Source organism: Phenylobacterium sp. LjRoot225 (assembly GCF_964252855.1).
In the GTDB taxonomy this organism is placed as follows: Bacteria; Pseudomonadota; Alphaproteobacteria; order Caulobacterales; family Caulobacteraceae; genus Phenylobacterium.
This window is the reverse complement of the sequence record NZ_CAXUPL020000001.1, coordinates 614387-725855: the sequence shown is the minus strand read 5'-3', so window position 1 is coordinate 725855 and position 111469 is coordinate 614387. Positions and strand designations below refer to the sequence as shown.

Genomic DNA, 111469 nt, shown 5'->3' with positions numbered 1-111469 from the left:
GCGCCGAACCCGGCCAGAGCGTGATCCTGATCGACGGGGTCAAGCTCAACGACCCCTCCTCCACCGACACCGGCTTCAACTTCGGCAACCTGCTGGTCGGCGACATCGAGCGGGTGGAGATCCTGCGCGGCCCGCAGTCAGTGCTGTGGGGCAGTCAGGCGATTGGCGGGGTGATCAACCTGATCACCGCCGGGCCCAAGGCGCGCTTTGAGAGCGACGTTGTCGCCGAGGGGGGCTCGAACAACTGGGGCTACGGCCGGGTCGGCGTCGGCGGCAAGTCGGAGCGGGTCACCTGGCGCGCCACGGCGGCCTATCTGACGACGACCGGCGTCTCCGCCTTCGACGAGCACAAGGGCGGGGCGGAGTCCGACGGCTATCGCAACGTGGGCGCCAGCGCCAAGGCCGAGATCAAGGTCACTGACCGGCTGTCCCTGGACCTGCGCACGGTCTATTCCCGCGGCCGCAACGAATTCGACGGCTTTCCGCCGCCCAACTTCACCTTCAGCGACACCCGCGAATACGGCGTGACCGAGGACCTCGTCGGCTATGCGGGCGCCAACCTCGCCCTGCTGGACGGCCGCCTCACCAACCGTCTCGCCGTCGCCTACACGCACACCGATCGCCAGCTGTTCAACCCCGACCAGCCGTTGACCGACGTCACCTTCCGCGCGACGGGCCACAACCGGCGCTTCGAATATCAGGGCGCCTTCGCCCTTACCCCGACCTGGAAGGCGGTCTTCGGAGCTGAAAGCGAGCGCTCGACGATGCGCAGCGCCTCGCCCTCCGATTTCGATCCCAACCCGGCTTCGATCCGCCGCAGCGCCGACATCGACGGGATCTACGCCCAGCTTCGCGGCGACCTCGCCCCCGGCCTGATGGTCAGCGGCGGGGTGCGTCATGACCGTCACGACGACTTCGGCGGTCACACGGTCGGCCAGGCCTCGGCCGCCTGGCGGATCAACGACGGCAAGACGATCCTGCGCGCCAGCTGGGGCCAGGCTTTCAAGGCGCCGAGCCTCTACCAGCTGGGCAGCGAGTACGGGAACCCGAGCCTGGCCCCAGAATCCTCGCACAGCTGGGACGCCGGCGTGGAGCAGCGGTTGTTCGATAGCCGGGTGGTGCTGTCGGCGGCCTATTTCGACCGGCGGACGAAGAACCAGATCGACTTCTTCTCCTGCCCTTTCGTCAGCGCCGACCCGCGCTGCGTGGGCGCCGGCGGCCTGCCGCGGTTCGGTTACTATGTGAACACCGCCCGCACCAAGGCCCATGGCGTTGAGCTCTCCGCCCAGGCGGCCGTGACCGAGGCGCTGACGCTCAGCGCCAACTACACCTGGACCGATGCGCGCAACCAAACCCCGGGCGCCAACTTCGGCAAGCATCTGCAGCGTCGTCCGCCGCGGGAGGCTGACGCCGAGGCGACCTATCGGTGGCCCACTAAGCTTTCGACCACCGTCGCCATCCACTACGCCGGCGACCGCTACGACGATGTCGCCAACCTCAATCGCCTGAAGGGCTACGTCCTCTGGGACCTGCGGGCCTCCTATCCGATCACCGAAAGGCTCGAGGTCTACGCCCGGGTCGAGAACCTGTTCGACAAGTCTTACGAGACGATCCGCAACTACGGGCAGCTGGGCCGAGCGGCCTACGGCGGCGTGCGGGCGAAGTTCTGATGCCTGCGACCGCCGCGCTGGACACGTTCAGCCGGCACGGCGGCCGGCTCACCGCGGCGGGCGCGGCCTTTCCGGCGGCGCCCCAGCCCTGGCTCGACCTCTCGACGGGCATCAATCCGCGGCCCTATCCGGCGCCGCGGGCGACCCTGGCCGAGCGGGCGCGCCTGCCGCAGCCGGAAGCGCTGCGCGCGCTCGAAGCCGCCGCCGCCCAGGCGTTCGGCGCGCCGTCCGCGCGTGTCGCCGCCGTGTCCGGCAGCGAGGCGGCGATCCGGATGCTGCCCGGCCTGCTGGGCGTCGGGCGTGTGGCGATCGCCGCGGACACCTATGGCGGCCACGCCGAGGCCTGGCGTGCGGCGGGAGCGGAGATCACCGGGTCTCCCGTCGCCGCCGACGCCTGGGTGGTGGTCCGGCCGAACAACCCCGACGGCCGGGTCGCCGAGGCTGCAGACCTGCTGGACTCGGCCGCCAAACGCTGGACCGTCGTCGACGAGGCCTTCGTCGAGACCACGCCGCAGCTCAGCCTCGCGGGCCAGGCCGGCGGCCGGCTGGTCGTACTGCGCTCGTTCGGCAAGTTCTTCGGCCTGGCCGGCCTGCGGCTCGGCTTCGTCATCGCCGACGAGGGCGTGATCGCCCGGCAGCGCGCCCAACTCGGGGACTGGCCGGTCTGCGCCGAGGCGATCGCTGCGGGGCTCGCCGCCTACGCCGACGTCGCCTGGGCGGACCGCACCCGCGCCCGCCTGGCCCGCGACGCCCAACGCCTCGACCTACTGCTCGGTCGCGCCGGGCTGGAGGTCGTCGGCGGAACCAGCCTGTTCCGGCTGGCGCGCGGGGCCCACGCCCCCACCATCTTCCAACGGCTGGCGGCGGCCGGCGTGCTCTGCCGGCCGTTCGACGATCCGCACCTTCTCCGCTTCGGCCTGCCCGGCCGCCCTGCAGACTGGGCCCGCCTCGCGGCCGCCCTATCGGGAGACCTCCCATGACCGATGACGTCGACGCCCAACCTACCGAGGCGGAGCACACGGAGGCGATGAAGGCGCTGAAGGCGGAGCGCGAGGCCATGATGGCCACCAAGCGCGAGGGAGAGGGCCTGCTGCTGGTCCACACGGGCGACGGCAAGGGCAAGTCCAGCGCCGCCTTCGGCATGGTCGCCCGCGCCCTCGGCTGGGGCTACCGCGTGGGCGTGGTCCAGTACATCAAGGGCAAGTGGATCACCGGCGAGCGGCAATTCTTCGCCAAATTCCCCGACCAGGTGGTCTACCGGGTCATGGGCGAAGGCTTCACCTGGGACACCCAGGACCGCGCCCGCGACATCGCCGCGGCGAAGGCGGCCTGGGAAATCTCGCTCGAAATGCTGCACGACCCGTCGCTGCACTTCGTCGTGCTCGACGAGCTGAACGTCGCCCTGCGCTACGACTACCTGGACATCGCCGAGGTGGTCGAAGGGCTGAAGGGCCGACCGCCTGAGAAGCATGTCTGCGTCACCGGCCGCAACGCCAAGCCCGAGCTGATCGCGGCGGCCGACATGGTCACCGAGATGACGCTGGTGAAGCATCCCTTCGAACAGGGCTTCAAGGCGCAGCGGGGGATCGACTTCTGATGAACCCCAGCCGCCGTACGGCGGTCGCAGGCGTCGCGGCCCTGGGGCTTGCCGGCGCCGCGCACGCCCCGGCACGCCGCATCATCTCGCTGAACCCCTGCCTCGACGCCATCCTGGTCGGCGTCGCCGAGGCTCGGCAGATCGCCGCGCTCAGCCACTATTCGCGCGAACCGATGGTCTCCAGCGTCGGCGCGGCCGCGCGGCGCTTCGCCTTCACCTACGAGAGCGCGGAGGAGGTGATCGCCCTGTCGCCGGACCTGGTGCTGGCCAGCCGGCATTCCTCCCTGGCGACCCGCAATGCGCTGAAGCGGCTGGGCGTCGCCGTGGAGCTGTTCGCCACTCCGGACAGCGTCGCCGAAAGCCTGGCCCAGGTGCGCCGCGTCGCCGATCTGGCCGGCCAGGCCGAGCGCGGCCGCGCCGAGGTCGCCCGGATCGAGGCGGCGCTCGCGGCCGCCGCCCCGCCCCGCGGCGCCCGGCCGGTGCGCGCCCTGGTCTTCCAGCGCAATGGCTTCTCCTCCGGGCCGGACACCCTGATCGACGACCTGCTGCGCCGCACCGGCTTCCGCAACGCCGCCGTCGACTACGGCGCCACGCGCACGACCGACATCGCCCTGGACGCGGTCGTCGCTGATCCGGCCGAGGTGCTGTTGAGCGGCGAGACCCTGCCCGGCGCGCCGACCTGGGGCGAGCGGGTGATGCGCCATCCGGCGCTGGAGCAGCTCAAAGGGCGGATCCGCGTCGTCGGCTTCCCCCAGCGCCTGATGTACTGCGGCGGCCCCAACCTGGTCGAGGCGGCCGGCCGGCTGGCCGCGGCGCGGAGGCAGATCACATGAGCGCGCTGGCCCTGCGCCGTCCTCCACCGCTCGCTCTGGGCGGCGGCCTGCTCCTCGTCCTGATCCTGTTGGTGGGCCTCTCGCTCTGCGCCGGCCGCGTCTGGATCCCGCTCAGTGCGCTGACCACCCACGACCCGCGCTGGACGGTGATCGTCGAGCTGCGTCTGCCGCGCACCCTGCTGGCGCTGCTGGTCGGCGCGGCGCTCGGCGCCTCCGGCGCGGCGCTCCAAGGCTACACCCGAAATCACCTTGCAGATCCGTTCGTTCTGGGGATTTCCTCAACCGCTGGTCTCGGCGCCGTCCTGGTTCTCTACTTCGGCCTGACCGCCGTCTCGCCGTGGCTCCTGCCAGCCGGCGCCATGGTCGGAGCGACCTTGGGGCTGCTCATGCTGCTGGCCCTGGCCGGTTCGAACTCCAGCGTCGTCACCTTCGTGCTCGCGGGCATCGTCATCCAGACCATGGCCACAGCCGCCACCACCCTGGCGCTCAACCTCGCGCCGACCCCTTGGGCGGTGGACGAGATCGTCAGCTGGCTGATGGGCGCGGTGGCCGACCGCAGTTTCGAAGAGGTGAAGCTCGCCGCCCCCTTCATCGCAGCCGGCCTGGGTCTGCTGCTCACCACCCGCCGCGCGCTGGACGCCCTGACCCTCGGGGAACTCGGCGCGCGCGCGCTGGGGGTGAACCTGGGCGCCGTGCGCCTGCGGCTTGCGGCCGGCGTGGCGCTGGCCGTCGGCGCCAGCGTGGCGGTGACCGGCGTCATCGGCTTCGTCGGCCTGATCACCCCGCACCTGATGCGGCCCTGGTTCGGCGGACGGCCTGGCGCATTGATCGTGCCCAGCGCCGTCAGCGGCGCCCTCCTGCTGCTCGCCGCCGACGTCCTCGTGCGGTTGACGCCGGCGGCGGTGGAGATCCGGCTGGGCGCGGCGATGGCCGTGCTGGGCGGCCCCTTCTTCCTCGCCCTCCTGATCCGCATGCGCAGGACCGCCATATGACCCAGGTCGTTTCCGCTTCCGGCCTCTCCGCATCGGGCCTCGCCGTCCGGCTCGGCGGCCGCACCCTGTTCGAAGGCCTCGACGCCGCCTTCCAGCCGGGCCGCATAAGCTGCGTGATCGGTCCCAACGGCGCCGGAAAGTCGACCCTGATGGCCTGCCTGGCCGGTCTGCGGCGGCCGGACGCCGGCGTCGTGCGGCTGGGCGTCGAGCCGATCCTCGGCATGGGCTCGGCGGCGCGCGCCCGGCGCATCGGCTTCCTACCCCAGACCCCGGAGATCGCCTGGCCGATCGACGTCGACGCCCTGGTCGGTCTCGGCCGCACGCCCCACCGCTCCAGCGGCCGGTCCCCGCCCGATCTCGCGGCGATCGCCGCCGCCATGGACGCCACCAGCGTCGCCGAGCTCGTCGCGCGCCGCGTCGACAGCCTGTCCGGCGGCGAGCGGGCGCGGGTGCTGATCGCCCGGGCCCTGGCCGGCGAACCGGAATGGCTGCTCGCCGACGAGCCGCTGACCGGCCTCGACCCCGGCCACCAGTTCGACGCCTGCAGCCTGTTTCGCCGCCTGGCCCACGAGAGCGGCTTTGGGGTGGTGCTGACCCTGCACGACCTGCCGATGGCGCTCAGGCTGGCCGACGAGGTGCTGGTCCTGGCCGAGGGCGGGCTGATCGCCAGCGGTCCGCCGGCCGAGGCCCTGACGCCCGAGGTCATCCGCCGGGCCTATGGCGTCGAGGCCCGGATGGTCGCCGGGCGCCACGGTCCGATCCTGGAGCTGGTCGGCCGCCATGCCGCTTGAACTCGCCGCCGGCTGGCCCGGCCCGATCGGCGCGCTCGGCGGTCTCGCCGCCGAAGCGGCGCTGGGCTACCCCGCGGCATTGCACCGCCGGATTCCGCATCCGGTGGTCTGGCTCGGGGGCGCGATTTCGGGCCTGGAGCGGACCTGGAATCGGCCGACGCTCGCGCCGGCGATCCGGCGGCTCCTGGGCGTGCTCACCGTGGCGATCGTCGCCGGTGCGGCAGGCGTCGCCGGCTGGGGTCTGCAGCGCCTCTGCGCCGCCCTGCCCTTCGGGCTCGTCCTGTTCGCCCTGATCGCCTCGGTCGGTCTCGCGCAACGCAGCCTGTACTCCCACGTCGCAGCGGTGCGTGACGCGTTGAGCGCCGGCGATCTGCCGGCCGCGCGCACGGCCGTCGGCTGGATCGTCGGACGCGACACGGCCGGACTGAACGAAAGCGAAGTCGCCGCCGCGGCGCTGGAAAGCCTGGCCGAGAGCTTCAACGACGGCGTCGTGGCCCCGGCCTTCTGGCTCGCCATCGCAGGTCTGCCGGGCCTCTTCGCCTACAAGGCGCTCAACACCGCCGACAGTTTGATCGGCCATATGGAGCCGCGGTGGCGCGCCTTCGGCTGGGCGGCGGCGCGCGCCGACGATCTGGCCAACCTGATCCCGGCCCGCTTCGCCGGCCTGCTGGTCACGCTCGCCGGACGGCGGGGCTTGCGGATCATGCTGCGCGACGCCCGCAAGCACGCCTCCCCCAACGCCGGCTGGCCGGAGGCCGCGATGGCCGGTGCGCTGGGCGTCAGCCTCGGCGGGCCGGCGACCTATGACGGCGTGCCCGTCGCGCGGCCGGACTTCGGCGATGGTCGCAAGCCGGCGCCGAGCGACCTCGATCGTGGCCTGCGGCTCTATCTGCGCGCCTGCGCTATCCTCTGGATCATCGTCGCCGTGGAAGGCCTCGCATGGCGGCTCTGATGCTCCAGGGATGCGGCTCGGACGTCGGCAAGTCCGTCCTGGTGGCGGGCCTCTGCCGCCTGTTCGCCAACCGCGGGCTGAAGGTCCGGCCCTTCAAGCCACAGAACATGTCGAACAACGCCGCCGTGACCGCGGACGGCGGCGAAATCGGCCGGGCCCAGGCGCTGCAGGCGCTGGCCTGCCGCGCCGAACCGAGCGTCGACATGAACCCGGTGCTGATCAAGCCGCAGTCGGACCGCGGCGCCCAGGTCGTGGTGCGCGGGCGCATGTTCGGCACGTTGCGGGCTGCAACCTACCAGGAGCGCAAGGGCCAGCTGCTCGAGGTGGTGCTGGACAGCTATCGCCGTCTCGCGGCCGACTGCGACCTCGTGGTGGTGGAAGGCGCCGGCAGCCCCGCCGAGATCAATCTGCGCGCCGGCGACATCGCCAACATGGGCTTCGCGCTCGCCGCCCAGGTTCCGGTGGTGCTGGTCGGCGACATCGACCGAGGTCACGTCATCGCCGCCCTGGCCGGCGCCAAGACGGTTCTTTCAAAGGATGATGCTACGGCTATTCATGGTTTTATGATCAACAAGTTCCGGGGCGATCCTAAGCTTTTCGATGAGGGCCGCAGGATCATCACGAACCTGACCGGCTGGCCCGACCTCGGCATGGTTCCCTGGCTCGCGGCGGCGGCGCGCCTGCCGGCCGAGGACGCCGTCGTCCTGCAGCATGAAGGTCCGGCGGCGGCGGGACGGCGGCTGAAGATCGCTGTTCCCATGCTCTCGCGCATCGCCAACTTCGACGACTTCGACCCGCTGCGGGCCGAGCCCGAAGTGGCGCTGAGCTTCGTTCCGCCGGGCCAGGCCCTGCCGGGCGACGCCGATCTGGTGATCCTGCCGGGCTCCAAGGCGACGCTCGCCGACCTGGGCTTCCTGCGCGCCCAGGGCTGGGACATCGACCTCTTCGCCCACGTCCGCCGGGGCGGACGGGTGCTGGGCGTCTGCGGCGGCTACCAGATTCTCGGGCGGCGGATCGCCGACCCGCAGGGGATCGAGGGCGCGCCCGGCGAAGCGCCGGGCCTCGGCCTGCTCGAGGTGGAGACGGTGCTGACCGCGGAGAAGACCCTGCGCCCGGTGACGGGCTGCGGCCTCGAGGGCGCACGGCTCACGGGCTACGAGATGCACGTCGGCGTCACCACGGGCGCCGATCTGGCGCGGCCCTTCCTGCAGCTCGACGGCCAAGGCGCGCACGGCGCCGGATCCGCCGACGGCCGCATCCTCGGCGGCTATGTGCATGGCCTGTTCGCCAGCGGCGCCTTCCGCTCCGCCTTCCTCGCCGGGCTCGGCGCGCGATCGGACGGCCTCGACCACGGCCATCGCGTCGACCAGGCGCTGGACGAGATCGCCGGCCAGCTCGCCGAACACCTGGACATCGCATCGCTAGCCGGGATCGCGGGCCTGAAGGATTTCGCCCTATGAGGCTCGACACCCTGACCTGGACGGCGCCCGAGCCGGCGCCCCTCGACCTCGCCGTGACCGCCGAGTTGCGCCGCCTGATCGACGGCAAGGCCAAGCCGCCCGGCGCCCTGGGACGGCTGGAGGCGCTGGCGGTCCAGCTGGGAGCGATCCAGGGTCGCCCCGACCCGCGCGCCGACCGTGCCGTCGTCCTGCTGTTCGCCGGCGACCACGGCCTCACCGAAGACGGGGTGTCGAGCTATCCGCGCGAAATCACCGCCGCCATGGTCCGCCTGATCCTCGACGGCCGGGCCAGCGTCAGCGCGCTCGCCCGCGCGGCCGGCGCCGAGGTGCGCGTGATCGACGTCGGCGTGGCTTCGGACCTCGCCCCGCACCTCGCCTTGCAGATCGCCAAGGTCCGCGCCGGCACGCGCAACGCCGCGCGGGAGCCGGCGATGAGCGCCGAGGAATGCGCCCGGGCGCTCAGCTGCGGCGCCGACGTCGCGCGCGCCGCAGTCGAAGCGGGCGCCGAGGTGATCGCTATCGGCGAAATGGGCATCGGCAACACCGCCGCGGCCAGCCTGCTGCTCCACCGGCTGGGCCCGGCGCCGCTCGACGACTGCATCGGCGCCGGCGCCGGCCACGACGCCGAGGGCCTGGCCCGCAAGCGGCGCGTGCTCGCCGCCGCCGCCGCCCGCAGCGACGCGGAAGAGCCGTTCGAGGTGCTGCGCCAGTTCGGCGGCCTGGAGATCGCCGCCATGGCCGGCGCGGCTCTGGGCGCGGCCGCGGCGCAACGGCCCGTGGTGGTGGACGGCTTCATCTCGACGGCGGCGGTGCTGGTCGCGGCCCGCCTGCAGCCGCGGGTGCTCGACGCCTGCATCTTCGCGCACGCCTCGGCCGAGCGCGGACACCGGATCATGCTGGAGCGCCTCGGGGCCGAGCCCCTGCTCGACCTGGGCTTGCGGCTCGGCGAAGGGACCGGCGCGGTGCTGGCCCTGCCGATCCTGAAGGCCGCCGCCGCCATGGTCCGCGAGGTCGCCTCGCTGGCCGAGGTCCTGGGGCCGGCATGATCGGCCGCGAGCTCGACCGCCTGGCCTGCGCCGCGCAATTCCTCACCCGGCTGCCGACGCCTGCGCCGCGCGTCTGGTCCGACGACCTCCTGGTCCGCTCGGCGCGCTATTTCCCGCTGATCGGCCTCTTGGTGGGCGGCGTTTGCGCCGGCGTCTTTCTGGCCGCCCGACAGGTGTGGCCGATCGGCGCCCTGCCCGCGATCCTGACGGTCGGCGTCGGCGTCCTGCTCACCGGTGGATTCCATGAAGACGGGCTGGCGGATTCTACCGACGGCCTGGGCGGCGGCCAGACGCCCGCGCAGCGGCTGGCGATCATGAAGGACAGCCGGCTGGGGACCTACGGAGCCTTGATGCTGGGCTTCGTCATCGCCATCCGCATCGCGGCCCTCGCCGAGCTGCAGGGCGCGTGGATGATCACCGCGGCCCTCGTCTGCGCCCACAGCCTCGGCCGCGCCGCCGCGGTCGTCGCCATGCGCCTGATGCCCTACACCGCCGATCCCGACGCCTCGAAGCTGAAGGTCAGGGCCCGTGACGTTCGCCGCCACGAAGCGCTGATCGCCCTCGCGATCGGTCTTGCGCCCCTGGCCCTGCTGCCGCCCTGGATCGCAGCTGTCGCCGCGCTGGCGGGCGCAGCCGCCGCGCTCTGGCCGGCGCTGGCGGCGCGTCGCCTGATCGGCGGCTATACCGGCGACGTGCTGGGCGCGATAGAACAGGCCTTCGAGACCGCCTTTCTGCTGGGGATCGCCGTGGCCGTCGCCCTGGGATTTCGATGAGATTGCTGGTCGGCCCGCTGGAGGCGGCTCCGGCGCTCTGCGAAGCGCACGGCCCGTCGCATCTGGTGAGCTGGCTTTCGCCGCCCGCCACCGCCCCGGAGATTGCGGCCCTCTTCCCCCCCGAACGCCGGCTCTTCCTCTCGTCCCACGACCTCGCCGCGCCGACCGAGGGGCTACAGGCGCCGACGGCGGACGACGTGGCTCGGCTGTTCGCCTTCGCGCGGCGCTGGGCCGAGACTGGGGTCCGGACTGAAGACGGCGCTCGGCCGATGCTGGTGCACTGCTGGGCCGGGGTGAGCCGCTCGACGGCGGCGGCCTTCGCGATCGCCTGCGCCCTTACCTCGAAGCCCGAGGTCGAGCTCGCCTGGGCGCTGCGGGCGGCCTCGCCGGGCGCGACGCCCAATCCGCTGATCGTCGCCCACGCCGACGCCCTGCTCGGACGCGACGGCCGGATGGTCGCGGCCATCGCCGAAATAGGACGGGGCGCCGAAGTCTCCCTCGGCGCCCCGTTTGAGCTCCAGCTGGGCTGACGCTCCTTAGTTCATGATCGACTGGACGGCCTTCACGATGTCGTCCGGCTGGACGAGGAAGGCGTCTTCGAGCGGCTTGGAGAAGGGCACCGGCGAGTAGGGCGCGCCGAGACGGCGGACCGGGGCCTTCAGCTCGCCGAACAGCTCTTCCTGAATGGTCGAGGCGATTTCCGCGCCGACGCCGAACTGACGAACCGCCTCGTGGACGATCACCGCGCGGCCGGTCTTGCGAACCGAGGCGAGCACCGCTTCCTTGTCCCACGGCGAGACCGTGCGCAGGTCCACCAGCTCGACGGAGATCCCCTGCTCGGCCAGGGCGGCCAGGGCCTGCTTGGAGGTCAGCACCATCCCCGAATAGGAGATGATGGTCACGTCGGCGCCTTCCTGAACGACCTTCGCCTTGCCGATCGGGATCGGCCCCTGGTCGACCGGAACCTCGTCCGGAACGAACAGGGTGCGCATGTTCTGGATCAACAGGCAGGGATCCGGATCGGCGATGCAGGAGAGCATCAGCCCCTTGTAGTCTGCCGGATTCGACGGAGCGACGACCTTGATGCCGGCGCAGTGGGCGAACCAGGCCTCGTAGTGGTCGGCGTGCTGGCCCGCGGTCTGCGCGCCGGCGCCGGTGAGGGTGTAGATGGTGATCGGCACCTGGCTCTGGCCGCCGGACATGAAGCGAAGCTTCGCCGCATGGTTCACGATCATGTCCATCGCCACGGTCGTGAAGTTCATCAGCATGATCTCGGCGACTGGCTTGTAGCCGGCCAGGGACGCGCCGATGGCTGCGCCGACGATCGCCTGTTCCGAGATCGGCGTGGACTTCACCCGGTCGTCGCCGAAGCGGGTCGACAGGCCTTTGGTGTTGCCGATGACGCCGCCGCCTTCACGGTCGGCGACGTCTTCGCCGAGCACGATGACCTTGGGGTCCGCCTCCATGGCCTCCGCGATCGCCGCGTTGAGCGCCTGGATGCCGTTCATCTTGATGGTCGCGCTCATTACGCAATCTCCGTAGCAAAGACGTCGCGCCGCAGTTCGTCGACGGACGGGAAGTCCTGGGCGAGGGCGTATTCGATCGCGTCCTCGACCTCGGCCTCGATGGACTTCTGCATCTCGGCGAGCTGATCTTCGGTGGCGATGCCATCCTTGATCAGGCGAGCGCGGAAGATCGGCAGCGGGTCTTTCGCCATCGCCTCCGACTTCTCTTCCTTGGTCATGTACTTGTCGTCGTCGCCGAAGACGTGGCCGAAGAAGCGGAAGGTGATGCACTCGAGCAGCGTCGGGCCTTCGCCGTCGCGAGCGCGGTTGATGGCCTCGTTGGCGGCGGCGTACATGGCGTCCGGATCATTGCCGTCGACCGTGTAGCCCGGCATGCCGTAGCCGATGGCGCGCTTGGAGATCTGGTCCACCGAGGTGCAGTTCTCGTAGCGGGTGTGCTCGGCGAAGCGGTTGTTCTGACAGACGAAGACAACCGGCAGCTTCCAGACCGAGGCCAGGTTCAGCGCTTCGTGGAAGGCGCCGATGTTCGACGCGCCGTCGCCGAAATAGGCCACCGCGACCTTGCGGCTCTTGTCGAGCTTGTAGGCCCAGGCCAGGCCGTTGGCGATCGGCATGGAGGAGCCGACGATGCCGGTGGTGACCATCACGCCCGTCTCGGGGTGGGTCAGGTGCATCGGGCCGCCCTTGCCCTTGCAGGTGCCGGTGACCCGGCCGGCGATCTCCGACCAGATCGAGCGGTAGGGCATGCCCTTGGCGACCATGTCGTGGATGCCGCGGTAGATGGTGCAGATGGTGTCGTCGTCATTGAGGTTCGCCGACACCGCCGACGGGATGACCTCCTGACCGCGCGCCGAATAGTACGGCATCTGCAGGCGGCCGCGCATGATGACGCGGCGGGTGGCGTCGTCGTTCCGCTCGATGCGGAGCATGCGACGATAGATGTCCAGGAGGATCTCCGGACTGGGCGTGACTGTGTTTGCGCGCTCGGTTTGCATTGTTTCCCCCGGACCTCCTGGGAATGAATTTCGCCCTACTCGGAAAGGGTCGTCATGTTTTCGGCGCCGCCGAGCCGCGCCTTAAGGTGCGTCCCGACGACGTGTTGAACTACGCCGCCAGCCCGTGCGGACTGCGGCGCGATGTCCCGATGGCGAGCATCCCATAGCGCGGCGATACGTCGCCGAGAAGTGGCTAGGCGTCGCGAACCCCGACTTGGTCCAATCAAGACGGCCGGGCGCGGATGCGCAAGGCGCCCGCCGACGCTCTACGCCCGGGCGATAAGCGGCTTTGGATCAGGCCACGCCCGCCTTGGCCCGCGGGACGCCGGCCGGGGTCACGACCGCTCCGAGCGCATGCTCGGCCGCAACGAACCCCCAGGTAAAGGACGGCCCGACGCTCGACCCCGCGCCCGGATAGGATCGGCCCATGACCGAGGCGGTGGAGACCCCGGTGGCATAGAGGCCCGGAATCGGCGAGCCGTCCTCGCGCAGCACCCGGGCGTTCACGTCGGTCACCACCCCGCCGTAGGTGCTGACGTCACCCGGCACGATCGGCATGGCGTAGAAGGGCGCCTCGGAGATGGCGCCCAGGGTCGCGGACGGCTTGTGGGTGGGGTCGCCCAGCCATCGATCATACTCGCGATCTCCGCGCAGGAAGTCTTCGTCCCGGTTCCTGGCGACGAATCCATTGAAGCGCTCGATGGTCGCCTGGAGCGTCGCGGGGTCGACTCGTCGAAGCCGCCCATACACCCTCCCTCGCCGCCAGCTGCGGTCAAGCCGCGCTACGGTCGCACTTTGCGAATTGCTCGCAGTATTCGGGGGTGGGCAAGCGGCCCGCAAGCCGAACTTGATCGGGACTTCGCCGCCTCGATCGAATCCGCCGGCTCTAGAGGCGCAGGTTCGCGTTGTCCGCGAGGAGCGGCCCGGGCGGAAGAACGGTCTCCTCCGGGCTGGCGGCGCGGAACTCCCGCGGGTTCATGTTGAACACCCGCTTGAACATCCGGCTGAAGTGGGCCGGGCTCTTGAAGCCGACGCTATAGGCGATCTCGCTGATCGAGACGTCGCTGGAGGACGACAGCCAGCTCTTCGCCTTCTTCAGCCGCTGCTCCCAGACCAGGGTCGAGAACGAGGTGCCGTGGTGCTTGAGCAGGAAGGACAGGTAGCGCGGGGAGATCCCGCAGCCGCTGGCCACCATGGCAGTGCTCAGGTTCGGGTTGGAAAGGTGGACCTCGATATAGCGCAGGACCTCCTGCAGCCGCCGGTCGGAGACGGTCTGGCGCAGCCGGCCGCAGACATTGCGGTCGCGAATCGCGTGGCTGATCACCGAGAGCGCGCTCCCCACCAGGATCTCGGCGGTGTCGGGCGCCAACTCGCCGTCGTCCTCCAGCAGGTTGGTGAGGATGTTCTCGGCGATGGCGAACTCGCGCCGCTCGGCGGAGACGGCGAAGCCGGTCGCCACTTCGTCGGAGATGTAGGCGCGCAGCACATGGGTGGGGATGATCATGTGCAGCACTTCGTGCACCTGGTCGTCGTCGGTCTGGCATTCGATGAAGAAGGGCGTCATCGAGCGGGTCACCACGAAGTCGCCGGCGTGGGCGATCTTGCTGCCGCACTGGTTGGAGACGCAGAGCTGGCCGCGCTTGACGAACCACAGGACGGTCACGTCGGTGGCGTCCTCGCGGATATGCGACCAGGAGCGGCGGAAGAAGAGCCGGCTGCGCGACTTCAGGCGCACGATCGAATTGGGGCCGACGGCCTTGCGTTCGGCGCGGACGTCGATGACCGACCCGGCCTCGATGGAATAGTCGCCGAGGTAGTATTCCTGGTCCTTCTCACCGCGGAAGCTGCTCTGGCAGTCGTGGTAGTTGTGCTCGTCGAATGCGAAAAGAGTTTCGGGCATACCTGCGTTTCCTACCTTCGCGAGCCGCATTCACCGGGCCGGGATCCACGGATTGCAGCTTTTGCGCTTTGCTTTGCGTCACGTTGCAAAAGCGGCTCATGCGAGACCGTCGAAGCCACGACAAACACGGGGCCGGTCCGACTAGGCGCATCCTGGCGGACGACATCGCGGTTGCCCAGGCGCCCAGCGAACAGGCCTGATCCACGCCTAATGTCCCACGACTGGGCCGTCGACCGTTAAACCCATCGCGAAATTCCATAAACATTTCGCGCAGATCGCCCGCAGCGTCTGCGTCGGGAAGCGAGGGCCGCAGCTCGCCCGACGGCGCGGCCGATACGGCCGGCTCAGTCGACCACCTTGGCGGCGATCAGCTGGTCGAGCTTATCCTGCGGCATGCCGAGGATTTCGCCATAGACGTAGGCGTTGTGCTCGCCGAGCTTCGGCGCCCCGCGGGTGATCGTCGCCTGCGTCCGGGACATGCGCCAGGGCGCGCCCAGCACCGGCCGGCTGCCGTTCTTGTGGTCGGAGACCAGGCGGAAGAACTCCCGCCGCCAAAGCGCCTCGTCGGAGACCAGGTCCAGGGAGTTCAGGCTCTTGAAGGCGCCTACGCCCGCCGAGCGCAGCCGCTCGGCGAGCTCGGCGGCGTCCTGGGGCGCGGTCAGCTCGGCGAGCCGCGCGTCGAGGGCGGCCAGGTTGGCCTGGCGCCCCGCGAGGGCGGCGAACCGCGCGTCGCCCGCCAGACCGGCGTCGCCGAGCGTCGCACAGAGCGCCCGCCATTCGTCGTCCGAGGCGACCGCGAGGCTGATCCAGTCCTCGCCCGCACAGGGGTAGCAGCCGTGCGGCGCCATGTCGGCGTGACGATTGCCGTCCGCCCGCGGGCTTTGTCCGGTGAGGCTGTATTCGAACAGGCTGTCGCCGACCATGCTCGACACGCACTCGACGGCGGAGACGTCGACGAACTGCCCCTCCCCGGTCTTCTCGCGGTGCATCAGGGCGGCGATGGCGGCGAAGGCAGCCGCCGCCCCCATGGTGGTGTCGCCGTAGCGGATGTTGCTGCCGGTCGGCGCCTCATCCTCGTAGCCGATCAGGTAGTTGAGGCCGCCCAGGGCTGCGAAACAGGGCGCGTAGCCGGTCTGATAGCCGAGCGGACCTTCATTGCCGTACATCTTCATCGAGACGGAGATGATGTCGGGCTTAATCTTGCGCAGGTCCTCGTAGCCCAGGCCGGAACGCTCCATGGCGCCCGGGCGGATGTTGTTGAGGACGATGTCGCTCCTGGCGATCATCTCGTGGAGGTATCTCATCCCCTCCTCCGACTTCATGTTCACCTGAACGCTCAGGATCTCCGGGTTGAGGCTGAGAAAATAGGGCGCATTGTCGATGTCGACGCCGCCATAGGCGCGCATCTCGTCGAGGTTGGTGTTGCTTTCGACCTTGATCACCTCGGCGCCCAGGTAGGCCAGCAGCTTGCCGGCGTAGGGGCCGGCCCAGACCTTGGTGATCTCCAGGACGCGAACGCCTTCCAGCGGCCCGCCACGCGACGGCGTCTTCATCTTACGCTCCCACCGGGCGGGCGCCGCCACGGACCTCTTGTGCGTGCTGGCCGAGCAGCGGCGCGGCGGACGCGAGCTTCGTCGGCGAGGCGCTGAGCTTGTAGGGGGTGGTCGGATAGAGGGCGCGACCCAGCACCGGATGCTCCAGCTCCTGGAAGAACCGCCGGTGCTGGAACTGCGGCGAGCGATGCAGGTCGGAGGCGTCGTTCACCGGCACCAGCGGAATGCCGAGCTTCTGCGCGTCTTCCGAGACCTGGTCCTTGTCGTGGGGCGACACCCAGGCCGCGAAGCCGGCGCGGAACTTCGCCACCGCCTCGTCGGTGCAGGCGTACTCCAGCCAGTTGTCGGCGAATTCGTTCATCCAGTCAGGCTGGCCCATCAGCGTCTTGATCGCCGCCCAATGCCCGCCGTGCAGGATCATCAGGTAGACGAAGCCGTTGGCGCAGGAGAAGGCCGCCCCGGGTCCGCCCATGTCGTAGGCCGTCCGCGCGCTGGAGGCCTCCGCCTCCCCGGCCAGCATGCGCCCGAGCACGGCGTCGGCGCGGGAGATCAGCACCTCGCGCTGGGAGATGTCGATGGACTGGCCCAGGCCCGAACGATTTCGCCAATAGAGGGTCGAGACAACGCAGAGCGCCGCGTCGATGGCCGCCTCGTAATCGGCGGTGAACCGGCCCGCCCCCTTCAGCGGCGGCCGCTTCGGATCGGCTGCGGTCGGGGTGTGATAGCCCCAGCCGCTGGCGTGGAAGACGTTCAGCGCCTTGGCGGTCTCCCAGCCAGCCGGTGCGTCCGCGCCGAAAGGGGTGATCGAGCAGAAGACGGCGGAGGGATAGCGCGCATCGCGCACCTCGGCGCCGAGCCCGCGCCCGGCCATCCAGGCCTCCCCGTGGTCGTCGATCACCACGTCCGCCGTGGCGATCAGCTGGTGCATCACATCGAGGTCGGCGGCCGCGGCTAGGTCCAGGGCGACGGACTTCTTGTTGGTGTTCAGATAGGCGAACAGGCCGCTGGTCTCGACGCCCTCGCCGTCGCCCGCCACCGGCGCCATCGCCCGCGTCGGGCTGCCGGTCCCGGGGCGCTCGACCTTGATGATCTCGGCGCCGAAATCGGCGAGCAGCTTGCCGCAGTATTCGCCGCTGACTCCCTCGGCCAGTTCGACGATCCTGAACCCGCGCAGTGCGCTCATGTCCATCCTCTAAACTGCGCGCACGGCGCGGAACTCCGGTGCGGACGAGGCGGCTTAAGCCGCGCCCGATCTACTTTGAGCGGCGTGCGCCCGCCACTTGGCGAAGGCCAGATCGACGCCCTTCTGGCGCTCCTCCTCCACGGTTTCGAAATCCTCCCGCAGGCGGTCGAACGACTGGGCGCGATTGCGGTTGGCGCCCGAGACGTGCGGCATGACGAAGCGAGCATAGAGCTCGTAGGACTTCTTCGTCTGGTCCCATTCGGCCCAATTGTGCGCCTGGAACAGCATGACGCCGAAGTCGCCCTGCTTGGCCTGCAGCTTCTCGATCATCACGATCGCGTCCTGCGGCGTGCCGATTACGGCGCGGCCCGAGTTGATCAGCAGGTCGACGGGGTCGCCGTGGTCCAGCAGGCCGCCCATGCCCTTCGGCGCGACCCGATCGAAGTATTCGCACCAGCGCGGCAGCCCCCGGGCGACGTCGGCGCGGGCCTGCTCGCGGGTCTCGGCGATATGCATCGGCGCGACCAGTCGCAGCTGGCGCGGATCCATGGTGCGGCCAAGTTCGGCGGCGACCGCGTTGGCTGTCCGCCAGTTCTCGCCCAGCACGTCGAAGCCCTGCGCCTCGGTCGCAGCGACACAGAGCATGCCCAGGCCCAGCCGGCCCGCCAGCATGCCGCCGGAGGGCGTGATGGCGCTCGCCACGGCCACTTCCGGATACGGCTGGGTGTAGGGCCGCAGGTGAACGCGCGCGCGGTTCAGCTCATACCAGGAGCCCTTGGCCGTGACCTCGTCGCCGCGCAGCAGGCGCAGGATCACCTCCAGGGCCTCGACCATCATGTCGCGTTGGGACCTGATGTCGACGCCCAGCATGGTGGCGTCGGTGGTCAGCAGCCCCGGGCCCACGCCGAACATCACCCGGCCCATGGTCATGTGGTCGAGCTGGATGATGCGGTTCGCGACCATCAGGGGGTTGTGGTAGGGCAGCGAGACGACGCCCGCGCCCAGGCGGATCGAGCGGGTGTTCTCCGCCGCCGCGGCGATCATCAGCTCCGGCGAGCAGATCGTCTCCCAGCCGGTCGAGTGGTGCTCGCCGAACCAGGCTTCCTTGAACCCCAGCTTCTCGACGTGCTCGACCAGCTCCAGGTCGCGCCGCAGCGCGATCGTCGGGCTCTCGTCCACGTCGTGGTACGGGGCCATGAAGACCCCGTGCTGCAGGGGGATGTCGGGCATCTCTAATCCTTGTCAGCAGCCGCCGCGAGATCGACGGCGGGCGGCAGGACCCTGTCGTGCGTCAGGTCTTCCATCTTTCACGTCGGAGCCCTCGCCTCTCGACAGGAGGTGCAAGGCCGTTGGCACTTGCTGAATCGGCGGTCCGACGACGCGGCGCACCGGCCAAAAGGAAGGCCGCCGGCGTCGCGCCAGCGGCCCCAATCCCCCTGACCTGTCCCGTGCAGGTCAGCCCCTCTTCTTGATCTCTTCGATCACCCGCGCGCGGGCGGCGACGATGTCGGCGGCATGGTTGACCGGATCGCCGGCGGTGATGCCGCCGTCGACCGGCAGGACGACGCCGGTGATCTGGGCCGCGCGGTCGCTCGCCAGGAACAGCACGGCCTGGGCGGTGTCGGCGGTGGAGCCCTGCCGCTTCAACGGCTGGTAGGACATCATCACCTTGTCGGTCTCGGCCCGGATGAGCGCGACATCCGCAGGCGACATTCCCGGCTCCCCGAAGTCGGTCATCTGGGTCTTGATGCTGCCGGGCGCGAGCACGTTCACCCGCACGCCGTACCCCGCTAGGTCGATGGAGACCGCCTTGCTGAAGCCGACGACGGCGAACTTCGAGGACCGGTACTGCAACAGCGTATAGCCCGGCAGCAGGCCCGCGATCGAAGCGGTGTTGATGATCGAACCGCCGCCGTTCTTCGCCATGTGGCGGGCGGCGAACTGGGTGCCGTAGACGACGCCCATCAGGTTGACGCGCATCACCCGCTCGTAGTCCTCGAGATCGTCGTCGAGGAAGTGCGGGAACATCCTCCCGGGCATGCCGGCGTTGTTGAACATCACATGCAGGCCGCCGAAGCCGGACACCGCCGTGTCGACCAGCGCCTGCACCTCCTCGCGCTTGCCGACGTCGGCGCGCTGGAAGACAGCCGCCTCGCCGAGCTCGGCGGCGAGCTCTTCGCCACGGGTCACGTCGAGGTCGGCGACCACCACCCTGGCGCCTTCGGCCACGAACAACTCGGCCGCAGCGCGACCGATGCCGCTGGCTCCGCCCGTGACGATCGCCACCTTGCCCGCTAGATCCTGACCCAATTCCATCCTCGACTTTCTGATCTGACGAAGCGCCGGCGACGGCGCGCGCCTAGGCCTTGCGCTTAAAGGTGAGCGGCAGGTGGTCGATCGTGTGGGTGGCCACCGTCGGGAGGTAGGTGATCTGATCCACCGGCGTCGCCAGCTTGATGTCGGTCAGGCGCCGGACGACTTCCCGCGCCGCCACCTTGATCTCCATCCGCGCGAGGGCTGCGCCGATGCAGCGGTGGACCCCGACGCCGAAGGCGACGTGCTTGCCGAGGTTGCTGCGGTTGAGGTCGAAGTCCCGCGGACAGGCGAACACCGTCTCGTCGTCGTTCCCGGAGGCGTAGAGCACCAGGATATGGGCGTCCTTCGGCAGCAGCTTGCCGCCGAGCTCGACTTCGCGCGTGGTCATCTTGGCGAGGCCGCGGACCGGCGGCTCGATGCGCAGCAGCTCCTCGACGAAGCGGTTCATCAGGCGGTCGTCGTCGACGGACTCCTGCAGCGTCTTGGCCACGTCCGGCTGGGTCGCCAGGACGAACAGCAGCTTGCCTATGGCGGTCGCCGTCGTGTCGTTGCCGGCGATGATCAAGGCGCGGATCAGCGACACCGCCTCGCCGAACTCCAGCGTCCCGCCGTCTTCGAGCTTGGCGTGCACGATGTCCGAGATCATGTCCTCGCGCGGCTCGGCCTCGCGGGCTCTCATTTCGGCGATGATGAAGTTCTGCAGGTCGCAGATCTGGGCTGCGTTCTCGAGCATGTGCTCGCGATCCTGCATCTTCGAGATCTGGGCGGTCACCGCCGCCGACCAGCGCTGGATCTTGTCGGCGTTGAACTGGGCGATGCCCAGCTGCTCGCAGATCACCCGGATCGTCAGCGGGATGGCGAATTCGGTCACGCCGTCGACCACTTCGCCCTTCTCGGCCTTCTCGGCGAGCTTCTCGACCAGATCGACGATGATGGCGGTGATCCCCGGCTCGACCGAGGCGACGCGGTGCGCCGTAAACGCCTTTTCCATCAGCCTGCGAACGCGGGTGTGCGCCGGCGGGTCATCCTTGATCGCGTCTTGAAAGAAGCCGCCGCCCTCCCGCTCGAGGATCTGCTTGAACTCCTCGAAAAAGCCGTTCGCGTACATCGCTTCGTAGCCGTGCTTGTCCGAGAAGGTGATCGGATCGCGAAGCAGCTCGACAATGTCGTCGTAGCGCGACACCAGCCACATCCCGAGCTTCTCGTCGTAGTGCACCGGGTCGTCACGGCGCATCGCCTTGAAATACTCATCCGGCCGCGCCTGGATGATGGGGTCGGTCAGCGTCGCGGTGGCCAGGATCCCCGCCTTGCTCGACACGGGGCAGACGCCTTCGGCGGTTCCAGAGCTCATCCGACAATCTCCTCTTGCGCCCGTCTTCCCGGTTCCAGCCAGGAGCGGACGCGACAACAGCGGCTTCAAAGCCAGAGTCCCGGAAGCGGGCGGGCGAAGCTATGACGGAGATCGAAGACCGCATTGCCCGCCGGGGCAATCGCTCCGTCTCCCCTTGAAAACCGGAAGGCGCGACGCCTCAGCGGATGCTGGCCTTGCCGACCTGCGCCGGAGGCGCCATCGCCATATATTTGTCGACCGCCTTCTCGAAATGACGGATGCGGATTTCCTGATAGTTCGCCAGCGTCAGGCCGGCCTTGGCGCTCGCCTCGAGGCCCTCCTGCTGCGCGAAAAGGTTGTCGGTATCCTGGTCGAGGATCTTGCCGAATCCGGGATCCATGCCCTCGGCTTCCGCGAAGGACTGGTGATCCTCAAGGATCTGGAGCTCGGCCATCTCCGGCGTCTCTCCGTTCTTCGGCTTCGGCCGCATGAACATCACCTCGTAGATGGTCCGACGATGGTCTCGGGCGTCGGGCCTGAAGCGATAGACCATCGGCAACGAGATGCCGGGGAACAGGAAGAGGTTCGGGAAGATCGTGTACGAATAGGTGTCGAGCAGCTCCGTATCCGACACATTGCTCAGGTCGGCGTTCGTCGCCTTTTCGAACATGTCCCGGAACATGTCCGCCATCACTTGACGGGCGCGCTCGCCCTCCTTCAGCTGCGGCTTCTGGCCGCCGAGCGAAGAGCTGTCGCCGAGCGTGAAATTGTCGACGATGTCCTGCTCAGTATACTTGCCGTAGAGCTTCGGGCTCACGACGCCGAGCGTCGAAATGAAGCGATCAACGTGTTCGCCGTAGACGTCATACTGTGAGTTGACGTCGCCGTTGGCGGGCGCGACCTGCGGGTGCGTGTCACCAACATGATAGGCCTCCATGAAGGCCTCCATGGTGAGCTTCCAGTTGGCCGGATAGCTCTTCTGCACGTGGAGGTAGATATAGCGGTTTTCGAGGTTCCACGCATTGAAGTGCGCGAGCGGCTCCTCGCCGAGATAGTCCTCCAGCGACGGCGCTTCCGGATCCATGTTGATCCAGACGAAGCCGCCGAGCCGAGCCACGCGCGCCTGGGGCAGGGTAAATTTCGCCGTATCGACGTGGGGGAAATCCCACTGGCAGGGAATGTTCTTGTTCGTGCCGTCGAGGTTCCACGACCAGCCGTGGAACGGACACTTCAGCTCGGTCGCGAAGCCCTCGGTTCCCGAGGTCCTAAGTTTCGTTCCACGGTGCATACAGGCGTTGAAATGCGCCTTGATCTCGTCCTCGGCGCTGCGAATGACGATGAAGCTGAAGGCGCCGAGGTCGTACACATAGTAGTCGCCGACTTCGGGGATGTGGTCTTCGCGGCAGGCCATCTGCCAGGTGCGGGTCCACAGTTTCTGGAACTCGCCCTTCGCGAACTCGGGATCGATGTAGCGATCCTTGGAAATATCCTCGCTGCCGAGATATTCGTAGCTCTCGCTCCGCGCCCATTCGGGGGCCGGCGCCTTGTCGCGCGCGATGATTTCCTGCGTGCTTTCCGCGGGGCAGCGGGCCTCGCCGGGGACGATCTTGCCGGTTTGCACGTTCATAATCTCGTTCCGATGTCTATGTGCTGCGGTGGCCCGGTCAGGTGAAGGGCGGCCGCGTCGCTGCAATCGAGGCGGGGACGGCGAGACCCTACCGGCAGCGGGCGGGTAGCCAAATGACTGGCTGAGAAGCCGCCGTTACCCCTGTCGGTCACCAGCCAGACGTTAGTTTGACATCCGTCAAAACCTCGCGCAGCTGGCCGGTGGGTCGCCAGGTGACGGTCCAACTCTGAGTTTTTCACCTCATTGCCAGAAACGGTGACGCGGAAGAGCGTGCGCCGGGTCGTTTCCGCGTGGAAGTGAAAAATAGACGTCGGACAGCCCTGCCCCGCTCAGCTCGACCCGGGCGGCACGCGTTCGGCGTTCAGCGCCTCGGGGACCAGGTATTTCGTCGTGCTCCAGCCGCCGTCCAGCGAGATCGTCTGGCCGTGGATGTAGCTGCCTTCCGGCGAGCAGATGAAGACCACCACATTGGCGATGTCCTCAGGCGTCCCCTCGCGATGGTAGGGGGTCATCTCCTGGTTCATCCGCTGGAAGCCCGGATGGTCCCAGTAGGCGTCGGTCATGGCGGTGCGGATGACGCCCGGCGCCACCACATTGCTGCGGATGCCCTTGTGGCCGTACTGCGCCGCCATGGTCCGCATCAGGCCGATCAGCCCGGCCTTTGCAGCCGAATAGGCCCCGCCGTCGTAGCCGCCGATGATGCCGTAGGTCGACCCGACATGGACGATCGACGAGCCCTGGCTCAGATGCGGCAGCGCCTCGCGGCAGAGCCGGAAGGGCGCGCGCAGCGAGGTGTTGAGGACCTCGTCAAGCATGGCGTCGCTGGTCTCATGCACCAGTCCCCAGACGCCGGCGGCGGCGTTGCTGACCAGGTGATCGAGCCGCCCGTAGGTCGCCAGCGCATGGTCGACCACCCGCCTGGGCGCCTCCTCGGCGGTGATGTCCACGGCGATCGTGGTGAGCTCCGTCCCCCCTTCGAGGTCCGCCCTCAGCTTGGCGAGCTTGTCAGCCGAGCGACCGGTCGCCACGACCCTGACGCCTGCGGCGCCGAACCGGCGACAGATGGCTTCGCCAATCCCGCCGGCCGCGCCGGTAACGATCGCCACCTGACCATCGCTCACGTCTTTGCTCTCCATGCCAAATTCAGGCGGCTCGCCTGGAGGCGGAACCTATGCGGGGGCGTCATGGATCCGAATGACCGGGCGGGAAAGCTCCATTATCCCACCGGGCGCCGGGGTCGGAGGAAACCAGGCGCCCCCTCGCCGTCCGCCCAGCCGCGGGAACGTCTTCAGGCCGGGTCATCTACCCTGGCGCAGGCGTGCAACTCGCCCATCCGGAATGCGGCTATTGTGCTTCGACGCGAAAAAATCGGCGGGCGTCGGGTTGGATGCACGCGTCGGCGGATTGAGGTGGGTCGGTGACCAAGACGGTAGTGACGCTCGACGACAAGTACGCTCAGGAGTCGGGCCAGGTCTTTCTCTCGTCGCTGCAGGCCCTGGTGCGCCTGCCGATCGACCAGGCCCGGCGCGACCGCGCCGCCGGCCTGACGACGGCCGGCTACGTCACCGGCTATCGGGGCTCGCCGATCACCACCCTCGACGCCCAGCTCTGGGCGGCGGCCAAGCTGCTCGGCGAACACGACGTGCGCTTCGAGCCCGGCCTGAACGAGGAGCTGGCGGCCACCAGCCTGCGCGGGACCCAACAACTCGAGTGGTTCGGCGCGTCCAGATACAGCGGCGTCTACGCCATGTGGTACGCCAAGGGCGTGGGCGTGGACCGCGCCTGCGAGGCCTTGAAGCTGGCCAACCTGGAAGGCGCCTCGGCCAACGGCGGCGCCCTGGTGGTCGCCGGCGACGATCACGCGGCCAAGTCCTCGGCCTCCGCCCACCAGTCCGAACACACCCTGATCGCCGGCTTCATCCCGGTCCTCTATCCGGCCACCACCGACGAGATCCTGGAGTTCGGCCTCTACGGCTGGGAGCTGTCGCGCTACAGCGGCCTCTACGTCGGGATGAAGACCATCACCGACACCCTCGACCTCACCTCGACGGCGACCCTCCCCGCCCCTGGCTTCCAGATCCTGCGGCCCGAGCTGCCAGCTGGGCGGAGCCTCAACCTGCGCAACGGCATGACGGCGCTGGAGTCGGAGGCGGTGACCGTCAACCAGCGGCTGCCGGCGGCCCAGGCCTTCGTGCGCGCCAACGGGATCGACCGCATCCCGCTGGACGCCGAGCGGCGCGAGATCACCATCGTCACCGCTGGGAAGGCCTACCTCGACGTGCGCCAGGCGCTGCAGGACCTAGGCTTCGACGAGCCCCGCCGCCGGGCGGCCGGCATCCGCGTGGTCAAGATCGGCATGGTCTGGCCGCTGGAAGCCGAGTTCGTGAAGGCCGCCTGCGCCGGCAGCCGCGAAGTCCTGGTGGTCGAGGAGAAGCGCCCGGTCGTCGAAGACCAGCTGGCCCACATCTTCTACCGGCTGAGCGCCGACCAGCGTCCGGAGATCGTCGGCAAGCGTGACCCGGAAGGCCGCGAGCTGCTCCCCGCCAACGGCGTGCTCGATCCCGGCAAGGTCCGCCGCGCCCTGGTGCGCCGCCTGGAAGCGCACGGCATGCTCGACGAGGAGACCCGCAACCGCGCGGACGCCTTCCTGAGGGCTGAGGGGGAGGTCAGCGAGCTGAAGCTGATCGCCAGCCGGCCGGCCTTCTTCTGCTCAGGCTGCCCGCACAACACCTCGACGGTCATCCCCGAAGGCAGCATGGCCATGGGCGCCACCGGTTGCCACGGCCTGGCCGCCTACATGCCCGAGCGACGGACGATGATCACCGTCGGCATGGGCTCGGAGGGGATGCCCTGGGTCGCCGCCGGCCCCTATGTCGACACCCCGCACATGTTCCAGAACATGGGCGACGGCACCTTCACCCACTCCGGCCTGCTGTCGATCCGCGCCGCGGTGGCGGCCAAGACCAATGTCACCTTCAAGATCCTGTTCAACGACGCCGTGGCCATGACCGGCGGCCAGCCGGCCGAGGGCGGGCTGACGGCCGACATGATGGTCCGCGAGCTGGTGGTCGAAGGGGTCAAGCCGGTCGTCCTGCTCAGCGAGGAGCCCCAGCGGTTCGACGGCCTCGACATTCCGGCCGGCGTGCGCGTCCTGCACCGCGACCATCTCGACGAGGTCCAGCGTGAGCTGCGCGAGACCCCCGGCGTCACCGCCGTCGTCTACGACCAGACCTGCGCCAACGAGAAGCGCCGCCGGCGCAAGCGCGGCATGGCGGCCGATCCGGACATGCGGCTCTACATCAACCCGGCGGTCTGCGAGGGCTGCGGCGACTGCTCGAAGCAATCGAACTGCATGAGCATCCAGCCGCTGGAGACGGAGTTCGGCCGCAAGCGACTGATCGACCAGTCCAGCTGCAACAAGGACTACAGCTGCGTCAAAGGCTTCTGCCCGTCCTTCGTCTCGGTGCGCGGCGGCCAGATCGCCAAGCGCTCGATCGACGCCGGCGTGCTGGCGGAGAAGATGGCCGGTCTGCCGACGCCCGCGGTCGTCGAGCCGGGCGTGGGCGGCTATTCCCTGATGGTCACCGGCATCGGCGGCACAGGGGTGCTGACCGTGGGCGCGGTGCTCGGCATGGCCGCCCACCTGGAGGGCAAGAGCGCCAAGGTGCTGGACATGACCGGCATGGCCCAGAAGGGCGGCGCGGTCACCAGCCACATCAAGATCGGCGCCGACGTCGACCAGATCCCCAGCGCCCGGCTGGGCACGGCCCAGGCCGACCTGCTGATCGCCTGCGACCTGATCGTCGCCTCCAGTCCGGACGTACTGGCCGTCACCCGGACCGACACCAGGGTGGTGGCCAACGACGAGATCGCGCCCACCGGCGACTTCCAGGCGAACAATGCGCTGGACCTTTCAAAGCCCAGGTTCCTGGCCGCCATTCGCAAGACCGTGGACGACCGCAACATCGCCACCGTGCCTGCGCACACGCTTTCGACCAAGCTGGTCGGGGACTCGATCTTCACCAACATCATGATGGTCGGGTTCGCCGCGCAGAAGGGCTGCCTGCCGGTCTCGGTCGCCTCGATCGAGGAGGCCGTGCGGCTGAACGGGGTGGCGGTGAAGGCCAATCTGCAGGCCTTCGCCCTGGGCCGCCTGGCCGCCCAGTCGGCAGACGACCTGCTGGCGCTGGCGGACGCCCCGCAGAACGAGCCGGCCTTCCCCACCACCCTGCCCGAGATGTTGGAGAGCCGCAGCCACAGGCTGACGGCCTATCAGGACGCCCGCTACGCCGGCCAGTATCAGGCCTTCGTGCGCGACCTGGAGGCCCGGCTTCGCGGCCGCGGCGTCGCCGCGCCCGAGACCTTCCTCATGGAGGTCGCCAACCAGCTCGCCCGACTGATGGCCTACAAGGACGAGTACGAGGTCGCCCGGCTCTACAGCACGCCGGAGTTCCATGCGTCCTTGCGCGACCAGTTCGCCGGCGACGTGAAGCTGTCGCTCAACCTCGCCCCGCCGCTGATCGCCTTGCGCAAGGACGCCAAGACCGGCCGGCCGAAGAAGATCGAGTTCGGGCCGTGGATCTTCCCGGTGCTGAAGGTCATGAGCCGCTTCAAAACCCTGCGCGGCGGCGCCCTCGACCCGTTCGGCTACACCGCCGAGCGGCGGCTGGAGCGGCGGCTGATCGGCGAGTATCGCCAGCTGATCTCCTCCGTCGCAGACAAGGCGACGGACGCGAATATGGCGGTCGCCGTCCAGCTAGCCGGCGCCGCCGGCTCGATCGCCGGCTATGGGCCGGTGAAGGATGCGGGCGTGGAGACGTACCGTGAGGCGGTCGCGGCCCTGCTGCCGCAGCTGGATGCGCCGTCGGAACCGTTGGCGGTCAGCAAGCGACGAACCGTGCCGGCCTGAAGCGCCCTACAACTGTCATCCCGGAATCCGCGTAGCGGATGTCCGGGACCCATGCACACCGGAGAGCGAAAATTCGCGTGGCGCGGCCGTGTCCCGACCTGCAACGCCGTGTTCATGGGTCCCGGTCTTTTCGCTGCGCGAAAAACCGGGATGACAGTCGTAAAGAGGGGAAGTTCGCTCAGCCGCCTCAGGCCGCCGGGGCGCTGAGATCCGGCGCAGACACCATGCCGGTCAGGCTGCGGAACCGCTGCGGCGTCTGGCCGGTCCAGCGCTTGAAGGCGCGGCCGAAGCTGGTCTGTTCCGAATAGCCGAGCAGGATGGCGACCTCGTCCAGGCTCATCTGGTCCTGTTTGAGGTACTCCTTGGCCAGTTCGATCCGCTGGCGCTCGAGAATGTCGGAGAACCGCACCTCGCTCCGCGTCAGGCGCGCCTGCAGGGTGCGGACGGAGACGCCGAGCTTTTCCGCGCAGCGCTCAATCGAGCAGTTCCCGGAGGGCAGAGCGCCACGCACATAGTCCTCAACCCGCTCGACCATCGTCGTGCGGTGCATGGCTTTCACGCGGGCGAGGTAGCCGTCGACCAGGCGGAACAGCAGGCGGTTGGAGGTGGCGATCGGCTGGTCCAGCACCTGGATCGGAAAGGCGATGGCGTTGGCCTGGGCGCGCGTGCGCACCCGGCAGCCGATCTCGCTCTCGATCTCGGCAATGTCTTTCGAGCGCACGTCGAGCGCCAGGCTCACATAATGCGGCGTGAACCGCGGGCCACCGAGCATGCGCAGCAGCTTCATGTTCAGGATCAGCGCCTGGTAGTGCGCCTGGTCGTTGACGCCCAGGTCGGTGCGCTCGCCCCAACGCAGCTCGACCAGGTCCTTGCCCTGGACCACCTCGACCACGCTTTCGGGCGAATGGACGACCGGCAGGTACTTCTGGAAGGATTCGATCGCCTCCCCGACCGTCGCGGCCGACCGGCAAAGGGCGGTCACGCAGCCGTAGACGTCGGGCTCCTGCAGGTGGGCCAGGCGCAGTCCGAACAGGGGATCGTTGAACTGGGCGCCGCAGTACTCGAGGGCGTCCACGACGGACTGGCAGTCGATGAAGCTTTCCGGATCCTTCGCCGTACGCGGGTCGATGCCGTGCCGCTCGAGGATCCGCCAGGGATCGCCGCCGAGCCGGCGCGCCAGCTCGGCGAAGCCGCCGAGGTTGGCCGCGCGCATCTGACGTTCCGCCGGAAGCGCATCGAGCGGGCCATCGAGGCTGTAGAAGAACTCGCCTTCACTCATCGAGGTAGACGCCTTTCGGGAGCGCCCGACTGTCAACGCAAGGCCATGATATGTCAACGCAAGTGGCGATGGCAGCCCGCCAATATTGACTCTCCGGTCAAAATTAAACGCCTGAGACCCATCGCTTTTTGCCCGTTCCCGGGAAAAAGCCCAGGCCGCTCCTAGGCCGCGCCGGCCTGCGTCAGCAGAAACCGGTCGAGCATCCGACCGAAGTCCTGGGTCTGCCAGAGGTTCAGGAAGTTGGTCAGCATGTGCAGCTGGGTGCGGGCGGTCTCGTTGCCCTTGAACCGGGCGTCGAACCGGCTCTCGGCTTCAGCGAGGTCGGGAACCTGCGACTGGATCAGCGGCGGGGCGTCCATCAACCAGGCCAGGCCCATCATCGCGGCGAACAGGCAGATGTGCAGCTTCAGCGCGCCCGGATCGAGCACCGGCCCCCCAGCGCCGCGGAACTCCGCCACGAACAGGGCGAGCAGCTCGTCCAGATGGTTGTCCCAGATCTCGATCTCCGCCGCGCTCAGCCCGCCCCACAGCGCGAGCGCGATGTTCATCTGGTTCACCCGGCCCCAGTCCATCAGGCCGCACGCGAGTTCGCCGTCTTCCGTTCGCCAGAACCAGGCGTTGTCGACGTTGGCGTTCCAATGGCACAGGGCGATGAGGTCGGGCTGGCTGTAGAGGTGATGCTTGATCGCCAGCTCGTGTTCGAGGAAGCGCGGGACATCCTCTTTCAGCTGGGCGATGAACTCCGGCGTGGCGATGTTCGTCGGCAGGATCTGCGGGTAGGTCGCCGCGAAATCGGAGAAGCGGGCGACGCGGTTCTGCAGCTGCTGGGCGCTGTAGCGGATCCTGTCGTTGGTGACCGCCTTCTCCGCGTCGAAGGGGAAGGTCTCGGAGATGTGGGCGGCGAGTCGGCCGGCCTTGTGCGCCCCGGCCAGCCGGGCGACCGCGGTGACCAGCACCCGGTAGTGCTCCAGCGGCTCGGGCATCTCATAGTCCAGGCACTTGTCCCAGGCCCGCTCGACGCGGCCAAGTCCGAACGGGATGCGCTGCGTGATCAGGACGCCTGTGCCGGAGTCATGATGGTAGTCGGCGAACAGGCAGGCCGGCACCGCGATCGGGAAGCCCGGCAGCCGTGAGATCAGCGCGAACTGGACCTCGGACTCCATCTGGTTCTTCGCCCGGTCGCGGATCTCGTCATCGAAGTCGCGCGAGTATTTCACGAACAGATCGGTGTGGAGGCCGGGCTCGGGCTTTTCGTAGACCACCCGAAGCCACTGCTTGCGCCCCGTGCTCCCGCCCGGACACTCCTCAAGCTGGGTGATCTGGGCGACGCTGTTGTCCGGGCCGATCGCGCCGGCCGCGCGGAAAGCCTTGGTGAGGAAGGCCTCGCCGCCGGCCCGCAGGGCCTCGCCATGCGCCGGAATTTGCAGGCCCAGCGCGTCTCCACGGACCCAGTCGACGACCGTCATGATGTCTCCAACCGGCCTGACGAGGGCGCAGCCGCGGCTGCGCCCCTGTCCTCTTGGCCTCTAGAGGCGCTCGATGATCGTGGCGTTGGCGACGCCGCCGCCTTCGCACATCACCTGCAGGCCCCAGCGCTTGTTCTGGTTGCGCAGGCCATGGACCAGCTGGGTCATCAGCTTGGCGCCGGAGGCGCCGAGCGGGTGGCCGAGCGCGATCGCGCCGCCATTGACGTTGAGCTTGGACGGGTCCGCGCCCGTGTTCTTCAGCCAGGACATCACGACCGCGGCGAAGGCCTCGTTGACCTCGAACAGGTCGATGTCATCGAGCTTCAGGCCGGCCCGCTCCAGCGCCTTCTTGGTCGCCGGCGCAGGCTCTTCGAGCATGATGACGGGATCGCCGGCGGTGACGGTCATGGTGTGCACCCGCGCCAGCGGGGTGAGGTTGTGCTGCTTCAGCGCCTTCTCGTTGACCACCAGCAGCGCCGCGGCGCCGTCGGTCATCTGACTGGCGTTGCCGGCGGTGATCGAACCGCCTTCCAGGATCGGCTTCAGGCCCGCCATGCCCTCGAGCGAGGCGTCGTAGCGGACGCCCTCATCGGTGTCGAAGACGCCGTCCGGGGTGGTGATCGGCGCGATCTCGCCCTTGAAGGCGCCGGCCTTGATGGCCGCGGCCGCCCGCTGGTGGCTGCCCAGCGCATAGGCGTCCATCTGCTCGCGGGTGAAGCCGTACTTGTCGGCGATCATCTGGGCGCCGATGAACTGACTGGGCTCGGCGGCGCCGGTGCGCTTCTGGATCGCCGGGCTCCACACGCCCTGGCTGAGGCCGGCGTCGACGTAGAGCTTCACGTTCGAGCCCATCGGCACGCGGGTCATGTGTTCGACGCCCATGGCCACGACCATGTCCTGGTGGCCCGACATCACCGCCTGGGCGGCGAAGCTGAGCGCCTGCTGGGAGGAACCGCACTGACGGTCGATGGTCACCGCCGGCACGCTGTCCGGCAGGTTCGAGGCCAGCACCACGTTGCGGGCGAAGGCGAAGGTCTGCTCGCCGGCGTTGGTCACGCAGCCGACGATCACGTCGTCGATCGCCGCCGGATCGATCCCGGACCGGTCGACAAGCGCGCTCAGGACCGCGCCGCCGAGATCCGCCGGGTGCACGCCCAGCAGCGAGCCCTTGCGGCGGCCACCGGCGCTACGGACCGCCATTGCGATGTAAGCTTCGGCCATATCAATCTTCCTTCAGGAACCGGGGGGCGCGTTTCTCGAGGAAGGCGGAGACGCCTTCCCGGCCCTCAAAGTTGCGGGACTGGTTGGAGATGACGCGGCTTTCCAGCGCCAGCTGAGTTTCCAGGGTGTTCGAATAGCTCTCGACCAGCATCTTGCGCGTCGCGCCGAGGGCGGCCGTGGCCGACCGGGCGAGACTGTCCGCCAGCGTCTTGGTCTCGGCCGCCAGGGCCCCGGCCTCGACCAGGCGGGTGACCAGGCCCAAGCTCGCGGCCTCCTCGGCCTTCACCTTGCGATTGGTCAGGCAGAGCTCCTGGGCGCGCCGCAGTCCAATGAGCCGCGGCAGCAGCCACGTCGTGCCGCCATCGGGCGTCAGCCCGATGCCGGTGTAGGCCAAGCTAAAACTGGCCGTCGGTTCGGCGAGCACGACGTCGCCGAGTATCGCCAGGCCGATGCCGGCCCCGGCCGCCGAACCGTTCACGGCGCAGACCAGCGGCTTCTCCATCCGCGCGAAGACCGAGATGGCCGCGTGCAGGTAGGAGGTGATCTCGCGCAGGAACACCGGAAGGTCGTCGCCGGCGCCGGCGAAGGCGGCGACGTCGCCGCCGCCGCAGAACAGCTTGCCCGCCCCAGTCAGGACGACGCAGCGGATCGCGGCGTCCCCTTCGCAGCGGATGGCCAGGTCCATCAGCTCGCGCGACATCGGGATGTCGAGCGCGTTGCCGACGTCGGGCCGGTTCAGGGTGATCGTCGCGATCGCCCCGTCGACTTCGAAGAGGACGCCGCCAGACCTGCTCACTTGGGGCGCCATGGCTATTTCGGCGCCATGCGGATGGCGCCGTCGAGCCGGATGACGTCGCCGTTGAGCATGGGGTTGTCGATGATGCTGGCCGCGAGCTTGGCGTACTCCTCCGGCTTGCCCAGGCGGCTCGGGTGCGGGACCATCTTGCCCAGGCTGTCCTGCGCGGCCTGCGGCAGGCCCAGCAGCATGGGCGTCAGGAAGATGCCCGGCGCGATGGTCATGACGCGAATCTGGTGTTGCGCCAGGTCGCGCGCCACCGGCAGGGTCATGCCGACCACGCCGCCCTTGGACGCCGCATAGGCCGCCTGGCCGATCTGGCCGTCGTAGGCGGCCACCGAGGCGGTGTTGATGATCACGCCGCGCTCCTCGCCGATCGGCTCGGCCGCCGCCAGACGGGCGGCGAACTGGGCGATCATCGTGAAGGTGCCGATCAGGTTGACCGTGACGGTCTTGGCGAAGATCTCGGCCGAATGCGGGACGTTCTCGCGGCCGACCGTCTTCACCGCCGGCGCGATGCCGGCGCAGTTGACCAGCACACGGGCCACGCCGTTGGCGGCCTGGGCGGCGTCGAGCGCGGCGGCCACGCTGGCCTCGTCCGAGACGTTGACCTTCTGGAAGCTGGCGCCGATGTCCTTTGCGTGCGCCTGGCCGACCTCTTCGTTGAGGTCGAAGATCGTGACCTTGGCGCCGGCGTCGGCCAGCATCTTCGCGGTCGCTCCACCCAGACCCGACGCGCCGCCGGTGACGATGGCCGCAATGCCCTTCAGTTCCACGCGAGTATTCCTTCCAGACGAGTGAGAGCCCCCTACACGGTGGGCCGAAATGCGAGCAATTCCGAGCCTGCAGGACTGCGGAATTCTTCCCTCAGGGACACGTCGCCGTGCCCCAACGATAAATCCCGTCGGCGACGGGGGCGGCCGGCGAGAGGGGCGTCAGCCGCCCCTCCCCGCGCAACCTCAGGCGAGTTCGACCGCCATGGCCGTGGCTTCGCCGCCGCCGATGCAGAGGCTGGCGACGCCGCGCTTCAGGCCGCGGTTCTCCAGGGCGGCCAGCAGGGTCGCCAGGATCCGCGCGCCGCTGGCGCCGATCGGGTGGCCGAGCGCAGTCGCCCCGCCGTTGACGTTGATCTTGTCGTCCGGGATCGACAGCTCGCGCGCGGCGATCATGGCGACCACGGCGAAGGCTTCGTTGACCTCGAACAGGTCGACGTCGTCGACCGTCCAGCCGACCTTCTCAAGCAGCTTCTTGATCGCCGGGACCGGCGCGGTGGTGAAGAGGCCGGGCTCATGGGCGTGGGCGCTGTGGCCGACGACGCGGGCGACGATCGGCAGGCCGAGCTTCTTCGCCACGCTCTCGCGGGTCATCACCAGGGCCGCGGCGCCGTCGGAGATCGACGAGGCGTTGGCGGCGGTGATGGTGCCGTCCTTGACGAAGGCGGGCTTCAGCGACGGGATCTTGTCCGGCTTGGCCTTGCCCGGCTGTTCGTCGGTGTCGATGACGGTGTCGCCGCCGCGGCCCTTTACGGTCACCGGCGCGATCTCGCGCTTGAAGGCGCCGCTGGCGATCGCTTCGACGGCGCGCGACAGCGAGCGCAGCGCATAGACGTCCTGGTCTTCGCGGGTGAACTGATAGTCCCGCACCGCGTCCTCGGCGAAGGCGCCCATGGCCTTGCCCGGCGTATAGGCGTCCTCCAGGCCGTCCATCATCATGGTGTCGATGATCTTGTCGTGGCCGAGCCGGGCGCCGGCGCGGTGCTTCGGCAGGGCGTAGGGCGCGTTGCTCATGCTCTCCATGCCGCCGGCGACGATCACGTCGGCGCTGCCGGCCGCGAGCGCATCGTGCGCCATCATCGCCGCCTGCATGCCCGAGCCGCACATCTTGTTGACGGTGGTCGCCTGGGTGTTGAGCGAAAGACCCGCGCCCAGCGCCGCCTGGCGCGCCGGGGCCTGGCCCAGGCCGGCGGGCAGGACGCAGCCCATGAAGATCTGCTCCACCGCGCTCGGATCGACCTTGGCCCGCTCGACGGCGGCCTTGACGGCGGCGGAGCCGAGCTCGGTCGATTTCAGGCCGGACAGGTCGCCGAGAAAGCCGCCCATGGGCGTACGGGCGTAGCCGGCGATGACGACGGGATCAGCGGTCATGGGGAGCGCTCCAGGAAGGCTATGGGGGGACGCCGAACAGGCGCGAACACAAAACTGCCTAGTCGGTAATCTACCGATGAGTATATTGGTGCCGAACTGACGTGGTCAATCGACGCGGACGCAATTTCAAGCGAAAGACCGGCCAAGTGGATCACTCGCCCTTCCGGACCCAGGCTGAACGCGTCGCACAGCGCCAGGAAAAGCGCGAGGCCGTGCTGCGCGCCGCCGTGCGCATGTTCAACAGCCAAGGCTTCCACACCACGTCGCTGGACGACGTCGCCGCCAGTCTGGGCGTCAGCAAGCCCACAATCTATCACTATCTTGGGAACAAGGATCAGGTCCTGCTCGAGTGCGTGACCCGCGGCGTCGAGCAGCTGCGCGCCGCCGCCGATGCGGCTCACGCCGAGCCCGGGACGGGTTTCGATCGCCTCGGCGATTTCCTCAGGCGCTACGCCGAGATCATCATGGACGACTTCGGGCGCTGCGTGATCCGCACGGCGGACGAACAGCTCACGAACGAAAGCTCCACGCGATTTCGCGCCCTCAAGCGCGAGATCGACAAGGCCATGCAGGCCTTGATCGCCGAAGGCGTCGCCGACGGCTCCATCGCGCCGACAGACGTGCAGCTCACCGGCTTCACCCTGGCCGGGGCGCTCAACTGGCCCGCCCGCTGGCACAAGCCCGACGGGCGGCTGCCCCCGGAAGAGGTCGCGTCCCAGATGGTCGACATTCTCATGCGCGGCCTCGCGCCGCGCTGACCGCCCCTGACCGCCTGGGGCAGTTCGATGTTCACTCCGAGCCTCGAGGTTCGGTTGACAAGCCAAGGCGGCGGGAACTACTCGCGAGTAACTTCCTGACCGCCGCGTCTCATAAAGGGTTTCCGACATGGCTCTCCGCACGCGCTTCACGGAGCTGGTGGGCATCGAACATCCCATCGTTCAGGGCGGCATGATGTGGGTCGGCCGGGCCGAACTCGCCGCAGCCGTATCGAACGCGGGCGGCCTCGGCATCCTCACCGCCCTCACCCAGCCGACGCCCGACGACCTCCGGCGCGAGATCGATCGCTGCCGGGCGATGACCGACAAGCCCTTCGGCGTGAACCTGACCATCCTGCCCTCGGTCACCCCGCCGCCCTACGCCGAGTACCGCAAGGCGATCATCGATAGCGGCGTCACGGTCGTCGAGACCGCCGGCCACAAGCCGCAGGAGCACGTCGACGACTTCAAGGCCCACGGCATCAAGGTGGTCCACAAGTGCACCGCCGTGCGGCATGCGCTGTCGGCCGAACGGATGGGCGTCGACGCCATCTCCATCGACGGCTTCGAATGCGCCGGCCACCCGGGCGAAGACGACATCCCCGGCCTGATCCTGATCCCGGCCGCGGCCGACAAGGTGAAGATCCCGATGATCGCCTCGGGCGGCTTCGGCGACGGGCGCGGCCTCGCCGCCGCCCTGGCGCTGGGCGCGGAAGGCATCAACATGGGCACGCGCTTCTGCGCGACCGTCGAGGCCCCGATCCACCAGAAGATCAAGGACTTCCTGGTCGCCAACGACGAACGGTCGACCAACCTGATCTTCCGCAAGTTCCACAACACCGGCCGCGTGGCCAAGAACACCATCTCCGACAAGGTGGTGGAGATCTCGTCGCGTCCGGAGGCGGTCTTCGAAGACATCCGCGAGTACGTCGGCGGCGCCAAGGGGCGCGTCGCGCTGGAGACCGGCGACATCGACGCCGGCCTGGTCTGGGCGGGCCAGATCCAGGGGCTGATCCACGACATCCCGACCTGCGAGGAGCTGGTCAGCCGGATCGTCCGCGACGCCGAGCAGATCATCCGCGGCCGACTGTCCGGCCTCCTAAGCTGAGGCCCCGACCGCTAGGTGACGCCGACGTCGCGTTCTACGGACGTGGCGCGGCGGCGCTCCAGCGGGGAGACATAGGTCGGATCGTGGGCGAACGGCAGCGGCTGGCCGGCCCGCAGCGCGTCAAGCACAACTGCAAAATCGGTTTCGGCCCGGAAGCCGATCACCCGCTCGGCTCGCGAGGGGTCATAGACCCGTCCGATGCGTTTCGGCAGCTCCCAGCCTCGCGCTGAAAACAGCGCCTCGGCGTCTGGGAAGAGCCGCCGGATCACCGCCTTCGCATCGTGCTTGATCGCCCCGGCCTCCGCCCGGGCGAACGGCGGCGGCGCCGAGATGACAAGCACCTCAAACCCGACGGCCGGGGCCTGGTCCAGGGCGAGGACATGCGCGCACGCCGCGTCCTCGACGGTCAGCCGGCGATGCAGAAGCTCGTTGGCCTTCAAGTTTTCGCCCGACGGTTCGGTGAGGGTGTCGTCGTCCTCCGGGAAAAAGCGGGAGGTGCGAAGGACGATGCACGGCAGCCCGTGCTCGAGGTGGAAAATGCGGCACAGACCTTCGGCGGCGAGCTTGGTCACCCCGTAGATGTTTCGCGGCGCCAGCGGGCCGGAGGCTTCGTCCAGCCAGGCCGCTGCAGAACTCGCCTCGTCGCGGATCGCCTGCGAGATCATCAGCGAGGTCGTCGAGGTGAAGACGAACCGGCTGACGCCGGCCGACACGGCCGTCCGCAGCAGGTTCAGCGTCCCGGTCACGTTGACGTCGATGAAGGCCTGGGTCGGGTGGCGCGCGATGTCCGGCTTATGGAGGGCGGCGGCATGCACGACGGCGTCGATCCCGCCGACCGAAAAGGCGCGCTCGACTGTCGCCAGGTCGGCGACGGAGCCTGTGACCTGGGTGTCGTCGCCGGGCGTCACGTCCAGGCCGACGACCTCGTGCCCCTGGCGGCGAAGCATCGGGGCGAGATACCGGCCGAGCCAGCCGGAGGATCCTGTCAGGAGGATGCGCATGGCCAGCGTCCTAGCGGCGCCGACGCCGCTCTCCAAGACACGGCGTGACCAGTCCCCTCGAACTCTTTTAGGATCGGGCGTCCGTGAAAAAGTTGTAGTCATCGCACCGCCCGGCCGCAGCAAACCCCGCCCAGCGACGCTGGCCGGGCGGCCCAGCCAATCCAGGAGAGGCCCCATGTTCATCGCGATGAACCGCTTCAAGGTGAACCTCGGCCGCGAGACCGATTTCGAGGCCATCTGGCTCGGGCGCGACACCCACCTTCGCGAGGTTCCGGGGTTCGTCTCCTTCAACCTGTTGAAGGGACCCGAACGCGAGGACCATCGGCTCTACGCCTCCCATTCGCTGTGGGCGTCGCGCGAGGCCTTCGAGGCCTGGACCAAGTCCGAGGCCTTCCGCCTGGCGCACAAGGACTCCGGCGGCAGCCGCGACGTCTACGCCGGCCATCCGCAGTTCGAGGGCTTCGACGTGCTGCAGGAGGTCGTCGCGGTCGCCTAGGCGCAGGCTTATGGCCATCATCTCGGGTGTCACGAGGCTCGCATGAGAACGAAAATATCTCTCGCCGCCGCCGCTGCGGCCTGGGTGATGGCCGCAGCTCCCGTGATGGCGGAAGTGACGGACCGGTCGCCGCAGGGCTTCGAGGTTGTCCAGATGGCGACGATCGCGGCGCCGCCGGCGAAGGTCTGGGCGGCGCTCGTGACGCCAGCGCTCTGGTGGGACAGCCGGCATTCCTTTTCCGGCGACGCCAAGAACCTGTCGTTCGACCTGACGGCGGGCTGCTTCTGCGAACGACTGGCGGCCGGCGCGGTGCGCCACATGACGATCACCTACGCTGACGGACGGTCTGCGCTACGGATGTTCGGCGGCCTGGGGCCTCTGCAGTTCACGGGAGCTGCAGGGGCGTTGGCGATCCAGCTCGAGCCGGCCGGCGCAGCCACCAAGGTGCGCTTGAGCTACGACGTCGGCGGCTACGCCAAGGGCGGCCTGGCCGAGACCTGGGCGGCGCCGGTCGACGCCGTGCTGGGCGCGCAACTCGCCCGGTTCAAGCGCCTCGTCGAGACCGGCAAGGCGGACTGACGGCTCAGGCCCCGATCGCCGCCAGCGCCGCCTCGGTCTCCAGCTCGACGAAGGCGGCGGCATAGCGCTGGGACAGGGCCTCGCAGATCGGCCGCGCCTGCCAGCCGTCGGTGCCCAGCGTCGAGAGCCAGATGGCCAGGCCGTAGATGGTCGATGCGCGATACTGCAGCCACGCGTCTTCGGCGGAGAGCGTCTGTCCCTTGGGAAGGGTGAGCGCCTGGCGGTATTCCTCGATCAGCGCCCGCTCGTGCTTGCGCCGGTCGTCTTCGGTCAGGGCGCCGATCAGGAAATAGCCGACGTCCTGGGACCAGCCGCCGCGACGGATGACCTGCCAGTCGAGGAAGCCGACCGAGCCGTCCGGCAGGACATAGGTGTTGCCGATGTGGGCGTCGCCGTGGAGCAGGGTCATGGCCTGTTTCGACAGGGTCCCGACGTAGCGGGTCCAGAGCCCAAGAACCTCCGCCCCGCTCATCCGCACGACCTGCGGCGGCAGGATGTCCGCGCCGCGTTGCAGGCCGATCGGGATGCGCTTGCCCAACCCCGCCTGCCAGCCCTTGGTCGGCTTCCAGGTCTGCACCCACCCGAGTTTCGGGTGGGTCCGCCGCGAAAAGCCCCAGTACTGGCTGTGCAGCCTGGCCAGGCCGCGCAGGCCGTCGGCGACCTGGTCGACGGTCATCGGCGTCGTCGCATCCCTGGGATCGGCGCCGCGCTGCTTGATGTCTTCCATCACCAGCAGGAAATCGAGCCGCAGGTAGTCGACGATCGACTTGTAGACCAGCGGATGGTCGACCGGCAGGGTCGCGCCCGCCTGGAAGAGGCGCGCCTCGTTGAACAGGTTGCCGTTGCGCAGATGGGTGATCCGGTGTCCCGCGGCGTGCGCCTTGAGGAAGACGGTCTCGGGCCCGGAGCCCGCGGCGTAGCTGAGGCCCAGCCGCGCGCGGCGATTGGTGCCGTCGTCGCGGGTGACGATCCGGACGTCGCCGACCCGGGCGTCCGGATGGACCGTGTGGATCGCCGCGGTCATCCAGTCCGGCGTCACCTGCTCCCACTGCAGCGGGATGCGGGACGGATTCAGGCCCCTGCCCTGCCCCATGGCCTCGTTCCTCCCGATGTTTCGTTTCTTGGTTCGACCGCTCGCGGGTCGTCTTCGACGTCGGAAAGGGCTTAGGCCTGGACCTCGACCCACTCGTCGACGATGCGGGTGGGGAAGGTCTGGATCGGCAGCGTCGCCGGATGGTTCATGGCCTGGCCGGTCTCAAGGCTGAACCGTGCGCCGTGCGCCGGGCAGGAGATCCAGCCGTTGCGGATGCGTCCGCACTCGAGCTTCTCGTCGGCATGCGAGCACTTGTTGATGATGGCGGTGATCTGGTCCTTGCTGTTGCAAAGCAGGATCTCCTTGCCGGCCACCGTGACCAGCAGGCTCGTCCCCGGGGCCACATCCGACACCCTCGCGACGCGCGTAAACGACTCTGACGTCATACAGCCTCTTCCGCCTCACATCATTCCTGCACCACAGCGCGTTCGAGCCATCGGCTCACTGAAACGCCTGAATCCTCTTGGGCGATCTCTACCTGTTCGTGGCGGAATAAGCGCCCCCCTGAGGCCCCGTTTCAACACCCCCGGATGCCGGAAGACTTGTCTCTGGGCGTTGTGCGGTTCCCGCTGATCCTGGCCCAGAGGCCCGCCGGCTTGGTCCTGGTAATTGCACCGCTTTTCCATCTCCAGCAGCCCGCGCCGCCCGTAGGCGCGCGGAAACAAGTGGCCCTGCCGCGACCGTCATTTCTCCTGCGCATGGCCGCATAGACATTGCGCGCAAATATCGCCGGACCAGCGCCATGGCCGGGGTCAGGGAGGCAGCGTCTTGAGCCGCAACTATTATCAGTTCGCCTATGTGACGAACGACTTCGACCGCGCCATGGAGGAGATCGGCCGCATCCACGCCATCACCGACTACATGGAGATGCGCGAGGCGGTGTTCGCGACGAGCGCCACGAGCAGCGCCATCTGCCACTTCGCCCTCGCCTACAAGAACGGCGTTCAGTACGAGATCATCCAGCCGCTGGCCAACGACGACCACGTCTATCGCCAGATCCTGCCGGAAAGCGGCTACGCCACCCTCTTCCATCATATCGGCCAGCACTTCGACACGCGCCAGCAGTTCGACGAGGCGCTGGCGGCGGCCAAGGCCAAGTGGCCGGTGCCGATCGGTTTCGAGACCATGGGCGGGGTCTACGCCTACGCCGACGCCCGCAAGGACACCGGCCACCACATCGAGCTCTTCCACTTTCCGCCGGGCTCGCACCTGGATGCGGTCCCCCACAACTGAGACTAGACTGCGTGTTGGCTCGCGGGCCGGCTCAGAAAAGACATCCGGAAGAAGATCATGAGCACCCCTGAAATCTATGACGTGGTCGTCGTCGGCTCCGGCGCGGCCGGGGCCACGGCGGCGCTGCGGGCCGCCGAACAGGGTCTCTCCGTGCTCATTGTTGAGAAGACCAACAAGTACGGCGGCACCTCGGCGACCTCCGGCGGCGTGATGTGGGTCCCCAACCACGACCTGGCCGAGACCGGCGACAGCCGCGAGGAAGCGCTGAAATATCTCGACAGCGTCATCAAGGGCCCGGTCCAGCGCGACCGGATGGAGGCCTATGTCGACCAGGCGCCGGAGATGATCCGCTTCCTGAAGGCGCTGAAGTTCGACCTGATCAAGGCCGACTGGGCCGACTATTTCCCCGACGCGCCGGGCGCCCGCGCCGACCGCTCCATCATCTGCCCGACCTTCGACGGCCGCCAGTTGGACGACAAGTTCATCTTCATGCGCGAGCAGTTTTCGCGCTTCAAACTGTTCCGCCGCTATTCGATGGACCTGGTCGAAACCTTCTCGATCCTGGCCCGCTCGCCGGGTTGGATGAAGAACGTCATTCGCATCATCATCAACTACTGGCTGGACGTCGGCACGCGGAGGTTCACCGCCCGCGACCGCCGGTTCACCATCGGCGCGGCCCTGATGGGCCAGCTCTACCAGCGGATCTTCGCGCGCGGCGTCGAGGTGCGGCTCGACACCAAGCTGGAGGAGCTGATCCAGGGCAAGGGCGAGATCACCGGGGTGCGGGTCTCGAATTTCGGCCGCCGCTACGACATCGCCGCCCGCCACGGGGTGATCATCTGCTCCGGCGGCTTCGAGTGGAACCAGGAGCTGCGCGACCGCTTCTTCCCGATCCCCACCCTCACCCGCTTCACCAGCACGCCCGAGGACGCCAACCGCGGCGAAGGGCTGATCGCCGGCCTGGCGGTGGGCGCGACCACGGAACACACCGAGAGCGGCTGGTGGATCCCCACCATGAAGATGCCCTCGCCCGGCGCCTCCAACTACGAAGAGATCCACCAGGCGGCGTTCGACGTCGGCCGGCCGCACAGCGTCTGCGTCAACCGCAACGGCGTGCGCTTCGTCAACGAGGCCACCGGCTACGACCTGTTCGGCGCGGCCATGGTCGAGGACCATCTGAAGACCGGCGCCAACACGCCCTGCTGGCACGTCTTCGACGCCCTCTATCGCGACAAGTTCACCGCCGGCGGCTTCATGCCGACCGCCATCATGCCCGACTGGCGCATCCCCAAGGACTGGTGGGACCATTACATCTTCAAGGCGGACACGATCGAGGCCCTGGCGGCCAAGATCCAGGTCCCGGTCGAGGCCCTGACCCAGACCGTCCGGACGATGAACGACTACGCCCGAAGCGGGGTCGACGCCCAGTTCGGCCGCGGCGGCAACGCCTATGACGTCATGTTCGGCGACCCCACCGTCAAGCCGAACCCCTGCATCGGCCCGATCCAGAAGGGGCCCTTCTACGCCGTGCCGATCAATCTCGGCGACCTCGGCACCAAGGGCGGGCTGAAGGCCGACGCCCACGCCCGGGTGGTGGACGGCGAAGGCCGGCCGATTCCGAAGCTCTACGCCGCCGGCAACGCCGCCGGCTCGCCGTTCGGCGACTGCTACCCCGGCGCCGGCGCCACCATCGGCCCGGCCATGGTGTTCGGCTTCATCGCCGCCGACGACATCGCCGCACGCACCCGCAACCAGCCCAAGTCGGGCGGGCGGCGCGCCAAGGCGGCCGCGGCGGCGGAGTAATTTCTACCAGCCCCGTCATCCCGGCCGAAGCGCAGCGTAGAGCCGGGACCCAGGGCGGTGCGCACCGCCCTGGGTCCCGGCTCGGCCTTGCAGGCCGTCCGGGATGACGAGGATTATTTGGCTTCCACGATCCCCGGCAGCAACGGCAGGTCCGGGTTGCGGCCGCCGCCGAAGTCCTTGTTCATGTAGTAGGGGTAGCGCAGGGGCCGCGCGCTCGCCTCGTCGAGCCGGGCGATTTCGCCGTCGCTGAGCGACCAGGTGGCCGCCGCCAGATTGTCGGCCAGCTGGTCGTTGGTGCGCGCGCCGACGATGATCGAGCTGACCCCGGCCTTGCGCGCCACCCAGTTCAGCGCGACCTGGCTGGCGGTCGCTCCAGCGCGTCCCTTGGCGATCTCCAAGAGCAGGTCGACCACCCGCCGGCCGCGCTCGTCGTCCATGGCGTGGAGCCGCTGGCCGTTCGTCAGGCGAGCCTTGCCGCCGTCTGCATTCCTGAACTTGCCCGAGAGATAGCCCGAGGCCAGCGGGCTCCAGATCAGCGCGCCGACCCCTTCGTGGACGCCCAGCGGCAGCAGCTCGGCCTCGCAGTCGCGGTCGAGCACCGAATACTGGATCTGCTGGCTGATGTAGCGGTTGAGGCCCAGGCGCTCGGAGGTCGCCAGCGCCTTCATCTTGGTCCAGCCGGAGTGGTTGGACGAGCCGATATAGCGGACCTTGCCGGCGCGCACGAGGTCGTCGAGCGCCCGCAGCGTCTCCTCGGCTGGGGTCAGCAGGTCCTGGTTGTGGATCTGGTAGAGGTCGATGTAGTCGGTCTTCAGCCGCTTGAGGCTGGCCTCGCAGGCCTCGACGATGTGCAGCCGGCTGGCGCCGTGGTCGTTCACGCCCTCGCCCATCTTGCCGAAGAACTTGGTGGCGATCAGCACCTGCTTGCGGCGCTCGCCCAAGGCCTCGGCCAGCACCGCTTCCGACTGCCCGGCCGAATACATGTCGGCGGTGTCGAACAGGTTCACGCCCGCATCCAGGCACATGTCGATCTGGCGCTTGGCGTCAGAGCCCTTGGTGTCGCCGATGCCGGCGAACATCCCGGCCCCGCCGAAGGTCATGGCCCCGAAGCTGAAGACGGAGACCTTCAGGCCGCTTCGGCCCAGCAGACGATATTCCATGATGCGTTTCCCTCACCTGTTCTTGTCGACGATGGCGACTATAGGCGACCTCTGGCGCGCCGGCCGCACATGACCTAGCTGAACGTCATGGAAATCGAGATCGCGGCTGAGGCCAAGGACAAGCGCCTCAACCAGGCCGTGGCCATCACCGTGGTCGTCCTCTCTGTCTTCATGGGCCTGGCCCAGGTGAAGGACGGCAACATCGTTCAGGGCATGCAGCAGGCCCAGGCCGACGCCGTTGACCGCTGGGGCGAGTATCAGGCCACCAAGACCAAGCTGCATATCGACGAGACCGCGCTGGCCCAGCTGAACCTGCTTTCCGCCGCCGCTACGCCGGCCGCGGCCGTCGAGCGCGCCCGGCTGACGGGCGAAATCGCCAAGTACGACAAGGAAATCCCCGCGCTCCGGACCCAGGCGGAAGGCTTCCAGGCCCAGTACGATGCGCTGAACGTGCACGACGACCAGTTCGACGCCTCCGACGCCCTGATCTCCATCGCCATCTCGATCTCGGCCGTGGCGGCGCTGGCGGAGAGCGCAGGCACGCTCTACGCCGCCTGGCTATTCGGGGCCGGCGGGATCGTCATGGGCCTGGCGGGCTTCTTGGGCTGGGCGCTGCACTCGCCGCTGGCGCAGTTTTTGAGCTGACCCAGGCTCACAGTTCGACAGACATGCCGTCGCGCCATTGGCGCATCACCAGATAGCGGCCATGCAGGGCGCCGCGGTCGTGGACGCCGAAGCCCAGCAGGGTTCCCTCATGACCTTCGGCGGCGGCAAGCCATTTCACCTGTTCGAGCCCCTCTCGAACGCCATCGCGCGTACGTTCCGGTGCGCGGGCCAGCCCCTCGGCGACCAGGCGGCCAAGGTCGTAGCCCTTGGCGGCGGCGAGCGCCGCGGCGGGCGAGACGCCCAGCCGCTCGCGCAGGGCCGCGAGCGTGCGGTTGCCGTCTGAATGCATGTCGACATAGGCCCAGCCGTCGATGACCTGGGCGAAGTCGGCCCAGTAGCCTCGCAGGCCGGCGGTGTTCATCGCTCGCGGCCCGTGCCAGCCGCGCGCCGTCAGGGCGCGGGCGACTGCGGGGGCTGCGAGACCCAGGCCCAGGTAGAGGATGGCGTCCGGGCGGGCGTCGAGCAACTCGTCGACCTCGGCGGTCGCCTCCTCGGCGAGCGGCGCGAGCCCGCTGATCGCGACGATCCGCAATCCCAGGATCTCCGCTTCGGACTGCAGGAATTGCAGATGCTTGCGGCCGATCGGCGAACGATCGCAGGCCACGCCCACCCGCTTGAGGCCAAGAGCGGCCAGGTAGCGGGCCAACACGATCGACTCGTCCTCATGGGAGCCCACCTGCAGGTGGAACATGTAGTCACCGCGGGCCCGCTCGGCGCCCGCCCAGTTCAGCGTCGGCGTGCGATGCCGCTCGGCGAGCGGCGTGGCGACCAGGGCGTTGTCGCCGATCGCCGGCCCGACGATCAGCAGCACGTCCTGCTGGGCGAGATCCGCATAGGCTCGTTCCACCGCAGCGGCCGTCCCGCCCGGCAGGCCGAGACCCCAGGCGTGGACGAACTCCACCTCACGATCGAGCCGACCGGCGGCCGCCAGATCGTCGACACAGAGCCGCAGCCACCGCTCGACATCGCCCGGCCCGGGCGGGCCGTCCGACATGTCATTGAGCACGCCCACCTTCAGCGGAGCCTCCATCGTCTTCCCCAGGGCAAATCGCCGCCCGGAGACGGGAAGCCTCCAGGCGGCAGCTCGATCCTACTTCCGGTAGCCGATGGTCTTGGTCTCGAGATATTCCTCGATGCCTTCGACGCCCCAGGCGCGGCCGATGCCGCTCTGCTTGTAGCCGCCGAACGGCAGGTCGCCGTTGATCGGCGCGCCGCCGTTGACGCTGATCGTGCCGGTGCGGATGCGATTGGCGACCTTCATCGCCCGATCGAGATCCGCGGAGACCACGCCGCCCGACAGACCATAGACGCTGTCGTTGGCGATGCGGATGGCGTCCTCGTCGTCCTCGAACGGAATGACCACCAGCACCGGGCCGAAGATCTCTTCCTGGGCGATGCGCATGTCGTTGGTCACGTCGACGAAACAGGTCGGCTCGATGAACCAGCCGGAGCCCTTGTCGGGCCGCAGATGGCCGCCGGCGATCAGCCGCGCGCCTTCCTGGACGCCGATGTCGATGTAAGCCTTCACCCGGTCCATCTGCTTCTTCGAGATCACCGGACCCATCGGGCAGGCGGGATCGTCGAAATGGCCCCACTTGTCCTCGAAGGCGGCGTAGGTCGCCGTCAGGATCGCGACCGCCTCGTCGTAGCGGCTCTTGGGCACCAGCAGGCGCGACTGCACGGCGCAGCCCTGGCCGGCGTGGAACACCAGGATCGACTGGGCGACCTCCATCTGGAAGTTCGGCGCGTCCTCCAGCACGATCTTCACCGACTTGCCGCCCAGTTCCAGGAAGACCCGGGTCATGGTCTCCGCGCCCTGGCGCATGATGTGTTTGCCGATCGCGGTGGAGCCGGTGAAGGTGATCAGGTCGACGCGCGGATCGGTCACCAGCAACTCGCCGGCCTCGGCAGGATCGGAGGCGGTGATGACGTTGAGCACGCCGGCCGGGAAGCCGGCCTCGGCGGCCAGTTCGCCGAAGATCGAACCCGACAGCGGAGTGTCGGGCGCGGGCTTCAGGATGACGGTGCAGCCCGCCAGCAGGGCCGAGACGACCTTCTCGACGTTCACATAGATCGGGAAGTTCCACGGGGTGATCGCGCCCACCACGCCCACGGCCTCATGGACGCTCTTGCGATAGGTGGTGAAGCCGTAGGTCTCCTTGGTCCCGCGATCCTTCTCCCATTGGACCTCGGGGAAGACGTCCATCAGGTCCTTCCAGCTGTCGAGCGCCAGGTCGACCTGGGCGCGGTTGACGGCCACCCAGGCCGCGCCGACCTCGTGCCGGGCGATGTCGACCAGCCGGTCGCGATTGGCGACGAACAGGCCGTAGAGCTTCTGCACCAGCTCGAGGCGCTTGGCGTGATTGGTTGACCAGTCGGTGGTGTCGAAAGCCCGGCGGGCGGCGGCGATCGCCGCCTCGACGTCGGCGGCCGAGGCGTCGGCGGCGACGCCGACGACGTCGCCGGTCCACGGGCCGATGTTGTCATAGAGCCTGTCGCCGGCCGCGCGTCGCACGACGCCATCGACATAGAGCTTGGCTTCCGGAAGCACTGCCATGGGGTCTCTCCTCCAATCCGCTTTTTTGCGAGAGTAGGCCTTCCTGGCGGGCAAGCTGGAGGCGCCGCATTCAAACACCGCCCCGACGATGCCCGCGAGGGGGCGTCGCGGCGGATGCGATAAGCCCCGGGCCCCGCCGGAGAGGGCCCTTCCCGCCTACAGCAGGTTGACGCCGACCTTGCCGAAGAACCGGCCGCTTTCCAGGTGACGCAGGGCGTCGGCCAGGTGGTTCAGGTCGTAGACCACGTCGACGATCGGCCGGATGGCGTGCTTGGCCGCGAAGGCGGTCATCGCCTGGTGCTCCTCGCGATTGCCGACCGACACCGGCACGATGGTCTGGCCGATCTCCTTGCCCCAGCTGAACGCGCCGTCCAGCATGCCGATGGCGGCGATGATCCCGCCGTCGTTGAGCACGCTGGCCGAGGCCTCGAGCTGGTGCGTGCCGGCCACGTCGACGACGATGTCGACGCCCTTCCCGCCCGACTGCTCGCGCGCCGCCTTCGCCCAGTCCGGCGTGGTCCGATAGTTGACCGTCACGTCGGCGCCGAGCGCGCGGGCCCGATGCAGCTTGGCGTCCGAGGAAGAGGTGACCACCACCTCCGCGCCGGCCGCCTTGGCCCACTGCAGGGCGGCCAGGGAGACGCCGCCGGTGCCTTGCACCAGCACCCGCTCGCCGGCCTGGATCGGCCTGGCGCCGAACACCGCCGTCCAGGCGGTCAGCCCCGCGCAGGGCAGGGTCGCCGCCTCCAGGTCGCCCAGCTCGTCGGGCGTCAGGCAGAGGCTGTCGGCGCGGAAGACGGCGTGGGTGCGCGCCACCCCGTCAGCCGAGCCCCCCAGCATGTCCGGAGAGTGGCGCGCGCCGGGCTCGATCCCCTGGAAGAATTGCGGATTGACCCGGTCGCCCGGCTTGAGGTCGCTGACGCCCGCGCCCACGGCGATCACCTCGCCGGTGGCGCAGGACAGCGGCACATACTCCGGCTCCTTGGCGAGGCCGGGCAGCATCCCCTTGATGAACAACAGGTCGCGGAAATTCAGCGTCGCCGCCCTCAGCCTCACCAGGGCCTCGCCGGGCCCCGGGTTCGGGATGGCCGCCTCGCGAAACTCGAGCGCCTCGATCCCCTTGCCGCCCTGGGCGAACGCGGACTTCATCAGCATTGGCATCTTCCCTGGTTTCCTGAATGACCGGCCCGCCCGTTAGGCGACAAGCTGGCCGTATAGCGCCCGGACCGCCTTCTTGTCGGGCTTGCCGACCGGCGTTTGCGGGATGGAGTCTACGAACTCGACGGCCTTTGGGGCCTGGAACGAACCCTTGCGGGCGGCGACGCTGGCGATCAACTCCTCAGGAGTCGCCGTCTGGCCGGCGCGCAGCACGATCACCGCCTTGACCGCCTCGCCCCACTTCGGATGCGGCGCGCCGATGACCACGGCCTGGGCCACCGCCGGATGCTCGGCGAGGATATCCTCGATCTCGCGCGGATAGACGTTGAAGCCGCCGGTGATGATCATGTCCTTGGTCCGGTCGACGATGCGCAGGAAGCCGTCCGGATCGCGCACCGCCACGTCGCCGGTGTGGTGCCAACCGCCGGCCCAGGTCTCGGCCGTCAGTTCCGGATTGTCGCGATAGCCGTCGAACACCAGCGGCCCGCGCACGCAGATCTCGCCCGGCTCGCCGTCCGCCACCGGCTGGTTCTCGTGGTCCAGCAAGGCCACGTGAATCCACGGCGTCGGCCGCCCGCAGCTCGCCAGCCGGCGCAGGTCGTTCACGTCGTGATCGCGCTTGCGCATATAGGTGATGACCATCGGGACCTCTGCCTGGCCATAGTACTGGGCGAAGACCGGACCGATCCGTTCGATCGCCTCCTTGAGCCGCGCCGGCGACATCGCCGAGGCGCCGTAGAAGACGGTCTCCAGGCTTGAGAGGTCGAACTCGTCGAAGCGCGGGTGGTCGAGCAGGGCGTAGATCATCGTCGGCACCACCAGCATGCAGTTGATCCGGTGATCCTGGATCGCCTGCATCACCGCGGCCGGCTCGAACCCCGGCAGGACCATCAGCGTGCCGCCCTTCAGCAGCGTCGGCAGGGCCATGGCCGCGCCGGCGTGGCTGAGCGGCGCGCAGGACAGCACCCTGGGCGGGCTCGGCCATTCCCATTCGGCCATCATCAGCTGGAGGGTGGTCTGGCTGACGCGCTGGGTGGTGGTCAGGCTCTTGGGCTTGCCGGTGGTGCCGCCGGAATAGCCCAGGCGGGTGATGTCGGACGCCTCGACCCGCGGCGCGACCAGGGGCTGGGGCGTGAAGCCGGCAGCGATCTTGCAGAGGTCGTCGGCCAGGGGCGTGTCGCCGAAGGCCACGAGCCGCAGACCGGGGACGCGCTCGGCCAGCTCGGCGGCGCGCGCGGCGTAGCGGTCCGCGTCGAAGATCAGGATCTCGACGCCGGCGTCCTGGATGACATGCAGATGGTCGCCGATCCCGGCCAGCGGGTGCATCGGCATGTAGACCGCCGCCAGCATCTGCACGGCGTGGCTGACGTGCAGCACCTCGGGCCGGTTGGCGGAGAGCAGGCCCACCCGTGCGCCGCGCTTGATCCCCAGGCTCGCCAGGGCCTGCATGTACTGGCTGGTGGCGTCGCGCACCTCGGCGACGGTGAGCGTCGGCCCGTCCAGCAGGTGCAGCAGCGGCTGGCTGGAGCCCTGGTTGAGCGCGTTGGCCAGGAGGTCGCTGACGTAGAGGGGACGGTGCAGGTCGTCGACGGCGCTCATCGCTGGATCCTCATATCGTGCCGCCCGGACTATAGGCGCAGCGCTTCAAAGCTGACGACATCGCCCTGCCGGCGCAGTCGGCCCGCGTGCGGGAACGGCAGGTGGGCAGGGATGATCAGCGCGTCCCGCTCCAGGGCCTGGGCGACGAGCCGTCGCCGCGTCTCGATCGCCTGGTCGAGGTCGTCGCAGTCGCCGAACTGGATCTCGGGACGGATGAGCTGCAACGGATGGTGCAGGACGTCGCCGGCGAAATAGCCCTCCTCGTCCTGCGAGGCGACGTGCAGCATCGCATGGCCCAGGGTGTGGCCTTGGGCCGGCTGGATTTCGAGGCTGGGCGACACCCGGTGGCGATCCATCACCAGGTCGGCCAGGCCCGCCTCGACGACCGGCAGGATGCTGCGCTCGTAGACGCCCTCGTTGTAGTCGACCGCCTTGTAGTCAGCCCCGTTCGGGTTCCAGCGCTCGTATTCCCGACGCACGAACAGATAGCGCGCGTTCGGGAAGGTCGGCACGTAGCGGCCGCCGCGCAGCTGGGTGTTCCAGCCGCAATGGTCGTGATGCATGTGGGTGCAGAAGACGTGAGTGACGTCCTCGGGCCTGACGCCGGTCTCGCAGAAGCGCTCGATGAACGGCGTGTCGAGCCCGTCGAACGGCGGCATCGGATGCGGCCGGCCGTTGCCGGTGCAGGGGTCGACCACCACCACCTTGCCGTCCACCTGCAGGATCCAGCTCCGGAAGTTGAGGCTCCAGGTGTCGCCGTCTTCAAGAAAGTGGGGCTCCATCCAGCTGCGGTTGGCTTCGATCAAGGCCGGGTCCGCGCCCAGCCAGGCGATCGGCCGCCCCGTCAGCGTCATTTCCAGCGCGGAGCGGATCTCGGCCTTCCCGAGCTTGATCGTCGCCGCAGGCACATCGGACGACAGAGGGCTGGGTCCCATGAGCTTCCTCCGCGCGCCGGGTCGGCGCCTCCCGCCACCCACTGGCGCGAAGTTATCCATGGATAACTTCGCGCTTGTCCAGCCCCCAAGGCGACGGTACTCGATAGCCATGGACCTCGCCGCCCAGCCGAAGCAGCGCAATGCGCCCCGGACCAAGGCCTGCATACTGAAGGCCGCCCAGACGGCGTTCGCGCGCGGGGGTTATTCGCAGACCGGCATCCGCGACATCGCCGACATGATCGGCGTCTCCTCGACCATCCTGCTCCGCTATTTCGGCACCAAGGCGGGCTTGTTCGAGGCGGCCTTGCTCGACCTGATGGACATCGAGAAGATGATCCCGAAGGACCGCGCCCAGTTCGGCCGCCAGATCGCCGACCTGTTGCTGCATCCGGCCCTCAACATCAGTCCGCACGCCATGATCACCCTGGCGACCGGTGACGCCGAGGCTCGCGAAATCGCTGTTCGCGCGCTTCGCGAGCGCGCGCTCACGCCCCTGGCCGAGTGGCTCGGCCCGCCGAATGCGGAGGCCCGCGCCCTGCAGGTCATCAGCCTCTGCACCGGCTTCGTGCTCTATACCTACCAGCTCACCGTCATCCCGGATCGCGACGGCGCAGATCCGAAGATGGTCGAATGGCTGGTGAACAGCCTCCAGGCCGTCGCCGACGCATAGACACGGAGCTTCAGATGGCCAGGTTCGAGGACTACAAGGACCGCTTCAAATATGTCCGCCTGGAGCGACAGGACGGCATCCTGGAAGTCACCATCCACCGCGATGGCGGCTCGGCCCTGTGGGAGGCCGGCGAAGGCGGGATTCACGACCAGCTCGGCGAAGCCTTCTACCTGATCGGCCGCGACCGCAAGACCAAGGTGATGATCCTCACCGGCGCGGGCGAGAGCTTCTGCGAGGGGATGGACCAGAGCGGCCCCAGAGCCGAGATGGGTCCCGACTTCTGGGACCGCATCCTGAAGGAGGGCAAGGACCTGCTGACCAACCTGCTGGAGATCGACGTTCCGATCATCGGCGCGGTCAACGGAAACGCCTATATCCATGCCGAGCTGGTCGCGCTCTCCGACATCGTCATCGCCGCCGACGACGCGCGGTTCGCCGACAAGACCCACGCCATCTACGGCGTCACGCCCAGCGACGGCGTCCATGTGGTCTGGCCGATGCTGCTGGGCCCCAACCGCGGCCGCCACTTCCTGCTCACCGGCGCCGAGATCGATGCGGCCGAGGCGCAGCGACTGGGTGTCGTGGCCGAGGTGGTTCCCAAGGCCCAGCTTCGCGAACGGGCCTGGGCGGTGGCCCGCGACCTCGCCAAGAAGCCGCAGCTGATGCTGCGCTACACCCGGCTGTCCACGACCCTGGAGCTCAAGCGCCGGCTTCTCAGCGACCTGGGCTACGGCCTGGCGCTCGAGGGCCTGGCCGCCATGCCCTCGCCGAAGCAGACTTGAAAGCCGGATAGACGCCCGGACGAGCCGGGCGCCCCGGAGCCTTAGTTGGCTGCGATCTGCGACGAGGTCAGCGACTTCCGAAGACGTTCGACGAAGGCTTTTATGTTCTCCTTCATCGCCGCTTCATTCGCCAGCTTTAGGCGCTGAACGCCGACCAGAGCATCCCCGAACTTGGCCGTTCCGGTAGCAGCGACGGTGTCGTCGAAAATCACCTTCTGATCACTGGTGGATTTCGCGGAGTAGCGGACCTTGGAGGTCACCGACATATCCAGTCCGGCGAGGGGGCGATCGAGCGCCTGCAGATTTGCAGTGATCTCGGCCTTTGCTTTGGCAGGATCGTCGGAGAGAAGGCCGAGGGATTGCAATGAGCTTTCCAGAGCTTTCTGGAAATCCTCGCTGGAGACTGACGACATCCAAAGGGGATTTGTCTTGCTACCACCGTCCACGTGGACGACCCGGAAGGCCTTGTAGCCCGGTTCCGCCTGGGTGACCGGCGCTCCAGCCGTATTGGTGAAGGCCATGCTGTCTGGCCGTGCTCCAGAGGCGCACGCTGTGAGCGTCGCCGCGGCCAGCACCATCACCAAGCCCGTCGCCATGCGACGGCCAGCCATTCGAAAAGACATTGAGCTACCCCCAATATGCGCGCGACCCGTCGTGCGCAAACCCCGAGCTCCGCCTCGCTAGACAGAGTCATCTTGAGCAACTTAAGGATGCACACTCCTTATGGTCAAGGTTGTTTAGGGGACGGGCGGTTGAAGCGGATCTTGGTGGTGATGGTTGGTGCGGCGGCTCTGTCAGGATGCGCGACGATAACCCGGGGGACCACCGAACCCTGGTCCATCAGTACGACGCCCTCCGGGGCCTCTGTGCGCACCAGCACCGCCTTTGCGTGTGACGCGACGCCCTGCACCTTTCAAATGCCACGCAAATCCGAATTCGACGTGACCGTCACCAAGGCTGGATACAAGACCTGGCAGGGGCACGTGTCCCGCCATGTCGCCGGAGGGGGCGGAGCAGGGTTCGCCGGCAATGTTCTGATCGGAGGCCTGATCGGTGCAGGCGTTGACGCCGCCTCGGGCGCGATGATGGACCTCACGCCCAATCCGATGAACGTCGTCCTGGAGCAATCGGCGGCGGTCGTCACCGCTTCGAACCCGTCAGCAGCGCCAGCGCACGAGGCCATTTCCGCCAACTAGATGTCTGGTTCCGGCGTTGTGGCGGGCTCTGCCGAGCTGAATGCGCACGCCGGGAGGTGCTTCCCCGGCGCCGCCGGGAAAGCGCCTCGCCGGTCTCAGGCGGCCGCCAGATTGGCGTTCGCGAAATCCCAGTTCAGCAGGTGGTCCAGGAAGGTCTGGACGTAGTCCGGACGCCTGTTCTGGTAGTCGAGGTAGTAGGCGTGCTCCCACACGTCGATCGTCAGCAGCGGCGTCTGGCCATACGCGATCGGCGTGTCCGCATTGCCGGTCTTGACGATCTTGAGGCCGCCCGCGTCCAGGATCAGCCAGGCCCAGCCGGCGCCGAACTGCCCGACGGCGGCGGCCTTGAAGGCCTCCGCGAAGCCGGCGTAGCCGCCGAACGCGGTCTCGATCAGGGCGGCGATCGCCCCCGTCGGAGCCCCGCCGCCGGCCGGCTTCATCGAATTCCAGTAGAAGGTGTGGTTCCACACCTGCGCGGCGTTGTTGAAGATCCCAGCCTTGTCCGGAGCGCCCGCGGTGGCCTGGATGATCTCTTCCAAGCTCTTGGACGCCAGATCGGTCCCGGCGACCAATCCATTGAGATTGGTCACATAGGCCTGATGGTGCTTCCCATAGTGGAAGCCGAAGGTCTCTTCGGCGATGTAGGGCTGCAACGCGTTCGCGGCATAGGGCAGCGAGGGCAGTTCGAACGTCATGCCGTCTCCAATAGGTAAAAGGGCCGGGGCCCGAGGCCTCGGCGTTAGCGACCTGCAGCCGCGGCGCCTGTGAGCAGGCGGCGGCGGCGCCCTTAAGGACGTCCACGGCCTCACGCGTCAAGCGGAACGCGGCTCATCCTCGGTAGAGTGGTGGATAGTTCTCAGCCGCGCTCCCGTCGGAGGCGAAAACACCAACTCTGTGCGCTGAGCTGAGGCGGCCGGGCCAGGGGCTGGTGCGGAGGGCGAGCCGGCAAATGCCAGCTTGGCCTGACTCGACGCCTTTCGTTATGTAGACAGGGTGCATATCGCTGGAGAGACCCTGAAGATGCTCGCTCGTCGTTCGCTCCTGGGCGCGCTGTGCGCCCTCGCCTTCGCCAGCGCCGCCGCCCCGGCGCTGGCCGCAGACACCCAGGTGGCCGTGGCCGCCAACTTCACCGAGCCGGCCAAGGAGATCGCCACGGCCTTCACCGCCGCCACCGGCCACAAGGCGCTGCTGAGCTTCGGCTCCTCCGGCCAGTTCTACGCCCAGCTGGCGCACGGCGCGCCCTACGAGGTCTTCCTCTCCGCCGACGCCGAGCGGCCGAAGAAGGCGGAACAGGAGGGCCTTGGCGTGCCGGGAACCCGTTTCACCTACGCCGTCGGCAAGCTGGTGCTCTATTCCAAGACGCCCGGACTAGCGGACCGCGGCGCCGCCTTGAAGTCCGGCGCCTTCGTCAAGCTCGCCGTGGCCGACCCGACCTCGGCGCCCTATGGCGCGGCGGCGATCCAGACGCTGCAGAAGCTGGGGGTCTATGAGGCGGTGAAGCCGAAGATCGTCACCGGCTCCTCGATCACCCAGACCTACCAGTTCGTCGCCACCGGCGCGGCCGACCTGGGCTTCGTGGCGCTGTCCCAGGTGATCGGCGAGCCTGGCGGCTCGCCCTGGCTGGTGCCCCAGGCGCACTACGCGCCCATCGACCAGCAGGCGATCCTGCTCCTCACCGGCCAGAAGAACCCTGCGGCCACGGCCTTCGTCGCCTTTCTGAAGACCCCGCAGGCGCGGGCCATCATCAAGCGCTACGGCTACGAGATCCGCTGAGCCATGGCCCAGGTCGTTTGGACAACCGCCCAGCTCGCCGGAGTCACCACCCTGCTGCTGCTGGTGCTGGCCACGCCGCTGGCCTGGTGGCTGGCGCGCGCCGGCGGCTGGTGGAAGGAGGTGGTGGCGGCCGTCGTCGCCCTCCCCCTCGTCCTGCCGCCGACGGTCCTGGGCTTCTACGTCCTGGTGGCGCTGGCGCCTGACAGCCCGCTGATGGAGCTGCTGCATCCCTTCGGCGTGCGCACGCTCGCCTTCACCTTCACCGGCCTGGTGATCGGCTCGGTGATCTACTCCCTGCCGTTCGCCGTCCAGCCGATCCGCAACGCCTTCGAGGCGATCGGCCCGCGGCCGATGGAGGTTGCCGCGACCCTGCGCGCCGGGCCGCTCGACCGCTTCTTCACCGTCACCCTGCCGCTCGCGCGGCGCGGCTTCGTCACCGCCGCCGTCCTGGTCTTCGCCCACACCATCGGCGAGTTCGGCGTGGTGCTGATGATCGGCGGCGCCATCCCCGGCAAGACCGAGGTCGTCTCGACACGGATCTACCAGCTGGTGGAGTCGCTGCAGTTCGGCGAAGCCCACCGGCTGGCCGCCGGGCTGGCGCTCAGCGCCTTCGCCGCCCTCCTCGCCCTGCTGCTGATCGACCGTCGCGCTCTGGCGAAATGGCGATGACGGGCCCGTAACGGTCCGTTTCGACGACTGACGCAGGCGTCGCCGATGCCCGACGCCCGGCACGCTGTGCGAACGCTCAGCATTTCCGTTGACGGCGGCGGCGGCGGGGCGTTATGCGCCACTGTGTATCGGACGCCAGCGACTGCGGTTCGGCGACCGGTCTATCAGTGGGGGCGAGAGCGACCTTGAAGACGCGAGCCTTGGTGACCGTCGCGGCCTGCCTGCTGTTGGCCGGGTCGGGCGTTGGATCAGCGGCCCTCGGCGGCGACGCCTCGGAAGCCAACGCCAACTGGACGAACACCGGCGGCCCGGTGGACGAGAGCGGCTTCAGCCGGCTCCGACAGATCAACAAGGCGAACATCGGCGAGCTCGGCCTGGCCTGGTCGTTGGACCTCGACGGCGAGGTGTCGCTGGAAGCGACGCCGCTGGCGGTCGACGGCGTGCTCTACTTCACCGGCAGCTATTGCGCAGTCTACGCCGTCGACGCGATCAGCGGAAAGATCCTCTGGAAGTACGACCCGAAGATCTGGCAGCGCAGCCCGGCCAAGTTCGGCTCGAACTTCGGCGTGAACCGAGGCGTCGCCTACGCCGACGGCCGCATCTTCCTGGGCGCGCTCGACGGCCATCTCACCGCCCTGAACGCCAAGACCGGCGGGGTCGAATGGGAGGTGCAGACGGTTCCGGAAACCTCGAGGCACACCATCACCGGCGCGCCGCGGGTCTTCAACGGCAAGGTGATCATCGGCAATGCCGGCGCCGACTCCAACCAGCGCGGCTTCGTCACCGCCTATGACCAGAAGACCGGCAAACAGGCCTGGCGCTTCTACACCGTGCCCGGCGCGCCGGAGCAGAACGCCGGCGACCCGATCATGGAGATGGCCGCCAAGACCTGGACCGGCGAATACTGGAAGGTCGGCGGCGGCGGCGGCACCGTCTGGAACGGCATCACCTTCGATCCGGAGCTGAACCAGATCTACCTCGGCGTCGGCAACGCCGGCCCCTACAATCCGAAGGTCCGCAACCCCGGCGGCGGCGACAACCTGTTCGTCGCCTCGATCGTGGCGCTGAACGCCGACACCGGAAAGTACGTCTGGCACTACCAGCAGAACCCGAACGAGGCCTGGGACTACAAGGCCACCGCCAACATGATCGAGACGACGCTGACCCTCGACGGGAAGCGCCGCAAGGTCCTGATGCAGAGCCCGACCAACGGCTTCTTCTATGTGATCGACCGGGTCACCGGGAAGCTGATCTCCGCGGAGAAGACCGGCAAGGTCACCTGGGCCAAGAAGATCGACCTCAAGACCGGCCGTCCCGTCGAAGAGCCGAACATCCGCTACGAGACCGGCGAGACGATCATGTGGCCGAGCATGATCGGCACGCACAATTGGCAGGCCATGTCCTTCAACCCGAAGACCGGCCTCGTCTACATCCCCTACATGCAGCTGGGCGCGCGCTACGCGACCAAGGTCAAACCCGGCGAGTTCTCCTTCGGCGGCATGACGGCCGACGGCTACAAGGCCGACGACCAGGACGGCACGGGCGCGCTGCTCGCCTGGGACCCGGTCCGGCAGAAGGCGCGCTGGAAGGTTCCGCTGGAGACCATCTGGAACGGCGGCACGCTGACGACCGGCGGCGATCTGGTGTTCCAGGGGACGGCCGACGGTTATTTCTCAGCCTATGACGCCGTCAGCGGCGCCCGGCTGTGGCGGTTCAACGCCGGCCTCGGCATCATCGCCGCCCCGATCAGCTATTCCGTCGCCGGCAAGCAGTACGTCTCGGTGCTGGTCGGCTACGGCGGCACGACGGCGGCGCTCAGCAAGTTTCTCAATGTCGGCTGGAAGTACGGCGCCCAGCCCCGCCGGTTGCTGACCTTCGCCCTCGACGGCAAGGCGAGCCCCCCCCCCTCCCCGCCGCCCGACATGGCGGTGCACGCGGTCGACGATCCGTCGCTCACGCTGAACGAGGCGGACGTCAAGCAGGGGCGCGGACTCTCGATGTTCTGCATCGCCTGTCACGGCGTGGGCCTGAAGGCGGCGGGTTCGCCGGCGCCGGACCTGCGGGAGTCGCAGATTGCGCTGAGCCAGGAGAGCCTCTGGGCGGTGGTCCATGACGGCGCCCTGCAGGACCGCGGCATGCCGAAGTTCGACATGCTGACCCGCGACCAGGTCAACAAGCTGCACGCCTACATCCGCGCCACCGCCCGCGAATCCCTCGGCCTTCGCAAGCCCGAGGGCGACACCGGCGCGTCCAGCTTCTGATCCAACCGTTCGTTTCCCAGGAGAAAGTCCAAGACATGCGCGCTCTCATTCTCGCCGCCGCGCTCTGCGCATCCGCCGCGACCCTCGCCGCCCCGGCCTTCGCCCAGCCGGCGGCAGCCGCCGCGCCGGCCTATTCGACGGCCGAAACCACCATCGGCGACCTGATCGACAACCCCGCGACCCGCGCGGTGATCGACAAGCTTCTCCCGGGGGTGTCGACCGATCCGCAGGTCGACCAGGGCCGGATGATGACCTTCCGGCAGGTCCAGTCCTATGCGCCGGACAAGTTCAGCGACGAGACCCTGGCCAAGGTCGACGCCGAGCTCGCCAAGCTGCCCGCGCCGAAGAGCTAACCCCCTGCAGCCGCCGGCCCCCGCCGGCGGCTGCTCCCCCGAACGCCAGAGAGCCGCGATGTCCGCCATAAGCTTCCGGGTCAACGGCCAGCCCCAGACCGTCGACGTCGACCCATCCACGCCGCTGCTGTGGGTGCTGCGCGACCACCTCGCCCTCACGGGGACGAAGTACGGCTGCGGCGTCGCCCAGTGCGGCGCCTGCACGGTCCATCTGAACGGCCAGCCCACGCGCTCCTGCCAGGCCTTCGCCCAGGATCTCGCCGGCGCCGAGGTCGTCACCATCGAAGGTCTGGCCGCCGCCGGCGGCGAGGACCTGCAGAAGCTGTGGGTCCAGCTGAACGTGGCGCAGTGCGGCTACTGCCAGTCCGGCATGCTGATGGCGGCGCAGGCCCTCCTGAAGCAGACGAAGGCGCCGACCGACGCCGACATCGACGCCCAGATCTCCAACATCTGCCGCTGCGGAACCTACCCGCGGGTGCGCGATGCGATCCATCGCGTCGCCAAGAGCCGGCGGGCCTGACGGGGATGAACGCCATAAAGCCCGCAAGCCTCGACCGCCGCAAATTCCTGGTTTCCGCCGCCGTGGTCGCCGGGGGCTTGTCGCTGGCCCTGACGCCGGCCCGCGGACGCGCCGCGGGAGCGGGCGCCGGAGAGACCGCAGCCGAAATCTCGCCCTGGATCGTGATCGCCCCGGACGACGCCGTGATCATCCGGTCGCCGACCACGGAGATCGGCAACGGCGCGATGACCCAGGTCGCCATGAACGTCGCCGAGGAGCTGCAGTGCGACTGGTCGAAGGTGCGGGTCGAGTTCGCCTCCCCGCGCCGCGACTACCTCGAAAAGGGGGTCTATCAGGTCGGCATGCTGCCCTTCTTCAGCGGTCACGGCACGGACCCGGATCGGATGAAGCACGCCCTGCAGCTCGGGGCGAGCGCGCGCGAGCGGCTGAAGGGCGCCGCCGCGGCGCGCTGGAACGCGCCCGTCAGCGAGATCGAAGCGCAGGGCGGCGTGCTCACCCACCAGCCCACCGGCCGCAAGCTGCGCTACGGCGAGGTCGCGGCCGAAGCCGCCTCCGTCCAGCTCGCCGACGAACCGGCACTGAAGGCCCAGAGCGATTGGACCTTCCTCGGCAAGGCCTCGCCGCCCAAGCTGAACGCCCCGCAGATCGCGGACGGCGCGGCGGTCTTCGGCATCGACGTGCAGCGGCCGGGCATGGTCTACGCCGCGCTGCTGCAGTCTCCGGTGATGGGCGGCAAGCTGAAGTCGCACGACCCCAGCGCGGTCCTGAAGATGCCGGGCGTACGCGCGGTGGTGGTCGTCGATCGCTCGAAGACCAAGGGAACGCCAGTAAAGCCGAAGTCGCCGTTCGGCCTGGCGACGACCGAGACCCAGAGCGCGGTGGCGGTGATCGCCGACCACTTCTGGCAGGCCAAGACCGCGCTGGAGGCCCTGCCCGTGGAGTGGGACGACGGCCCGGGCGCAGCCTGGAAGACGTCGAACCAGATCTACGACGCCGGCCGCGCCCTGCTCGACCAGGGCGGCAAGGTCGTGCGCAAGGTCGGCGCGCCGGACTCGGTGACGTCGGAGACGACGATCGAGGCCACCTATCTGACGCCGTACTGCGACAACGCCGCCATGGAGCCGCTCAACTCGACGGTCCAGGTGGGCCCGGACAGGGTCGAGATCTGGCATCCAAGCCAGGACCAGCAGCAGGCCTTCTGGGTCGCGGTGGACGAGACGGGCATGGCGCCGGAGAACGTCTATCTGCACCAGACCCTGGTCGGCGGCGGGTTCGGCCGGCGCACCATGGCCGAGGAGCTCCGCATGGCCGTCGCCGTGGCCAAGGAATACCCGGGGCCGCCGGTGAAGGTGATCTGGACGCGCGAGGAGACCACCCGGCAGGGACGCTACCGCACCCCGGTCATCAGCCGCTTCAAGGCCAGGCTCGGCAAGGACGGCCTGCCCGAAGCGCTGCTGGCGCACGTCTGCTACGGCGGCGAGCCCTCATTGCCCTTCGGCATCTTCGACACGCCCTATGTCGGCGGCGGCGGGATCCCCAACGCCGAATTCGCCCAGAGCCGGCTCAAGACCCACGTGCTGACCGGCGCCTACCGCGCGCCCTGCTACAACTCCCACGTTTTCATGCTCGAGAGCTTCATCGACGAATGCGCCCACGCGGCCAAGGCCGATCCGGTCGAGTACCGCCTGGGCCTGCTCAAGGGCTGGGATCCCGCCTGGAGCGCCTGCCTCAAGGTCGCCGCCCAGAAGGCTGGCTGGGGCAGGCGCCTGCCCAAGGGCCAGGGGCGCGGCGTCGCCATCGCCAACTGGCCGATGGCGTCCCAGCGCAAGGGCGGCGCCACCATGTGCGCAGTGGCCCACGTAGCGGTCAGCCGCGACGGCGTCCTGCAGGTGAAGCAGATCGACTACGCCTTCGATTGCGGACGGGTCGCCAACCGCGACGCCGCACTGGCGCAGATCGAGGGCGGGATCCTGTTCGGCCTGAACACCGCTCTGAACGAGGAGATCACCATTCGCGACGGCGCCGTCGTCGAGGGCAACTATGACGAATATCCGATGCTGCGGATGGCCGACGTCCCGCCGAAGATCAACATTCACTTCGACGCCCTATCGGGCCACGACCGTTTCGCCATGATCGGCGAGGCGCCGGTCGGGCCGGTGCAGGCCGCGGTCGGCAACGCCATCTTCCAGGCGACCGGCAAGCGGTTGCGCACCACGCCCTTCCGCAAGCAAAATCTGAGTTGGTCCTGAAGTCCGCCGGAGCGTGTCGCCGATGAGTCCCAGAGTTCGCCTATTCGCCCTCACGATCGTCCTGCTCGGCGCGGCGGCGCCCGCCATGGCGCAGGACGCGACCGCCGGCGGGCTGCTCTTCAAGCAGCGCTGCCAGGCCTGCCACACGGTCACGCCGGGCCAGCCCTCGACGATCGCCCCCGGCCTGATCGGCGTCGTCGGCCGCAAAGCCGGCGCCACAGCCTTCAGCTACTCGCCGGCGTTGAAGGCCTCCGGCCTCACCTGGGACAAGGCGACGCTCGACAAGTTCCTGGCCGCGCCGAACAAGCTCGTGCCCGGCACCCGCATGCTGGTGATGGTCTCCGACCCCAAGCAGCGCGCCGACCTGGTGGCCTACATGGCCAGCCTCAAGAAGTGACGCTCCTGTCCCCGCCGACCTGCTCAGGTCGGCGGGGACAGGAGTCGATCCTCAGGTCGGGCGGATCAGGACGCTCTCGGTGACGCCGCCCTGTTCGACCTTCACGCCCAGGAAGCGCATGGTCTCGCCGGCGAAGTTGATGTCGGTCAGGGCCAGGCTGCGATCGCGCTTGATCTGGCTTACGTCGCTCAGCGTCAGGTGCAGAAGCATGTCGTCGCGGGAGGCGCCCGCGGCTTCCGCCTTCTCGATCTCGTTGCGGAAATGGATGGCGGCGGCGGCGCGGCGCGCGGGGGTTGAGGACGCTCTCATCGGACGGCGAAGAAGCCGTGTTCGCCGCTGACGCGCACTTGGCAGGGCTTGCCGCCGTCCTGCATCTGTCGGGCCATCTTGTGAGCGGAGGCCTTGGCGACCTCCTTGTCGCCCGAGTGGCCGAAGTGCTCGCCCTCGTGCTCCACCGCCCAGCCGCCGTCGTGGCGTAAAACCGTAAGCACTGCTCTATCTAATTCAGCTCGCATGGTGCTGCCTAACACATCTCGGACCCCCCGAGGGAAGTATTTTGGGTGTTTTCGCTTGCTTTTCGGGCCTAAGAGCCCCATTCTTTGGCCGTCAAATATCGCTTAGGCTCGCCAGGCGGCCCGCCGGAATTTTAGATTTTGGTCTCGCCTGGCATTCGACCCTCTCCGAAAATTTGATCTCACCGCTCACTCTGGGCGTGAGAACTCGTGTCCGGAAAGGGACAACTATGCAAATCGGCACCGTGAAGTGGTTCAACGGCCAAAAAGGCTTCGGCTTCATCCAGCCCGACGACGGCGGCACGGATGTGTTCGTGCACATCTCGGCCGTTGAGCGCGCGGGCATGGCGTCGCTCCACGAAGGCCAGAAGGTCGGCTTCGAACTCGAGCGCGACAAGCGCACGGGCAAGACCTCGGCTGGCCAGCTTCAAGCCGCCTAAGAGCTCAGGCTCGGGAGACGGCGCCCCCGGGGTGCCGTCGTCCTTTCGAGCCGTACGCCATGACGGTCCAGGACGAGGCTCGACGCGACCCGCAAAGGCTGGTCGGTGTTCGGCCGCTGGACAGGCGACCTGGCGGCGCGGTTGAACCGGCGCCGACTGACCGGCCGCTGAAGCATTCTGCAACGCCCCTGGAACAGCCGCCTCTCTGCACGGTTCACATTCCGTCAAATGGCGCGCCCTACGTCGCGTTCGGGCCGTCCAGGAACGAACCCGCGCCCTACAGCCGCTCGCGGCTCACCCTAGACCTCCGCCCCGGCGTGAAGGTCGATGAGACTGAGCCGCGCGCACCGCAGACCAATGCGCGGCCTTAGGGCGTCCCAGAGACTATTTTTTGAACGGAGCGCGGACCCACGCTGCTCTGATGGACAAAGTATAAGTGAATTTCAGATACACACCGGACCTCGAATCTCCTCTTACGGACATCATCGCGCGCAATCCCGCGGCGAGCCTGCAAGACCTTCGACGTTCACACCCGCTCTTACGAAACATGTCGTTGGACCAACTCGGCCTTCGGCTCGGTCAGATCATCCACCGTCGAAACACCGACTGGCTGAAGTAGCCCCCGGTCAACACAGCGAAGGAGCCGTGCCGTCATGACGAAAGGCGAACTCAGAGCCGAAGAGTATCGCGCCAGGGCGCGCGAAGCCTTGGCCTTTGCGGAGGACGCGAGCCTCGATCGCGTGCGGGAACAGCGGCAACGCGCGGCCGCCACCTGGGTCGAAATGGCCGAGGCGGAGGAAGCAAGAGAGAAGAGCCGCCAATCGGCCCCGCCGGGCGCCCCGCTCGCGGCCCCGCCGGAGACGCTACCGCCGGAAACCGCCTAATGATGCGGCGCAAAGAGCGCAAAACGTTGACTAAGGCGGAAGCAAAGGCCAAGCGCGATGCGCTATACGCGGCGCGCAAGGCCCGGACATAAAACCCTCGCCGCTTCGGAGCGGCCAAGCCACCTGACGAAGGAGCCAATATGGCGAAAGAAGAACTTGTCGAGTTTGATGGAATGATCACCGAACTGCTCCCGGAAGGCCGCTTCCGCGTGCGTTTGGAGAACGATCACGAAATCCTCGCCTACACGGCCGGCAAGATGAAGAAGAACCGGATCCGCTCCATGGTGGGCGACCGGGTCACGGTCGAAATGACTCCCTACGACATGGATCGCGGCCGCATCACCTACCGGCACAAGCCCGAAGGCCTGCGCGTCGGCGGCGCGCCGCGCCCGCAATACCGGCGGCGCTAGAGCCCGCCCCCGCCCCCCGCGTCGACATCGACGCGGGCGGCCGATCGTAGATGACGCCCCCTGGTCCCGCCCGGCTTGCTGCAAGTCTGCGGGGACAGGGAGAGGCGGCCAACACCGCGCCCCGCGCCCGGCCCCCAGACCCCGCCAGGTCACGACGAAATCCCCACCTAGGACATCCGCCCGCCGGCCATCCGCGTCCTCGTTCGGCGCATCGATGACCTTTACGCCGTCCTTATGTTCCCGGCCCCAGGCCCACGTCGAACCCTGATCCGGTTCGGCGCGAAGGTGATCCCGCTCGACCTGTGTCGAGGGAGACCGAAATGCTCGACCTTCTCTATCTGGCGCTTGGCCTCGGGGCCTTCGCCCTCTTCGGCGGATACGCCGCCCTCCTGAGGCGGCTCTGACATGCTGGAGCTTCTGATCTGGGGCGCGGGCGCGCTCGTCATCGGCGGCTACATGCTGGCCGCCCTCGTCCGACCGGAGCGGTTCTGATGAACGCCGCCGGCTGGACCGAAATCCTCCTCACCATCGCCCTGTCCGTAGCCCTCGCCTGGCCGCTGGGCGTCTATCTGGCGCGGATCTGGCGAGGCGAGCGCACCTGGCTCGACCCCGTGCTGCAGCCCGTCGAGCGGCTGGCCTACGCCGCCTTCGGCGTGAAGCGCGACCAGAGCCAGACCTGGCTCGGCTACGCCGCCAGCTTCCTGGCCTTCTCGGCGGCCAGCTTCCTGGCGCTCTACCTGATCCTGCGCTTCCAGAACCTCCTGCCGCTCAACCCGCAGGGTTTCCCGGGGCTTTCGCCGCATCTGTCGTTCAACACCGCGGTCAGCTTCGTCACCAACACCAACTGGCAGTCCTACACGCCGGAGCAGACGGTCTCGACGTTCGCCCAGATGGCGGGGTTGACCTCGCACAACTTCCTCTCCGCGGCGGCCGGGATGGGCGTGGCCGCCACCCTGGCGCGCGCCTTCGCCGCCGATCGCGGCGAGGGCCTGGGGAACTTCTGGGTCGATCTGACCCGGATCAGCCTCTACCTGCTGGCGCCGGTCTCCCTGGTGCTCGCCGTCGCCTACATGGCGCTCGGCGTGCCCCAGACCCTGTTGGCCGGGGTGACGGCGCACACGATCGAGGGCGCCAAACAGACCATCGCCCTCTTCCCGACCGCCAGCCAGGAGGCGATCAAACAGCTGGGCACCAACGGCGGCGGGATCTTCAACGCCAACTCGGCCCACCCCTTCGAGAATCCCAACGCCTGGACCAACCTCATCGAGATCGTCTCGATGAACGTGCTGGGCTACGCCTGCGTCGTGGCCTTCGGGCGCATCGTCCTGGCGCGCCGCGACGCCCGCGCCCTGGTCGCGGTCATGGCCCTCTTCGTGCTCGGCGCCTCGGCGGCCCTCTATGCGGCCGAGACCCGCCCGGCGCCGGCCCTGGTCGCCGCCCACGCCGACGCCGGCGTCAACATGGAAGGCAAGGAGGTCCGCTTCGGCGCGCCCTCGACCGCGGTCTGGACCGCGGCCACCACCGGCGCCTCCGACGGCGGGGTCAACGCCATGCACGACAGCTTCATGCCGCTGGGCGGCGGGGTCGCCCTGTTCATGATCCAGCTCGGCGAGATCCTGCCCGGCGGCGTGGGCTCGGGCCTCTACGGCATGCTGGTGATGGCCCTGATCGCGGTCTTCGTGGCGGGCCTGATGGTCGGCCGCACACCGGAGTACCTGGGCAAGAAGGTTGAGGCGCGCGAGATCAAATACGCCATGCTGGCGGTGCTGATCCTGCCGCTGGCGATCCTCGGCTTCGCCGGCGTCGCCGCCGTCCTGCCGGTCGCCCTGAAGGGCCTCGCCAACCCCGGCGCCCACGGCCTGTCGGAAATCCTCTACGCCTACTCTTCGGCCGCAGGAAACAACGGCTCGGCCTTCGCCGGCCTGACCGCCAACACCCCCTGGTGGAACACCACCCTGGGGATCGGCATGCTGCTGGGCCGCTTCGGCTATGTGCTGCCGGTGCTGGCGATCGCCGGCTCGCTCGCCGCCAAGCCCAAGCTCTCGGCGACCGCCGGCACCTTCCCGACCGACGGTCCGCTGTTCGCCGGCCTGTTGATCGGCGTCATCCTCATCATGGGCGGGCTGCAGTTCTTCCCCGCCCTCGCCCTCGGCCCGATCGTGGAGCACTTCCAGGCGCTCCAGTCGGTCGCGGCGCGCTGATCGGACATCCTCACATGGACATGACCTCCCAAGCGCTCGGCGGCTCGCGCCGCCAGGCCAACGCGCTGGCCAGCAGCTTCTCCGGCCCGATCCTGGGCCGGGCGCTGCGCGACGCGGTGCTGAAGCTCGACCCACGCAAGCTGACCGGCAATCCGGTGATCTTCGCCACCGCGATCGTCGCCATCCTCGCCGCCGTCTCGACCGCGCTGGCGATCGTCCAGGGTGGCGACTGGGGCTTCGCCCTGCAGATGGCGATCTGGCTCTGGGCCACCGTACTTTTCGCCAACTTCGCCGAAAGCGTCGCCGAAGGCCGCGGCAAGGCGGCGGCCGACAGCCTCAGGGCCTCGCGCGTGACCACCAAGGCCAAGCTGATCATCGACCCCGAGCGCGGGACCATCCTGCCCACGCCGGCCCACAAGCTCGGCGTCGGCGAGGTCGTCCTGGTCGAGGCCGGCGACGTCGTCCCCGCCGACGGCGAGATCATCGAGGGCGTCGCCTCGGTCAACGAGGCGGCGATCACCGGCGAAAGCGCGCCGGTGATCCGCGAGAGCGGCGGCGACCGCAGCGCGGTGACCGGGGGCACGACCGTGGTCTCCGACTGGATCAAGGTGCGGATCACCTCCGAGCCCGGCTCGACCTTCCTCGACCGGATGATCGCCATGGTCGAGGGCGCCGACCGGCGCAAGACGCCGAACGAGATCGCGCTCGCCGTGCTGCTGGCGGGCCTGACCCTGATCTTCCTGATCGCGGTCGTGACCCTGCTGGGCCTGGGGTCCTATTCCGGCGTGAAGCTCAGCCCGCTGGTGCTGGGCGCCCTGTTCGTCTGCCTGATCCCGACGACCATCGGCGGCCTGCTCTCGGCGGTCGGCATCGCCGGCATGGATCGGCTCCTGAAGGTCAATGTGCTGGCCACCTCGGGGCGGGCCGTCGAGGCGGCGGGCGACGTCGACACCCTGCTGCTCGACAAGACCGGCACGATCACCTTCGGCAACCGCATGGCCACCGAGGTCGTCCCCGCCCCCGGCGTCCGGCCCGAACGCGCCCTGGAGGCGGCGCTGATCGCCTCGCTGGGCGACGAGACCCCGGAGGGCCGTTCGATCGTCGCCCTGGCGCACGACCAGGGGATCCACACCGAAGCCCCCGCCGGCGCCGAGATCATCGCCTTCTCCGCCACCACCCGGCAGTCCGGCCTGAACGCCGCCGGCCGCTCCTGGCGCAAGGGCGCGGTGGACGCGGTGCTCAAGTCGCTGGGCCTAACGGCGGCGGACATGCCCGCCGAGCTGGCCGCCGCGGTGGACCGCGTCGCCCGCTCCGGCGGCACGCCGCTGGCGGTCAGCCAGGACGGCGCCCTGGTCGGCGTCATCCACCTCAAGGACGTGGTCAAGCCGGGCGTGAAGGAGCGGTTCGCCGACCTGCGCCGCATGGGGTTGCGCACGGTGATGATCACCGGCGACAACCCGGTGACGGCCGCGGCCATCGCCTCCGAGGCCGGCGTCGACGACTTCCTCGCCGAGGCCACGCCCGAGGACAAGCTGCGCCTGATGCGCGCCGAACAGGGCAAGGGGCGGCTGGTGGCCATGTGCGGCGACGGCGCCAACGACGCCCCGGCGCTCGCCCAGGCCGACGTCGGCGTCGCCATGCAGACCGGCGCCCAGGCCGCCCGCGAGGCCGGCAACATGGTCGACCTGGACTCCGACCCGACCAAGGTCATCGAGATCGTCGAGACCGGAAAGCAGCTGCTGATCACCCGCGGCGCGCTCACCACCTTCTCGATCGCCAACGACGTGGCCAAGTATTTCGCCATCATCCCGGCGATCTTCGTCGCAGGCATGCCGGCGCTGGGCGCGCTCAACGTCATGGGCCTTTCCAGCCCGAAGAGCGCCATCCTCTCGGCGGTGATCTTCAACGCCCTGATCATCGTGCTGCTGATCCCGCTGGCGCTGAAGGGCGTCCGCTACCGGGCGATCGGCGCGGCCCGGCTGCTCCAGCGCAACCTGCTGATCTACGGCCTGGGCGGCATCGTCGCCCCCTTCGTCGGCATCAAGCTCATCGACCTTCTGGTCGCCAGTCTCGGCCTGGCCTGAGGAGACGCCCATGCTCGCCCAGATCCGTCCCGCCCTCGTCTCCACCCTGGTCTTCACCCTGCTGCTGGGGGTCGGTTATCCGCTGCTGGTCACCGGGATCGGCCAGCTGGCCTTTCCCGCCCAGGCGGCCGGCAGCCTGATCCGCGACCGCGCCGGCCAGGTCATCGGCTCGCGGCTGATCGCCCAGGGCTTCAGCCAGCCGCAATACCTGCACCCGCGCCCCTCGGCGGCGGGCGCCGGCTACGATCCGACCGCCTCGGCCGGCTCCAACCTCGGCCCGCTCAACCCCGCGCTCGCCGACCGCGTCGCCAAGGACGCCGAGGCTCTGCGCGCCGCCAACGCAAGCGCCCGTGTCGCCGGCGATGCGGTGACCACCTCGGCCTCCGGGCTCGACCCAGACGTCTCGCCCGCCAATGCGCTCAGCCAGGCCGCTCGGATCGCCGCCGCCCGCGGCGTCCCCGCCGCCGAGGTCGAGCGGGTGATCCGGCGGCGCATCACGCCGCCCGCGCTCGGCGTCCTGGGTCAGCCGCGGGTCAATGTGCTCGAAACCAATCTGGATCTCGACGCCGCCTTCCCGCGGGCCCAACCTTCCGGCCAATGACTCCCGACCAGCGCCTCCGGCCCGACCCCGACGCCCTGTTGGCCGCCCAGCGCCCGGGCCGGGGCCGGCTCAAGGTCTTCCTCGGCATGTCGCCAGGGGTCGGCAAGACCTACGAGATGCTGCGCGCCGCCCGCCGCCGAAAGGCGGAGGGCGGCGACGTCGTGGTGGGCGTCGTCGAGACCCATGGCCGCAAGGAGACCCAGTCGCTGCTGCGCGGCCTGGAGGTGCTGGCGCGCATGCCGATCGACTACAAGGGCCGCACCCTGCTGGAGTTCGACATCGACGCGGCCCTGGCGCGCAAGCCGCAGCTGCTGCTGGTCGACGAATACGCCCATTCCAACGCGCCGGGCTCGCGCCACTCGAAGCGCTGGCAGGACGTCGAAGAGCTGCTGGGCGCCGGAGTCGACGTCTGGACGACGCTCAACGTCCAGCACCTCGAAAGCCTGGTCGAGGTGGTCTGGAAGATCACCGGCGTGCGGCAGCGCGAAACCGTGCCGGACCTGGCCCTCTCCGAGGCCGACGAGATCGAGCTGATCGACATCACCCCGGCCGAGCTCCGCGAGCGGATGGCCGAGGGCAAGGTCTATGTGCCGGAGACCGCCCGCCTCGCCGCCGACCGCTTCTTCAAGGTCGAGAACCTGACGGCGCTGCGCGAACTGGCGTTGCGACGCGCGGCCCAGGCGGTGGACGACCAGCTGATCGGCGCCATGCGCCGGGCCGGGGTCGAGGGGCCGTGGGCGGCGGGCGAGCGGATCCTGGTGCTCGCCGGTCCCGACGCCATGGCGAGCGCCCTGGTCCGCGCGGGCCGGCGGTTGTCCGACATGATGATGGACGCGCCCTGGACGGTGGCCCACGTCGAGCGGCCGAACACCACGCCGCCGTCGACCGCCGCGGCCCAGCGGCTGCGCGAGGCGTTGAAGCTCGCCGAACAGCTCGGCGGCTCCAGCATCACCCTGACGGGCGACGACCTGGTCGCCAGCGTGATCGGCTATGCCCGGCGCAACAACGTCACCCAGATCGTCGTCGGGCGAAGCGCGCGGCGCCGCTGGCCGTTCCGCCGGGACCTGATCCGCGCCCTGCTGGACGAGGCCGGCGGGGCGGCGCTGCACGTCATCACCGAGACCTCCGACGCGGCCCTGCCCGAGCGTCCGGCGCGGCGCATCCTGCACGACCTGCCGTGGGCCGGGCACCTCGGCGCCCTGGCCACCGTCGGCCTGGCGGCCGCAGCCGCCTGGGTCGTCGACCGCTACGCCGACAACGCCAACCTGGCCATGGTCTTCATGCTCAGCGTGCTGGTCTCGGGCCTGGCGCTTGGCTTGTGGCCGGCGGTGACGGCGGCGGCGGCCACGGCCCTGGTCTACAACTTCTTCTTCCTGCCGCCGCGGCTGACCTTCTACATCGGCCATGCGGCGGACGTGTTCACCTTCGCCGTCTTCTTCGCCGTGGCCATGACCACCGGATGGCTGACCGGCCGGGTGCGCGACCAGGCTCGTGCGGTGGCCCGCCGCGCCTCGGCCATCGCCGCGGTGCTGGCCGCCACCCGCCGCCTCTCCGCCGCCGCCAAGGCCGAGGGCGCCGCCACCGTGCTCGCCGAACAGCTGGAGGCGGCCACGGGCGCCAGGGCGGTCGTCCTGACGCCGTCGGGCGACGACATCGCCCTCACCGCAGCGTCTCCGGCCGGAGAGGTCCTGAGCGCCGGCGACATGGCCGCCGCCCGCTGGGCCTGGGAGCACGGGGAGCCGGCCGGAGCGGGCACCGGCACCCTGCCTGCCGCGCTTTGGACCTTCCGTCCGCTGCAGGGGGTGGCCTCGCGCGCCGGGGTGGTCGGGGTCGCCCCTCAGGCCGTCGCCACCGAGGACGGCGAGCGCTTCGTCGCCGCCCTGCTGGACCAAGGCGCCGTCGCCCTGGAACGCGCGGAATTCGCCGCCGCGGCCGCCGACGCCGAGGCCCTGCGGCGCACCGACAGCCTGCGCTCGGCCCTGCTCAACTCGGTCAGCCACGACCTGCGCACGCCGCTCGCCACCGTGCTCGGCTCGGTCACCACCCTGATCGACTACGGCAAGTCGCTGGCGCCGCGGGTGCGCGACGACCTGCTGGTGTCGATCCGCGAGGAGGCCGAGCGGCTGAACCGCTACGTCGGCGACCTGCTGGACATGACCCGGCTGGAAGGCGGCGCCCTCGTCACCCGCCAGGAATGGGTCGACGTGCGCGACGTGCTGCGCGCGGCCGTCGCCCGGGTCCAGCGCCGGCTGGAGAGCCGCACGGTGGCCTGGGACTTCCCGACTCAGGTGACCACCCTGGTCGCCGACCCGTCATTGCTGGAGCAGGCCCTGGTGAACATCCTGGAAAACGCCATCGTCTACAGCCCCGACGGGACCGCCATCGAGGTCGCCGCCTACGAGGATCGCCGCAATGTGGTGATCAGCATCGAGGACGAGGGGCGCGGCATACCGACGGCCGAGCTCGCCCGAGTGTTCGAGAAGTTCCGCCGCATGGACGAGGCGACCGACCGCGGCAAGGGCGCCGGCCTCGGCCTGGCGATCTCCAAGGGCTTCGTCGAGGCCATGGGCGGGCGCATCGCCGCCGCCTCGCCGATTCACGATGGACGCGGCACCCGGATCCTGATCAGCCTGCCCAAGGACAGGCCGACGCCGGAGGCGCTGCTTTGAGCGCGTACAAGCCGCGGATCCTGGTGATCGACGATGAGCCGCAGATCCATCGCTTCCTGGGCCCCGCCCTGGACGCCGCCGGCTACGAGCCGGTTCGCGCCGACACCGCCGCCGACGGGCTGAAGGAGATCGCCCGCAAACCCCCGGACGCCGTGGTGCTCGACCTCGGCCTGCCGGACCTCGACGGCAAGGAGACCCTGATCAAGGCGCGCGCCTTCTACGACGGGCCGATCCTGATCCTCTCGGCGCGCGACCGCGAGACCGAGAAGATCGACGCCCTCGACCTCGGCGCCGACGACTATGTGGAAAAGCCGTTCGGCGTCGGCGAACTGCTCGCCCGGCTGCGCGTCGCCCTGCGCCACCGCCTGCGCGACCAGGGCGCCGAGCCCATCGTCTCCGTCGGCGACCTGACCATCGACCTCGTCAAACGCCTGGTCACCCGCGCCGGCGAGGCGCTGCGCCTGTCGCCGCGGGAGTACGACCTGCTGGCCCAGCTGGTGCAGGGAGCCGGCAAGGTGGTCACCCACCGCCAGCTGCTGACCGCCGTGTGGGGGCCGGCGCACGAGGCGGACGTCCAGTACCTGCGGGTGTTCGTCGGCCAGTTGCGGCAGAAGATCGAGCCCGATCCCGCCACGCCGCGCCTCATCGTGACCGAGCCCGGCGTCGGCTATCGCTGGCTCGGATGACCCTCAGCTCCGCGTCGCGATACGGCCATCGCGTTCATAGGCGGCGACGTCGTTGATCTGCATACGACCCTTCTAGCTCGACCGCCTGGGCGGAAAGAACTTGCGCCTCCAGCACTTGGACAGCCGCCGTGACGCCCGATATTAAGGTTGTTCGAGTGGACTCTGGCGCTGGAAGGCCTGATTCAGGCCTCCGTTGGCGCGTGACATGGGGATATCGATTGGCTTCCTTCTGCCTCAGCCTTCGGGCGCGCTCGTAATGCGCCGGCGGCTACTGGGCGTGCTCGCCCTGATCGCCTCGGCCTGGCTGGCCTCGGCGAGCCAGGCCTCAGCGGCGGAGCCCGACGTGTTCGGCGTCTGGCGCAATCCGAAGAACACGGTCCATCTGGAGATCAAGCCGTGCGGCGGCTCGGCCTGCGGCTATGTGATCTGGGCCTCGCCGAAGGCGCAGGCCGACGCACGCAAGGGCAGCGGCAAGGAGCTGATCGGCATGCAGCTGCTACGCGACTTCGAACGCGCCGGCCGCAGCTGGCGCGGCAAGGTCTTCGTGCCCGATCTGAACATGACCCTCGGCGGCGCGGCGCGGCCGATCGACGCCGGCCATCTGGAAGCCAAGGGCTGCCTGGTCGGCGGGCTGCTCTGCAAGTCCCAGGTCTGGTCGCGCCTTCCGCCCAGCGACAGCTAGCAGACGGAACCTAGGCAGGTCGGCGCCTCAGACCCTGCCCGCGCTGCGCGGCAGGGTCGCGGTGTAGAGGGTTTGTCCGGTCAGATCGCGGAACTGCAGCTCCATGGCCGCGTCCGCCAGCCGGAAGGCCGCGAAGCCCGACCGTCCGAGGCAGTATCGCGTGCCGTCGATGGCGACGACCTTGTTGCTCTCCGAGCCCGCGCCCGTGCAGATGTAGTCGACGCGGCCGCGCCGGATGTGCTGCAGGTCGTGGTCGTGGCCGTTGATATAGGCCTGCACGCCGAACGCCTCGAGGAGCGGGGCGACCCGGGCGAGCAGCATGGGCGAGTCGCCGTGCGCGCCGGAATAGATCGGATGGTGGCCGACGACGATCTTCCACGGCGCTTGCGAGGCGGCGAGCGCGCCGCGCAGCCAGGTCAGCTGCGGCTCGGCCTTCTCGGCCCACCAGTGACCGCGGACCAGCTGCTGCACCCGTTCATCGAGGTTGCCGACATCCACCATCGGCGCGGTGTCGATGACGAAGAGATCGAGGTTGGGCACGCCCAACTGCGCGCCCGGAACCTCGTAATAGCGGCTGGGCATGCGCCAGCGCCGGCTGAGGCGGGTATAGTCGACCTGGGCCTGGGGATCGCCGCGGTAGTCGTGATTGCCGAGCGCCGCGTACCAGGGGGTCTGCAGGGAGGCGTCGGTGTAGACCGCTTCGAAGGACTCCTTCCAATGCCGATCCGTGACGGATTTCACCCCGCCGGGATAGAAGTTGTCGCCAGCCGAGATGACGAACCCGCTGGCGAGCTCGCGCGCCGCGCCGGTCATCGCCTGGGCTACGGCGCTCTGCACCGGAGCTCCGTTTTGCCCCCAGTCGCCCACCGCCAGAAAGGCGGCGGGCGCGGCGGCTCGGCCCGAGGCGAAGGCGGGCGCCGCCGCGAGGCTGACGAGACCGGCGAGACCGGCCAGCAAGGCGCGGCGATGCACAGGCGCGCCAGCCGCATTGTCGTGCAGCCTCGCCCCCGCTAGGTGCAGTCCATGGGGCTCGGCAAGGACATCTGGCGGATCGGCGTGGTTCAGGCGCCCGCCGATCAGCTCGCGGCGGACGGCCTGGAGGACTGCGCCGTGCGCTGGGTCGACGGCGGCCGGGCTTTCAGCTTCCTCGCCGATCCGTTCGGCCTGTGGCGTGACGGCGCCCTGCATGTCTTCGCCGAAGCCTACGACTACCGGACGCGGCGCGGAGTGATCGAACACCTGCAGTTCGACTCCGGGCTGCAGCTGAAATCGCGACGGACGGTGCTGCAGGAGCCCTGGCACCTGTCCTATCCCTTCCTTCTGGAGGCCGAGGGCGAGACCTGGATGATCCCGGAGGCGCACCGCTCCGGGGCGCTTACCCTCTACCGCGCCGCCGACTTCCCCAGCCGCTGGGAGCCGGCCGTCCGGCTCGAGCTCGACACCGCCGCCATCGACCCGACGCTGTTCCGCCATGGCGACCTCTGGTGGCTGGCCTATTCCCCCGACGGGACCCAGGCCGAGAAGCAGGGGCGACTGCATCTGGCCTTCGCCGAGCGGCTCGCCGGTGCCTGGACGCCGCATTCCGGCAATCCCGTCCGCATCGACCGCGCGAGCAGCCGTCCCGGCGGGACGCCCTTCGCGTTCGAAGGGAGCCTGCGCCTGCCGGTGCAGGACTGCAGCCGGACCTATGGCGGGGCGATCCGCCTCCTGCGCATCGACGAGCTGAGCCCCGATCGCTTCCGCGCCGAGGCCGGCCCGCCGCTTGCGCCCCCGGCGTCGGCCGGCGCCTTTCAGGATGGGCTGCATACGTTCGCCTCCTGCGGCCCAGTTACCCTCATCGACGTGAAGCGGATAGACCGCTCTCCGGCCGGGCTTGCGATCGAGGTGGCGCGCCGGCTCGGGCGCTGAGCGGCAGGCGCGCCATCACCTCCGCCCCGGCCCGGGCGAAGGCCTCGGCGCCGAAGCGGTCCAGGACTCGCGCCCGCGCCGCTTCGCCCAGGGCGGCGAGCCGCTCGGGGCGCGACAGCAGGTCGGTCAGCGCCCGAGCCAGGGCCTCGGGATCGCCCGGCGGGACGACGCGGCCGGTCTCGCCGTCCACCACGCTGAACGGCATCTCTCCGACCGCCGAGACCACGGTCGGCAACCCGGCCTGCATTGCCTCGTGGGCGGCGATGCACAGCCCTTCGGACCGCGAGGGCTGGATGTAGAGGTGGAGCCCCGCCAGGACGTCCCGCGGGCGCTCGGTGAAGCCGGCCAGACTGACGTTGTCGAGGCCGTGGTTCGCGACGGCGCTTTCCAGCGCCTCGCGCTGGGCGCCCTCGCCGCAGATCCGCAGCTCGAACGGCGCGTCGGGGCGGAACCCCTGAGCGAGCATCCGCGCGAGGGCCCCGACCAGGACGTCGTAGCCCTTGACCGGGTGCAGTCGCCCGAGGCTGCCCAGGCGGATCGGCTCTCCCGGCCGCCAGGGCGCAGCCCGCGGCGCCCCGGCGTCGGCGGCGAACAGCGGCCAGACGGCCAGTTGGTCGGCCGGCACGCCGAGACGCTCGCGGGTCAGCTGCGCCACCGAGTGGGAGTCGGCGATCCAGAGGGCCGAGCGGCCCCGCTGCGCCCGCAGCAACAGCCGGTTCATCGGCTTCAGGAAGGCGGCGTGCTGCCAGCTGACCACCGGCAGGCCGCGCAGCTGGCCGACCAGCTGGCCCAGCAAGGTCGCGCGCGTCAGCGAGGTCCAGATCAGATCGGCGCGGAAGGCGCTGATCGCGCGGTCGAGCCAGCCCACGGCCGCCGCATGGTCCTGCTCGCCGCCATCCCTCCTGATGGAGGGGCGGACATGCACCGTCAGGCCGGCGTCGGTCATGGCCTGGACGGCGCGGCCGTCGCGCCGCGTCAGGGCGAAGACCTCGACGCTCGCGCCGTGATCGCGCAGCAGGCGCGCGACCGCGGGCGCCGGCAGCGCCGCGCCGCCGCCCTCGACCGAATTGATGACGTAGGCGATCCGCATCGTCAGGCCTCCGCGCTCACGGCCGCCGGCCGCGGAGCCGCGGTCGCCTCTACCAGGAAGAGGGCCAGCAGCCCCACCGCGACCAGCGCCTGCAGCACCACCTGGACGCCGGCTCCGGTCAGCCCGCGCCATTGCAGCAGGACGGGCAGCGCCAGCAGCAGCGCCGTGGCGCTGAGGAAGTTGGCGCGCATGGAGAGGCCGGGCCGGCCGAGCGCGGTCAACGCCGCGCTCATCGGCGGCCCGGCCAGCAGGATGGCCCGGGCGAGCGCCAGCCACAGCATGACCACGCCGGCGGCGGCGAACCCCTCGCCGGCGATCAGCACCGCCAGCCGCTCGCCGAACAGGGCGATGACCAGGCAGACGGGCGCGGCGGCGACCAGGGCGGCGGTCACCGCCCGGCGCAGGACATCCCTGAGGCCCTGCCCGCGGTCGCCCCTGGCCACCAGATGGGCAAGCTCCGCATAGGCCGCCTGGCCGAGGACCTGGGCCGGCTGGGCGAGCACCGACGTGGCGCGCTGGGCCACCGCGTAGAGGCCCGCAGCCCCGGGTCCGAGCACGAAGCCCACCGCCAGGGGCGTGACCCGGCCCGACAGCTCGGCCAGGGTGACGTCGATGTTGGCGCCCCACATGAAGCGCCACAGGCCGGGGTTCTCCCGCCGCACCCCGCGCAAGCCCGGCGCGAGGTCGGCCCGGAACAGCCGGCCGCGCGCGGCGAAGGCCCCGAGCGCCCACATGGCCAGCCATTCGGCCAGCGCCGCGACCAGCCAGGCGATCAGGAAGCCGCGCAGCCCTGCGTGGGTGAAGGCCGCCACGGCCGCGCCAGCCAGTCGCACCGTCGGCGCGACGAGGTTGTGCAGACCGAGGAGGTCGAACCGGCCGGTGAGCTGCAGATAGCCCGCCGGGGTCGCGCGAATGGTCGAGAGCACCGCCAGGCTGTAGGGGGCGGCGAGCGCCATGGCCGCAGGCGGCCAGCCGAGTCTGGGACCGACGACCGGCGCCAGGAGGGCGGCGGCGGCGATCGCCAGCAGGCCGCAGCCCGTCTCGACCAGGCCGGCGAAGGCGATCAGGCGGGTCAGCCGCGGCCGGTCGTCGTCGGCCAGGGTCTGGGCGCCGTAGCGGACCACGGCGTGCCAGCCGGGAAACTCGATGATGCCGGCCACCGTCATCGCATAGGTGTGGACCAGGACCAGGACGCCATAGTCCACCCGGCCGAGGGACCGCGCGGCGATGGCCAGATAGACCAGGCTGATCAGGCCGGCGGCGGCCTTGCCGCCCAGCAGCCGGCCGAGGTTGGCGTAGATGCGCCGGACGACGCTCGCAGCTTCAGGCACGGGCGACGCCCAGAAGGCCCTGCGCCGGGGCCAGGCCCGGGGCCGGCAGTCCGCAGAATTCGGCGAGCGCGCGGGCCGCCCGGATCGAAGACGGCTCGTCCGTCAGATCGAAGCTGCGCTCGAACAGAGTCTGCTGGATCGGGCGATAGAGGTCCCAGTGCTCCCGCCGGGCGGACAGCAGCGCCGCGCCGAGCTCACCCGCGCGCTCGATCACCGGGCCTGCGCGCCAGTGGGCGAAGTTGGGGTCGCCTTCCCAGGCGTGGCGACCCGGATTGAGGAAGACGCACGGCCGGGGCCGTAGAAGGAACTCGTAGACCTGGCTGCTGACGTCGCCCAGGTAGACGTCGGCCCGATGGGTGTAGGCCATGTTGGTGCAGGCCCGGCTGCCCAGGTCGATGTGGATGTTGGACGCGCGCAGATAGCGTTCCTCGATACGCCCGGGCCGGTCCAGGCGGAGCCTGTCGACGGTCAGGACGAAGCGGCGCTCGAACAGCATCACATGGGGGGCGAAGATCAGGTGATGGTCGTCGTGCTCGACGAACCAGTCGAGCACCTGCCGGCCCATGGCGAACCACGACGAGAGATGCGGCGACGGGTGCGGATTGTAGAGCACCACAGGCCGTCCGTCGTCGATCACGGGATGCACCGGCCCGCCGAGCGCCAGATCGAACTTCGGATAGCCGACGATGGAGATGACCGCGGGATCCAGGCCCGCCTCCTGCACCAGCCGGTCGCGGATCTTGGGCCCGGACACCATCACATGGTCGAAGCCCGCGCTCGCCTTGTCGAAGCCGATCGCCCGGTCGCCGGCGCCATGCCGCGTATGGACGATCCGCAGATTCTTCAGCCCGTGGCGCGTCTTCAGGATCAGCGACGTCTTTTCCGCCACCACGAGCACGTCGAGCGAGCGGAAGAAATCCAGGTTGTCGCCGTAGACCAGGAGCCTGGTCGCGGGCGCGACGCCTTCGAAGGCCTGTTTGGCTAGGCGACTCGTCGTGCGCGTCAGGCCCAGCTCCACCAGCCGGATCCGCGGGCCGATCAGCCCCAGCCCCAGCCGTATGACCTCCGCGCTCAGCCGCCGATTGGTGGTGGCCACCACGATCTCGACCGAAGACTGGGCGCGGGCCAGGGCCAGGGCGATCGGCAGGCTGTGGGCTACCTGGTGCACCTGGTCGTGATTGAAGAGGAATCCGATCTTCATGACGCGTTGACGACGCTGGCGACGACCTCCCTCAATCCCGCCGGCTGTTTTCGGCCGCCGCCGCCACGATCCGGCGATTGCGTCGGCGCGACGAATGCCCGAACAGTCTGGCTCTGTTGTTCCGGGAGTCGCCCCGCCCCCATGGCCGATCCGCCGCCGCTGATCGCCGCCTACATGCGCAAGCGTGCGGACCTCGTGCGCTTCTTCACCCTGCGCACGGGCTCGGCCGCGACGGCGGAGGATCTGGTCCAGGACCTCTACGTCAAGATCAGCGACATAGTCCCGCCGCCGGACATGCGCAGCGCCGAGGCCTTCCTCTATCGCGTCGGCTCGAACCTGATGCTCGACCGCAACAAGGCCCAGCGCCGGCAGGCCGCCCGCGACCACGCCTGGAGCCAGGCGGCCGGCGGCGACGGGCCCGAACCGGTCGACCAGGAGGCGCCGGCGGATGAGGCGGTGGCCTCGCGTCAACGATTGGAACGCCTGCTCGCGCGCCTGGACCGCCTGCCGCCGTCGGTCGCCGCCGCCTTCCGCCTGCACAAGTTCGACGGATTGAGCCACAGCGAGGTGGCCGAGCGCCTCGGCGTCTCACGAAGCTCGGTCGAGAAGTACATCATGAGCGCGCTGCGCGCCCTGACCGCGGATGAAGAACCATGACTTGCGGAGCCGGCCGAACCGCGTCGTCTAGACTCCAGGAGTCCTTCGCAAACCCATGACGGGGTCATCCGACAGATCGCCGATTCCAGACGCCGTCCGCGAGCGGGCGGCGGACTGGCACGTGCGCCTGGGCTCGGACGAGGCCGGCGACGCAGACTGGCTCGACTTCGAATCTTGGCTGGCCGAGGACCCGGTCCACCTGCAGGCCTATGAGCTCGTCGAACAGCTGTGGTCCGACCTCGACGCCCTGGCGCCTCTGGCGGCGTCGCCCCAGGCCCCCTCGCCCCCGCCCGCAAACATAACCCCGCTGCTCCCGAAGCCGCGAGCGCGGCGGACGCCGGTCTGGATGGGCGCCGTGGCCGCCAGCCTGCTGGCGATGATCGTCATCGGCGGGACCTTCGGAGGCGTGAGCTTCTGGGCGAACCGGCCCAGGACCGAGACCTTCGACACCGCCATCGGCGAACGCCGCGTGGTGGCGCTCGCCGACGGCACCCACATCACCCTGAATGGCGGCTCCCACCTTACCGCCACCCTCGGCCGCCGCGAGCGCCGCGTGGTGATGGCCAGCGCCGAAGCGGCGTTCGACGTCGCCAGGGATCCCGACCGGCCCTTCTTCATCGAGGCCGGCGACCGGGAGATCCGGGTGGTCGGGACCGAGTTCAACGTGCTGCACCAGGACGGAGACGTGAAGGTCACGGTCCGGCGCGGCGTGGTCGAGGTGCGGCCCAAGGGCGCGAAGTCCGCTCCACCGCTGGCGCGGCTGACCAAGGGCCAGTCGCTGACCCACCGCAAGGGCCAGGCCGCCGACGCCGTCGGCGCGGCCGACCCCGACGCCGCCCTGGCCTGGACCACGGGCCGGCTGGTGTTCCAGGGCGAACCGCTGTCCGAGGTCGCGGCCACCCTCGCCCGCTACGGCCGCCGGCCGATCGAGGTGGCGCCGGACGCCAGGAACATGCGCGTCACCGCCAGCCTGAACATCGGCTCGCAAGAGGAGATGGCGCACAGCCTGTCCGATTTCCTTCCGGTGCAGGTCGAGCGGCGAACCGATAGGCTCCGCCTCAGCCTGCGTCGCTAGACGCGTCGGATCGTCGGAAGCGTGATGGGAAAGAGGCCGCGCGGCCAGCGAGCCATCGGCCTCGCTGCGAGCCTGATCCTGGGCCTGCCGGCGACGGCGCGCGCGTCCGACCCTGTCTTCGCCATCCCGAAACAGCCGCGCGAGAGCGCCTTGCTCGCGCTGGCGCAGGAGGCCGGCCTGTCGCTCGGCTTCGCGCCCGACGCCCATTGCGCCGGCCACGCCAGCCTCTCCGGCGCAATGAGCGTGGATCGCGCGCTCGATCGGCTGCTCGCCGGCTCCGCTTGCCGCGCCCTGCGGCCGGACGCCCGCACCATCGTGATCCGCGCGCGGCCGGACGCCACTGCGTCGTCGCCGGCGGAGCCTGCCGCCCTTCCGGCGCCGGCGGTGGAGCCGCGGACCGTCGCCGAACTGGTCGTCACCGCCGACAAGACCCCACGGCTGCTCTCCGCCGCCCCCTACGCCCTCACCGCGGCGACCGACGCCGAGCTCGGCCGCGCCGGCGTCGCGGACGACGAGAGCCTGCCGCTGCTCGCCGCGGGGGTGACGGTGACCAACCTGGGTCCCGGTCGCGACAAGATCCTGCTGCGGGGCCTCTCGGACGGGCCGCTGACCGGCCACACCCAGTCGACCGTCGGCCTCTACCTCGGCGACCTTCGGCTGACCTACAACGCCCCCGATCCCGACCTGCCGTTGATCGACATCGAGCGGATCGAGGTCCTGCGCGGTCCGCAAGGCTCGCTCTACGGCGCGGGCTCCATCGGCGGGGTGCTGCAGATCACGCCCAATGCGCCCGACACCCGAGCCCGCAGCGGACGCGTCACGGCCTCGCTGTCCTCGACCGCCCATGGGTCGCCGTCGCACCAACTGCAGGGCCTGTTCAACCAGCCGTTCGCCGGCGGCGACGCCGCGGTCCGGGTCGTCGCCTGGTCCGAACGGACGGGCGGCTACATCGACAATCCGGCTCGCGGCCGCAAGGACGTGAACCGCAGCCGCCGCAGCGGCGTGCGCCTGGCGGCCGTTTGGCGACCGGCTGCAGACCTCGACCTCGCGCTCACCGTCATCGACCAGAACATCGACACCCGCGACGCCCAGTACGCCGACCCCGTCGTCGGCCCCCTTGCCCGCCGGTCCGAGGTCGCCGAACCGCACGACAACGACTTCCGGGCGCTGGACCTCGGCCTGCATTGGGAGCCGAGCTGGGGGCGGCTGACAGCCAGCCTCGGCGCGCTCGATCACGACGTCGGGACCACCTACGACGCCACGGCCGCCCCCTTCGCCCTGGCGCCCCCCGGCGCCAGCCCCCCGACCTTCCAGGATCGCAACGAGATTCGCACCCTGGTCGCCGAGACGCGCCTTGCTTCGACCGGACCCGGCCGCTTCCATTGGACGATCGGCGCCTTCGCCGCGTTCGGCGACCAGCGACTGGACGGCAAGATCATCGCCGCCGGACCGGCGGGGAGCTATCTCGAGATCCGCCGCGACGATCTGCGCGAACGCGCCGTCTTCGGCGAGACCTCCTACGACCTCACCTCGAGGCTGACGCTGTCCGCGGGCGGGCGGCTCTTCGATTCCCGGCTGAAGACCTATTCCCAGGTCAGCGTCGACGGCCCGGTCCGCGCCTTCAGCGGCCGCAGCAGCTACAAGGGCTTCGCGCCGAAGCTTCTGGCGGCGTACCGGCCGCGGTCGAAGCTCACCCTCTACGCCCAGGCGGCCGAGGGCTACCGGACGCCCGGCTTCAACACCGCCGGGGCGGTCGACCAGGCCTTTGCCGAACCGGGCGGCGTACAGCCGCTGCGCCGCTACGCCGGCGACGAGCTGTGGAGCTACGAGCTTGGCGGCCGCTGGCGCTCGCCAGCCCTGGGCCTGTCGCTGCGCGCGGTGGCCTTCCAGGCCGACTGGACCGACATCCAGGCCAACCAGATCCTGCCCTCGGGCCTGCCGTTCACCGCCAACCTCGGCGACGGCCGCAGCCGCGGCGTCGAGGCCGAGGCCAGCTATGTCCGAGGCCGGCTCGCGTTGAGCGGCAATATCGTCCAGCAGGATTCCGAGGTCCGCAGCCCGGCCCCCGGCCTCGCCATCCCGAAGGGATCGGGCCTGCCCGGCATGCCCGACCGCTCCTTCGCCCTCTCGGCCGCCTACAGCCTGCCGCTGCGCAACGACTGGAGCCTGGAGCTCAGGACCAGCTTCACCTACGTCGGGCGCTCGACGCTGGCCCTCGACGCGGCCGCGAGCGCGGCCATGGGAGGCTACGGCGATCTCGGCGCGGCGGCGACCCTGTCGAGCGCCAACGTCCGCGCCAGGCTGTTCGTCCGCAACCTGCTCGACGAGCACGGCGACACCCTCGCCTTCGGCAATCCCTTCGCCTTCCGCACCCAGGCGGCGACCACGCCGCAACGCCCGCGAACTCTTGGCGTCGAGGTCTCTCGCGCCTTCTGAGGATGCGGACTCCTGCTGGCTTTCTGGGCCAACTCGGAAGTTTATTGCGCAATATACGGCCCAACCGGCATTTACTTCGCTCCAGAGTCCTTAAAGTCATGAACGTGTCGCCTAGCGAGGACCTGTTTCGCGCGCGCCGATTTCGGACGGGGAGATTCGTCCAGGCGGGGCGTTCGAACTCAAACTGCGAAAGATGAGCCGCAATCGATGGCCAGCCGACGTACAGGGACGCTGAAACACCTCTCCGACGCCGTCCTGACCGAAGCCTTGGCGCGCGCGCCCTCGGATCACTTCATCATCTGGAACGGGCGGCCCTGCCCGGCGCAGTCTGGTTCGATCCGCTCCCAGGCGCTCGCCCTCGTCGCCGAGGTCTGGGAGCCGGTTCCGCTGCGGGTTCTACTGACCCGCGCCGCGCGGCTTTCCGGCCTGTCGGGCCTGGACCCGGATACGGTGCGCAGCGCGGTGCGCATGCACCAGAGCGCCAGCCAGGCCTCCTATTTCCTGGTGCGACGGACCCTCTCCGGCGACTACCTGGCGGTGGCCGACGTGCCCTGCCCTTCCTCGGGCGCCCGACGGTTGAGCGCCGGCGACCGCATCCTCGGTCGCGCCGGCGAGCGGTTCGACGACACGGGCGCCGCGAACGAGGACCAGGCCGCCGGGACGCTGCGAGTCGGCTGACAGCCGGCGGACGCGGGACACGCAGGTCGATGACGACGCCCGACCTAAAACGGCGTCGAGTTTACACAACTATAGGTAATGCCAGGTCTAGCTTGCAGCTCCTTGCAACGGAGGCCTTGATGACCTTGCCCGACCTTCGGCTCGCCGCGCTCGCTCTTGCAGCCGCCCTCAGCCTGAGTCCTGGCGCAACCGCGTTCGCACAGAACACGGAGGCCGCCTTTCGCACCTCCACCCTCAATTTGTCTGCGACGGGCGAGGTTCGGGCGCCGCCCGATATCGTCACCCTGGCCCTGGGTGCGACAAGCGAAGCGTCGAGCGCCCAGGCCGCGACGACGCAAACCACGCAACGGATCAATGCTGTCGTCGCGGCGCTTCGGCGGCAAGGGATCGCGCCGCGGGATATCCAGACCCAGTACGTCAACCTGACTCCGCGATATTCCGACAACTCCAACGCCCCCCGCGAGATCATCCCCCAACGGGCGACGACCGCGTTGATGGTGACGGTTCGGGACATCGACCGCGCCGGAGCGCTGATGGACATCGCCATCGCCGCCGGCGCCAATCAGGTCCAGGGGGTTCGATTCGGCCTCAGCGACCCCGCGGCCGCGAAACGCCAGGCGCGCGACACCGCGCTCCGCGCCCTGCAGGACAACGCCGCCCAGGTCGCCGACGTGATGGGACACCGGGTCGTGCGCCTCGTCACCGTCAGCGCCCAAGCCTATTCGGAAATCGTTATGACGGCCAACCGGGTGCAAGAACCCTCGGCGCCCGGCTCACGTTTCGAGCCCGGCGAGATCGTGATTAACGCCAACGCGAACGGCGTCTTCGAGATCGCGCCGAAATAGCCGGGCGCGCCGCCGCGGCAAAGCCGCCCTGACCGGCCGCGCGGCCTCTCCTTGCGGGTCAGCCGGCGTCGCGCAGCAGATCGATCAGCGCCGGCGCCTCGGCCAGCGCGCGCAGTGCGTCGTTCAGGTGGGTGCAACCGGCGGGGCCGGCGAGCTCAGCCAGCACCTTCTCTCGCAGGTCCGGCAGCGGCGTGCCGATCAGCCGCGACAGGTTGGCGACGGCCGACGGGCATTCGATGAAGGGCAGCACGCGCGGCTCGGCGTCGATCGACAGCACCCGCAGCGATTTGGGATCGGCGGTCACGCCCAGCCGGTACTCGTGCAAAGCCGCCCGGCCGCCCGCCGGCGTCGAGCCGCTGTCCTGGAAGGCGGAGTCGATGACGATCACCTCGTCCAGGCTGACGTCGATGCGCCGCGCGCGACGCAGGCCGACGGACTCCTGGCGGGTGAACGCATGCCAGCCTCCGGGGTCCTCGGGATGGCGCAGGTCCGGCGCCGGCGTCGGCGCCTCATTCGACGGGCTCACCCGCCCGTCCAGATCGAAGGCGCTCGAGCCCGGAACGTGACCGATACAGACGTTTTCCCGGTTCTTGAAAGCCTTGCCCATCTCCGGGTCGTTCATGGCGGCGCGCATGGTCGCCAGCCAGTCCGGATTCCACTGCGACCAGGCCCAGCCGGCGACCAGGCTCGCGCCGGAGAGGTCGTCGAGGATCAGGTAGAGCGGCGTGGCGCCGGCCCGCTCCTGCGGCATGACCTCGGTCAGTACGCCGCGCAGGCGTCCGCCGCCGCGCTGGCCGATCAGCTGGGCGATCGCCGGACGGGCGGGCCTGGCCTCGATCGCCGTGATCTTGCGTTCGGACGTCACCCGCGCCTCGAACATGTCCTCGGCGCAGACGACCGCGGGTCCGCCCGAACGGGGCGTGACGAGGTCCCGCGCGCGCCCGACGAAACGCATGTCGCCATCACGTCCGTCCGGCCAGGAGACGTCGATGCTCGAGGTTCGGCGCACCGAGCCCGGCCGGCGGAGCGGCGCGGGGCCGGCGGAGCAGCGGGGCGGGCCCAAGGCGATGTCGTTCAATGTCGTGCCCTCGCGAAAGCGGATCGGCTCGACTCTGGACCCTTCGTCCGCCGACGATCCACCTCTTTCATAATGGACCGTCCGCCGCGCCGCCCCAAGCCCGGCCCTTACACCTTGATGTTGTAGACCTTGGCGGCGTTGCCGGAGAGGACCTTGACCTTCTCCTCTTCGGTGAGGCCGGCCATGGCCTTGTCCATGTCGTCGACCGGATAGAGGCAGACCGGGTGCGGGAAGTCGGTCTCGAAGAGGACGTTGTCGACGCCGACCGCCTTGATGGTGTGGGTGAGGTCGCGCCGCTCGAACCAGAAGCAGGCGTGGAAGTTGGACTTGAAGTACTCGCTGGGCAGGCGCTGCAGCCTGGCGACGTTGGCCCCGGTCTCCTTGTACTCGTAGTCGATCGCCTCGAGGATGAAGGGGATCCAGCCGATGCCGCTTTCCACCGAGACGAACTTCAGCCCGGGGAAGCGGTCCAAGAGGCCCGAGAGGATCAGGTTGCCCATCACCCGGCCGTTGTTGATGAACAGCATGGCGCCGCCGAGCGCGGCGCGCATGTCGTAGTGCAGGCCGGGCCACCCTTGCGCGCCGACGAAGTCCATCGACTGCTCCGAGGCGCCGATGTGGAAGTTGACCGGCATGTCGAGGCTTACGCAGGCCTCCCACATCGGGTTCCAGTGCTCGTCGCCGAGGTCCGGCAGCCGCGAGCCGTCGGCGCGGATCAGGTAGTGCGGGTCGGAGTTGATGTTGATGCCCTTGAGCCCCATCGCGTGGCTCCGCTCGATCTCCTTCACCGACAGGTCGACGTCCCACCAGGGGATCAGCGCCATCGGGAAGATCCGCTCGCCGCTCTCGCGCTGGATGTCGGCCATGGCGTCGTTGAAGATCTGCACGCTGACCAGCCGCAGATCCTCGTCGACCTGCACCGCGTTCTGGCCGCCGAAGCCGAGGATGTTCGGATAGAGGATCTGGGCGGTGATCCCCATGGCGTCCATCATCTGGACCCGTTCGCGGGTCGAGTGGGAGGCCAGGTGCACCTCCTCGAACTGGTGGTTGATGAACTCCAGTCCCGGCCACTTCGAGCCGTCCAGCGTCACCGTCGAGGCCGGGACCGCCCCCTTCAGCAGGATCTTGTCGCCGTCGATCACCCAGGAGCGGACCCCGTCCACCACCTTCACCTGCGGCACCCGATCCAGGTACTTCGCCGGCGCGCGCTTGAGCCAAAGGTCGTGCGGCTCGACCAGGTGGGTGTCGACGTCGATCACCTTGCGGCCGCCGAACACGGCGGGATTGTTCAGCACGGGCTTGTTCATGGGTGGGAGCCTCCGGATTGCTTGTTAGCCGCGCGCGAGCGGCGAGACGGTGACGGGCGCGTCCGTGCGCCTGTCGCGGGGGATTGCGAGGGTCGTCCGATCGCCGCCCCTCATTGGATGACGGCGCCCGCCTTCAGGCGTGCAACCTCGGCGGCGCCGAGCCCCAGGCTGGTGAGGATGTCGTCGGTATGCTCGCCCAGCAGCGGGGCGCGGCGCGGCTCGATCGGCCCACACTTCCCGTCGAAGCCGACAGGACCGGCGGCCAGCCGCACCGGGGTCCCGTCAGAGACCTCGACGTCGAACATGTAGCCATTGGCCAGGGCCTGGGGATCCTCGGCGACCTCGTGGATCGTCTGGACCAACTCCCAGGGCGCGTCCCAGACCTCGAAGATCGGCCGCCAGTCGGCCCAGTCGCGCTCGGCGAACGCCGCGGCGATCTCGGCGGTCAGCAGCACCCCGTTCTCGACCCGGCCGTCGGCGTCGGCGAAGCGCGGATCCTCGAGCAGGTCGGTGCGCCCGATGATGCGGCACAGCGGCGCCCAATACCGATCCGGATCCAGGAACATCAGCATGACCCAGCGGCCGTCGCGGGTCCGGTAGGAGGTCCGCAACGGGAACCGCGCCTGGTCGGTGACCGCCATCAGCTGCTCAGGGGTGCGCGTCTGGCTGACCACGATGTCGGCGGAAAGGATCCACATGGCGTTGGCCAGCAGGGAGATGTCGACCACCGAGGGCTCGCCGGTCTGGGCGCGCTTGAAGAGGGCGCCGGCGATCCCATAGGCCACGGCCGTCGCCGAGGCGTGATCGCCGAGCGCGCCGCGGGGATTGATCGGGCGGTCCTGGCCAGGCGGACGCATGATGTGGCCGAAGCCGCCGCGCGACCAGAAAGCCGAGGCGTCATAGCCCGCCTTGTCGATTTCCTTGCCCTTGAAACCGACGCCATTGCCGCGGGCGTAGATCAGCTTCGGATTGCGCGCGCGCAGGGTCTCGACGCCCAGACCCAGGGCTGCGATCGCCTTCGGCCGCAGGCTGGTCAGGAAGACGTCCGCCGTTTCGATCAGCTTGAGGAACACCTCTCGCCCTTCCGGCGACTTCAGATCGATGGCGACGCTCTTCTTGCCGCGGTTGTTCTGTTCCAGCGAGAGGTTCGCGGACGCCGTGTTGCGGCCGTCGGCGATGTTGAGCGTGCGGTACGGATCGCCCGAGCCCGGCGGCTCGACATGGACCACCTCGGCGCCCTGGTCGGCCAACAAGGCCCCCGCCGCAGGCACGAAAACGAACTGGGCCAGCTCGACGACCCGGACGCCTGAGAACACGCCACCCATGCTCAATTCCGACCTCCCTATAAGCGCCTCGTTTCCCGGCACGACCGGAGCCTCGCCTGAGATCCATCGAGAGATCGTAGCAAGCGCTTGGTTTGGTAATCCGCGACGGTGACGGGGTCAAGTGCAATCGCCGCCCGCGCCAACGGACGAGCGACGTCGCGTCGGCTCGCAAAAGACGAACTTGCTTGCTAATGGAGGGTGCAGCACAGGCCCGATCTCCGGTGGACAGCGAGCTTGGAACGCTGCGTGTGAGAGGGCGAAACCGCAAGATGGCCGCGAAAGACTCTGGACGCCGCAAGGCCGTCGACGCGAGCCCGGCTCGCGAAGCGACCCGCGCCGCGTCCGTTGGCCAGCCGCCTGGCCCAACAGCCAAGCCGTCGCTGGCGGACCGCCGCGCCACCATCCTGAACGTCGCGACGCGACGCTTCGCGGAATTCGGCTTCGAGGCGACGACCGTGCGCCAGCTCGCCGACGACGTGAACATCCTCTCGGGCAGCCTCTACCACCACTTCGCCACCAAGGATGAGATGCTGCACGAGATCGTTCGTGACGCCGTCCTGCAGGTGAAGGACAACGCCATCCGCATCGCGCGCGCGCCGCTGGACGCCGAACACCGCCTGGTCGCGATGATCCTGCTCGACCTCGGCGAGATGACCCGCAATCAGGAGGTCCACGCCATCCTCTCCAACGAGCGGCGGTTCTTCCGCCGGCGCGAGGAGTTCGCCTACGTCGTGGAGGCCAAGCGCGACGCCTACCACGCCTGGCGCGCCGTCCTGCAGGACGGGATGGACACCAGGCTGTTCAAGCCGGACCTCGACATCTACCTGACGATCTCGACGATCGTTCGGATGCTCAACGCCGCGGCCGAATGGTACGCCAACGAGGACGCCTCGATGGCCGGCGCGGCCGCCGCCTACACCCTCGACCAGGTGACCGACTTCCACCTCGACTTCATCCTCAACGCCGTCCGCGCGCCCGCCAGAGCCGCCGAGCCGGTTCCACGCCAGGCCTGCGAAGAGCTGGCGAAGTTCCGCGCCTGAGCCGCGCACCGCGCCTTCAACGGCGCGTTGACATTCGGGCCCAGGAGGCAGACTCCCCAAGGGAGATCCGGGCGGGTCACGCCACAGCGTCACGCTGGGCGACGAAACCCGCGACAGGAGCCGACCATGGCCAAGGGTCAGAAGAAATCCAACAAAGAGACACGCAAGCCGAAGCAGGAAAAGGCCAAGACAGAGGTCGCGCCACGCTCCTTCCTCGGCCAGCCCGAGCGCAACGTCGGCGGCGGGGCTTCCAAGAGCTCAAAAAAGTAAAGACGCCCCCGGCGTCCACGCGTCCCGCAATGCTCGCGGGCCAGCTTGGCGAATCCTGATTCCGCGAGACGCGCCGCGGATGATCCTGCGCCCTGGCTATTGTCGCCCCGAACGCCCATCTTCAACGGGCGCCGTTGGGCGTGTGCCGCCACCGAAGCGGTCGATCGCACCCAACGCGGCGCTGATCCAAGACCCGTGATCTCCACGCTGTTCGCGTCGCTCATGTGCTGAGCGCGGTCGGCCCGGCGTCTCGCCGGGCGTCCGAACGCTGACGTTCGCCGCTGGACCATCGGGTCTCAGCCGCCGCCGCACAGGCGGCGGCTCCGACAGGAAGACAACCATGGCCAAGAAATCCAACCGCGAGACGCTCAAGCCGAAACAGGTGAAGCCCAAGGCTGAGCCTGCGGCGACCACCCTCCTCGGCGCCGCCGTGAAAGGCTTCGGTCCGTCCACCGGCGGCAAGAAGGGCGGGCGCGGGTGAGCCGCCCTCCCGTCGCCCCGGCCACGCGGCCGCTTGCCGGAGATGCGCTCATCTATTCGGAGGTGCTGGCCGCCTACGAGGCGCGCCGCCGCGCCGAGGACGCTGTTCTGCTGCGAAAGATGAACGAGGTCCGCAGCCCCCAACAGCCATCGTAAGGGGGCGCCCAGCGCACGAACGAGACCCAGGACGACTTGTCCTGGGTCGGAATTCGCGACCCTATCGACATGTTTTGGAAAGATATTTCCAATCCAGGCTCAAACGTGATCAAGCATTTCGCCGAGAAGCTGCTAGAAAGGACGTGAACCCCGAACGGCCGAGTCGCCGCTCAGGTCTAGAAAGATACGCGCAGCGTAGCTCTGGACCCGGTCTTGAAAGCTCATCTGATGAGCGTGACCTCTCAAATGGCGCTGTGTTCCGACCCGGCGGGCTGTCGAACTCTGAAGATCGCCGCAGCCTCGCAACGGGCCGGCGCATGAACGCCCCCGCGCAAGGCCCGCCCCGCGCACAAATGGAGTTTTCAACGATGACGACGCTCGAATCGCCCCGCCCGCTTTACGGCCCCGTGGACGAGCGCGCGGTCATCCCCCCGCCCCACCCGCTTCCGGTGCAGGCCCGCTCACACCGCTACGGCGAGGGACAGACCCAGAGGACCGTGACCCAGGACGAGCAGGACCGTCTCGCGTCCAACCGGCAGCCGCCCCGCGCCATCCCACGCCAGCTCAATCCCGCCTAGCGCCGAGGCGACCGCGGGCTCAGACGCCGGCGCGGGCGATAAGCGCCTCGCTCTCCGCCCAGAGCCGTTCGGCGGCCGCCTCGTCCTGAGCGGCCGGGCTGAGCTCCCCAGGCGCCCTGTTGTGGAAATAGCCGCCGGTGGCGCTTCCCGGCTCCTCAGCCGTCGCCAGCCAGATCAGGGTGTCCGCCCCCGCCTGCGCCGTGATGGCGAGATCCTTCTTGCCCTCGTAGTACCGCTGCATGGTCTCGTCGCCGCGGCTCGCGAAATTGGTGGCGACCAGCCCGGGGTGCATGGCGTGGGCGACGATTCCGTCCGCCGACAGCCGTTTCGCCAGCTCGCGGGTGAACAGGATGTTGGCGAGCTTGGCGTTCGCATAGGCGCCGACCGTCGAGAAGTTCCCGAGCCGCTGCAGATCGTCAAAGTCGAGCCCGGAACTCTGCAGGTGTGCGCTCGACGAGACGTTGACGACGCGGACCGCGCCCCGCGGCTGGTCTGCAGCCGCCGCGCGCAGCAGCGGCAGCAGCCGGCTCGTCAGCAGGAAGTGACCCAGGTGATTGCCCGCGAAGGTCGCCTCGGCGCCTTCGGACGTGACGACCCGCTCCTTGCCGATCCCCCCGGCGTTGTTGAGGAGGACGTCGACCCGATCTGTCCGGGCCGCCACCTCCTGCGCCAGGCGCGCCGCATCCGCCATCAGGGACAGGTCCGCCTTCAACATCTCGACGCGGCCCTCCGCCGCTGCAGCGGCGCGGATCTCGGCCTCAGCCGCAGCGCTGCGTCCGGGGTCCCGACCCACGCCGATCACCCGCCAGCCGGCCGCCGCCAGCGCCTTCGCCGCCTCAAGCCCGATCCCGGACGACGCGCCCGTCACGACGGCGACCCGCGCCCTGGTCTTTGCGGTCATCACGAACCTGGCCTCCTCAACACCAATAATGGCACCTTATTCGTGTCATTATGGCTTTGCAACGCGGCCGACCAGGACTCGTCGGGTGCAAGCGATGCTCGACGAGGCTCTTGAGCCGCCTCCGCCGGCGCCTTCGGGTCAACCGCGTTGGGCAACCTCGCCCCGGGCTGGCGCCGGAGCGAACGAGGGACGATAGTGAACCGTTCAAATTCCAACGACACCAGTGGGCCTGGCCGCCGCGACGGCGCTGCCGTCGTTTCTCCCGACGCAGGCCGCGGCCGCGCAAACGAGAGGAGCCCTCCACATGAGCAGCGGCACGATCACCGTGAAAGACGGTGCACAGATCTATTACAAGGACTGGGGCTCAGGTCAGCCGATCGTCTTCCACCATGGCTGGCCGCTGTCGGCGGACGATTGGGACGCCCAGCTGCTGTTCTTCGCGGCGCAGGGCTACCGGGTCATCGCCCATGACCGCCGCGGTCACGGCCGGTCGAGCCAGACCGACACCGGCAACGAGATGGACACCTATGCGGCCGACGTCGCCGCCCTGGCCGCCCACCTCGACCTCAAGGGCGCCGTCCACGTCGGCCACTCGACGGGCGGCGGCGAGGTCGCGCGCTACGTCGCCCAGTACGGCGGCGAGGGTCGGGTGTCGAAGGCCGTGCTGATCGGCGCCGTGCCGCCGATCATGCTGAAGACCGAGAAAAATCCCGGCGGCCTGCCGATTGAGGTCTTCGACGGCTTCCGCGCGGCCCTGGCCGCCAACCGCGCGCAGTTCTACCACGATGTCCCGGCCGGACCGTTCTACGGCTTCAACCGACCGGGCGCGAAGGTCTCCGAGGGGATCATCGACAACTGGTGGCGCCAGGGGATGATGGGCGGCGCCAAGGCCCATTACGACTGCATCAAGGCCTTCTCGGAGACCGACTTCACCGAGGACCTGAAGAAGATCGACGTCCCCGTCCTGCTGATGCACGGCGACGACGACCAGATCGTCCCGATCGCCGACAGCGCCCTCCTGGGAATCAAGCTGCTCAAGACGGGGGAGCTCAAGGTCTACAAGGGCTTCCCGCACGGGATGGCCACGACCCATGCCGAGGTGATCAACGCCGACCTGCTGGCCTTCATCAAAGCTTAGATCCGCCTCGCGAGGGCGGCTTCACGGCCGCCCTCGTCCAGCGCTCATGAGCTTCAGGAGCTTCGAGGGCGTCAGCGGCAGGTCGAGACAGCGCGCTCCGAACGGCGCCAGGGCGTCGGCGATCGCATTCACCAGGGTCGGCGGCCCGATGATGGCGCCGCCTTCGCCCACCCCGCGGAACCCGCCCTCGCTCTTCGACGGGGTGACGATGTGGGTGAACTCGAACTCCGGGACGTCCGCCGCGGCCGGCAGCATATAGTCCTTGAAGGTGACGGCCGTCGGATTGCCCTGGTCGTCGAAGTGGGCCTCTTCCAGCAGGACCTCGCCGATGGCCTGGGCCAGGCCGCCGGCGATCTGTCCCTCGACGATCGCCGGGTTGATCATCACCCCGCAGTCCTCGCTGCAGACCCAGCGCCGGATGTCGACGAAGCCAGTCTCGGCGTCGACCTCGACGATGCAGGCGTGGGCGGCGCTGGTCCAGGTGACCGGCGGCGGGCTGTAGCGATACTGGGCCTCGAGGCCAGGCTCCATGTCGGGCGGGAGCCGGGCCGGCTCGTTGTAGGCGACCTCGGCGATCTCGCGCAGGCTGCGCGTCATCTCCTGGACCCCCGTCACGCGCACGACGCCGTCCTCGATCCGCACCTCCTCGGGGCTGGCGTTCAGCAGGTGGGCGGCGACGCGCTTGACCTTGGCGACGAGGATCTCCGCCGCCCTGATCGACGCCCCGCCGCCGGCCACCGCCTGCCGGCTGCCGGCTGCCCCCGCGCCATAGCCGCTGCGCGAGGAATCGTCCTCGAACACCGAGACGTCCTCGAACGGGACGCCGAGGCGTTCGGCGATCACCTGGGCCATGGTGGTCTGGGTGCCGTGCCCCTGCGAGTGGGTGGTGAGCACCGCCGTGACCTTGCCGGTGGGCTCGATCCGCAGGTGGGCCACGTCGCTGGCGAGCACGGACATGGAGCTCACGGCGGTGGGCTCGATATAGGCGGCGACGCCCAGGCCGAGATAGCGCCCCTCGCCCCGCGCCGCCGCCTGCTCAGCGCGGAAGGCGGCGACGTCGACCTTCTCCAGCAGGGCGTCGAGACACTCGCTCGGCGTGATGTCCTCGAGCACGAAGCCGAAGGCCTTGTCGGCGTAGGGCTGGTCTGCGGCGGTCACCAGGTTGCGCCGGCGGATCTCGATCGGATCGAGGCCGATCTGTCGCGCGGCGACGTCGAGCATGGCCTCGCGCGCCAGGGACTCGATGGCCCAGGGCCCGCGATAGCCGCCGAGCCCGATGGTGTTGGTGTACAGCCCCTCGGCGACATAGCCGAAGCGCGGCTGTTTGTAGGCCGGCCACATGAACATCATGGCCGCAAGATTGGCGTCGGGGAAATGCGGATAGGCGCCGTTGTTGACCGCGTAGTCGGCGTGCGCGCCCAGCAGCCGCCCGCCCTCGTCGAAGGCCAGGCGAAGGGTGATTTCCTGCTCGCGCGCCAGATTGGAGGTGGTCAGGTTCTCCAGTCGATCCTCGATCCATTTCAGCGGTCGGCCCAGGATCATTCCGGCCGCGACGACCGCCATCTCCTCCCGCCAGGGCTGGACCTTCAGGCCGAAGGAACCGCCGACGTCCTTGGCGATCACCCGGATGCTGGTCGCCGGCAGGCCGAAGGCCAGCGACAGGTGGCGCGCCACCATCGGCGGGCTCTGACAGGAGATGTAGACGGTGATTTCTTCCTCGCCGTTCTTCGAGACGACGATCCCGCGGGTCTCCATGGGCGATTGGCAGATGCGCTGATGCCGGATCGTCCCGGTGACCCGATGCGGCGCGGTCGCGAGGATCTGCTCCAGCTCGGGATCCGGCCGGGCTTCGCGTCCGGCGATATTGTCCGCCATCTCCGGATGGACCGGCGCGCCGCGTCGGGCGTCGTCGAGCGTCACCGCGGGCGCTTCCGGATCATAGTCGACCATCACCAGGCCGGCGGCGTCCTCGGCGATATAGCGATCCTCGGCGATGACCATGGCGACCGGATCGCCGACGTAGGCCACACGATCGCGCGCCAGCGGATAGACCTTGGGCCCGGGCGGCGGCGACACCAGGAAGAAGCTGAGCATCTCGATGTCGAACGGCGCCAGATCCTCGGCCGTGTAGATCGCCCGCACCCCCGGCAAGGCCCGTGCGGCCTCCAGGTCGATGGAGAGGATCCGGCCCCTCGCGATCGGGCTGCGCACGAAGGCGACGTGGGACAGGCCAGGCAGGATGACGTCGTCGACAAAGGCGCCGCGCCCGGTCAGCAGCCGTGCGTCCTCCTTGCGCGGCATGCGCTGGCCGATGAACCGCGGCGCGGCGAAGCGGGGCGCGTTCATGTCAGCGCCGCATCGGCCTACGCGCCTTGATCGGCGTGGGCCCCATGCCGAACCACGCCAAGCTCGCGCGCGCGATCCGCTCCTGCTTGTTCAGCGCCGTCCAGGCGCGTGGCCGCGGAACGACGATCGCCTGCTCTCCGGTCATCTTCATGCGAGATGCGCTCCTTCGCATTCAGCGATCCGCGCCGGCGTGAGGCGCTATTCGTTCGGAATCGCGGCCGGACCGAGATCGCCTTCGACAGCCATGCCGAAGCTGTTCGTGACCATCGACAGCATGGTGTAGTCGCCCACGAGAAAGACGAGCTCCATCAGCTGAACCAGCGAATATCGCTCGGCCAGCAGCGCCCAGATCTCGTCGCTGAGCCGATGATCGCCGACCAGCTCCTCGGCCGCCGTCGCCAGGGTCCGGTCGAAGGGCTCGTTCAGACGCCCCGCCCTGGCGGCGGCGATCTCCTCGTCCGTCATGCCGAGGTTGCGCGCGATCAGCACGTGGTGCGCCGCCTCGTAGGTGTCCCGACACAGCTCCACCGTCCGCAGCACAAGGATCTCCCGGTCCCGCGGCGGCAGGTCGGACCCGCGCATCAGCTTCTCGCCCATCGGCATGAAGGCCCGGTAGAGCGTCGGATGCCGGACCATCACCTGGGTGAAGGTGAGGTCTCTCCAGTCGCCGGCGATCGCCGCCTGCTCTTCGGTGAAGTCCTGAGGCGCGACAGGCGCGATGCGGGGCGCGCTCGGGCGCATGGCGGTCCTTTCGCAATCCGAGCGGCGCCCGGTGGTACGAGCCTAGCGGCGAGCGCTGCGCCCGGCTCGACATCTTGCGCCCGCTGATCTGCAGGGCCCGCCGGGAAGCCAAGCCCTGCGGGCGCTTCGAGGGTCTGCGCCCGCGAGACGCTAGACCCCCGGCCGATCGACTGTTGGCGTCCGGCGATGTCTCGGTTATTAGAAGATTCATGCGCGCCACGCGTCTGACCTTCGCGACGATGATGATTACCACCGGCCATCATGGACGGGGGCGATCCCGCGCGGCCTGACAACCCGCTCGATCGCGAGACTTGCACCCCGCTCCGGTCAGGACGCGGGGTTTTTCATGGACCTTCTCCGGCCGGGGCCACCCCTCAGGAGAAGACCATGTCCCACCCCCTGCCCCTAGACTCCGTCGTTGAAGCGACTTCGGCCTTCGTGGCCGGCGTTCGCGCAAAAGTTCCCTGCCGGCTGGAGGCGAAGGTTTCCAGCCACGAGGGCATGCCGCTGCTTTGCGCGGTCGAGGCGGTTCTTGCTCAGCTGCTTCCGAGGGCGGCCGCCCAGGAGCTCGTCTGGCTGAGCGGAGCTCCGCAGTCGGGCGCGCACGTCCTGCAACTGCAGGCCTTCGGACCGGGCAACCAGCTTCTGGCCGAGGCGATCCATGAATTCGTCACATGAGGGCGCTTACCCCTTCGCCTTTTCCGCCTCGCGCCGCTCGTAGTCCGCGACGACGTCCTTAACCACCTTGGCCTGGTGGCGAAGGGCGAGTTCGGTCGCAACCGGCCCCGTTCCGATGTCCGGATACTTGCGGGTCAGCCCTATCGGCGGGACGGTGATCTTCGCCTGGTCCATGTCGCTTCCCAATCCCGCCTTCAGTCCTGGGCCGCCACGTCGGGGATCTGCCGCAGGTAGCGAATGCGGCTGACCGGATAGCCATCGGTCTCCATACGTCCGTCCCAGTGAGCATCTCTTGAAGCCGAGCCTCCATCGGCCTGGCTCCCATGCCGTCACCCCGGGCCATCACGCCGGGCCATCACGCCGGGATCGTCGCGAGAAGCCGGTCGATGTCGTGATCGAGCATGGCGGCGCTGACGCGGGCGGCGTTCGCCGTGTTCACCGCCTCGGTCTGGTAATGGGACTCCGTCGTGATCCAGATGAAGTAGCCGTACAGCAGGAAGATCCCGTACTGGCGCCAGGCCTCGTCGAACGGCGGCGGATCGACGCCGTTGCGGCCCAGTTCGTCCAGATAGTGCTGGAGAAGGGCGCCTTCCGAGCGCCGCCGGTCGGCGGCGTCCAGCGACGCCGACAGATGGTAGGAGACTTCCAGCAGGCCCGGTCCCCGGCTGGCCAGGGTGTCGAGGAAGCCTGGGGTTCCATCGCGGTCGATGTAGAGATTGCCGAGGTGGACGTCGCCATGCAGGACGCAATGCGGAACCTGCAGGGCGAACCGGTTGAGCCGCACGAAGGCGTCCACCATCCAGTCGCGGTCGTGGAACCGGACCGACGCCGCCGCGCCGCGCGGCATGCCGATGAAACGCCGCCAGACGTCGGGCGCCGTATACTTGTCGAAGAAGCCCTGCAGGGTTACCAGGAACTCGTCGAGGTCGCCCCAGCGCCCGCCCGGCGCCAGGTCGGGGCTGTCCCAGCTCCTGGCGTGGAAGCGCGCCAGCAGGGTCAGTCGACGGGCGATCTGCTCGTGCGACTGGGGCCGGGTCGCGTGGCAGAACTCCACCCCGCGGGCCACCAGGTCTTCCATGATGACGATGCCCTGCTGCCGCTCGGCCTCGTAGTCGGCGAAATAGCAGGCGGGGCTGGGCAAGGGCAGGACGGGGTAGACGTCGCGATACCCCCGCACCTCCTTCTCGTGCATATGGCCCAGCCCGCGGCTGTGCGGCTCGAAGCCGCCCTTGAGGATCACCAGTTCGGGGATGCCGGCGCGCCGGCCGGCCTCGTCCAGGTCGAGCCGCAGCCTGACCTTGGTCGTGGTGCTGCGGATGAGGTCGACCACTTCGAAGCCCCGCACGGTGACCCCGGGAGCCTTGATCCGCAGGGCCGCGGTGAGCCAAGCCGGAGTGATGTCCTCAAGCGCGATCGGCAGGGGGCGGCAGCTCGTGACGAGATCTGGCCTGGCGTCCACCTTCGGCAACTCCTCGCACTTCCGACCCTCAGTCGAGAGTACAGAACCTAGCGGCGGGGCGCCCACGCCGATCGACAGGTCGCGCCGCTCCGCAGCTCGTCCATGGTCGCGCCTAATCCTTGGCTTTCCGGGCGCCGTAGCTGAGGCGCCAGTCCGGCGGGAACTGCAGGTCGTTGTCCTTGACCGCATTGTTCAGCCCCTTGCCGAAGGTCTCCTCGCCGAGCTCCAGCTCGCCGTCGGACCTGACCATCGGCAGCATCGACTCCAGCCAGCCGGTCAGGACGGAGCCCATGTATTCGCCCTGCTGCTGCTTCATCACCTCGAAGAAGGTCTTCTGCATCATCACCACGTCGGTCGGCCGGGTGAGCGAGCAGGCCAGGGCGTATTTGGCGACCTCGGCCTCCAGCTGGTCGCGCGGGACCACGCGGTTGACGAAGCCGCAGTCGTACATTTCCTGCGCGGTGAAGGGCCGACCGGTGAAGACCATCTCCTGGAACTTGCGGATGCCCATCATCAGCGCCCACTGCCACATGCGCGCGGCCCAGCCGGCGTAGCGGAAGGCGGCATGGCCGAAGAGGGCCTCGTCGGACGAGATCACCAGGTCGGCGTCGGCGGTCTGATAGAAGTGCCAGCCGTAGCAGTAGCCCTTCACCTCGACGATGCTGATCTTCTTGAAGTCCTGCAGGCTGCGCAGGCCGAAGTTGGAGTTGGCGTAGAGCTGGGTCAGCGACGCCAGATAACGGTAGGAGTCCTTGGGCGGGTATTTGACCTCGCCGTCGTCCGGGATCTTGAACTCCTTCAGCAGCGAGACATCCTGTTCCTCGGAGAACATTTCGGCCTGTTCCGGCAGATCCGCGCCGCTGCCGAAGTGCTTGCCGACCCCACGGACCACCAGCACCTTGACGTCGTCGTCGACGTTGGCGCGGTGGACCAGTTCCGCATAGCGATGCCGCGCCGCGATGGTCGGCGCATTCAGGTGATCGGGCCGGTTCAGGGTGATCGTCGCGATCTTGGTCTTCGGATCCTTCTCGTAGAGGACGATCTCTTCCGCCGAAGGCTGTTCCGCCGCATCCGCCATCTTCGACCTCCCTCAGACCGAGCTGGATTGGGCGGCTGACGGCGCCGGTCTCGCCTCGCCGATTTGCGCAGAGATCATGTCGGCCAGCTCGAACAGCTTCAACTTGCCGGTCGCCGTCCTCGGCACGTCCTCGTGGCCGATGAAGACGATCTGGCGCGGGATCTTGTAGCTGGACAGCACGCCCTTCAGGGTCGCCTTGAGCGCGTCCTCGCTCAGCGCCGCGCCCTCTTTCGGCACCACGGCGGCGACGACCCGCTGGCCGAACTCGGGATCGGCAAGCCCCACCACGATCGGCAGATCGACGCCCGGCAGGGCGCGCAGCGCCGCCTCGACCTCCAGACGCGAGACGTTGGCGGCCTTGGTCTTGATCATGTCGCCGCGCCGGGCGACGAAATAGAGGTGGCCGTCGGCGTCCAGCCGCACCAGATCGCTGGTCGGATAGAAGCCGTCCGGGGCGAAGGCCTTCGAACGATCGACCTTGTAGAAGCCAGACATCAGGGCGCCGCCGCGCAGCTGCAGCTCGCCGAGCTCGCCCGGCGGCGTCTCCGTCCCGGTCCCCGGATCCACCACCCGCCGCTCGTAGCCGCCGACCGTGCGCCCCGACGAGCCGGCCTTGTCGTCTGGCAGGCGGTGGTCGAGCGGCTCGGCGCTGTGGACGGCGAAGGTCTCGCTCATGCCGAGCATGTTGACCTGCAGGCCGGGCGGAATGAGCTCGCCATCCGCGTCGCGAAACGGTCCCAGGCCGACGATCGCGTCGACGTCCACGCCGCGCGCGGCCGCCGCCTGCCGCAGCTTCACCAGCAGGTCGCCCCAGCTGTTGACCCGATTGACCCCCAGCCGCTGGATGGCGTCGACCACCGCCTCGGTGTCCGGCGTATCCGGATAGACCAGGGTCGCGCCGACGCTCAGCACCTCCATCGCCATGGCCATGCCGCCGAGCCAGAAGGCCGGCAACTGCGGCAACATCCGATCGCCGGGCTTGAGCAGGAAGTATTTGGCCAGCTCCGGCGGATGACGCGCCAGGTTCCGCTGGCTGTGCACCACAGCCTTCGGCGCGGACGTGCTGCCGGAGGTGTAGACGATCACGGCGTCGTCACTCGGCGCGACCTCGCCCTCGATCGCGGCGAGCAGGGCCGCGTCGGGCGCGTCGGCGGCGTCCGCCCGGGCCAGCAGATCCTCCACCGACAGAGCCCAGCCGAGCCCCTCGGCGTCGTCGAGCCAGATCGAGCGCAGATAGGGCGCGCCGGCCAGTCGCAGCGTCTCCGCCCGCCCCTCGCTCAAGCCCGGCAGAGCTTCGGCGAGGGTCGCGGCATAGTCGTGGCGCAGGAAGCGACGGACGCCGATGAAGATCTGGGTGTCGCTGTTGCGCAGGATGTGGGCGAGCTCAGGCGGCGTGCAGAGGGTGCTCACGACGGAGACGAGCGCGCCGATGCGCAGGCCCGCCAGGAAGGTCGTCACCCAGAGGATCCCGTCGTTGGCGTGCAGGGCGATGCGGGCGCCCTTGCCCGCCCCGATAGCCAGCAAGGCCCGGGCCATCCGGGCGGAGCGCCGGTTCAGTTCGTCGTAGCTCAAGGTCTCCCGCGTCGTGACGACGGCGTCATGCGGGCCGCGGGCGGCGACGACCTCGCCAAACAGCATGGGGAACGTCGAGGCCGGTTCAGTCGCGTGCATTCGCCCCTCCTCTGCCCTCGTTCTCTCTGCCCCGGCCGCACATCAGCGGGCGGTCCAGGAGCCGTCCACGGCGATCGCCTCAGGAAGCCCGGCCCGTCGTCGCAAAGCCAGAGGACGGCGGCCACCTCCTCCGGCCGGCCCAGGCGGCCGATCGCGCGCTTGGCGGCGAATAGAAGGCCGCCGTGCTCGGCACATCCGCGTGGATGTGTTCCAGCTCTTTTCTTCCAGGGCAGAGGATAGGTGCGGCGCTCGACGTCATCCCGACATCTCGCGCCCCGGGGTGAGCAATTTGCGCCCATTCGCAGAAAATACATGCGCGGATTTGCGCGGACTATGTGTTCGACAGCTCTAGACTAGCCGCTCGCGACGCCGCGTGAAGGCAGGCTTGGACGAGATCAGTTCGCCCTCGGCGCGGCCGGGCCGAGCATCTTGCGATTTTCAGCCGACCGGAACGCCTGCGGGGTCATGCCGGTGCAGCGCTTGAAGGCCCGCCCGAAGCTTGTCTGTTCGGAGTAGCCCAGTCGGAACGCGATCTCATCGAGCGAGCAATCGCTCCACAGCAGGGCCTGCTTGGCCTGCCGGATGCGTTCGTCCTGCACGATGTCGAGGAACTTGATCCCCACCCGCGTCAGGCGTTTCTGCAGGGTGCGAGACGAGGTGCCCAGCTTGTCGGCGCAGCCGTCGACCGAACAATGGCCGCTGGCGAGCGCGCCGCGGACATAGGCTTCGACCTGCTCGACGAAACCCGATCTTGAGGTCGTCCGCAGCTGGGCGAGCGAGCTTCCGAGCAGGTTGAACAACAGCCTGTTCGAGCTGGGAATCGGGCGATCCAGCAGGTCGGCGGAAAAGGCGATGGCGTTGGCCTTGGACCGCCCGTTGACCTTGCAGCCCAATCGATCCTGCAGCGGCTGGAGGTTGGGGCGGCCGACGCCGAACGTCAGGCTGGCGTAGCGCGGGCGGAACCCCTCGCCCCCCAACATCTGCAGGGTCTTCATCAACAGCAGCAGGCCCTGATAGTTGACCTGCTCTCCCTCGCACAGGTCGGTCCGCCAGCGTAGCTCGGCGACCTCGCGCCCCGTCACCACCTCCATCTCGCACTCCGGCGACGCCGAGAGCGGCACGAAGTCGATGAGGCTTTGCAGGCCCTGGCGCAGGGTCGGCGCGGATCGCGCCAGCGCCATCACGCAGCCGAAGACCTCCGGATCCTGCTGTTCCGCCAGATGCAGGCCGAACAGCGGATCCTGCAGATGCCGGCTGCAGTATTCGAAAAGGTTCACCGCGGCGGTGCAGTCGATGTGGTGATCCGGGTTCTCGAAGGCCAGCGGATCGATGTCGTGATGCTCGAGGACCTTGCGCGGATCACCGCCCAGGTTCCGGACCAGGGTCTTCAGCCCGCCAAGATATCCCGCCTGGATCTGGCCCTGGGCAGGAAAAGCGGCGAAAGACCCATCGACGCTGAGGACGAAGGTATTCCCGAACGGCACGTTCTCCTCCCCGCGGTCACGCCAGAGGAAGACCCGCTTCGCTCCGTACAATGACGTGGCCTCGGCGCATGACCGAGAACCTTATTGTTTTGGGAGCCTACTCCATGGCTCGTTCAGTGCAAGGCGGCTCATGGATTCGAGCTGCGCCGCACTGGATCCAACCCGTCGACCTGAGATTTCGCTCCGGTTCGTCTTCGTCTCCACAGATGAGCACTGGGAAACCTTCGACCTCTATTCGCCGAACGGCTGGACGAGCCGCAGGCTCGTCCAGCCGGGCCCCTGCCCCGCCAGAGCGCCGCCGTTTCCCACCGGCGCTCCGCCACAGCGACAACCTATCGGCTGGTCCGGCATTTGGATCGATATCTTGCGCCGCTTTATCTGCAGGCTCGACCCTCGAGGTCTTGCGTCAATCGCGAGAATCGCGCGCGCCTCACTCGACCCGGAACACGACCGCCGCCGGGTCGTGGAAGAAGCTGCTGCCGGCGCAGGTCAGGGCGGTCTTGGCCTCCGGCGCCTGGCGCGCGCCCTCCGTTCCGCGGAGTTGGCGCACCGCCTCGGTATAGAAGTTGAAGCCGCCCGCGCGGCCCTGCGAAAGGCCGCCGCCGTGGGTGGAGACCAGGGTCCGGCCGTTGAGCCGCAGGATGCTCTCCTCCGCGTCCCAGGCGGACCGAAAGAGGTCGCTGGCCTCGCCAGGCTTGCAGAACCCAGCCGCCTCGGTGAGGGCCACCGCGTTGATGGTGTAGCCGTCGTAGGGATAGAAGAGGTCCAGGTCGTCGACCTTGAGCTCGCTGCGCGCCCAGAGGCCGCGGAGCGAGATCCAGGACGAGTTCTCCGTCCACCCCAGGGTGTTCTCATAGAATTCGCCGACGCTGGAGCCGCCGAGCGACATGGCGTGCACCAGGACGGGCTTGTTGGCTAAGTCCCTGGCGCGCTCGGCGGTGGTGATGATCAACGCTTCGCCGCAGTCGACCGGCACGTCCATGTCGAACATCTGCATCGGCGCCCAGATCATCCGCGAGGCGTGATAGTCCTCCAGCGTCATGGGCGTGCGCATGACCGCGTTCGGGTTCTTCACCGCGTGGCTGCGGTTGTTCACCGCGACCCGGCCGAACACGTCCTTGCTGGCGCCGAAGTCGCTCATGTAGCGGCCCATCCAGGCGGCGTAGGGCTCGCCGGAATGGATCCAGCGGCGGGCGAAGTCGCCGAAGCCTGTGACCGCCTGACCCGCCGCGCCGAGCTCGGCCGCCCGCATGCGGAACGGGTCGTTCGCCGCCGAGCGCGACATGTTGATCTCGCGCGTATAGGCCTGGACCACCAGGGCGACGTCGCAGAGGCCGGAGAACACCGCCTCGGCCGCATAGACGAAGCACGAGCCCAGCCAGCCGTTCTTCATCCAGGTGGTCTCCTGGATGCCGAGCGCGCCTTGCAGGGTGAGGAAGCCCGCGCCGCCCATGGCGAGCGGCGTCATCCCCGTGCCGCAGATTCCGTCGATCTCCTGCCGGTCGATCCCGGCGTCCTCGATCGCCTTCACCGCCGCCTCGAGTCCGAGCGAGAGCTCAGTGCGTTTCAGGTCGCGTCCGTAGGCGGTGGAGCCGACGCCGATCACGGCGATCTGGTCCCTCAGCGGATTGCGCGCCATGCTCAGGCCTCCCCTGCCGGCGCGGGCTCGAAGGCCGGAGCCATGCGGCCGCCCTGCTCGATCCAGGTGAGGCGGACCGGCATCTCCAGCCTGATCTCATCGACCTCGCAGCCCACCACCGGCGCGAGATATCGAAGGCCCGGCTGCTCGGCCAACTCGACTGCGGCGGCGACGATGGGCCGGTTCAGGAGCCCGTTCGGGTCCCGCTCCTGGTGGATCAGGGTGAACATGAAGACGTGGCCCTCGCCGCTGACCTCCGTCGGCCTGACGTCCCACGAGAGGCATTTCGGGCACAGCGGGCGGTGCGGATAGATCCAGCAGCCGCAGGCCTGGCAGCGGTTGATCAGCAGCCGGCCGGCCACAAGGCCGCGGTAGTGCTCGACGTTGTCGCGGTCGATCAGAACGCCAGGAAAGGCGGCGAAGACCTCCGCGTCGGTGACGCTGTCCGGATCCCTCATGCCGCGACCTCCGCGTCCGCGCGCTGCTGCAGGCCGACACGGTCGAGCTTGCCGTTGCCGAGCCTGGGAAGCGCATCGACGAAGATGATCTCGCGCGGCTGCTTGAACCGGGCCAGCCGCGACTGCAGCCAGGCGCGCAACTCGGCGTCGGCGAGCGCGCGCCCCGCCTGCAGGGCCACGAAGGCGCAGACGGCCTCGCCCTTGCGCGGGTCCGGCACCCCCACCACCCCGCAGTCGGCGACCGCCTCGTGGCTGGCGACGATCCGCTCGACCTCCTCGACCGAGACGTTTTCGCCGCCCACCTTGAGCATCAGCTTCAGCCGGCCCTGGTAGGTGATGTAGCCGTCCTCATCGATGGAGACGAGGTCCTCGCTGTGCAGCCAGCCTTCGGCGTCGAGGGCGCGGGCCGTCTCCTCGGGCTTGTTCCAGTAGCCGCGCATGATGTTGCCGCGGATCCAGGCCTCTCCGACCTCGCCGGGCGCCACGTCGCGGCCGGTCTCCGGATCGACGACGCGGCACAGGTTGCCGTCCAGCATCCGGCCCGAGGTCCCGCGCTTCTCCGGCGGGTCGTCGGGGCTCGTCACCCCCGCCGGCCCATAGGTCTCGGTCAGGCCGAAGGGCTGGATGGTGGCGATGACGTTCGGCATCAGCCGGCGAGCGTCGGCGTTGGGCACGGGCGCGTTCCGCAGCGTCGGGAACGAGAGGCCCTTTTGAATCGCGGCCTGGACCACCTCCTCGGCCAGCACCCCGAACATGACGGTCGCCCCTTCCTGCGCGATCAGGTCGGCGGCCAGCGGCGCGTTGAAGGCCTCGGTGAAGACCAGCCGGCCGCCGTTCACCATGGTGGTCATCAGTCCCCAGATGCTGCCGCCTCCGTGGAAGAAGGGCATCATGCTGAAGAAGACGTCCGCCTCGCCGATCCCGATGCGGCGGGAGTGGAGGATGGCGTTGGCGACGATGCCGCCCTGCTCCAGCATCACGCCCTTGGGGAAGCCGGTGCTGCCAGAGGTGTATTTGACCATGCCAAGGTCGGAGGGCTGGGTCTCGGTCTCCAGCCGGTCGGCGAGCGCCAGAGCGTCCGGCGAGCCGGCGCCCAGGGCCTCCAGCGCGGCGAGGTCATAGGCCCCCGGGTGCTGGCCGCCGCCGCGGTTGAACGCCACGACGTTGCGCAGGTCGGGAAGCTGCGGGCTGTAGAGAAAGCCGGGCTCCGTCGCCGCGCCGAACCGCGGACAGATCTCTGCCAGCAGCTCGGACAGGCGAAGCGCACGGAAGGCGTCGATCGCCAGGAGATGGCGCGCGCCCGACTGGGCGACGACGTACTCGATCTCCGACGGCTTCAGGAAGGTGTTGACCGGCACCACTGTCGCGCCGAGCCGCTGGACCGCGAAGGAGGCGACGACCCACTCCAGCGTGTTGGTCATCCACAGCACGGCCCGGTCGCCCCGCCGCACCCCGATGTGGGCGAGGCCCGCCGAAAGGTTGCGGATCCGCTCTGCGAGGCGCCGATAGGTCAGCCGCGAGATGCGGCCGGCGTCGTCGGCGGCCGTGAGGGCGTCACGCTCGGGAAACCGCTCGGCGGCGGCGAGCACGGTCCGCCAGACCGTCTGGGCGCGCAGGCGAGAAAGGTCGTCGGCTTGAGGGCTCATAGACGGCCGTCGCTCCGTAGCAAGCTCTTGGTCGGGCAACGTAGCGCGTCTGCCGGTGTTCGGAAAATCTCCTAATACCTAATACCCAAGATCGGAATTTCCGATACCTCGGCTTCGCCGCCTGGCGCCGGAGCTATTCCGCTGCGGCGTGTTCGAGCAGGAAATCCTCGAACGCCGCCACGACGCGGCTGCGCCAGACGCCCTTCGGACGCGCTATGCTGAGGGCGCGGGTGAAGCTGAAGTCCCGCACATGAAGCCGCACGAGGCGGCCCGACTCGACGTCAGCCTTGACCAGCTGGCTCGACAGGCAGGCGACGCCGCCGCCTGCAATCGCCGCCAGGCGGACGGCCTGGTTGCTGGTGGTCTCGATGCCGGCGGGCAGGCGACCGACCTCCTCGTGCAGCAGCACGCGCAGCCGGACCGTGACGGAGGACATCGCCTCCCGAGCGCACCAGGTGAAGCCGGCGAGGTCCCGCAGCCGCAGCTTGTCCCGGCTCGCGAGCGGGTGCCCTGGCGCGACCACCAGCCAGAGCTCGTCGCTCCGCCAGCGCGTCAGCTCGACGGCCGGCAGATCGGGGAAGTATTCGATCACCGCCGTGTCGAGCTCCATCCGCTGGAGCCGCTCGAAGAGTTCGCCCTGCGACTCGGCCTGGAGCATGATCTGCACGCCGGGATGTCGCTCGCGGAACTTGACGCAGAGCTCCGGCAACATGGTCTCGGCGATCATCGCGGTCGCGCCGACGAGCAGCCGCCCCTCCATCTCCGCTTCGGGCGTGCGCTCGATTTCGTCGGCCTGCTGCAGCATGGAGCGGATCATCGGGCGCAGGCGCTTGCCCTCCTCGGTCAGCTGCAGCGTCCTCCCCTTCACGTGGGTGAACAGTGGACGGCGCAGGATGATCTGCAGGTCCTTCAGCGCCTCGCTGGCGGCGCTCTGGCTCATCCCGAGCCGCTCGGCCGCCCCGACGACGCTGCCGCACGCGGCCACCGCTTCGAACACCTGCAGCTGTCGCAGCGTAAACTTCATCTTCCCTGCGCCATCGGCGAAAGCGGCCCCGGTCGGCCGCGCCCTTCTATAGCACCGCCCTTACGGTGGAATTCTCCGGTTCTGAGCCGGTCAACCGCGGCGCAAACTCTTGAGGTCAGGGCGCGAACTGTCGAGACGGCCGCGGCGGCCGCATGGCTCCCTTCCACCCAGCGCCGGACGCCCGGCCCGCCTGGGCGCTGACTGCGGAGAGCGACGACAATGGACGCCATCGACCTCGACGGAGCTCCGGCGGCGGGGGAATGCCCGGCGCTCCGCGGTGACGAATCCCGCCTCGATCCGCTGATCCGCAACAACCCCTTTCCCTTCTACGCAGCGCTGCGCAGCCAGGCCCCGGTCTATTACGACCCCAAGCTCGATACCTGGCTGGTGACCCGCTACGAAGACGCCCAGACGGTTCTGCGCGATCCGATCACCTACTCGCTCGAGCACGGCTACCAGGATCGCTACGCGAACGGCTTCGTCGACGAGCTCGCCGAGATCATGAACCGCGATGGCGGGGGCTTCATTCGCGACATCATCGCCTGCGATCCGCCGGCCCATACCCGGTTGCGCCGTCTCATCGAGAAGGCCTTCACCGCCCATCGGGTGAAGGACCTCGAACCCCGGATCCGGCAGATCGTCGTCGACCTGATCGAGCCGCTGGCGGAGCGGGGTCGCGCCGACGGGATGAAGGACATCGGCGCGCCGCTGACGGCCCGCATCATCTGCGATCAGCTGGGCTTCGACTTCGACGACGTCGGCGTCGACAGGATCGCCCGCTGGACCACGGCGCTGCTGGCGCAGATCGGGCGCATGCAGACCCGCGACGAGATGGTCGAGAACGCCCAGCAGATGTGCGATCTGCAGAACTACATCATCCCGGTCATCCGCGCGCGGGAGGCGGCGCCGCGGGAGGACATGATCTCCGACCTGGTCCACGCCCGCCTGGACGACGAACAGAATCCGACCCTGTCCTTCGCTGAGAAGGTGTCCTGCGTCCGCGCCTTCCTGATCGCCGGCAACGACACGACGGCCGCGGCCCTGGCCAATCTGATGATGATCCTGGCGACCCAGCCGGACCTCGCCCAGCAGCTCTATGAGACCGCCGACGACGACCGGCTGCTGTCCCGCTTCGTCGAGGAGGTCCTGCGGCTCGAACCGCCGACGCATGGCTTGTTCCGCACCACCACCAGGGCGGTGGAGCTGGGCGGCAAGCTGCTGCCGGCCTACGCCCAGGTCTGCGTCCTCTTCGCCTCGGCCAACGACGACGCGGCGGAGTTCGCCTGCCCTCGGAGCCTCGACGTGCATCGCAAGAACATCGGCGCCTCCCTGACCTTCGGCGCCGGGATCCACCGCTGCCTCGGCGCCTCCCTGGCGCGGATGGAGATCAAGGTGGCGGCGCAGGAGATCATCAAACGCCTCGACAACATCCGCCTGGCGATCCCGCTCGAGGAGATCAGCTACCTGCCGACGCTCGCCACACAGACCGTGCAACGCCTGCCGCTGACCTTCTCGCGGCGCGCCATGCTGCGTCCAGGAACCCGCCTGGACGTCAGCTGAGGCCGCGCCAGCTACTTGGAAAGTTGCCCCCGGACCGCGCCGCCCGGAAACTCTGCATTGTGGACGTTCACATAGTAGGCGCCCGGATTCTGCAGGATGTCCTTGACCAGTTCACGGTCGACGGTCGCGCAATCAGAGCTCTTGCCGTCGGCCCCTGGCGCTGTGAGCGAGACGACGACCGGGCCGGCGGAGGCCGGCGGAGCCTTGTGAATATGCGCCATCGAGGCGACCCCGATGTCCTTCACCTGGAGGTCGTAGCAGATCTGCCCCTGACCGATATTTAGCTTGAGCGAGGCGGCGCCGGAGCCGTCGGGGTCGCCGGCCGTAGGCTTCTCGGCCGCGCCGGACAAGGTCGCCGCCAGGGGGCGACCACCCTCCTGCCCGTAGGCGTGACCCGTCAAGCCTGCCCCGACGGACAGGACGAGCACGGCCGACGCAGCACGAGCAAGGTCAGTGAAATTGAGGGTCATGGCGGTCTCCTCGCCAGCCCGCCCCGAACCTGAGACGCAGAGTGGACCGCCGAACGAAGCGGAGGTCAATGGACGGCGACGGAGCGCCGCCGCTCGGGAGCGGGCGATGTCACCGACAACGGCCGCCTCGCACCTGGCCAGGCGAGATTGACAGCTCTCGAAATTAAACATAGCAAGCGCTTGCTTGTACTATTGGCGACTTTCGGGCCGGTGAAGCCCGGAACACGGGGCTGCAAAGGGGAGCAATGGCGTCTCCGGGCTGGGGAGAGCCGCCGCAGCAGCCGGTCGCGCGTACATGGCGACAGTTTTCCTGCGTACACTTGATGATAATCGGCCCATGTCCGCCTGTGAAACGAGGTGGATATTCACCTGGTACCGCCGCGGCCTCAGCATTTAGTTCGGTGACGGCGATTATCGACCATCACTTCGGGTGCGGAGATCTTAGTCCAGAATTGCTCCGCCTTCGCACGGCTTAGTCGATAACGCGCCACCAATAAGAAACGACGACAAAAGGGAGAGAAACGATGAAGAGCGATCTGTTGTTCATTTCCGCAGGCGTGATGGCGCTGAGCTGTCTCAGCGCAGCGCCCGCGTCCGCCGCGCCCAGCGGCCAGGCCGAGGCAGCGCCGACTCTGGGCGAGGTCGTCGTCACGGCCCGCCGCGTCGAGGAGCGGCTGCAGGACGTGCCGATCTCGATGACGGTCTACAGCCAGCAGGCGCTGAACGATCGGAACGTCGTGACGCCCAGCGACCTGGCCACCTACACCCCGTCGCTCTCGGTCAACCAGCGCTACGGCCCGGAGAAGAGCTCGTTCGCCATCCGGGGCTTCAACCAGGACCAGAGCACGGCGCCGACGGTGGGCGTCTATTTCGCGGACGTGGTCGGGCCCCGGGCCCAGGGCGGCACGACGTCGGGCAGCACCGTGGGCGCCGGCGCCTTCATGGATCTGCAGAACGTGCAGGTGCTCAAGGGTCCGCAGGGCACCCTGTTCGGCCGCAACACCACCGGCGGCGCGGTGCTGCTGGTGCCGAACCGGCCGAGCGACCGGTTCGAAGGCTATGTCGAGGGGTCGCTGGGCAACTACGACCTGCGCCGCCTTCAGGGCGTGCTCAACGTTCCGATCGCAGACAACCTCCGGGCGCGCGTCGCGGTCGATCGCAACAAGCGCGAAGGCTACATGCGCAACCACTCCGGAATCGGACCGGACGACTACAACGACACCAACTATTTCGCCGCGCGCCTCAGCGTCGTGGCCGATCTGACGCCTGACCTCGAGACCTATACGATCGGCAGCTACAGCAACTCCTTCTCGAACGGATATGCGGCGCGCAACGTGCTCTGCGACACGCGCTTCCTTCCGGGGAGCCCGAACTTCAACCCGGCGCTGGCGGCCGATCCCCGCAACATCAACAAGCTGCGCGTCGGCATTCCCGGCTGCAACCAGATCAACCGCCAGGCCGCGCGCGGGGACAGCCTTCTCGATGTCGAAGTCGCCAATCCCGACCCCTACCTGAAGCTTAAGCAGTGGCAGCTGATCAACACCACGACCTGGCGCGCGAGCGACAATCTGACGGTCAAGAACATCGTCAGCTATGCCGAATTCCGCGAACGCGCGAGCTTCAGCCTCTACAGCGACAACTTCTTCGCCACCTCGCCGCCGCTCGCGGCCAGCTCGCCGTTCGTCGGCACTCCCTTCTCCTACATCCTGCTCAATCCGGCGGGGTCCGAGGACAACGCCAGCCAGTCGACCTTTACGGAAGAGCTGCAGTTCCAGGGCACGGCGATCGACGGAAGGCTGACCTGGCAGGCGGGCGCCTATCTTGAGCTGAGCCGACCCATCGGCTGGAGCGCGGGCTACACCGCCCAATACCTGAACTGCGCCGATCTCCAGGCCTTCCAGTGCGTCAGTCCCTACGGCAACGGCAATTTCTCGGCCTCGGCGACGAAGCTGCGCTTCGACAACAAGGGCGTGTACGCCCAGGCCACCTACAAGCTCACCGAACAGCTGAGCCTGACCGGGGGCATCCGCTATACGATGGACAAGATCGAGGCCGCGGGAGAGGGAACCCGCATCAACTTCTCCACCACGGGCGCGATCACCAGCCAGACCTGTAATGACGGGTTGCGCTTCAACGTTCCGGACGGCCCGGATCCGGGGACGGCGCCGGATGCGCTGGCGGTCGCCAGCCGGACCCAGTGCCACTTCGAGATCACCAACAAGTCGGAAAAGCCGACCTGGCTGCTCGGTCTCGACTACAAGCCGACCGACGATCTTCTGCTCTACGGTAAATACGCCCGCGGCTATCGCCAGGGCGGCGTCAACATGACCAACGTCGGCATCGAGACCTGGCAGCCGGAGAAGGTCGACGCCTATGAGGTCGGCGCCAAGGCCAGCTTCGACAATGTCGTGCGCGGCTATTTCAACGTCGCCGTCTTCTACAACGACTTCCGCAACCAGCAGATCTTCGCCGGCCTGACGGCCGACCCGACAAGCGGCCTCGCCGGCGGGGCGGCCATCATCAACGCGGGCAAGTCGCGCATCCGAGGCGTCGAAGCCGACGCCGCCGTCACCCTGTTCGAGGGCTTTCGGCTCGATCTCGGATACACCTACCTCGACACCAAGGTGCTGAAGATCACGGCGCCGGTCGCGAGCTACCCCTTCATCGCCATCACCCCCACGGTGGCGGAAGGGACCCCGCTCACCCTGTCGCCCAAGCACCGCGTGACGCTGACGGCGACCTACACCCTGCCCGTGGATGAGAGTCTTGGGCGGATGTCCATCGGCGCCACCTACACCCACACCGCCAGCCAGATCGCCAACGGCTCGGTGCCGGCGTCCGTCGGCGTCCTTCCGGCGACCGACCTGCTCAATCTCAACGCCAACTGGAACGGCGTCTTCGGCTCTCCGGTCGATCTCGCCCTGTTCGTCACCAATGTCACCGACGAGATCTATGCGGTGAACACCGGCGGCGGATTCAATTCGGCCGGCTTCGACAACATCCTGATCGGCCAGCCGCGCATCTGGGGCGTGCGCATGCGCTACAGCTTCGGCAGCTAGATCCGACTTTCACCTGAGCCTGGCGGCGGTCCTTCACCCGAGGACCGCCGCCGCACGATTTCGCGGATGGTTGATCGGCATCCGCCGAGGAAGGGCTAGGCTAGGCCGCCAGCTTGTCCTT

The 111469-nt window shown here is 68.9% G+C and carries 106 protein-coding genes and 1 pseudogene (1 of these 107 only partly in view); 56 read left to right on the top strand and 51 right to left on the bottom strand.

Annotated elements, in window-relative coordinates; all coding sequences use genetic code 11:
* The 11 genes in view from ACSQ2B_RS03450 to ACSQ2B_RS03400 are tightly spaced (each overlapping or abutting the next) and all read left to right on the top strand, a layout consistent with a single transcriptional unit that may run on beyond the window.
* A protein-coding gene (locus ACSQ2B_RS03450; protein WP_436047359.1) for a TonB-dependent receptor plug domain-containing protein crosses the window boundary here: on the top strand, positions 1-1670 show its 3' portion. Its footprint begins 286 nt before the window's first position; 1670 of the gene's 1956 nt are visible here — the last part of the coding sequence; its start codon lies beyond the left edge, outside the window; its stop codon occupies positions 1668-1670.
* Positions 1670-2650 carry an aminotransferase class I/II-fold pyridoxal phosphate-dependent enzyme gene (locus ACSQ2B_RS03445; RefSeq protein WP_436047357.1) on the top strand — a complete coding sequence of 327 codons (981 nt, stop codon included), beginning with the start codon at positions 1670-1672 and terminating at the stop codon, positions 2648-2650. The genes ACSQ2B_RS03450 and ACSQ2B_RS03445 overlap by 1 nt, the downstream gene beginning before the upstream one ends.
* A complete protein-coding gene (gene cobO / locus ACSQ2B_RS03440; protein WP_436047355.1) occupies positions 2647-3267 on the top strand; it encodes a cob(I)yrinic acid a,c-diamide adenosyltransferase in 621 nt (206 codons plus the stop codon). Before ACSQ2B_RS03445 ends, cobO begins: the two co-directional genes overlap by 4 nt.
* A complete protein-coding gene (locus tag ACSQ2B_RS03435; RefSeq protein WP_436047354.1) occupies positions 3267-4100 on the top strand; it encodes an ABC transporter substrate-binding protein in 834 nt (277 codons plus the stop codon). Before cobO ends, ACSQ2B_RS03435 begins: the two co-directional genes overlap by 1 nt.
* Complete coding sequence (locus ACSQ2B_RS03430) at positions 4097-5092, top strand: FecCD family ABC transporter permease (protein ID WP_436047353.1); 996 nt, start codon at positions 4097-4099, stop codon at positions 5090-5092. The genes ACSQ2B_RS03435 and ACSQ2B_RS03430 overlap by 4 nt, the downstream gene beginning before the upstream one ends.
* Positions 5089-5883, top strand: coding sequence for an ABC transporter ATP-binding protein (locus ACSQ2B_RS03425; protein ID WP_436047351.1), 795 nt, complete (start codon positions 5089-5091; stop codon positions 5881-5883). The genes ACSQ2B_RS03430 and ACSQ2B_RS03425 overlap by 4 nt, the downstream gene beginning before the upstream one ends.
* Positions 5873-6835, top strand: coding sequence for an adenosylcobinamide-phosphate synthase CbiB (gene cbiB / locus ACSQ2B_RS03420; protein ID WP_436047349.1), 963 nt, complete (start codon positions 5873-5875; stop codon positions 6833-6835). The genes ACSQ2B_RS03425 and cbiB overlap by 11 nt, the downstream gene beginning before the upstream one ends.
* On the top strand, positions 6823-8295 hold the full coding sequence (locus ACSQ2B_RS03415) for a cobyric acid synthase (protein WP_436047347.1): 1473 nt from the start codon (positions 6823-6825) through the stop codon (positions 8293-8295). Before cbiB ends, ACSQ2B_RS03415 begins: the two co-directional genes overlap by 13 nt.
* Positions 8292-9341, top strand: coding sequence for a nicotinate-nucleotide--dimethylbenzimidazole phosphoribosyltransferase (gene cobT / locus ACSQ2B_RS03410; RefSeq protein ID WP_436047345.1), 1050 nt, complete (start codon positions 8292-8294; stop codon positions 9339-9341). The genes ACSQ2B_RS03415 and cobT overlap by 4 nt, the downstream gene beginning before the upstream one ends.
* Entirely contained in the window at positions 9338-10114 is a 777-nt protein-coding gene (gene cobS, locus ACSQ2B_RS03405) for an adenosylcobinamide-GDP ribazoletransferase (RefSeq protein ID WP_436047343.1), read from the top strand. Before cobT ends, cobS begins: the two co-directional genes overlap by 4 nt.
* Positions 10111-10644 (top strand): tyrosine phosphatase family protein, encoded by a 534-nt coding sequence (locus ACSQ2B_RS03400; protein WP_436047341.1) that lies wholly within the window; start codon positions 10111-10113, stop codon positions 10642-10644. Before cobS ends, ACSQ2B_RS03400 begins: the two co-directional genes overlap by 4 nt.
* Positions 10645-10650: 6 nt before the next feature.
* Here ACSQ2B_RS03400 and ACSQ2B_RS03395 read toward each other — a convergent pair whose 3' ends face one another.
* The 11 genes from ACSQ2B_RS03395 to ACSQ2B_RS03345 form a co-directional block, all read right to left on the bottom strand.
* Positions 10651-11640 (bottom strand): alpha-ketoacid dehydrogenase subunit beta, encoded by a 990-nt coding sequence (locus ACSQ2B_RS03395; RefSeq protein WP_436047339.1) that lies wholly within the window; start codon positions 11638-11640, stop codon positions 10651-10653.
* Positions 11640-12635 (bottom strand): thiamine pyrophosphate-dependent dehydrogenase E1 component subunit alpha, encoded by a 996-nt coding sequence (locus ACSQ2B_RS03390; protein ID WP_436047337.1) that lies wholly within the window; start codon positions 12633-12635, stop codon positions 11640-11642. The genes ACSQ2B_RS03395 and ACSQ2B_RS03390 overlap by 1 nt, the downstream gene beginning before the upstream one ends.
* Positions 12636-12929: 294 nt before the next feature.
* The gene (locus ACSQ2B_RS03385) at positions 12930-13385 is read right to left on the bottom strand and encodes an FAD-binding protein (protein ID WP_436047335.1); all 456 of its coding nucleotides are present in this window, start codon (positions 13383-13385) and stop codon (positions 12930-12932) included.
* A gap of 136 nt (positions 13386-13521) precedes the next feature.
* Positions 13522-14535 (bottom strand): helix-turn-helix domain-containing protein, encoded by a 1014-nt coding sequence (locus tag ACSQ2B_RS03380; protein WP_436047333.1) that lies wholly within the window; start codon positions 14533-14535, stop codon positions 13522-13524.
* Between the two features lie 344 nt (positions 14536-14879).
* Positions 14880-16088 carry a CaiB/BaiF CoA transferase family protein gene (locus ACSQ2B_RS03375; protein ID WP_436047332.1) on the bottom strand — a complete coding sequence of 403 codons (1209 nt, stop codon included), beginning with the start codon at positions 16086-16088 and terminating at the stop codon, positions 14880-14882.
* Position 16089: 1 nt separating this feature from the next.
* Positions 16090-17271 (bottom strand): CaiB/BaiF CoA transferase family protein, encoded by a 1182-nt coding sequence (locus ACSQ2B_RS03370; protein ID WP_436047330.1) that lies wholly within the window; start codon positions 17269-17271, stop codon positions 16090-16092.
* 54 nt (positions 17272-17325) lie between these two features.
* Positions 17326-18501 (bottom strand): LLM class flavin-dependent oxidoreductase, encoded by a 1176-nt coding sequence (locus tag ACSQ2B_RS03365; RefSeq protein WP_436047329.1) that lies wholly within the window; start codon positions 18499-18501, stop codon positions 17326-17328.
* A gap of 225 nt (positions 18502-18726) precedes the next feature.
* Positions 18727-19587 (bottom strand): SDR family NAD(P)-dependent oxidoreductase, encoded by an 861-nt coding sequence (locus ACSQ2B_RS03360; protein WP_436047328.1) that lies wholly within the window; start codon positions 19585-19587, stop codon positions 18727-18729.
* Between the two features lie 43 nt (positions 19588-19630).
* On the bottom strand, positions 19631-20938 hold the full coding sequence (locus ACSQ2B_RS03355; protein WP_436047326.1) for a cytochrome P450: 1308 nt from the start codon (positions 20936-20938) through the stop codon (positions 19631-19633).
* 178 nt (positions 20939-21116) lie between these two features.
* Complete coding sequence (locus tag ACSQ2B_RS03350) at positions 21117-22544, bottom strand: aromatic ring-hydroxylating oxygenase subunit alpha (RefSeq protein ID WP_436047324.1); 1428 nt, start codon at positions 22542-22544, stop codon at positions 21117-21119.
* A 329-nt stretch (positions 22545-22873) separates the two neighbouring features.
* On the bottom strand, positions 22874-23665 hold the full coding sequence (locus tag ACSQ2B_RS03345) for an SDR family NAD(P)-dependent oxidoreductase (RefSeq protein ID WP_436047322.1): 792 nt from the start codon (positions 23663-23665) through the stop codon (positions 22874-22876).
* Positions 23666-23961: 296 nt separating this feature from the next.
* Between ACSQ2B_RS03345 and ACSQ2B_RS03340 the strand changes: the two genes are divergently transcribed.
* Positions 23962-27453: an indolepyruvate ferredoxin oxidoreductase family protein gene (locus ACSQ2B_RS03340; protein ID WP_436047320.1), complete on the top strand. Its 3492-nt coding sequence runs from the start codon at positions 23962-23964 to the stop codon at positions 27451-27453.
* A gap of 187 nt (positions 27454-27640) precedes the next feature.
* On the opposite strand, the gene ACSQ2B_RS03335 is transcribed toward ACSQ2B_RS03340, so the two are convergent.
* The 6 genes from ACSQ2B_RS03335 to ACSQ2B_RS03310 form a co-directional block, all read right to left on the bottom strand.
* The gene (locus ACSQ2B_RS03335; RefSeq protein WP_436047318.1) at positions 27641-28732 is read right to left on the bottom strand and encodes an AraC family transcriptional regulator ligand-binding domain-containing protein; all 1092 of its coding nucleotides are present in this window, start codon (positions 28730-28732) and stop codon (positions 27641-27643) included.
* Between the two features lie 161 nt (positions 28733-28893).
* The gene (locus tag ACSQ2B_RS03330; RefSeq protein WP_436047316.1) at positions 28894-30198 is read right to left on the bottom strand and encodes a hypothetical protein; all 1305 of its coding nucleotides are present in this window, start codon (positions 30196-30198) and stop codon (positions 28894-28896) included.
* Positions 30199-30258: 60 nt separating this feature from the next.
* Entirely contained in the window at positions 30259-31419 is a 1161-nt protein-coding gene (locus ACSQ2B_RS03325; protein WP_436047314.1) for an acetyl-CoA C-acetyltransferase, read from the bottom strand.
* Position 31420: 1 nt separating this feature from the next.
* Positions 31421-32215: an enoyl-CoA hydratase/isomerase family protein gene (locus ACSQ2B_RS03320; RefSeq protein WP_436047312.1), complete on the bottom strand. Its 795-nt coding sequence runs from the start codon at positions 32213-32215 to the stop codon at positions 31421-31423.
* 14 nt (positions 32216-32229) lie between these two features.
* The gene (locus tag ACSQ2B_RS03315; protein ID WP_436047310.1) at positions 32230-32991 is read right to left on the bottom strand and encodes an SDR family NAD(P)-dependent oxidoreductase; all 762 of its coding nucleotides are present in this window, start codon (positions 32989-32991) and stop codon (positions 32230-32232) included.
* Positions 32992-33174: 183 nt separating this feature from the next.
* The gene (locus tag ACSQ2B_RS03310; RefSeq protein WP_436047309.1) at positions 33175-34359 is read right to left on the bottom strand and encodes an acetyl-CoA C-acyltransferase; all 1185 of its coding nucleotides are present in this window, start codon (positions 34357-34359) and stop codon (positions 33175-33177) included.
* Positions 34360-34505: 146 nt separating this feature from the next.
* On the opposite strand from ACSQ2B_RS03310, the gene ACSQ2B_RS03305 reads away from it, so the two are divergent.
* Together ACSQ2B_RS03305 and ACSQ2B_RS03300 are read left to right on the top strand one after the other, a co-directional pair.
* Positions 34506-35117: a TetR/AcrR family transcriptional regulator gene (locus ACSQ2B_RS03305; protein ID WP_436047308.1), complete on the top strand. Its 612-nt coding sequence runs from the start codon at positions 34506-34508 to the stop codon at positions 35115-35117.
* A gap of 127 nt (positions 35118-35244) precedes the next feature.
* Positions 35245-36222 (top strand): NAD(P)H-dependent flavin oxidoreductase, encoded by a 978-nt coding sequence (locus ACSQ2B_RS03300; protein WP_436047307.1) that lies wholly within the window; start codon positions 35245-35247, stop codon positions 36220-36222.
* Between the two features lie 11 nt (positions 36223-36233).
* Here ACSQ2B_RS03300 and ACSQ2B_RS03295 read toward each other — a convergent pair whose 3' ends face one another.
* The gene (locus tag ACSQ2B_RS03295) at positions 36234-37223 is read right to left on the bottom strand and encodes an NAD-dependent epimerase/dehydratase family protein (protein WP_436047305.1); all 990 of its coding nucleotides are present in this window, start codon (positions 37221-37223) and stop codon (positions 36234-36236) included.
* 175 nt (positions 37224-37398) lie between these two features.
* On the opposite strand from ACSQ2B_RS03295, the gene ACSQ2B_RS03290 reads away from it, so the two are divergent.
* Together ACSQ2B_RS03290 and ACSQ2B_RS03285 are read left to right on the top strand one after the other, a co-directional pair.
* On the top strand, positions 37399-37719 hold the full coding sequence (locus ACSQ2B_RS03290) for an antibiotic biosynthesis monooxygenase family protein (RefSeq protein WP_436047303.1): 321 nt from the start codon (positions 37399-37401) through the stop codon (positions 37717-37719).
* Positions 37720-37761: 42 nt separating this feature from the next.
* Positions 37762-38298 carry an SRPBCC family protein gene (locus tag ACSQ2B_RS03285; protein ID WP_436047301.1) on the top strand — a complete coding sequence of 179 codons (537 nt, stop codon included), beginning with the start codon at positions 37762-37764 and terminating at the stop codon, positions 38296-38298.
* A gap of 4 nt (positions 38299-38302) precedes the next feature.
* On the opposite strand, the gene ACSQ2B_RS03280 is transcribed toward ACSQ2B_RS03285, so the two are convergent.
* Both ACSQ2B_RS03280 and ACSQ2B_RS03275 read right to left on the bottom strand, forming a co-directional pair.
* A complete protein-coding gene (locus ACSQ2B_RS03280) occupies positions 38303-39391 on the bottom strand; it encodes a phosphotransferase (protein ID WP_436047299.1) in 1089 nt (362 codons plus the stop codon).
* Between the two features lie 71 nt (positions 39392-39462).
* Positions 39463-39777 (bottom strand): Rieske (2Fe-2S) protein, encoded by a 315-nt coding sequence (locus ACSQ2B_RS03275; RefSeq protein ID WP_436047297.1) that lies wholly within the window; start codon positions 39775-39777, stop codon positions 39463-39465.
* Positions 39778-40159: 382 nt separating this feature from the next.
* Here ACSQ2B_RS03275 and ACSQ2B_RS03270 point away from each other — a divergent pair, with 382 nt between their 5' ends.
* From ACSQ2B_RS03270 to ACSQ2B_RS03260, 3 genes and pseudogenes are all read left to right on the top strand, one after another.
* Positions 40160-40624 carry a hypothetical protein gene (locus tag ACSQ2B_RS03270; RefSeq protein WP_436047295.1) on the top strand — a complete coding sequence of 155 codons (465 nt, stop codon included), beginning with the start codon at positions 40160-40162 and terminating at the stop codon, positions 40622-40624.
* A gap of 57 nt (positions 40625-40681) precedes the next feature.
* Entirely contained in the window at positions 40682-42427 is a 1746-nt protein-coding gene (locus ACSQ2B_RS03265; protein WP_436047293.1) for an FAD-dependent oxidoreductase, read from the top strand.
* A gap of 16 nt (positions 42428-42443) precedes the next feature.
* Positions 42444-42535 (top strand): annotated as a pseudogene (locus tag ACSQ2B_RS03260) (hypothetical protein); the annotation flags it as partial.
* A gap of 5 nt (positions 42536-42540) precedes the next feature.
* Here the strand turns inward: ACSQ2B_RS03260 and ACSQ2B_RS03255 are convergent.
* A complete protein-coding gene (locus tag ACSQ2B_RS03255; protein ID WP_436047291.1) occupies positions 42541-43587 on the bottom strand; it encodes an aldo/keto reductase in 1047 nt (348 codons plus the stop codon).
* 87 nt (positions 43588-43674) lie between these two features.
* Between ACSQ2B_RS03255 and ACSQ2B_RS03250 the strand changes: the two genes are divergently transcribed.
* Positions 43675-44232 carry a DUF4337 domain-containing protein gene (locus tag ACSQ2B_RS03250; RefSeq protein ID WP_436047289.1) on the top strand — a complete coding sequence of 186 codons (558 nt, stop codon included), beginning with the start codon at positions 43675-43677 and terminating at the stop codon, positions 44230-44232.
* A 7-nt stretch (positions 44233-44239) separates the two neighbouring features.
* Here ACSQ2B_RS03250 and ACSQ2B_RS03245 read toward each other — a convergent pair whose 3' ends face one another.
* The 5 genes from ACSQ2B_RS03245 to ACSQ2B_RS03225 all read right to left on the bottom strand — a co-directional run bounded on the left by ACSQ2B_RS03245 (position 44240) and on the right by ACSQ2B_RS03225 (position 50502).
* On the bottom strand, positions 44240-45283 hold the full coding sequence (locus tag ACSQ2B_RS03245; protein WP_436047288.1) for an ABC transporter substrate-binding protein: 1044 nt from the start codon (positions 45281-45283) through the stop codon (positions 44240-44242).
* A gap of 60 nt (positions 45284-45343) precedes the next feature.
* Positions 45344-46810 carry an aldehyde dehydrogenase family protein gene (locus tag ACSQ2B_RS03240; RefSeq protein ID WP_436047287.1) on the bottom strand — a complete coding sequence of 489 codons (1467 nt, stop codon included), beginning with the start codon at positions 46808-46810 and terminating at the stop codon, positions 45344-45346.
* Between the two features lie 156 nt (positions 46811-46966).
* Complete coding sequence (locus ACSQ2B_RS03235; RefSeq protein ID WP_436047285.1) at positions 46967-47965, bottom strand: zinc-dependent alcohol dehydrogenase family protein; 999 nt, start codon at positions 47963-47965, stop codon at positions 46967-46969.
* 39 nt (positions 47966-48004) lie between these two features.
* Positions 48005-49567 (bottom strand): AMP-binding protein, encoded by a 1563-nt coding sequence (locus tag ACSQ2B_RS03230; RefSeq protein ID WP_436047284.1) that lies wholly within the window; start codon positions 49565-49567, stop codon positions 48005-48007.
* 29 nt (positions 49568-49596) lie between these two features.
* Entirely contained in the window at positions 49597-50502 is a 906-nt protein-coding gene (locus ACSQ2B_RS03225; protein ID WP_436047282.1) for an MBL fold metallo-hydrolase, read from the bottom strand.
* A 58-nt stretch (positions 50503-50560) separates the two neighbouring features.
* Between ACSQ2B_RS03225 and ACSQ2B_RS03220 the strand changes: the two genes are divergently transcribed.
* Together ACSQ2B_RS03220 and ACSQ2B_RS03215 are read left to right on the top strand one after the other, a co-directional pair.
* Positions 50561-51172 (top strand): TetR/AcrR family transcriptional regulator, encoded by a 612-nt coding sequence (locus ACSQ2B_RS03220; RefSeq protein WP_436047280.1) that lies wholly within the window; start codon positions 50561-50563, stop codon positions 51170-51172.
* A gap of 14 nt (positions 51173-51186) precedes the next feature.
* The gene (locus ACSQ2B_RS03215; protein WP_436047279.1) at positions 51187-51954 is read left to right on the top strand and encodes an enoyl-CoA hydratase/isomerase family protein; all 768 of its coding nucleotides are present in this window, start codon (positions 51187-51189) and stop codon (positions 51952-51954) included.
* Between the two features lie 41 nt (positions 51955-51995).
* Here the strand turns inward: ACSQ2B_RS03215 and ACSQ2B_RS03210 are convergent, their stop codons facing one another.
* The gene (locus ACSQ2B_RS03210) at positions 51996-52538 is read right to left on the bottom strand and encodes a hypothetical protein (protein WP_436047277.1); all 543 of its coding nucleotides are present in this window, start codon (positions 52536-52538) and stop codon (positions 51996-51998) included.
* A 282-nt stretch (positions 52539-52820) separates the two neighbouring features.
* Between ACSQ2B_RS03210 and ACSQ2B_RS03205 the strand changes: the two genes are divergently transcribed.
* Positions 52821-53150, top strand: a complete 330-nt coding sequence (locus ACSQ2B_RS03205; RefSeq protein ID WP_436047275.1) for a hypothetical protein — start codon at positions 52821-52823, stop codon at positions 53148-53150.
* Between the two features lie 95 nt (positions 53151-53245).
* Here the strand turns inward: ACSQ2B_RS03205 and ACSQ2B_RS03200 are convergent, their stop codons facing one another.
* Positions 53246-53845, bottom strand: coding sequence for a superoxide dismutase (locus ACSQ2B_RS03200; protein ID WP_436047273.1), 600 nt, complete (start codon positions 53843-53845; stop codon positions 53246-53248).
* A 325-nt stretch (positions 53846-54170) separates the two neighbouring features.
* Here ACSQ2B_RS03200 and modA point away from each other — a divergent pair, with 325 nt between their 5' ends.
* The 7 genes from modA (at position 54171) to ACSQ2B_RS03165 (ending at position 61372) form a co-directional block, all read left to right on the top strand.
* Positions 54171-54923 carry a molybdate ABC transporter substrate-binding protein gene (gene modA / locus ACSQ2B_RS03195; RefSeq protein ID WP_436047271.1) on the top strand — a complete coding sequence of 251 codons (753 nt, stop codon included), beginning with the start codon at positions 54171-54173 and terminating at the stop codon, positions 54921-54923.
* A gap of 3 nt (positions 54924-54926) precedes the next feature.
* Positions 54927-55592, top strand: coding sequence for a molybdate ABC transporter permease subunit (gene modB / locus ACSQ2B_RS03190; RefSeq protein WP_436047269.1), 666 nt, complete (start codon positions 54927-54929; stop codon positions 55590-55592).
* 185 nt (positions 55593-55777) lie between these two features.
* Complete coding sequence (locus ACSQ2B_RS03185) at positions 55778-57853, top strand: PQQ-dependent dehydrogenase, methanol/ethanol family (protein ID WP_436047267.1); 2076 nt, start codon at positions 55778-55780, stop codon at positions 57851-57853.
* A gap of 35 nt (positions 57854-57888) precedes the next feature.
* Positions 57889-58206 (top strand): hypothetical protein, encoded by a 318-nt coding sequence (locus ACSQ2B_RS03180; RefSeq protein ID WP_436047265.1) that lies wholly within the window; start codon positions 57889-57891, stop codon positions 58204-58206.
* Positions 58207-58264: 58 nt separating this feature from the next.
* Entirely contained in the window at positions 58265-58726 is a 462-nt protein-coding gene (locus tag ACSQ2B_RS03175; protein ID WP_436047264.1) for a (2Fe-2S)-binding protein, read from the top strand.
* A 5-nt stretch (positions 58727-58731) separates the two neighbouring features.
* Entirely contained in the window at positions 58732-60975 is a 2244-nt protein-coding gene (locus tag ACSQ2B_RS03170) for a molybdopterin cofactor-binding domain-containing protein (RefSeq protein WP_436047262.1), read from the top strand.
* A 22-nt stretch (positions 60976-60997) separates the two neighbouring features.
* Positions 60998-61372, top strand: a complete 375-nt coding sequence (locus ACSQ2B_RS03165; RefSeq protein ID WP_436047261.1) for a c-type cytochrome — start codon at positions 60998-61000, stop codon at positions 61370-61372.
* Between the two features lie 51 nt (positions 61373-61423).
* On the opposite strand, the gene ACSQ2B_RS03160 is transcribed toward ACSQ2B_RS03165, so the two are convergent.
* Both ACSQ2B_RS03160 and ACSQ2B_RS03155 read right to left on the bottom strand, forming a co-directional pair.
* Positions 61424-61681, bottom strand: a complete 258-nt coding sequence (locus tag ACSQ2B_RS03160; RefSeq protein ID WP_436047259.1) for a hypothetical protein — start codon at positions 61679-61681, stop codon at positions 61424-61426.
* On the bottom strand, positions 61678-61863 hold the full coding sequence (locus ACSQ2B_RS03155; protein WP_436047257.1) for a hypothetical protein: 186 nt from the start codon (positions 61861-61863) through the stop codon (positions 61678-61680). Before ACSQ2B_RS03155 ends, ACSQ2B_RS03160 begins: the two co-directional genes overlap by 4 nt.
* A gap of 251 nt (positions 61864-62114) precedes the next feature.
* Between ACSQ2B_RS03155 and ACSQ2B_RS03150 the strand changes: the two genes are divergently transcribed.
* The 11 genes from ACSQ2B_RS03150 (at position 62115) to ACSQ2B_RS03100 (ending at position 72541) form a co-directional block, all read left to right on the top strand.
* Positions 62115-62324, top strand: coding sequence for a cold-shock protein (locus tag ACSQ2B_RS03150; RefSeq protein WP_436047255.1), 210 nt, complete (start codon positions 62115-62117; stop codon positions 62322-62324).
* Positions 62325-62977: 653 nt separating this feature from the next.
* Complete coding sequence (locus ACSQ2B_RS03145) at positions 62978-63208, top strand: hypothetical protein (protein WP_436047254.1); 231 nt, start codon at positions 62978-62980, stop codon at positions 63206-63208.
* Complete coding sequence (locus ACSQ2B_RS03140) at positions 63208-63300, top strand: DUF6481 family protein (protein ID WP_436047252.1); 93 nt, start codon at positions 63208-63210, stop codon at positions 63298-63300. Before ACSQ2B_RS03145 ends, ACSQ2B_RS03140 begins: the two co-directional genes overlap by 1 nt.
* A gap of 48 nt (positions 63301-63348) precedes the next feature.
* The gene (gene infA / locus ACSQ2B_RS03135) at positions 63349-63618 is read left to right on the top strand and encodes a translation initiation factor IF-1 (RefSeq protein ID WP_436047250.1); all 270 of its coding nucleotides are present in this window, start codon (positions 63349-63351) and stop codon (positions 63616-63618) included.
* Between the two features lie 405 nt (positions 63619-64023).
* The gene (locus tag ACSQ2B_RS03130; protein ID WP_436049570.1) at positions 64024-64110 is read left to right on the top strand and encodes a potassium-transporting ATPase subunit F; all 87 of its coding nucleotides are present in this window, start codon (positions 64024-64026) and stop codon (positions 64108-64110) included.
* Complete coding sequence (kdpA, locus tag ACSQ2B_RS03125) at positions 64110-65819, top strand: potassium-transporting ATPase subunit KdpA (RefSeq protein WP_436047248.1); 1710 nt, start codon at positions 64110-64112, stop codon at positions 65817-65819. Before ACSQ2B_RS03130 ends, kdpA begins: the two co-directional genes overlap by 1 nt.
* 20 nt (positions 65820-65839) lie before the next feature.
* A complete protein-coding gene (gene kdpB, locus ACSQ2B_RS03120; RefSeq protein WP_436049568.1) occupies positions 65840-67903 on the top strand; it encodes a potassium-transporting ATPase subunit KdpB in 2064 nt (687 codons plus the stop codon).
* A 10-nt stretch (positions 67904-67913) separates the two neighbouring features.
* A complete protein-coding gene (gene kdpC / locus ACSQ2B_RS03115) occupies positions 67914-68504 on the top strand; it encodes a potassium-transporting ATPase subunit KdpC (RefSeq protein WP_436047246.1) in 591 nt (196 codons plus the stop codon).
* Complete coding sequence (locus ACSQ2B_RS03110) at positions 68501-71173, top strand: DUF4118 domain-containing protein (RefSeq protein ID WP_436047244.1); 2673 nt, start codon at positions 68501-68503, stop codon at positions 71171-71173. Before kdpC ends, ACSQ2B_RS03110 begins: the two co-directional genes overlap by 4 nt.
* Positions 71170-71859, top strand: a complete 690-nt coding sequence (locus ACSQ2B_RS03105) for a winged helix-turn-helix domain-containing protein (protein ID WP_436047242.1) — start codon at positions 71170-71172, stop codon at positions 71857-71859. Before ACSQ2B_RS03110 ends, ACSQ2B_RS03105 begins: the two co-directional genes overlap by 4 nt.
* 256 nt (positions 71860-72115) lie before the next feature.
* A complete protein-coding gene (locus tag ACSQ2B_RS03100; RefSeq protein ID WP_436047240.1) occupies positions 72116-72541 on the top strand; it encodes a DUF2147 domain-containing protein in 426 nt (141 codons plus the stop codon).
* 27 nt (positions 72542-72568) lie between these two features.
* On the opposite strand, the gene ACSQ2B_RS03095 is transcribed toward ACSQ2B_RS03100, so the two are convergent.
* Positions 72569-73513, bottom strand: coding sequence for a purple acid phosphatase family protein (locus tag ACSQ2B_RS03095; RefSeq protein WP_436047238.1), 945 nt, complete (start codon positions 73511-73513; stop codon positions 72569-72571).
* A gap of 51 nt (positions 73514-73564) precedes the next feature.
* Between ACSQ2B_RS03095 and ACSQ2B_RS03090 the strand changes: the two genes are divergently transcribed.
* Positions 73565-74449 (top strand): glucosamine inositolphosphorylceramide transferase family protein, encoded by an 885-nt coding sequence (locus tag ACSQ2B_RS03090; protein WP_436047236.1) that lies wholly within the window; start codon positions 73565-73567, stop codon positions 74447-74449.
* On the opposite strand, the gene ACSQ2B_RS03085 is transcribed toward ACSQ2B_RS03090, so the two are convergent.
* From ACSQ2B_RS03085 to ACSQ2B_RS03075, 3 genes are read right to left on the bottom strand one after another with little or no spacing between them, the layout of a single operon-like run.
* The gene (locus tag ACSQ2B_RS03085) at positions 74376-75539 is read right to left on the bottom strand and encodes a glycosyltransferase family 4 protein (protein ID WP_436047234.1); all 1164 of its coding nucleotides are present in this window, start codon (positions 75537-75539) and stop codon (positions 74376-74378) included. The two genes, ACSQ2B_RS03090 and ACSQ2B_RS03085, sit on opposite strands and share 74 nt — an antisense overlap.
* A 2-nt stretch (positions 75540-75541) precedes the next feature.
* Positions 75542-76870 (bottom strand): lipopolysaccharide biosynthesis protein, encoded by a 1329-nt coding sequence (locus ACSQ2B_RS03080; protein WP_436047233.1) that lies wholly within the window; start codon positions 76868-76870, stop codon positions 75542-75544.
* Positions 76863-78071 (bottom strand): hypothetical protein, encoded by a 1209-nt coding sequence (locus tag ACSQ2B_RS03075; protein ID WP_436047232.1) that lies wholly within the window; start codon positions 78069-78071, stop codon positions 76863-76865. The genes ACSQ2B_RS03080 and ACSQ2B_RS03075 overlap by 8 nt, the downstream gene beginning before the upstream one ends.
* Positions 78072-78212: 141 nt before the next feature.
* On the opposite strand from ACSQ2B_RS03075, the gene ACSQ2B_RS03070 reads away from it, so the two are divergent.
* The 5 genes from ACSQ2B_RS03070 to ACSQ2B_RS03050 all read left to right on the top strand — a co-directional run bounded on the left by ACSQ2B_RS03070 (position 78213) and on the right by ACSQ2B_RS03050 (position 83762).
* The gene (locus tag ACSQ2B_RS03070; RefSeq protein ID WP_436047231.1) at positions 78213-78728 is read left to right on the top strand and encodes a sigma-70 family RNA polymerase sigma factor; all 516 of its coding nucleotides are present in this window, start codon (positions 78213-78215) and stop codon (positions 78726-78728) included.
* Positions 78729-78783: 55 nt separating this feature from the next.
* The gene (locus ACSQ2B_RS03065) at positions 78784-79803 is read left to right on the top strand and encodes a FecR family protein (RefSeq protein WP_436047229.1); all 1020 of its coding nucleotides are present in this window, start codon (positions 78784-78786) and stop codon (positions 79801-79803) included.
* Between the two features lie 24 nt (positions 79804-79827).
* Complete coding sequence (locus ACSQ2B_RS03060; RefSeq protein ID WP_436047227.1) at positions 79828-82239, top strand: TonB-dependent receptor; 2412 nt, start codon at positions 79828-79830, stop codon at positions 82237-82239.
* Positions 82240-82446: 207 nt separating this feature from the next.
* Positions 82447-82917 carry a hypothetical protein gene (locus ACSQ2B_RS03055; protein ID WP_436047225.1) on the top strand — a complete coding sequence of 157 codons (471 nt, stop codon included), beginning with the start codon at positions 82447-82449 and terminating at the stop codon, positions 82915-82917.
* Between the two features lie 29 nt (positions 82918-82946).
* Positions 82947-83762 (top strand): SIMPL domain-containing protein, encoded by an 816-nt coding sequence (locus tag ACSQ2B_RS03050; RefSeq protein WP_436047224.1) that lies wholly within the window; start codon positions 82947-82949, stop codon positions 83760-83762.
* Positions 83763-83820: 58 nt separating this feature from the next.
* On the opposite strand, the gene ACSQ2B_RS03045 is transcribed toward ACSQ2B_RS03050, so the two are convergent.
* From ACSQ2B_RS03045 to ACSQ2B_RS03035, 3 genes are all read right to left on the bottom strand, one after another.
* Positions 83821-84840 (bottom strand): DUF2889 domain-containing protein, encoded by a 1020-nt coding sequence (locus tag ACSQ2B_RS03045; protein ID WP_436047222.1) that lies wholly within the window; start codon positions 84838-84840, stop codon positions 83821-83823.
* A 107-nt stretch (positions 84841-84947) separates the two neighbouring features.
* The gene (locus tag ACSQ2B_RS03040) at positions 84948-86147 is read right to left on the bottom strand and encodes an amidohydrolase family protein (RefSeq protein ID WP_436047220.1); all 1200 of its coding nucleotides are present in this window, start codon (positions 86145-86147) and stop codon (positions 84948-84950) included.
* A 110-nt stretch (positions 86148-86257) separates the two neighbouring features.
* Entirely contained in the window at positions 86258-87472 is a 1215-nt protein-coding gene (locus ACSQ2B_RS03035) for a CaiB/BaiF CoA transferase family protein (RefSeq protein ID WP_436049566.1), read from the bottom strand.
* A 269-nt stretch (positions 87473-87741) separates the two neighbouring features.
* Here ACSQ2B_RS03035 and ACSQ2B_RS03030 point away from each other — a divergent pair, with 269 nt between their 5' ends.
* The 5 genes from ACSQ2B_RS03030 to ACSQ2B_RS03010 all read left to right on the top strand — a co-directional run bounded on the left by ACSQ2B_RS03030 (position 87742) and on the right by ACSQ2B_RS03010 (position 89996).
* Positions 87742-88512, top strand: a complete 771-nt coding sequence (locus tag ACSQ2B_RS03030; protein ID WP_436047218.1) for a TetR/AcrR family transcriptional regulator — start codon at positions 87742-87744, stop codon at positions 88510-88512.
* Positions 88513-88638: 126 nt separating this feature from the next.
* Positions 88639-88782: a hypothetical protein gene (locus ACSQ2B_RS03025; protein WP_436049617.1), complete on the top strand. Its 144-nt coding sequence runs from the start codon at positions 88639-88641 to the stop codon at positions 88780-88782.
* A 340-nt stretch (positions 88783-89122) separates the two neighbouring features.
* Positions 89123-89263, top strand: coding sequence for a hypothetical protein (locus ACSQ2B_RS03020; protein ID WP_436047216.1), 141 nt, complete (start codon positions 89123-89125; stop codon positions 89261-89263).
* A complete protein-coding gene (locus ACSQ2B_RS03015) occupies positions 89260-89418 on the top strand; it encodes a hypothetical protein (RefSeq protein WP_436047214.1) in 159 nt (52 codons plus the stop codon). Before ACSQ2B_RS03020 ends, ACSQ2B_RS03015 begins: the two co-directional genes overlap by 4 nt.
* A 368-nt stretch (positions 89419-89786) precedes the next feature.
* On the top strand, positions 89787-89996 hold the full coding sequence (locus ACSQ2B_RS03010; RefSeq protein WP_436047213.1) for a hypothetical protein: 210 nt from the start codon (positions 89787-89789) through the stop codon (positions 89994-89996).
* Between the two features lie 19 nt (positions 89997-90015).
* Here the strand turns inward: ACSQ2B_RS03010 and ACSQ2B_RS03005 are convergent, their stop codons facing one another.
* Entirely contained in the window at positions 90016-90897 is an 882-nt protein-coding gene (locus tag ACSQ2B_RS03005) for an SDR family NAD(P)-dependent oxidoreductase (RefSeq protein WP_436047211.1), read from the bottom strand.
* Between the two features lie 304 nt (positions 90898-91201).
* Between ACSQ2B_RS03005 and ACSQ2B_RS03000 the strand changes: the two genes are divergently transcribed.
* Entirely contained in the window at positions 91202-92035 is an 834-nt protein-coding gene (locus ACSQ2B_RS03000) for an alpha/beta fold hydrolase (RefSeq protein WP_436047209.1), read from the top strand.
* 21 nt (positions 92036-92056) lie between these two features.
* On the opposite strand, the gene ACSQ2B_RS02995 is transcribed toward ACSQ2B_RS03000, so the two are convergent.
* From ACSQ2B_RS02995 to ACSQ2B_RS02985, 3 genes are read right to left on the bottom strand one after another with little or no spacing between them, the layout of a single operon-like run.
* A complete protein-coding gene (locus ACSQ2B_RS02995) occupies positions 92057-94381 on the bottom strand; it encodes a xanthine dehydrogenase family protein molybdopterin-binding subunit (RefSeq protein WP_436047207.1) in 2325 nt (774 codons plus the stop codon).
* Position 94382: 1 nt separating this feature from the next.
* Positions 94383-94532 (bottom strand): hypothetical protein, encoded by a 150-nt coding sequence (locus ACSQ2B_RS02990; protein ID WP_436047205.1) that lies wholly within the window; start codon positions 94530-94532, stop codon positions 94383-94385.
* Between the two features lie 47 nt (positions 94533-94579).
* On the bottom strand, positions 94580-95122 hold the full coding sequence (locus ACSQ2B_RS02985; RefSeq protein WP_436047203.1) for a carboxymuconolactone decarboxylase family protein: 543 nt from the start codon (positions 95120-95122) through the stop codon (positions 94580-94582).
* 387 nt (positions 95123-95509) lie between these two features.
* Here ACSQ2B_RS02985 and ACSQ2B_RS02980 point away from each other — a divergent pair, with 387 nt between their 5' ends.
* Positions 95510-95800, top strand: coding sequence for a hypothetical protein (locus ACSQ2B_RS02980; protein ID WP_436047201.1), 291 nt, complete (start codon positions 95510-95512; stop codon positions 95798-95800).
* A 6-nt stretch (positions 95801-95806) separates the two neighbouring features.
* Here the strand turns inward: ACSQ2B_RS02980 and ACSQ2B_RS02975 are convergent, their stop codons facing one another.
* From ACSQ2B_RS02975 to ACSQ2B_RS02935, 9 genes are all read right to left on the bottom strand, one after another.
* Positions 95807-95974, bottom strand: coding sequence for a hypothetical protein (locus tag ACSQ2B_RS02975; RefSeq protein WP_436047200.1), 168 nt, complete (start codon positions 95972-95974; stop codon positions 95807-95809).
* A 181-nt stretch (positions 95975-96155) separates the two neighbouring features.
* Positions 96156-97259, bottom strand: a complete 1104-nt coding sequence (locus ACSQ2B_RS02970) for a phosphotransferase family protein (RefSeq protein WP_436047198.1) — start codon at positions 97257-97259, stop codon at positions 96156-96158.
* Positions 97260-97371: 112 nt separating this feature from the next.
* Entirely contained in the window at positions 97372-98337 is a 966-nt protein-coding gene (locus tag ACSQ2B_RS02965; RefSeq protein WP_436047196.1) for an enoyl-CoA hydratase/isomerase family protein, read from the bottom strand.
* Positions 98338-98349: 12 nt separating this feature from the next.
* Positions 98350-100008 carry a class I adenylate-forming enzyme family protein gene (locus tag ACSQ2B_RS02960; protein ID WP_436047194.1) on the bottom strand — a complete coding sequence of 553 codons (1659 nt, stop codon included), beginning with the start codon at positions 100006-100008 and terminating at the stop codon, positions 98350-98352.
* Between the two features lie 395 nt (positions 100009-100403).
* Positions 100404-101492: an AraC family transcriptional regulator ligand-binding domain-containing protein gene (locus ACSQ2B_RS02955; protein WP_436047192.1), complete on the bottom strand. Its 1089-nt coding sequence runs from the start codon at positions 101490-101492 to the stop codon at positions 100404-100406.
* A 430-nt stretch (positions 101493-101922) separates the two neighbouring features.
* Entirely contained in the window at positions 101923-103131 is a 1209-nt protein-coding gene (locus ACSQ2B_RS02950) for a thiolase family protein (RefSeq protein WP_436047190.1), read from the bottom strand.
* Positions 103132-103133: 2 nt separating this feature from the next.
* Complete coding sequence (locus tag ACSQ2B_RS02945; RefSeq protein ID WP_436047188.1) at positions 103134-103589, bottom strand: Zn-ribbon domain-containing OB-fold protein; 456 nt, start codon at positions 103587-103589, stop codon at positions 103134-103136.
* Positions 103586-105235 carry a class I adenylate-forming enzyme family protein gene (locus tag ACSQ2B_RS02940; RefSeq protein WP_436047186.1) on the bottom strand — a complete coding sequence of 550 codons (1650 nt, stop codon included), beginning with the start codon at positions 105233-105235 and terminating at the stop codon, positions 103586-103588. Before ACSQ2B_RS02940 ends, ACSQ2B_RS02945 begins: the two co-directional genes overlap by 4 nt.
* A gap of 133 nt (positions 105236-105368) precedes the next feature.
* On the bottom strand, positions 105369-106259 hold the full coding sequence (locus ACSQ2B_RS02935) for a LysR family transcriptional regulator (RefSeq protein ID WP_436047184.1): 891 nt from the start codon (positions 106257-106259) through the stop codon (positions 105369-105371).
* A gap of 219 nt (positions 106260-106478) precedes the next feature.
* Between ACSQ2B_RS02935 and ACSQ2B_RS02930 the strand changes: the two genes are divergently transcribed.
* Complete coding sequence (locus ACSQ2B_RS02930; RefSeq protein ID WP_436047182.1) at positions 106479-107819, top strand: cytochrome P450; 1341 nt, start codon at positions 106479-106481, stop codon at positions 107817-107819.
* 11 nt (positions 107820-107830) lie between these two features.
* On the opposite strand, the gene ACSQ2B_RS02925 is transcribed toward ACSQ2B_RS02930, so the two are convergent.
* Positions 107831-108289 (bottom strand): CHRD domain-containing protein, encoded by a 459-nt coding sequence (locus ACSQ2B_RS02925; RefSeq protein WP_436047180.1) that lies wholly within the window; start codon positions 108287-108289, stop codon positions 107831-107833.
* Between the two features lie 524 nt (positions 108290-108813).
* Here ACSQ2B_RS02925 and ACSQ2B_RS02920 point away from each other — a divergent pair.
* Positions 108814-111348 (top strand): TonB-dependent receptor, encoded by a 2535-nt coding sequence (locus ACSQ2B_RS02920; RefSeq protein WP_436047178.1) that lies wholly within the window; start codon positions 108814-108816, stop codon positions 111346-111348.
* Positions 111349-111469: the final 121 nt, after the last annotated feature.

What these genes read in the sequence shown, in the direction of transcription:
- cbiB (WP_436047349.1), top strand. Translation starts at nt 5,873, where the DNA reads ATGCCGCTTGAACTCGCCGCCGGCTGGCCCGGCCCGATCGGCGCGCTC.
- ACSQ2B_RS03030 (WP_436047218.1), top strand. Translation starts at nt 87,742, where the DNA reads ATGGCCGCGAAAGACTCTGGACGCCGCAAGGCCGTCGACGCGAGCCCG.
- ACSQ2B_RS03005 (WP_436047211.1), bottom strand. Translation starts at nt 90,897, where the DNA reads ATGACCGCAAAGACCAGGGCGCGGGTCGCCGTCGTGACGGGCGCGTCG.
- ACSQ2B_RS03275 (WP_436047297.1), bottom strand. Translation starts at nt 39,777, where the DNA reads ATGACGTCAGAGTCGTTTACGCGCGTCGCGAGGGTGTCGGATGTGGCC.
- ACSQ2B_RS03055 (WP_436047225.1), top strand. Translation starts at nt 82,447, where the DNA reads ATGGCCAGCCGACGTACAGGGACGCTGAAACACCTCTCCGACGCCGTC.
- ACSQ2B_RS03265 (WP_436047293.1), top strand. Translation starts at nt 40,682, where the DNA reads ATGAGCACCCCTGAAATCTATGACGTGGTCGTCGTCGGCTCCGGCGCG.
- ACSQ2B_RS03000 (WP_436047209.1), top strand. Translation starts at nt 91,202, where the DNA reads ATGAGCAGCGGCACGATCACCGTGAAAGACGGTGCACAGATCTATTAC.
- ACSQ2B_RS02965 (WP_436047196.1), bottom strand. Translation starts at nt 98,337, where the DNA reads ATGGCGGATGCGGCGGAACAGCCTTCGGCGGAAGAGATCGTCCTCTAC.
- ACSQ2B_RS03290 (WP_436047303.1), top strand. Translation starts at nt 37,399, where the DNA reads ATGTTCATCGCGATGAACCGCTTCAAGGTGAACCTCGGCCGCGAGACC.
- ACSQ2B_RS03085 (WP_436047234.1), bottom strand. Translation starts at nt 75,539, where the DNA reads ATGCGGATCGCCTACGTCATCAATTCGGTCGAGGGCGGCGGCGCGGCG.
- ACSQ2B_RS03090 (WP_436047236.1), top strand. Translation starts at nt 73,565, where the DNA reads ATGGGGCTCGGCAAGGACATCTGGCGGATCGGCGTGGTTCAGGCGCCC.
- ACSQ2B_RS02940 (WP_436047186.1), bottom strand. Translation starts at nt 105,235, where the DNA reads ATGAGCCCTCAAGCCGACGACCTTTCTCGCCTGCGCGCCCAGACGGTC.
- ACSQ2B_RS03035 (WP_436049566.1), bottom strand. Translation starts at nt 87,472, where the DNA reads ATGGGTGGCGTGTTCTCAGGCGTCCGGGTCGTCGAGCTGGCCCAGTTC.
- ACSQ2B_RS03140 (WP_436047252.1), top strand. Translation starts at nt 63,208, where the DNA reads ATGATGCGGCGCAAAGAGCGCAAAACGTTGACTAAGGCGGAAGCAAAG.
- ACSQ2B_RS03225 (WP_436047282.1), bottom strand. Translation starts at nt 50,502, where the DNA reads ATGGGACCCAGCCCTCTGTCGTCCGATGTGCCTGCGGCGACGATCAAG.
- ACSQ2B_RS03375 (WP_436047332.1), bottom strand. Translation starts at nt 16,088, where the DNA reads ATGAAGACGCCGTCGCGTGGCGGGCCGCTGGAAGGCGTTCGCGTCCTG.
- ACSQ2B_RS03335 (WP_436047318.1), bottom strand. Translation starts at nt 28,732, where the DNA reads ATGAGTGAAGGCGAGTTCTTCTACAGCCTCGATGGCCCGCTCGATGCG.
- ACSQ2B_RS03065 (WP_436047229.1), top strand. Translation starts at nt 78,784, where the DNA reads ATGACGGGGTCATCCGACAGATCGCCGATTCCAGACGCCGTCCGCGAG.
- ACSQ2B_RS03380 (WP_436047333.1), bottom strand. Translation starts at nt 14,535, where the DNA reads ATGCCCGAAACTCTTTTCGCATTCGACGAGCACAACTACCACGACTGC.
- ACSQ2B_RS03075 (WP_436047232.1), bottom strand. Translation starts at nt 78,071, where the DNA reads ATGAAGATCGGATTCCTCTTCAATCACGACCAGGTGCACCAGGTAGCC.
- ACSQ2B_RS03010 (WP_436047213.1), top strand. Translation starts at nt 89,787, where the DNA reads ATGACGACGCTCGAATCGCCCCGCCCGCTTTACGGCCCCGTGGACGAG.
- ACSQ2B_RS03175 (WP_436047264.1), top strand. Translation starts at nt 58,265, where the DNA reads ATGTCCGCCATAAGCTTCCGGGTCAACGGCCAGCCCCAGACCGTCGAC.
- ACSQ2B_RS03145 (WP_436047254.1), top strand. Translation starts at nt 62,978, where the DNA reads ATGACGAAAGGCGAACTCAGAGCCGAAGAGTATCGCGCCAGGGCGCGC.
- cobS (WP_436047343.1), top strand. Translation starts at nt 9,338, where the DNA reads ATGATCGGCCGCGAGCTCGACCGCCTGGCCTGCGCCGCGCAATTCCTC.
- ACSQ2B_RS03355 (WP_436047326.1), bottom strand. Translation starts at nt 20,938, where the DNA reads ATGAGCTCTGGAACCGCCGAAGGCGTCTGCCCCGTGTCGAGCAAGGCG.
- ACSQ2B_RS03100 (WP_436047240.1), top strand. Translation starts at nt 72,116, where the DNA reads ATGCGCCGGCGGCTACTGGGCGTGCTCGCCCTGATCGCCTCGGCCTGG.
- ACSQ2B_RS03220 (WP_436047280.1), top strand. Translation starts at nt 50,561, where the DNA reads ATGGATAACTTCGCGCTTGTCCAGCCCCCAAGGCGACGGTACTCGATA.
- ACSQ2B_RS02980 (WP_436047201.1), top strand. Translation starts at nt 95,510, where the DNA reads ATGTCCCACCCCCTGCCCCTAGACTCCGTCGTTGAAGCGACTTCGGCC.
- ACSQ2B_RS02930 (WP_436047182.1), top strand. Translation starts at nt 106,479, where the DNA reads ATGGACGCCATCGACCTCGACGGAGCTCCGGCGGCGGGGGAATGCCCG.
- ACSQ2B_RS03165 (WP_436047261.1), top strand. Translation starts at nt 60,998, where the DNA reads ATGAGTCCCAGAGTTCGCCTATTCGCCCTCACGATCGTCCTGCTCGGC.
- ACSQ2B_RS03060 (WP_436047227.1), top strand. Translation starts at nt 79,828, where the DNA reads ATGGGAAAGAGGCCGCGCGGCCAGCGAGCCATCGGCCTCGCTGCGAGC.
- modB (WP_436047269.1), top strand. Translation starts at nt 54,927, where the DNA reads ATGGCCCAGGTCGTTTGGACAACCGCCCAGCTCGCCGGAGTCACCACC.
- ACSQ2B_RS02935 (WP_436047184.1), bottom strand. Translation starts at nt 106,259, where the DNA reads ATGAAGTTTACGCTGCGACAGCTGCAGGTGTTCGAAGCGGTGGCCGCG.
- ACSQ2B_RS03435 (WP_436047354.1), top strand. Translation starts at nt 3,267, where the DNA reads ATGAACCCCAGCCGCCGTACGGCGGTCGCAGGCGTCGCGGCCCTGGGG.
- ACSQ2B_RS03430 (WP_436047353.1), top strand. Translation starts at nt 4,097, where the DNA reads ATGAGCGCGCTGGCCCTGCGCCGTCCTCCACCGCTCGCTCTGGGCGGC.
- ACSQ2B_RS03285 (WP_436047301.1), top strand. Translation starts at nt 37,762, where the DNA reads ATGAGAACGAAAATATCTCTCGCCGCCGCCGCTGCGGCCTGGGTGATG.
- ACSQ2B_RS03310 (WP_436047309.1), bottom strand. Translation starts at nt 34,359, where the DNA reads ATGACCGCTGATCCCGTCGTCATCGCCGGCTACGCCCGTACGCCCATG.
- ACSQ2B_RS03040 (WP_436047220.1), bottom strand. Translation starts at nt 86,147, where the DNA reads ATGAACAAGCCCGTGCTGAACAATCCCGCCGTGTTCGGCGGCCGCAAG.
- ACSQ2B_RS03200 (WP_436047273.1), bottom strand. Translation starts at nt 53,845, where the DNA reads ATGACGTTCGAACTGCCCTCGCTGCCCTATGCCGCGAACGCGTTGCAG.
- ACSQ2B_RS02950 (WP_436047190.1), bottom strand. Translation starts at nt 103,131, where the DNA reads ATGGCGCGCAATCCGCTGAGGGACCAGATCGCCGTGATCGGCGTCGGC.
- ACSQ2B_RS03170 (WP_436047262.1), top strand. Translation starts at nt 58,732, where the DNA reads ATGAACGCCATAAAGCCCGCAAGCCTCGACCGCCGCAAATTCCTGGTT.
- ACSQ2B_RS03230 (WP_436047284.1), bottom strand. Translation starts at nt 49,567, where the DNA reads ATGAGCGCCGTCGACGACCTGCACCGTCCCCTCTACGTCAGCGACCTC.
- ACSQ2B_RS03130 (WP_436049570.1), top strand. Translation starts at nt 64,024, where the DNA reads ATGCTGGAGCTTCTGATCTGGGGCGCGGGCGCGCTCGTCATCGGCGGC.
- kdpB (WP_436049568.1), top strand. Translation starts at nt 65,840, where the DNA reads ATGACCTCCCAAGCGCTCGGCGGCTCGCGCCGCCAGGCCAACGCGCTG.
- cobO (WP_436047355.1), top strand. Translation starts at nt 2,647, where the DNA reads ATGACCGATGACGTCGACGCCCAACCTACCGAGGCGGAGCACACGGAG.
- ACSQ2B_RS02985 (WP_436047203.1), bottom strand. Translation starts at nt 95,122, where the DNA reads ATGCGCCCGAGCGCGCCCCGCATCGCGCCTGTCGCGCCTCAGGACTTC.
- ACSQ2B_RS03020 (WP_436047216.1), top strand. Translation starts at nt 89,123, where the DNA reads ATGGCCAAGAAATCCAACCGCGAGACGCTCAAGCCGAAACAGGTGAAG.
- ACSQ2B_RS03235 (WP_436047285.1), bottom strand. Translation starts at nt 47,965, where the DNA reads ATGCTGATGAAGTCCGCGTTCGCCCAGGGCGGCAAGGGGATCGAGGCG.
- ACSQ2B_RS03180 (WP_436047265.1), top strand. Translation starts at nt 57,889, where the DNA reads ATGCGCGCTCTCATTCTCGCCGCCGCGCTCTGCGCATCCGCCGCGACC.
- ACSQ2B_RS03350 (WP_436047324.1), bottom strand. Translation starts at nt 22,544, where the DNA reads ATGAACGTGCAAACCGGCAAGATCGTCCCCGGCGAGGCCCGCTGCCCC.
- ACSQ2B_RS03050 (WP_436047224.1), top strand. Translation starts at nt 82,947, where the DNA reads ATGACGACGCCCGACCTAAAACGGCGTCGAGTTTACACAACTATAGGT.
- infA (WP_436047250.1), top strand. Translation starts at nt 63,349, where the DNA reads ATGGCGAAAGAAGAACTTGTCGAGTTTGATGGAATGATCACCGAACTG.
- ACSQ2B_RS02990 (WP_436047205.1), bottom strand. Translation starts at nt 94,532, where the DNA reads ATGAAGATGACCGGAGAGCAGGCGATCGTCGTTCCGCGGCCACGCGCC.
- ACSQ2B_RS02960 (WP_436047194.1), bottom strand. Translation starts at nt 100,008, where the DNA reads ATGCACGCGACTGAACCGGCCTCGACGTTCCCCATGCTGTTTGGCGAG.
- ACSQ2B_RS03110 (WP_436047244.1), top strand. Translation starts at nt 68,501, where the DNA reads ATGACTCCCGACCAGCGCCTCCGGCCCGACCCCGACGCCCTGTTGGCC.
- ACSQ2B_RS03330 (WP_436047316.1), bottom strand. Translation starts at nt 30,198, where the DNA reads ATGACGGTCGTCGACTGGGTCCGTGGAGACGCGCTGGGCCTGCAAATT.
- ACSQ2B_RS03215 (WP_436047279.1), top strand. Translation starts at nt 51,187, where the DNA reads ATGGCCAGGTTCGAGGACTACAAGGACCGCTTCAAATATGTCCGCCTG.
- ACSQ2B_RS02920 (WP_436047178.1), top strand. Translation starts at nt 108,814, where the DNA reads ATGAAGAGCGATCTGTTGTTCATTTCCGCAGGCGTGATGGCGCTGAGC.
- ACSQ2B_RS02995 (WP_436047207.1), bottom strand. Translation starts at nt 94,381, where the DNA reads ATGAACGCGCCCCGCTTCGCCGCGCCGCGGTTCATCGGCCAGCGCATG.
- ACSQ2B_RS03370 (WP_436047330.1), bottom strand. Translation starts at nt 17,271, where the DNA reads ATGAGCGCACTGCGCGGGTTCAGGATCGTCGAACTGGCCGAGGGAGTC.
- ACSQ2B_RS03070 (WP_436047231.1), top strand. Translation starts at nt 78,213, where the DNA reads ATGGCCGATCCGCCGCCGCTGATCGCCGCCTACATGCGCAAGCGTGCG.
- ACSQ2B_RS03325 (WP_436047314.1), bottom strand. Translation starts at nt 31,419, where the DNA reads ATGGCCGAAGCTTACATCGCAATGGCGGTCCGTAGCGCCGGTGGCCGC.
- ACSQ2B_RS03245 (WP_436047288.1), bottom strand. Translation starts at nt 45,283, where the DNA reads ATGGAGGCTCCGCTGAAGGTGGGCGTGCTCAATGACATGTCGGACGGC.
- ACSQ2B_RS03150 (WP_436047255.1), top strand. Translation starts at nt 62,115, where the DNA reads ATGCAAATCGGCACCGTGAAGTGGTTCAACGGCCAAAAAGGCTTCGGC.
- ACSQ2B_RS03240 (WP_436047287.1), bottom strand. Translation starts at nt 46,810, where the DNA reads ATGGCAGTGCTTCCGGAAGCCAAGCTCTATGTCGATGGCGTCGTGCGA.
- ACSQ2B_RS03415 (WP_436047347.1), top strand. Translation starts at nt 6,823, where the DNA reads ATGGCGGCTCTGATGCTCCAGGGATGCGGCTCGGACGTCGGCAAGTCC.
- modA (WP_436047271.1), top strand. Translation starts at nt 54,171, where the DNA reads ATGCTCGCTCGTCGTTCGCTCCTGGGCGCGCTGTGCGCCCTCGCCTTC.
- ACSQ2B_RS03250 (WP_436047289.1), top strand. Translation starts at nt 43,675, where the DNA reads ATGGAAATCGAGATCGCGGCTGAGGCCAAGGACAAGCGCCTCAACCAG.
- ACSQ2B_RS02945 (WP_436047188.1), bottom strand. Translation starts at nt 103,589, where the DNA reads ATGAGGGATCCGGACAGCGTCACCGACGCGGAGGTCTTCGCCGCCTTT.
- ACSQ2B_RS03300 (WP_436047307.1), top strand. Translation starts at nt 35,245, where the DNA reads ATGGCTCTCCGCACGCGCTTCACGGAGCTGGTGGGCATCGAACATCCC.
- ACSQ2B_RS03395 (WP_436047339.1), bottom strand. Translation starts at nt 11,640, where the DNA reads ATGAGCGCGACCATCAAGATGAACGGCATCCAGGCGCTCAACGCGGCG.
- ACSQ2B_RS03400 (WP_436047341.1), top strand. Translation starts at nt 10,111, where the DNA reads ATGAGATTGCTGGTCGGCCCGCTGGAGGCGGCTCCGGCGCTCTGCGAA.
- ACSQ2B_RS03295 (WP_436047305.1), bottom strand. Translation starts at nt 37,223, where the DNA reads ATGCGCATCCTCCTGACAGGATCCTCCGGCTGGCTCGGCCGGTATCTC.
- ACSQ2B_RS03255 (WP_436047291.1), bottom strand. Translation starts at nt 43,587, where the DNA reads ATGGAATATCGTCTGCTGGGCCGAAGCGGCCTGAAGGTCTCCGTCTTC.
- ACSQ2B_RS03390 (WP_436047337.1), bottom strand. Translation starts at nt 12,635, where the DNA reads ATGCAAACCGAGCGCGCAAACACAGTCACGCCCAGTCCGGAGATCCTC.
- ACSQ2B_RS03025 (WP_436049617.1), top strand. Translation starts at nt 88,639, where the DNA reads ATGGCCAAGGGTCAGAAGAAATCCAACAAAGAGACACGCAAGCCGAAG.
- ACSQ2B_RS03160 (WP_436047259.1), bottom strand. Translation starts at nt 61,681, where the DNA reads ATGAGAGCGTCCTCAACCCCCGCGCGCCGCGCCGCCGCCGCCATCCAT.
- ACSQ2B_RS02975 (WP_436047200.1), bottom strand. Translation starts at nt 95,974, where the DNA reads ATGGACCAGGCGAAGATCACCGTCCCGCCGATAGGGCTGACCCGCAAG.
- cobT (WP_436047345.1), top strand. Translation starts at nt 8,292, where the DNA reads ATGAGGCTCGACACCCTGACCTGGACGGCGCCCGAGCCGGCGCCCCTC.
- ACSQ2B_RS03425 (WP_436047351.1), top strand. Translation starts at nt 5,089, where the DNA reads ATGACCCAGGTCGTTTCCGCTTCCGGCCTCTCCGCATCGGGCCTCGCC.
- ACSQ2B_RS03445 (WP_436047357.1), top strand. Translation starts at nt 1,670, where the DNA reads ATGCCTGCGACCGCCGCGCTGGACACGTTCAGCCGGCACGGCGGCCGG.
- ACSQ2B_RS03360 (WP_436047328.1), bottom strand. Translation starts at nt 19,587, where the DNA reads ATGGAATTGGGTCAGGATCTAGCGGGCAAGGTGGCGATCGTCACGGGC.
- kdpA (WP_436047248.1), top strand. Translation starts at nt 64,110, where the DNA reads ATGAACGCCGCCGGCTGGACCGAAATCCTCCTCACCATCGCCCTGTCC.
- ACSQ2B_RS03365 (WP_436047329.1), bottom strand. Translation starts at nt 18,501, where the DNA reads ATGCCCGACATCCCCCTGCAGCACGGGGTCTTCATGGCCCCGTACCAC.
- ACSQ2B_RS02925 (WP_436047180.1), bottom strand. Translation starts at nt 108,289, where the DNA reads ATGACCCTCAATTTCACTGACCTTGCTCGTGCTGCGTCGGCCGTGCTC.
- kdpC (WP_436047246.1), top strand. Translation starts at nt 67,914, where the DNA reads ATGCTCGCCCAGATCCGTCCCGCCCTCGTCTCCACCCTGGTCTTCACC.
- ACSQ2B_RS03280 (WP_436047299.1), bottom strand. Translation starts at nt 39,391, where the DNA reads ATGGGGCAGGGCAGGGGCCTGAATCCGTCCCGCATCCCGCTGCAGTGG.